Raw genomic sequence first — 115,343 nt, 5'->3', positions numbered from 1 at the left:
TTGTACATGATTTCCATAGACCGGTTTAATAATCCACTTTTCTGTAATGATTCCCAGCAAAAATCCGGTGAGAACTGCACCAAGGATTCCAACAAGAAAGCTGCCTGTTTGAGAGTAAATCCAAATACCACTATAGGCTCCCCAGGCAAATAAACCACCGTGCGCAAAATTCAGTACATCCATTAAGCCGAAAATTAAAGTTAATCCGGCGGCCAGTAAAAAAATGAGCATCCCAGTTGCTAGCCCATTTAAGGCTAAATTCATAAATAAATCCACGAAGAATTTCCTCCTTCCTTAAGCAATTCCTAGGTACTTCCGTTTCATCTCTTCATCTTCTTTTAGCTGCTTCATTGTTCCATGACTAACGGACCTGCCGTCATCAATAATGTAAAAACAATCACCAATCGTGCTCGCCATCATAAAATTCTGTTCGACTAAGACAATGGTGGTTTGTTCCTTCATTTGTAAAATGGACTCCATTACTTTGTCCACTACGATGGGCGCTAACCCCTTGCTCGGTTCATCAATCAACAGGAGTTCGTTTTCATTTACATAGGCTCTTGCAATGGAAAGCATTTGTTTTTGCCCGCCGCTTAGTAACCCACCCGGTTTTTTCCAGAATTTCTTTAAGTCAGGAAACAGGTTTAAAATATAGTCCATCCGTTTCGCTGTTTCCTCGTTGTCTTTCTGAATAGCCACTTTCATGTTCTCTTCAACGGTTAAACCTGCGAATATCCCCTGATCCTCTGGAACATAGCCGATCCCTTTTTGAGCAATCGTATAGGTTGGCAGTGTCTGAATCGATTCGCCTTTAAACACAATGCTCCCCTTAGACGAGGGGTTCAGTCCCATGATCGTCCGTAATGTGGTAGTTTTTCCCGCCCCATTTCTCCCGAGAAGCACTGTTACTTCGCCTTTTTTTACCTCTAGGGAAACTCCTTGGAGAATATGGTATTGTCCGATAAATGTTTCCACTCCATTAAGCTTCAATAGGTCGCTCATCAAAATGACCTCCTAAATATGCAGACTGCACTGTATCGTTTTTCATGATTTCTTCTGGCGTTCCGTCAGCAAGGAGCCTGCCATTAAAGAGGACCATGACCGAATCGGATAAATCGAGAATCATATCCATTTTGTGTTCTATCAAGATGATCGTTCGGTTTCCTTGCTCCTTAATTCGTTTAATCACTTCTAATATGGCTGGAACTTCTTCAAGTGACATACCTGCTGTAGGTTCATCTAATAAGAGGACTTCGGTTTCAAGAGCCAGCAGCATGGCAATTTCCAATTTCCGTTTTTCCCCGTGTGCCAGATTACTAGCTAATGAATCTTTTTTATCATCTAAAAGCACAAGCTTTAGCCATTCTAATGCCCGCTCTTCAAATGCCCGGTACTTTTTATAATGAAATAGCATTTGATAGCGAATGCCTGCTTGTGATTGGACGGCTAATCTGACATTTTCTAGAACAGTTAAGTTCGGAAATACGTTGGTAATTTGGAAGGAACGGCCTATTCCTGCTCTTGTACGGTGCGTTGGGGAGTAACGTGTAATGTCTTTCCCACGGAAGAGGATTTTTCCCTTTGTGGGAGACAACTGGCCGCTAAGTAGATTAAAGAACGTAGTTTTCCCTGCACCATTGGGCCCGATAATAGATTTAAAGTGCTTTTCTGGAATGGAAATACTTACGGAATCGACTGCGGTATGACCGCCAAAGCTAATGGATAAGTCATTTGTTTCAATAAGAGTTGCCATCTGTTTCACCGCCTCAATTTTGCTAAAAATAAGGAAGAGGGCGACCAGTGATGATTTCGGTCAAACCCTCGTCATGTTTATTAATGGATCAGACTCACTACTTCTTGCTTAGTATAAATTTACTTGTTGCGAATTGGTGGTGCTGTTTCCTCTGGAGTTAATTCCCTGATTAATACCGGTACTGGGTAAGCTACTCCGTCTTTCTTTTCTAATTTAATGGCATACAATGTTTGTAGTGCCTGGTGATCCTCTTTACGGTACGTCATTTTGCCTTTCGGTGTGTCGAAGCTCATACCTTCCATTGTTTGAATCAACTTAGCAGAATCTGCATCGCCATTTGTCTTCTTTAATGCTTCCACAATGGAAATGGCAGCACTCATTCCACCTGGTGTAAATAGATCCGGAACATCGCCGTTAAATCTCTTCTTATGTTCAGTAACTAGCCAATCATTGATTTTATTTTTTGGCAGGTCATGGTAATAAACTGTGAAGCCTTCCATACCTATGAGTGGTTCCATTGTTGATAAGGCAGCAATATCAGGTGCGCCCGTAGAAATCTTGATTCCTTTTTCTTGTACCTTCATATCGGAAAGCTGCTTCCATGGAGAGTTAGCGCCAGCCCATACGACAAACAGATAATCTGGTTTTGCCTCAACAATTTTTTGAATGTTAGAAGTGAAGTCTGTAGCAGCAGGATCTGCATACTCTTCCTTCACAATCTCTGCACCAAGCTTTTTCGCTGCTTCTTTAAAGGCAGCTACTCCATCACGACCAAAGGCATAATCAGGAGCAAGTGTAGCAATTTTCACACCCTTCTTTGCAATAGCTGCTGCACCGGCAACCGCATCTTGCGAGGAGTTACGTGCGGAATGGAAAATATACTTATTAAACTCTGAACCTGTAATACTATCAGCCGCTGCTGGTTCAACGACCATCACCTTTTGATAATCTTCTGCCAGCGGGAGTACAGCTAATGTATCTGCTGAACTAGAGGATCCTACTAGGAAATCGACTTTGTCTTCTTCTAATAGTTTCGTTGCTTTTTGTACGGCTACTTCAGGCTTCGTTTCCGTATCTTCTACAATGAATTCAATTTTTCGACCAGCAACCTCCATTTTTCCTTCCGTTGCATAATCAAGCCCTAGCTCAAAGCCTCGCAGTGTTTGCTTTCCATATGCTTCTAATGCACCTGTCTTAGAGGCAAGAACCCCAATCTTAATTGGTTCTTTATTTTCCGTCTTTTCTCCACCCTTGTCATTTGACTCAGATGATGACTTGTCGGAGCTGCACGCACTGGCAAATACCATCATAAAAATAAGTAATCCTAATAATGCCCATCTTCCTTTGTTTCCCTTCACTCTTTTTCCCCCTTAAAATAGTAATTCACAAACTGATAAAGCTTTGATTTTAGGATAAAATACGAGAGTTACATGCAAGTTACAAATTCGTTTTTATTAAAAATAGGGAATTGGCTCATTTTCAAGAGACATTGGCTCATTTTTTAACAGTATTGGCCCATTTTTCAGGGTTATTGGCTATTTTACCATTTAAAGGTAAAATTCCACTTCCAAAAATTACTTTTTCAAGAAAAAAGAGCAGCCCTCTATTATTAAGGCTGCTCAATTGGATTGATAATGGTTTGTGATTCAATAATCATGTCGTACATATGCTTGGTTGGTTCTAATGGCGAAACCCCCAGCTCCTCTTCCAACACTTCTGTGCATTTTTGATACCACTTCATCGCTTGTGGACGATTGTTTTTACGATAATAACAATACATAAGTAAACGGTAAGCTTCTTCCCAGGTTCGGTCACGCTCTAAAATTTTTTCACACCAGTAAATGGCCGTATCATAGTTTTCTCTTCGGACCATTAACTGGGCCATTTTTTCAGCACCTCGTAAAAAATAAACGAGCATACTTTCTCTTTTACTAATACACCAATCTTCATATCGTCGGTCAGGTAAATATTCTCCTTGATAATGGGTTAAGCCCTTATCTAAAAAATAAACAACCTTATCAAAGTTAGTCTCATTTAATCCATCCTGAATCCAGGACTGAAATTCAGTCGTATCCAATTCGATGACCGCCTGCGGGTTTAACCCATAAAACATACCTTCTCTTATGATAAAAAAAGGAGCAGCCCTTGCTTTTCTTGTTGGTTCTAATACATGGTGAAGACTGTTCAACGCCACTTTAAAATCGCGATCCGCACTTTTTTTATCATGGTAAGGCCATAGAATCTGGATTATTTCGTCCTTCGCCATCGGCTCACTTACTGTAATAAATAACTGAAACAATTCTTTCGCTTTCTCTCTTGGCCACTCCTTGTCAGCTACCTCCTTCTCACCAAGCCAAACCTTAAATTGACCAAGTGTCTGAACTCTTAGTGAATACCCAGGATGTGAGTCGATTATGGCTACACCCATATTCTGAAGAATTTTCGCCACATACGGTTGATGAATTTCTTCTTTTATCGCCTCCAATAATAAGGGAACAAAAACTTGTAGATCCCTTGGGCTAAAGACAGATCTTTTATGAAAGAAAAATTCATAATCGTTACTCTGCACAATATTAAGAAAATCAGTCATGCTCTTCCTAAAACCATCCGTACTTTTCTGTACATAATAAACATGAGACATCCAGAAATGACTTAGCATCAGTCCAAAATAATCCTCACACAGTAAAAATAATGACTGGGTTTTTTCTAGATAGTGATGCGCCTTCGGCAAACGATCATTATAAATACAGGTAATACCCATACACAAAGTAATAAGTGCTGACAGCCATACATCATGAACCTTTTCCGTTTCCTGAAGGGCTTTTTCCCCAGCTTCCAAAGCTCGTTCCAGCTCACCTTTTGTTCCATACAAAATACAGAGACCCATAAGTGGCTCAGCTTTACCGCGATCCACATTAAGCTGCTCCATAATATCTAATGCCGTTTGGTAACAGGTTTCTGCTAGATTTAAATCATATTTATTTAACACTTGCACGGCATGCCCCATACGAATCCAGCCACAGGCTTCAACAAATGGCGCATTTAGGTTTATACCTTGCTGAATCCCTGCTTGGGCTAGCTCCTTCGCCTTTATCCCTTCTCCTGTAAAGGCTTCGATGAGGGAAAGTAATAAATCGGTTTCACGGTGGGCTTGCGGCAAGGAGGCACCATTTGTCCCTTTCAGCTCCCCTTTTTTAAAATAAAGCGCTTTCTTCGCTTGGTCAAAACGACCGGTTCGTAGATATAATCTAGCTTCTAAATTTCCATCCAAGCTGTCCAGCATCGATTCCTTCGTCTTTTTTATCCATTTTTCTGCTTCAGACGATTTACCTGAGTTTAATAGATTCTCAGAAAGTAAGTGATAGAGTTTCCCTTTTTCCTCCGCTGAACTCCTAGATTTCTCTCGATAAGTAATTGCTTCATATAAAATTTTTTCTGCGAGCTGCGGTTGTATCGTATCTAAATAGATTTTGGCTTTTCCTTCTAATGCCCTGCTCATGCCCAAATAGTCCTGCTTTTTCTCAGCACCGGCAAAGGTTTTGGTGTAACACTCCTCTGCCTCTTGATACTGGGACCGGTAACGATACACCTCTGCTTTTAGAAACCAAAGGAGGTAGTAGGCTTGCATTTCCACTTCTGGAACCATTGTTAGCTGATCAAATAAGCTATCTAATTTGCCACTTTCAAGCATTCTTAAACCATTCTCCTGAAGAATAGAAGCAATCGCTTTAAAGTGGTTAATTTTTTTATAATGGTGAAGGGCTTCCTCCCACAATTCTCGTTTTTCATAAAAACGAGCTGCTCTTTCGTGGAGCATAGCATAATTAGTTGGATTGTTTTTTTGGAGGGACTCTTCTAAGAATTCTTTAAAAAGCGCATGATACCGGTAATGGCTCAACCCTACCTTTTGTATAAATAAATTTCTTTCTTTTAATTGCTCTAACATGCCAGAGGCTGATTGAAGCCCAATCACCTCATCACAAATTTCTTCCTCTATTTCATCAAAGATCGAGGTCTGCTCTAAAAACTGTTGGATGATTGGAGGCTGTTTTGAGAAGACTTCCATCACTAAGTATTGGAATAAATCTTGAAGTGAATGTGAGGAGTGTTCAAAAAGATCTGAAATATCTTGTGTAAGAGGAATTTGCTGTGCAATCATGCATAAAGCAATCACCCATCCCTCTGTCATCTGATAAATCGTTTGTAAATGGCTTGCCTCAATATCTAATCCATAAAGGTCGGTTAATAGCAGTTCCATTTCGTCAAGGGTAAGGACTAGATCTTCCTTCGTGATTTCTAGTAATTGCCCACATACCTTCATTTTCGTCAAATGCTTCCATCCTGGTCTACTTCGGCTGGAAATAACAATATGTAAATTGGAAGGTATGTGTTCAAGCAGTTTCTCGATCCAGCTATTAATCGTATAGGAATGTTCTATTTGATGAAAGTCATCTAAGATTAATGTTAATTCAGTTGGAATGGAAAGGACTTCATTTATAAAAAGTGAACATAATACACTGATTTCTTCTGCCCGAATATAACGGTCCATCGTATCAATATAATTCGATAGCTCCATTCCGAATTCGGGAACAACCCTGCGAATGGAATGGATGACATAGGAAAGGAATGGCAGGATGTCGTCATCCATTGGCGAGATGGAGTACCAACACCCTTGTATGGCTTCGTCTCTCATAAATAAAGCAAGCGCCGTACTTTTTCCAAAACCTGCACCCGAATGAATGATGGTCAAAGGGTAGTCAGGAATCTTTTTCATTTTCTGTGTTAGTTTTGCTCTTCTGATAAATTCATCCTTCACAGCAGGGATTCGTAGTTTTGTTTCAATGATTGGCAGCTTCAATTTATGAGACCCCCTCTCTTATTCACAATATTTACACTATTTTACCATATTGTGACTCATAAGTGTACGAGTATGGAGAAACAAATAAGGAGCTGAAATCCAAGTGAATTTATTCAGTGTAAATCATTTTCCGAGTCATACCGCCATCTACGACTAAATTAATACCAGTAACAAAATCATTTTCGAAATCTGTTAAATAGAGACAGGCACGTGCGATATCGCTAGGTTTGCCTACACGTTTAGATAGATGCTGCTCATGATCAAGTTCCGATAGTTCTGACTCGTCTCCTGTGTGAATCCAACCTGGAGAAATAGCATTAACTGTAATTCTATCGTTACTAAATGAAGCAGACATTGCATGAGTAATTGCAGTAATCCCACCTTTTGTTGCAGCGTATGCTTCTGAATTCGGCTCTGACATTAGTGCTCTAGTGGAAGCGATGTTTACAATGGATCCTCCTCCTTCGTTCTCTCTCATATACTTTGCCGCCTCCCTCGAGCAAAGGAAAACACTTCGCAGATTGGTATGGATGATATCGTCCCACTCTTCTATAGATAACTCATAGGGAGACTTAAACACACTCTTCCCGGCGTTATTAATTAATATATCAATGGTTCCATATGTATTCTTCGTCGTTTCAAATAGGTGAATGATGTCCTTTTCAGATTTAACTTCTGTTTTAACAAATTGTACTTCTGCTCCATTGTTTCTTAATTCGAGAGCGGCCATGTTCCCTGACTCAGAGTCTATATCCGCTATAACTACCTTTGCACCTTTTTCAGCAAAGGCTGATGCCACGCCACGTCCAATTCCGTTTGCCGCACCTGTGACCACAACTACCTTATTTAGAAAATCCATTCGTCAACAATCCTTTCTTTTTTCAAAACTAATCTTATTCCCATATGATATACGGAAATTTCAAGTAATAATATAGGTCCTGCTTGAAAAAACTAAACAGATAATAGAGGGTTATCCCCTCAGCTAATTGGAGTGTTTATTATTGTCCATTAAGAAAAAGATTCCGCTACTTTTTTGCCTTTTAGTTTTCTTGATTTTACTAAGCAATAATACCTTTCATTATGTTCGTTCTAAAAGTCAGTTACTCAACTATAACGAGAAAGAAATCGAAATGATCATAAAAGAAGTCTCCTTCCAAGTAGAGAAAACAAAGGAAGGTTCGCTTTATGTGGAGGATATTCTAGGCAGAGACCTCAGAATAGCTTCACTAGCAATAAAACAAAAGCTTCCCCCAAACTACCAAGACATAAGCAATGAACAGTTAACATCATTAGCAAAAGAGGTAGGAGTTTCACATATTACCTTATTAGCCAAAACGCCTGATGACATTATCGGCATAAAATCTTCCGACCCTGAAGAAATAAACATGTCAACTAAGGATTGGGGCTATTGGTATGATGCCTATAAACAACTGTTCGCTTTAACTCCTGTTTCCGTTGGAAAAGGGCTAACCTTGCCGTATTATTGGTCCGGTCCAATCGAAATTGCGTCCTCCGATCCCGAACATATCGATAAGTGGGGCTATTATTTTGATGGGTCTACGAATTATATCATTAACCCCTATTTTCGAGACAATGAAGTGTTAGAATACGAGGAACGATTCGGACCTGGAAAAGTAATCGAAGGTTTTATTAAAGAACGGGGAGTTCTAGAACTATCAGTCATCAATCCTAAAAACTTTGGTAAAAAGAGTGAAGTGGTTCATCTAAACGGAAATAGTTATATACGAATTTCCGCTAGACCCATATGGTATGGATCCTACAAATACCGTAATGTGAAAGAGGATACAAAATTAGTAAAAAACGCGATAAAAACGAAAGAATTGCAATCATATAAGGTTTGTTTGAATGGAAAAAGTATAATGAAAACCTTTGTACCCGTTTTTCCTAAAAATGACCAAGCCTATGTGATTGGCCTTGTTTATAATTATGGCTTGATTGAGCAGGAGCTTCGTCATGAATTAATGGCCCATGTCCTCCTGTCTATTGTCATTATGATTATTGTATTAATTATCAGCTTTATCTTTTCTCGTTCTATTACAAAGCCAATTGGATATATCGTTGACCAGGTCAATGATATCGCCCAAGGAAATTACGAAAAAAACATCCACTTAAATCGAAAAGATGAGTTAGGATTACTTACTGAAAACGTGAATTCTCTTTCTAAACATTTGCAGAGTTATGTTAAAGACTTACATCAAAGTAAAGAACTCATAGAGTACCAGGCCTATCATGATCCTTTAACAGGCCTATTAAACAGAAGATATGTCCTTGAAAAATTAACCCCTTTTATTAACCGTGCTAATGAAACGGGTAACAAAATATCTGTTTTATTCATTGACTTGGATCGGTTTAAACAGGTCAATGACTCCTTTGGGCATAGCAAGGGAGATGAAATATTGAAAACCGTTGCTAACCGTATTAAGGATTGCCTCCCGGAAGATGACACCATTATCATTACAAGACAAGGCGGAGATGAATTTATTATTTTTCTAGTGGACATTGATATCTCCCAAACGAAAAATGTTGCTGAAAGAATTGTCAACAACCTTAAAAAATCATATTCTCTTGATGGCAGTGAAATTTACCTTGGTGCCAGTTGTGGAGTTAGCATGTATCCTGATCAATCAAAAGATATAGACACACTTGTTATTTATGCAGATTTGGCTATGTATGCAGCTAAAAAAATGGGCGGCAATAAAGTAGTGGTTTATTCGGAAAAAATAAATAAATCAAATATAAAAAGACCAAGATTAGAAGCCCGTTTACGTAAAGCTATTGAGAATGAAGAAATTGAAGTGTATTACCAGCCCAAAATCAATGCTGACTCTGGTACCATCTTTGGTGCTGAGGCATTGGTCAGATGGAATGATGAAGAATTTGGATTCGTGTCACCAGATTTGTTTATCCCGATTGCTGAAGATACGGGACTCATTCAACCTTTATGGGAGATCGTCATGAAGACAGCCTGTCAACAGATTAGCAGCTGGAACCTGAAGCGTTCCCAATCGCTATCAATTTCAGTTAATTTCTCTGCACGTCAATTTCAAGAGCCGGACAGTATGGTCAAACGTGTGAAAGAAATTCTATCCGAAAGCCGTTTAAACCCACAAAACTTTGAAATTGAAATTACCGAAAGTATACTTCTTAACAATTCGACTGAAATTGTTCATTCACTGCAAACTCTTCAAAATATGGGAATTGCTATTTCAATTGATGATTTTGGTACTGGTTACTCCTCCTTAAGTTATTTGAAGGACTTACCAATCGATTCCTTAAAGATTGATAAATCGTTTATTCAGAATATCGATATGGAGTATAGAAATACTGAGATTCCAGAGGCCATCATTAATTTTGCCCGCAGCCTTCATCTGAATGTCATCGCTGAAGGGGTAGAAAAAGACTTTCAAAAGGAGTTTTTACTTTCGAAAAACTGTGTGCAAATGCAAGGGTATCTATTCAGTAAACCATTGAACAAAGACGAATTCGAAAGGTATATGGGAGACATCAAAGCGTAAACGCCTTGATCAGCCCCTACAGGCAAATGTTCTTTACCAATAAAAGTCGATCTTTGACTTTTTGCGGAAGAACATTTGACCCAAAGGGCTAGGCACTGGATATGGCCAATTCTCGAAAGTCAAACAATAAAATTTCTTATAATTCATAAAAAGCGCAACTGTTTTAAATACTCCCTTGAACAATTTTTTTAGTTTTGTGATTATAGCATTTTACCATCTGATCCTAAATTGTATCCATCAATCTGAGTGTTATAGGCCATTGAACCATTGCTATAAAAGTAATACCAATATCCTCCAATTGATTTCCAACCTGTTGCCATTGAACCTGAGGAGCTAAAATAATACCAAGTTTCACCTAGCTTAAGCCAGCCGGTTACCATCGCACCTGATGAATTCATATAATACCAGGTTTCACCTAGTTTAAGCCAACCGGTTACCATCTGACCTGAACTATTGAAATAATACCATTTTCCTCCTACTAATTTCCAACCTGTTACCATTATAGTTGGATCAAAGTAATACCATTTTCCTCCGGTAGATAACCATCCTCTGTGTGCAGTTCCATCATGATCTATATATATCCATTTTCCATCATCCAACTGATTCCAACCATAGACATAACCACCCTGCGTCACATCACCATAATCAAAACCATACTCTACTTCATAATCTTCCCCTGAAGAATCAGAGAAAGTAATTGATGCAGGTCCTATGGAAATTCCAAACTTTCCATCAAGATTAGTATAAGTGTGTCGATATTTGGTTTGAATAAGTGCTCTACTACCTATTTTGCTTTGACTTACACTTATTTTTCTATCCATATAGGCAAATTGCCAATCAGCTTCAGCTAAATCCCATTTTACGCCATGACCATAAATTCCAAGACTGTCAGCGTCAGGCTCTAATTTACCTGAAGAAGTTTTTAATATCCATCCACCGTATCCGTCCGGGATATTTAAACCAAAGTTATAACCTGAGTCAAAAGTATTTGAAATAGGAGTGGCATTAATATCGAACATAGTGGCGAATCCATCTGTAATAGTCATAAAAGGTTTATCAGACCAGTATGCAGTTGATGTATATTTGTATTCAAGATTGGTTCCCCATTTTCCTAAATATGTAGCATATGTTCCTAATGTCAAATCACCATCCACTGTTTCTTCCTCAGGTGGTAAATAAGCTGCAGTAACACTTTTCACCCTATTAGATGATTGTCTAAATGTGAATGGTTGATTGCTTCCAAGTTGCATTATAGATAGGGATCGGCCAGTCTTTTTTTTGTATACTTCTATATCTTTTAATTTAAGTTTTTTTATTTTATTTATATTCTCTTTCGTATACTCAGTAGATTCTCCAGATAAACTAGTATAGTATTTTTTTACATTTTTAATAGAAAGTTTAACGGCCTTTCCACCATCTTTAGCATTCTTGATTTTCTCTTCTCTAGATAACTTGCTGAAAAAATCTTCAGGATACCCTATTGCAATCATCACGTCATCTAATTCTTTGTCAGATAAAACCTCAGGATTATCAATTGGTTTTACTCTTCCGTCAGAAGTTTTCTCTACTATGTTATTTCTTTCAGCAGATGTTTTAGCAGAAACTAAAGAAGAAAAACATAAAAAAACAGCTAGTAAAATACTAATTTTTTTCATTACTTGCCCACCTTTACTTTAATATAATTCTATTATAGTAAAAAATGGTATTTTGTATATAATTTTACATATTTTTAAAGTATTTGTTTATATTTACAAAACATGTACAATATAGTAAAACAATGTTAAGAAATGGAGGTGATTTGATTTGAAGCAAAAAAAGATTGTATTAATAATTCTTGCTCTTATAGTGATTATTTTAATAATAGGAATCAGTTTACCTGGTAAGAAAAGTACAACATCACGCATATTAGTTCATAATAAAGGGAGTAACGGTCATAATTACTGGATTGAAGTTACTAACCCATATGAACCCCACCCAAAAAAATTTAAAATTAATGTTGAAAAAACTACTTGGCAGCTCCTAGAAACTAGTAAAGAGTATTTTGCTACATATGAATATAAAACAATTGAGAAAAACGTTGAGTTAGAAAATATTCATTTTCCAAAGTAAATAATATAGAACGGTGACTACCCGGACCTCTTCTTCCACCATAAGTACTGTTCAGCATACTGCATCTCTATTAAATATGAAGAAGAAATTCGTATCTTTGATTTAAATTTTTACAGCCCTCAATTCCTCCAATATGAGTTATCAAAGGCAAAATTTTGGATTCGGAGGCATTTATCCACTCGGATCAAGGAAGTCATCATGCAAGCCCTAAATATCAGAAGATATTAAAAAAATCTGGTTTAGGTCAGTCTATGTCTAGAAGAGGAAATTGTTAGGAGAATGCCCCGAGGAGTCTTTTTTGGTCATTTAAAGGATGAATTAGACTATCAACCTTGTAAAACATCAGAGGAACTAAAGACGAAAATAAATCACTATATAGGTTACATTAACAATTATCATTATCTATGGAATATAAAAAAGATGACCCCTACTCAATGGAATCATCTTTTAGCATCTTAACTCTTTTTCTTCATATGTCCTTGACACTGGTGCCAGTTTAAACGGTCACCCTTTCCCTACTATTTCACAATTTCTTCAGATGTACTTACACTACTTCCCATATTACTTATGGACAATCGCTTTACATTCATTTCTGGGAACTCAGCTTGCATCGTTTTCACAAGCTGTGCTCCCTTACCTTTTTCAATGAAGCAGAGCACAGTTGGTCCAGCACCGCTTAAGGCTACTCCGAATGCACCGCTGGCCTTGGCCAATTGTTCCATTTCTGAGTAGGAATGAATAAGCGGTTTACGGTAAGGCTGATGAAACAAGTCCTTCTCCATCATTTTTCCCGCCAATGGCCAGTTTTGGCTTAATAGAGCTGCAACTAATAGATTGGCTGTGGAAGAGGCTTGGATTGCCTCTCCTTGAGAATAGGTTGTCGGCAGAACTTCTCGAGATTCTTTAGTCAGTAATATATCTTGTGGAATCATGGCTACCATTTCAAAAGGATGGTCCCTAAATGAGAGCATATCCACTTCATTTTGACGATAACACCCAATCACCAATCCCCCAAAAAGGGACGCTCCCACATTATCAGGATGCCCTTCCCATTTAGTAGCAAGGAGAAGCTTTTCAGCCATTGTCAAGCCTAGGTCACCCACTGAATCAGCTAGCTCAATGCCGGCCACAATGGCTGCGGCACTTGAGCCAAGTCCCCGTGCTAAAGGAATCTCACTATCCACACTAATTTTCCGTGGGGATAGTTTTACGCCATAGTGAGCGGCTGTTTGGATCGCAACTTGGCAAATGAAATGACTCTCATCTGTTGGTAAATCCTTTAATTCTTCACAATTAGATCGGCATTCCCATTTGTCATGCTTATCAACTTCTAAGGTCAAATACAAATTAAGAGCTAAACCGATTGAATCAAAGCCTGGTCCTAGATTAGCTGAACTTGCTGGTACTTTAATGATTAGTCGATCATTTAGAGTCACATTGGACAACACCTTTAATATGATCTTTTACCGCCTCTTCATCATTTGGCAACTGAACTGGTTTAACCAGACTGCTGCCAATAGCTGTATCTGGATCTTTTAGCCCATTTCCAGTGAGAACAGCCACAATTTTTGTCCCTCTTTTTACTTTTCCCTGTTGGATACTTTTGTAAATACCAGCAATAGATGCACAGGATGCAGGTTCAGCAAAGACCCCTTCCGATGAGGCTAGTTTTTTATAGGCAGCAATAATCTCTTCGTCTGTTACTTCATCAAATTGACCATCTGATTCCTGAACAGCAGAAACAGCTAGATTCCAGCTGGCCGGATTCCCAATGCGAATCGCTGTTGCAATCGTTTCTGGGTTTTCAAAAACTCGGTTATGCACAAGTGCAGCTGCCCCTGCTGCTTCATAGCCAAACATTCTTGGCAGTCCTGTTCCCTTCTTATCAGCAAATTCTTTAAATCCTTTCCAATAGGCACTAATGTTTCCTGCGTTTCCGACTGGGATGGCTAAAATATCTGGAGCTTCCCCTAACTGCTCACAAACCTCAAATGCAGCTGTCTTTTGCCCTTCCAATCTGAATGGATTAACAGAATTCACAAGTGTGATTGGCTCTTCTTCGCTAATATTTCTAACCATTTGCAATGCCTGATCAAAATTCCCCTCAATGGAGATGATTTCTGCTCCATACATCATCGCTTGAGCAAGCTTCCCTAAAGCAATTTTCCCTTCTGGAATCACGATAATACACTTTAAACCTGCTCGTGCTGCGTATGCTGCTGCAGCCGCAGATGTGTTACCCGTAGAGGCGCAGATCACCGTCTTACTTCCTTCCTCCACGGCTTTGGCCACAGCCATTACCATTCCTCTGTCTTTAAATGAACCAGTGGGATTTGCACCCTCCATCTTTACATAGAGGTCCACATCCCATTCATTTGAAAGCCGTTCAAGCTTGATTAAAGGCGTATTTCCTTCATTTAATGTTAGATTAGGAGTCTCGTTATTTATTGGTAAAAATTCTTTATATGCTTCTAATAGTCCTGGCCATCTCATAATGATTTCCTCACAACCCTATATGCACTTTTTATTTCTTTGACTGCTGTTAAATCATATAATTCTAGTAGTATTTTATCGTAATTTGTTACAGATGCTCGATGCGTCACCAAAACAATTTCTGATGTTTCATTCTTCTTAATTGGCAATTGAAGAATTTTCTCAAAGCTAACCCCGTATTTTGCAAAAATGGAGGTAATATCAGCAAACACCCCTACCTCATCCTGGACATGAATTCGCAGGAAATACTTGGAGAATTTCTCTTCATCTTCTTTTAATCGCTTAGGGTACTGCGGTGTAACTGCACTTCGGCCATTTACACCCAGTCTTAAATTTTTAATCACACCTACAAGATCAGAAACAACGGCAGTTGCGGTTGGTAAACTTCCTGCCCCTGGTCCATAAAACATCGTTTCACCCACTGCTTCACCATAGACATAAACCGCGTTGTATTCATTTTGAACAGAAGCAAGTGGATGATTATCTGATAAGAACGTCGGTGCCACACTTACTTCTACTTTTTCTCCTTCACGGTGAGCGAAGCCAATTAGTTTCATTGTATAGCCTAATTGTTTTCCGTATCGTAAATCCTCTTCTGTTACATTAGAAATACCACTTACTTTTACATCATCCAAATCGATATGCATAGAGAATCCTAGTGTCGCTAAGATGGTCATTTTTCGTGCGGCGTCTAACCCTTCTACATCTGAAGTGGGATCTGCTTCAGCAAATCCCAGCTCCTGGGCTTCTTTAAGAACTTCGTCATAGGAGCGGCCTTCATTGCTCATTTTTGTTAAAATATAGTTAGTGGTACCATTCACGATACCCATCATTTGTGTAATCCGGTCAGATGCCAGGCCATCAACCAAGCCTCTTAAAATAGGAATGCCTCCCGCCACACTTGCTTCATAAAACAAGTCACAGCCATGTTCCGAGGCAACGGTTAACAGTTCTGAACCATGCAAGGCCATTAAATCTTTATTCGCTGTAACCACATGTTTTCCTTGGCGAAGAGCCGTGATCAAATAGTCCTTTGTATCTTGTACTCCACCCATCACTTCAATGACCACATCAATGTCATTGTCGAAAAGAATATCATCAGCGCTTGACGTTAACATTTGAGCTTCTACCTCTACAGGTCTACTTTTATGTAGGTCTTGTACAAGAATTTTTTTGATGACTACCGGACATCCCACTTGGTGGATTAATTTATCCTGATGATTTTTAATGATTTTGACTACACCTGAACCAACTGTTCCTAATCCTAATAATCCAATAGAGATTGCTTTCATGTGTTCGCCTCCCATACATGTGTCCGTATATCACGCACAAATGTTTTTCTGTTGTAGACATTATATGACTGTCTGAATTTTTTTACAATATATTTATTTAGGTAAAATATATGTAATCGCTTACTACCGCGCCGTTACTGAATAACTTTTTTATGGTGAATTTCCTCTTCCAAAAAGTTAAAATTTTTTCCGCTTTATCCCTTTACAATCCTGAAGGTATGGTTGTAGAATAGTCCCTATATTCAATTGAATTTTGAAATTTCGAGCAAATTAGTTTTTTCTATAGTTAATAAAAGTATTGATGAAGACGGCATTAAGAAAAAGCTTCAGAGAGCCGGTGGCTGCTGCGAACCGGTGCTATTTCTTAACATGCCTAGCCCTTCTGAACTGGCTGCTGAAGGCTTTTAGTAGGCTCGCCCGGTAGAAACCGTTAATTTCTTGAGGCTGCACTTCTTTTGTGCAGCAAAAGAGGGTGGCACCACGTGACCTTACGTCCCTCATAACAAGACAAATCTGTCTGTTATGAGGGACGTTTTTTATTAGAAAGCAAAAATTGAGGAGGCTTGGAGGAAAATGTACAAAGTACTTGTAACCGATGGAATTAGCAATACGGGATTAAAAAGCTTATTGGAACATCCAAATTTCGTTGTCGACCGGCAGCCCACTCTTCCTGTTGAAGAGTTGAAAACGATTATTGGGAATTACGACGCACTCATTGTGAGAAGCCAAACAAAAGTAACCGGGGAGCTTCTAGAAGTGGCCGGCAGGCTCAGAGTCATCGCAAGAGCAGGTGTTGGCGTTGATAATATTGATGTGAATGCAGCTACTCGAAAAGGAATTATTGTCATTAATGCTCCTGGCGCCAATACGATTGCAGCAACCGAGCATACTCTAGCAATGATGCTGTCATTAGCGCGAAAAATTCCCCAAGCCCACAAAAAAACATCAAATGGCGAATGGGACCGTAACTCCTTTAAAGGAGTGGAGCTTTATAAGAAAACACTTGGTGTCATTGGAATGGGTAAGATCGGTACCGAAGTGGCAAAAAGGGCCAAAAGCTTTGGCATGAACATTTTAGGGTTTGACCCTTATTTGACAGAAGAACGGGCCCAAAAACTAGGGATGACAAAGGCAAGCCTTGATTTAATTGCACAGGAATCAGATTTTATTACGATTCATACACCTCTAACTAATGATACTAGAGGCATTATAAATGATGAGTACTTAAGCAAAACAAAGAAAGGTGTCCGCTTTGTCAACTGTGCTCGGGGTGGTATTATCGATGAGAAGGCACTAGTAAGGGCCATTCAATCTGGCCATGTTGCAGGTGCAGCGCTTGATGTATTTGAAAAAGAGCCTGTTGCAGATCCTGAATTACTGGAAAATCCAAATATTATTGTTACTCCACATCTCGGTGCCTCCACTGTTGAAGCACAGGAAAAAGTAGCCCAGGAGGTAAGCGCGGAAATCATCGAGATTTTTGAGTCACAGTCGATTCAACATGCCGTTAATATGCCGCAAATGTCTGGTGAAACGCAGGCAAAACTGCAGCCATATTTACTTCTTGGCGATCAAATGGGGCAGCTTGTCATTCAATTATTAAACAAGCAAGCACCAACCAAAATAGAAATCAATTACTACGGTGATTTAGTGAACGAAGATACAGAGTTATTAACTCGTACTTTATTAAAAGGTGTATTATCTTACCATTTAAGTGATTCCGTCAATTTGATTAATGCGCTTCACCTCTTGAAGGAGCAAGGTGTTTCTCATAATGTGGTAAAGAACGCAACCAATAAAGGCTTTGCGAATTATATGGAGCTGAGCGTATCACAGGGTAATGAGACCGCGAAGATTGGAGCAACGGTTTTAAATGGCTATGGCGCGAGGATCTTAAAAATCAACCAATACCGTATCGATGTGAAACCAGAAAAGTATTTGTTATATATTAAGCATCGCGACGTACCAGGTATGATTGGAAAAGTGGGTTCATTGTTGGGCGATCACAGTATCAATATTGGTACCATGCAGGTTGGCCGGACGGAAGTAGGCGGCGAGGCCATCATGGTGTTAACTCTTGATAAAACATTAAGTCCAAATGTGATCCGTGTATTAAAGATGATTGATGGATTAAATGAAGCACAAGTCCTGGAGTTGAGTACGGTCGATTCGTTTGAACCCGGGAGGCTGGAACCTGAGAAGGTAGAGAGCATTTAGGTTTGCATAGAAAGAGGGATTGCGTCTCGGTGCAATCCCTCTTTTTATTGATTTTTTCTAATTATTTGTTGGTTTCTTCGATTCGCTCATAAAAGGCAAGATTCGCTCATTAAATTATAAAATCCGCTCATAAATAAGTAAAATTCGCTCATAAACCAAGTAAATCCGCTCATAAATTTATTTTTATAAAAAGTTTGGGCATTTTAGCAATGGGAAAAAGGCATTTTCAACGATATTGATTATAAAATCCCCTTAATATCCAGGACAGAATCTAAAATATAGTCCGCTTCATGTTTTTCGAATTCGCTTCTTGCGTCTTTTCCTGAGAGTCCTGTTAAGACCGCAGCAAATTGACACCCCAATTGTCTAGCGGCAAGTAAATCTGCCAAGGAATCCCCGACAACTAAGACCTCGTCTCCATTTTCAATAGGCAACTTAGTATTTAAACAGTCGGACACAGATGTGTCTTTCCCTTTAAGACCCATGATGTACGTAAACGGATGAGGCTTAGATAAGGATTTTGTTTCTACAACCTCTTGCTCTGCCTTTAACACGTCATCAGCGGTTACAATCCGTTTATCATCAAAATACTGTAACCAATTTAAATGGTGAAAAGGCTGAATCGTTTCTAGTTCCGGCCTACCTGTTCCTATACCGACCGTATATCCAGAGGTGGTTAGGAATTGAAACAGTTCACTAATTTCTTCCTGTGAAGCTAATGTTGTTTCATTGGCAAGGAAACCTTGTTTCCCTTTTTGCACCGATGGTCTACCAGTAGAAGCTAAGACATGCTCATCCCCTACATACCACTCCTGGGAAACATGTTCACAGACAGACCACAGCTCCCCTTTTAAAAATATAGACGTTTCCACACCCAACTTCTCATAGGCTAATTCATTTAAATAGCCCAGTAATTCCTGCTTCGTTGCCTCCGATTGCTCAAATTCCTTCACAAATAAAGAAAAATCCATCTTTACAGGATAATTCCCAAGAACCCTGCCAATCTCAAGCAACGTTTCGCGATTAATGGGTGCCTGACACCAGTTGTTAATTTTTTCAAATTCATATTCCTTTATTTGTGATAACAGATGGATTAGCTGATGGCAGAAGGATAGATAGATCATGTCCCAGTTCGCGTTTAGGCCGCGTGATTTCATAAACTTAAGAGTTTGGTCGTTTATAAAAACATGCTCTCTTATTCCCTTCATTTCCTCTGCCGTATAGTCTGTTTTAAACTTGTCCGGAGACAGTCCTAAGTACTTATTACTAATTAACATCTCCCAAACCGTCAATGCAGAAGCATCAAAATAGTGTTCTTCACTTAAAAGGACACCATCCACGTCAAACAAAATTGTTTTAAACATCGTCCTTACCCTCATTTCAAATTCTGCTTTTATACGTTATCGTAACACAGTAATCCTAATTTCTTAAAGGAATATATTAAAAATAAGACGTTTTAATTTTGCACATAATAAAAAAAAGCTAACCAATTAGGCTAGCTTTTTAGGACAAGCATTATTTCGCGAAGCGGTGGTTACCGATTGTCACCGTCACTTGTCGTGATGTTATCCAAGAGCTAGTTGAAGTTCTAGGATTATAGAAGAATAAAGATCCCTTTCCTTTTCCCATTAAGGCAATCGCTTCATTAACCGCTCTCTTAGAAGCATAGTCCGCTGGTTGATTAATTTGACCGTTTGCTACCGGAGTAAATGCATAATGGCCATTGGAAATTTGATAGATTACACTTTTCACCGTTGATGGGAAATCTGGACTTTTTACTCTATTTAAAATAACTGTAGCTACTGCAACCTTACCCGCATATGGTTCTCCTACAGCCTCTGCATGAACTAAACGTGCCATTAATTCTTTCTCTGCTGGTGTAATTGGTGAGTTAGGAATTAACATGTTTTGACCAGCATAAAGTGGTTTCGAATAATTTGACGCCATTAATGTATTGATAGGCACACCAAAACCTTTTGCTATTTTCCAATATGTTTCTCCGTATTGAATTTTATGAGTAGTAGTTGCCGCTTCTGATTTTTCAGTTAACGTAAAGGCTGACATTGATAAAATTAATCCCGTAGCAATGACTAGTTTTTTAAGTTTTTTCATGTGTAGTACCTCCCGTGTTTTGTCTGTCGTGTCTCTACTCATAAGGCTATCAGTTGTAACATACTAATTCATTGTCCAAAAAATGGTAACTACTAAACTACTAACACCGTGCCCATCCTCATGCTATTTCTCTACTAAATGGAATTTTAAACCACTTTTATTTTTTAACCTATAAATGGAATAGTTGGATGAATTGTACTGTCTTATTACAATTTGTATCCGACTTGTAATATAAAAACAGGCAAAAAAAGCACAGGTTTACTCGATATTGACAACAAAAATCCTTATTTCCATGTAAGTTGTCACCCAAAACTTGGGTAAGATAAAAGAGACAAAATAATTGGGAGGCTTTGAAAATGAAAAATCAATTAGTTGACGTACTCAACAAACAAATTGCCAATTGGTCTGTCTTGTATATCAAGTTACACAACTACCATTGGTATGTGAAGGGCGAAAATTTCTTCACCTTACATGCTAAATTCGAAGAGTTCTATAATGAAGCTGGATTACATGTAGATGAGTTAGCTGAACGATTACTTGCAGTTGGAGGCAATCCTGTAGCAACTATGAAGGAATGTCTAGAACTTTCCTCTATTGAAGAAGCATCTGGTAAGGAATCAGCATCTGATATGGTTCAGTCTGTTATAAATGATTTCTCCATCATCACAGGTGAATTAAAAGAAGGTATGAGTACTGCGGAGGAATTAGATGATGAAACAACAGGAGATATGCTACTAGCGATTCATTCTGGTTTAGAAAAACACATTTGGATGTTAACTGCTTATCTTGGTAAGAGAGTGTAAAAAATAGATAATAAAAGGATGACTCATTTTACATTGGAGTCATCCTTCTTTTTTAAATTATAATAATTATTAAAAAGGTTTGACTTTTATTTAGTATTAATATTATTATAATAATTAGATAAATTCCTATTGGGAGGTAGAAACATGGAGAAACTAGAAGTCATTGTGTACAGTAGCACAGGCTGCCCATATTGTGAAAAGGTTAAGGCTTTCCTTAAGGAACACGGAATTGAATTTGAAGAGCGAAATGCCTCTATACATAAAGAATATTTCGATCAATTAAAGGAACGGAAAATCTTTGGAACCCCAGCAACCCTAATTAATGGAAAGCTAGTCCTAGGTTTTCAAGAGAAAAAATTCAATAAGCTTCTCGGACTTTCAGAAACTACACCTGCGAGTGTGACACCACCTACTCAAGTGGAAGCACCAGAAGAGACAGCAGACAACATTTTTCAACCAGTTAATCAAAGAGTGCTTGATGAAGTATATGATTTTGTTACAATAGGCGGTGGTCCTGCAGGTGCCTCAGCAGCTGTATATGCGGCTCGTGGCAAATTGAAAACGCTTGTTATAGATAAGGCTCCAAAAGCAGGTACACTAGCCATTACTCATAAAATTGCTAACTATCCTGGTGTTCGTGAAGAAGTAACAGGTCTTGAGCTCCTTACGAGGATGCAGGCCCAAGCTAAGGATTTCGGGGCAGAATTTGTTCGTTCCACAGTACTATCTGTTAATTTTTCCGATGAAATTAAAAAGATAGAAATTGCCGAGGGAACCATTCAGGCGAAAAGTGTCTTTATTGCTGTCGGTGCAAAAGCTCCATCCAGTAAAATTAAAGGGGAAGAAGAATTTACTGGACGTGGTGTAAGTTACTGCTCAACCTGTGACGCGGCCTTCTATCAGGACCAAGTAGTAGCTGTTGTCGGAGATAATGATGAAGCCATTCATGAGGCTGAAACACTAGCAAAGTATTGCAAAGAAGTGAAAATACTAATACCAACTGAACAGTTAAAAGGAGACGCAGATCTTTCTTCATTAGAAGCAAACCCTAAAGTTAAAATCTTTAGACGTCATCGAGTCCGTGAAATTCTAGGCACAGATAATGTGGAGAAAATTGTCGTACTTACTGATAAAAAAGAAGAACAAATTTGGGATGTTGACGGTATTTTCTTATACCTAGGTGGAATGAAGCCTGGAACAGACTTCTTAAACGGAGCCGTAATGCGGGATGAAGAAGGCTATGTATTAGTAGATGAATATCTTCGGACAAATATTGATGGAGTGTTTGCCGGTGGAGACGCTCGTAGAACTCCCATTAAACAAGCCGTTATTTCTGCTGCTGATGGCGCCATTGCCGCTCTTAGTGCAGAGCAACATGTTAATAAACGAACAAAACTACGACCACAATATAGTTAAAAGCGAAAGCGCTGGAGCTCGACCATTCTCAAAGTCGAAGTTTTCTTATACTATGAAAATAAGGACGCCTATCAGGTGTCCTTTTTCTCATATTGCCTTCCGTTGTTGTCAGATTCTGTCGTAAACGGTACAATTTATAAAAGATAGTCAATTGGCAACTGGGGGGATAACCATGAAAAAGTGGATTTTTTTATTACTAACCGTATTGATTCTTTCTGCCTGCACGCCAAAAGCCTATACTGAAAGTATGAATGCTGGAAAGGCTGCACTGGAAAAAGAGAACTATACTGAAGCGATAGACAAATTCGAAAATGCATTAGAAGAAAAAGAAACAAACGAGGCAAAGAATTACCTTCATGCGGCTGAAAGCATGCAGGAAAGTGTCACTCTCTATCATAAAGGTGATTTTGATACTGCTACTTACACGTTAAAAAAATTATTAAGTAAGAAACACACGAAAAAGTTAATTAGCAAACAAGCCAATGCACTCATCAAAGAAATCCAAGAGGCAAAATCACTTTCTGACTCAATGAAGGAACGAATTATTAAAGGTAAAGCGTTAATGGAGCAAAATCAGTATGACCAGGCATTAGACGTCTTTAAAGAAGTCTCAGAAACCATTCAATTTGCTGAAATCCCGTCTATTGAAAAAATCACCAAAGATGCTTCGGAACTTATGATTGAGGCAGCTAACAAGAAAAAGGTTGCTGATGAAGAAAAGCAGAAACAAGAGGAAACGAAAAAGAAAGAAGAAGAAGAAGCAAAAGCAAAACAAGATCAGGAAGAAGCAAACCAACCACTTACCCATGCACAAGCAGAGGATTTAGTGAAACAACATCTTAACATTTCTTCTGATCAAAATGTTAAAGTAGTCTATGATCACGATGCTGATAACGGTGATTACATTATCCACGTCTATGAGTTTGTTGTCGATAACTCACAAACAGGTGAAGGACATACGACAACCTGGGGCTGGTATGGTGTGAACAAAAAAACCAAAATAGTGTATGATGCTATGCAATAACTTTAAAAGGCTGGTCCAAGTGTAAAAAACACTTTGTGCTCAGCCTTTTTACTTTCTCAATCAACGTTTGTCCCTTTCACTATTAACAACACCTGCATACATTGTATTAGTTTAGTATGGGAGGTGATCTTCTATGTCAGACGGCAGAAACAACAACAACGGCTTTGCTTTAATCGTTGTATTGTTCATTTTATTGATCATTGTTGGTGCATCTTTTATGTACTAATATAGTCATTTAGCTGCATCAATTCAGCTAGATGAGAAGAGCGGTAAAACCATTTGGTTTTACCGCTCTTTTTTAGGAAAGGATCCCTCTACTCTTTATGGCTGCGTGCAAGCAACACTAAACTTACTGTAATAATAGTGAATGCAATAAAGGCTAATAAAGGGATCGTAATAAAACCAAGCCAATTGATGTAATCTCTCGCGCAAGGCACACCCGAAGTACACATTTCAAACTGCTGTAAATAAGGAATCTTTTGCAACAGTGTATGATAGCCCGAAATCAACATGCCAATGATCGACAATGGCAAAACGTATTTATGAATTCTCAAATCGTTACGATATACTGCCATACCTAAAATAATGGCTAATGGATACATGAAAATTCTTTGATACCAGCAAAGGGTACATGGGATATAGTGCATCACTTCACTAAAATATAAGCTGCCAAGTGTAGCGATGAGAGCAGCAATCCAAGAAAGTAATAATGATTTATTCATTTTATTTCTCCTTAGCGGCGTCCTCTACCATTTTAATTAAATCATCGATGGTTTGACCTTCAAACAGCTTCCCATTAACGAAAATAGTCGGTGTTCCTGTTACGCCTAGTTTTTCTGCGTAACTCATATCCTTGTCCCACGCATCTTCTGATTTCTTGTCACGGAAGTTTTTAACCACTTTATCTACTTCATTGCTGTCAGCTACTTCTTTTAGAGTATCAGTTAAAAAGGCTTCAGTGAAAATATCCATTTTTTCTTTTTCAGGCTCGGCTGGCTGCTTTTCATATAGTAGATCATGAAATTTCCAAAACTTATCGTTACCAAGCTCCTGATAAACCGATTCAGCAAATTTAGCCGAACGAATAGAATCGACATTAATGAAAGAATCATTCATGAAATAAAATTTAGCTTTCCCGTTATCAACAAGCTCCTTTTGAATAATCGGAACAACCTGCTCGGTAAAGTTCTTACAATTTGGGCATTTGTAATCGCCAAATTCAATAATAGATACAGGGGCAGACTTGTCTCCAAGAAACGGCTGATTGCTATAATCAATCGCTTCCTTTGTTTTAGACTCTTCTTGTTTGGAGTGGTTCCCTAAAAAGATAAAGCCTAGAACAAAGGCTGCAATAATTCCTACCACCCAAAAGACAAACTTAGAGGATGATTTTGTTTCTTTTTTGTTACTCTTCTTTTTTGTTGCCATATTCAAACTCCTTTAAATGAAATGTAAGCGAAAATACTTTATTAATAATTATAGGATATTATAATAGAGGATACTAACTTTTTTACTTAAGGAGAAAAGAAAAATGACAAATCCGAAGCATTATAGGGGCTATATTGGAACCTACACAAAAGGGGAGAGTAAAGGAATCTACTCATTTACCTTAAATACGGAAGAGGCAAAAATAGAGAATGTTCAAATTGTGGCAGAATTAGCAAACCCTACATATGTAAACATTAGCAAAGACAATCGATATCTTTACTCGGTTGTAAAAGAAGGAGAAAACGGCGGCCTTGCTGCTTTTTCTATTGATGAAGATGGCAACTTAACAGCCATTAATAGAGAGCTTGTTAATGGGGCATCTCCTTGTCATGTTAGTGTAGACAGCCAGAATCGTTATGTGTTTGGCGCCAACTACCATAAAGGATTAGTAGAATCTCATTTACTAAACAAAGAGGATGGTTCTATTTTACCTGCTGCTTCTATTATGGTTCATGAAGGCTCTGGTCCGGATCCAAGACAGGAAAAACCACATACTCATTATGCAGGACTTACTCCTGATGAAAAATATCTAGCTGTTGTGGAATTAGGGATTGATGCACTCATCACCTATGCGGTAAATAGTGACGGAACACTTACGAAAGTAAAGCTTCTGCCATTAAAGGCTGGAAGTGGTCCAAGGCATTTAGTGTTTCATCCGAATGGAAAAATTGCCTATGTGATGACAGAGTTTAGTTCGGAAGTCATTGTGTTAACTTATCACGAGGAAAATGGCCATTTTACAGAAAAGCAATATATCTCCACACTTCCTGAAGACTTTACTGAAAACAATCAGGGCAGTGCCATTCATATTTCATCTGATGGACGTTTTGTCTATGCGGGGAATCGTGGACATAATAGTATCGCCGTTTTTAGTGTGAATCCTGAAACTGGAGAGTTAAGCTTTGTAGAACATGTATCTACTGAGGGTGATTGGCCGAGGGATTTTGCTCTAGATCCGAGCGAGAAGTTTGTTGTAGCTTCAAATCAGGAGTCGGGGAATCTTGTGCTTTATTCACGGGATGAGGGAACTGGAAAACTAACGTTAATTCAGTCTGATATTGATGTGCCTTATCCGGTTTGTGTGAAGTTTTTGCACGTGAGGTAGTTTTTATTAGGAATACCTGTTGAACCAGTCCTTTCTTTTATTCGACACCTTCGATTGACAAAGTTTTCAAATTTTGTCTTTTATAATCGAATTAAGAATGCTGTAGGATAGGAGAAAGGTTCATGGTTCAGCGACAAATAGAGACTAGGGTTAAAAGAAAAACCGTAATACTTGTTTTAGCTATCATTTTTTGGGGACTATTTTTATTATTAAATACGTGGACAGAAAGCATAGAAAAGTTAATGTATTTACATACATTCGGATTTAAATGGGTATCAAATCCAGACTTTTTATCTTTCTTTTACTTTAATGATTTTACGGCGTTTCATCCTGAATTTATTAAAGTGAAGTTGGGACATTTCGTTGGTTTTGCGGTGTTAGATTTCCTTCTATTTAATTTAATTAAAAGTCACAAATATGCAATTGGAATTTCATTTGTTTTTGCTTTTATAACTGAATTTGTCCAATTATTTTTCGGCAGGGATGGTCGCTTTTACGATCTAGCTATTGATTCATTAGGTATTTTATCAGTGTATTTCGTTATAAAAATCCTGAAAGCTTAAGGGCTTCCAGGATTTTTTGTTTAATGAGGCAAAAATACCTTTACCATACTATTTATTCTCTTTTTGTATAAAGACAAATACATTTTGAACAACGGATCTCCCTGTTGTTCCACACCTATTTGAGCTTCAAGGTCATATTTGGAAGGCCAGAACCAATAATGCAGCTCAATTATACTATGCTTGAAAGTATCATAACTTAAGAATTGATAATCGATAAAGTCTACGTATTGTTTTAGACCCTTTACCCGCCGATATTCCCATCTTGTAGTTTTCACTTCGAAAGGCAGCCTTTTAACTATACTTAAATGAGGAAATTGATTATAAACAATCGACAAGGTTCTTTTAAGTCGTCTTAATGTTTTATGCGAGGCAGCAAGTTTTAAAAGGTCATCATAATCATTTTCCTTACCTAAAGTATGAATCAATTGAATAATATCCAAAAAGTATTTCATAGAGTCTAGATTATGACGCCAACCATGTAGGCAAATCATGTAAAACAAGTGGGTAGGTGAAAGCTCCATAATATGTTGATAGTTGCAAAATCGTTCAGCCAGCCCCCATAGGTCATTAATATCAAACTGTGAAGTATTTTCCTTCACAATATTCCAATGTAATTCGACCACTAATGGCATGGTGGAACCAGGTAACTTCTTACTAAAACTGCAATGAAAATGCCCATGTATCATCTCTTCCTCAACCGAAAATCCTAGTGACTTTATGATCTCAATTGCTTTATCCAGTTCCTGAAATTGAATTAATAAGTCGATATCAGATGTGGCCCTTGCTCCAATGTGACCAAAATACCTTTCAGCGAAATAAACACCTTTAAGGGCGATCACATCAATGCCCTTACCTTCAAAACTTTTTAAAATCGCATCCGTTTGGTTTTTTATCAATAGATTTTGAAAAAGACCTTTGTCGTAGCATTCTTTTAATCGCTGCTGGAAAAAAGAAGGAGTTTCAGTAAGCCTTCCTTGTTGTTTTAATAGAAAGAAAACTTGAGAGGAAATTCCATCCTCTTCTATATCCTGGAGGGCACGTTGAAAGAACTTGTCATCCTGTGGCAAAACAGTGTTTTGATCATAGATTAACTTGACCATTTCTATACTCATGACCCTCACCCCTGTTTATAATTTTGCAGCCAATGGTAATTCCCTATCATTTTTTACTCCAAAGGATGTTTCATTCAGATTCCGATATAAACCAATTTGCTTTATTAGATCCTTATGCGTTCCCTGCTGAACAATTTTCCCTTTGTCCATAACATAAATTACATCTGCGTGTTGGATAGTGGACAAACGATGTGCAATGATGATGGTTGTTCGCCCTTTCATTAATTCCTCCAATGCCTCTTTAACATAATACTCGGTTTCTCCATCCAAGGCGGATGTGGCTTCATCCAATAAAAGTATTGGTGCATCTTTTAATATAGCTCTCGCGATCGCCACACGTTGCTTTTGTCCGCCGGATAACTTAACCCCGTTTTCACCAATTTCCGTATCGTAACCCTTTGGTAGTGACAGGATGAAATCATGAATTTCTGCCCGAATGGCGGCTTCAACCATTTCTTTTTCGGTGATGTTAGGACGAGCAATCAGTAAATTTCCTTTCACTGTTCCCGAAAAAAGAAACGTCTCTTGAGGAACCAATGCAATCGAACTTCTTAATTCCGAAGCTGAAAAGTCCTGAAGTGAATTTCCTGCTATTCGGATATCACCAGACTGTGGTTTATAGAAACCTTGAAGAAGATTAAACAACGTACTTTTTCCTGCACCACTTGGACCAACTAATGCAACTACCTTTCCGGCAGGAATTTCGAGGTCAAATTGTTCAAATACATGTTTATTATCCACATAGCTAAAGGTAACATCTTGGAATTCGATGGCACCATTTACTCTCGTGGTTGAAGAAAAGTTAGGAAGTTCTGTACTGTCTGCTGGTTTTTCAAGAACATTTAGTACCCTTTCAAGGGCGGCAATCGACCGTTGAAATCCCGCCCACACATTGGCCATTCCTGTAATCGGATAGAATAAATGTGTAACCAGATTAAGAAAAGTTAGCAAAGCACCCACTGTTAAGCTGCCTTTTGAAACAAATAAAGCACCAATAGATAGATTCATAATAAAGGTGATATACCCAATAATTTGTTCACCACTACGATACCAATTTTGAAGCTTGGCATTTTCCATTTCTAATTGATATAATTCCTGATTTTGCTTTCTAAATTTGTTGTACTGAAATTTTTCAAGGGTAAAAGAACGAATGACTTGGAAACCGTGAAAGGTCTCATTTAATAGACTATTAACATTGCCTATTAACCTGTGAATTAATCTGCCATTTTTCCGCAGCAATAGCCCAAATGCAATACCCGAAAGTGCGGCAATCGGGGCAATGATTAGACTTACCAAGCATAGTGTCAAATTTATATTCATTAAATAGATAAAAACAACAATATAGATGATTGGCAGTCTGATTAGACTTAGAAGACTACTCCCAATCATTCCATCCACACCATGAATATCATTGGAAAAATGGGACATTAATTCACCGGAACGGTAATTTGCTGTCACTCCCGTTGGCAGCCTTAGAATATGATCAAACAGATAGTTTTTAAGATCCATCTTCACTGCATTTGTTGCAATTAAATTAAAAAATGTATAAGAAACATTCGAGGCAATACTCACAATAATAAGAAATGCCCCATATGGAATAAAGGATACAATCTCCTCATACCCTCCATGTATAGCTGCATCCGTGATATCACCATAATATTTCGCGAAAGCAATAGTTAAGTAAATATCTACTCCTAATAAAAGAAGAATCATCAAATAAGCCTTCCATCTCTTGAGGATAAAAGGCAACACAAAAGAATAAGCCCGTTTAATATCTGTCATCGTAAAATATTGTTTAATTAGCGAGTTAAGCTGTTCTTTCATGGTATGGACACTCCATTAGTTTATTTAAATTGTAATTTTAACTTCCTATTCAAATACTTTCGCAAAATGCCGGACAAGACTGGAAAGGTGAGAATCATCCCTCCCCAAAGGCGCACAATTAAGTGTTCTTGGGATAGATGTATGTGTTGTTTTTTTACACCTACCAATTTCCCAAGAATCTGTCCTTCCTGAACGGGCTTGTCAAATCCAAGGTTTGTATCCCCTTTTAAAATAAAAACATGTTGGTAATTAATTATTTGCTTTTTTACTAGACGATGGGCAATCAATTGGCCTGTTTTTAATTGGACTAAAACGACATCCCCTTTTTTTAATTCGGAGGGATGACAGTATGAAAATCTGCATTTATCATCCGCTTGGATATAAGGAAACATACTATTCCCAAAGGCAGGGAGTTCCAGCCATCCATCCTTGTTGATGGCTTGTTTAAGCAGTTTAAAAATCGGTTCGTCAATCAACATGTTCGATCAGTCCATATTGAAGGAGATTGTTTAGAAACTCATCGATATCCTTCCTAACCTGGTGTTTATCATCATTTGCAGAGAACTTTTCCAACAAAGATTTTGTCAGGGTTTCTGCAGTCTGTATTTCCTTTAACAAAGACCAGCAATGCCCGCCAACATCATTCAATTTCGTAATTGTACATTGATCGGCATTTAGAATAATCCATTCGCCATCAAGTTCGGTTGCCTCACAATTTTCTTTTTGAATATACTGATTCATGATATTAACTCCCAAAAGGTATTATTTTTTTGAAAAAAGAGGTCATAGACTGGTACCTGCATAACTAGCATGGTCATAAGTTTTAAGATTGCTTTGGTTTCTTCCTGGTTCCTTGGCCAGAAAAATACTTTGTCCATCAAATGAAGGAGTGCATCGGATTTAATAGATTTAAGTCTTTTATTTTGAAGTGCTTGGTGGAGGAGTTGAATACTCCCTAGTTCTACAGATCCTTCAAAAGGTTCCGATTCGAGTTCACTTCGGAATGGTGAATTATATACGGTTACGCCATTGGAGGTGATTTTTAAAAGTGTTGCCTCATCTGATAGAAGACAACGAGGAAATGAAAGCTTAGCAGCAGTTGATTTACCTGCTCCTGACTGCCCTGCAAAAATATGTGCCTTTCCATTTTCTATAGCGCAAGAGGAATGAAGCATCAATCCCCAATTATGATGAACAATGAAAGAGCTATATAAGTTTGTTAATGCATGCTTTAAGGCCAACTCATCAAAAACTGATATAGTTGCAGAACTATATTCTGAATCAACTTCTATTTGGTAATCAGCTCTGCGATAGGTAATATTATCCCCTTGATTGGCAACCTCTACCTCGTAGTCTAAAAAGGGAACCCCATAATCATCATTTATTTTGATGGTAAGATTAGGCTGAATACTTTCTAACCCCATATGGCGATGGAAGTTTTTTTCAAAAAATTTATATATAGTTTCAGATTCACAAATGATCTGAATATGATGTTCGCCGATTGTTGTCAGTAACTCGTTCATATAGGCCTCCTGTGGGAGAAAAAATAGGTGGAAGGGAAGTAGTAGAATTCTTGCATAATTCTATTAGTCTTCCCATCCCACTAAAACTAAGGATTTACATTTGGATTGCATTGGCCAATTCCGCCACTGTTTCCACCATTTCCATTTCCATTTCCAGGTGTTCCCGCTCCACATGGTTGCGGATTTGGATTGTTTTCTACTGGAAAATTTATCCCACCATTCCCGTTAGATTCAGGACTCTTCCCTACTCCAGGATTCCAGCTATGTCTAGTTTCAAACTGGATTTGTTGATGGCTTAAAACAGTAGGTTTTGTGTAACGCCTTTCAGCAATCATTTACTCACCTCCTTTGTTAAAATTTCATAGTTCATTATAACGAACATATCAAATAAAAATTAAACCATTATTTTTAAATAAATGGTTTATCATAGCAACATCTTAATATATACATAAATATAACGTAATAGATATTCTTTTTAAAGAACAAACATTCGACAAAAACCTGCAATTATTTTATTAAGTTATAAATTTTCTGTATTTCGAATTCATTTCCATAATCCATATTAGAACAATTTATACTTAACTTTTTTCTTAAATTCTTGTTTCTTATTAGTTCAATAATCCCCTTTGCACACCCTTCAACATCCATAGGAACTATAATTCCATCAAAGTTGTTTTTCAATTGACTATTTGAAGTTGAAAAATTTGTAATTACTACTGGCTTACAAAGCATTTGAGCCTCCCGAACTGCTACAGCTTTGCCTTCATATCTAGATGGTTGCACATATATATCACAGTACTTAAGATATGGATAGGGATTTTCCTTTTTCCCTAGAATAATTACATGGTCTTGCATGCCAGCTTCAATTATTTTTTCTTTTATTAGTTGTTCGTCTCCACCATAGCCAATAAGACACCATCTTATCTTATACCCTGCTTCAATTATTAATTTACATATATCAGGAACGTTATCAAAATTTTTCGCGTAACTAAACCGTCCAATTGATAGTAGTTTTACTTCATGGTCACTCAACTCCATCTCGTGCTCTATATTAATATTCTCTGCTGCTTGTTGTTTAACAAAACTGGGAGATAGTATGTTTTCAATTTGAATAATTCTATGTTTTAAATCGGGAAACCTTGAACAAAATCCTTCTGTACAATTTTCTGAAATAGAGGCAATATAATCAAACTGATTCCAAATTTTATAACCCTCTTTAACATCCAAATCAATTTGTGAATAATCAGTATGCATCCAAGCAATTTTTATTTTTGCTCTCGTTTTATATGCTGCTATATAATGTGGCTCTAAAAAACTAATAGTTAAGTCATATAAATTATTAGGAACTATTTTTGAAATGAATGGGAAGGTAAATAAATTACTATACTCAATAGCTATGTTATTTGGATATTTAGGCTTTTTAATAATAGTAAAGAATTTTGCAACTAACTTTCCTAGTAATCTACCGATGAATATGTCTAAATAGCCTTTCATTAATACACTTTTAAGAGGTATTGCAATCGCTGCGGCCTTGCTATCTTCTGGTAATAAATTTACTTCCTTTGGAATTAGTTTCAAAAATTCACCTGTATGACGACATAAGTATAAGTCAACACTATAATTCGAGTAATCTATACTATTTAATAATCCTATCAAACTTCGTTCTGCCCCACCAATTTCCATCCAATGAGATACAATTAAGATTTTTTTCATATTTTATCCCACTACTTTTTTAAGCCAACTAAAACAATTTTTTCCAAATAACAAATGAAAAATTCTTGTTATTTTACTTCTTTTCCTTTTGATAGGATCAACCCACGATTTATTGAACCAGTGTATAGTTGCAGTATTTGCAGTCTTATTTAATCTCCCAGTCGCATTATCCAAAGGGCAAAAATAGTCCATTGGGTATAGTGCAAACCCGTTAATAACTTGAAATTCCCCATTTTTATTAAGGCCATATTTTTCTAGAATATTTGTCATTATTCTTACATTACTTGTCATATCTAGGCTTCCATCATTGTTTACAAAACTCTTATCTTCATAGTACGCTAGGAATTCTCCAAATAATTCGAACTCTTTTTCACATGCCATTACACCTGTAGGAACGTAATCCTGGGTTTCAAATCCAGAAAAAGCTTTATTATTTAGGAATATATCCAATGAAGATAAAACTTCAACATCTGTATCCATATAAATTCCACCATATTTATACATAACATATAAACGAACATAGTCAGTTACAAAAGCGTATTTTTTATTTTGATATGCTTCATATACATACTTGTTACTTGTAATATCAAAGTTTTGTTCATTCCATTCAATAATCTTATAGTCCGGACAATATTTCTCCCAACTATTAATGCACTTTTGTGCCAATTTGGGCATATCTCCTTTACCAAACCAACAGTAGTGTATTACTTTTGGAATCATCGCTTTATCTTACCTTTCTGTCATTAAAATGTATTAAAATCCAATGTTATACATTTGTGTATTTATCTAATACCTTAAAGGTAATATATTTGTTTAAGACAATACCAAATGGTAAAGCAATAAGCGTCAGCAGTTTTTGAGGTGAGTGCTTTAAAACATCCTCACTTCCTGCAAAGACACTGCAAGATACATAATGTATGGCTTGCTTAAATTTGAATAGGAACGGGGTGTTAGGTAATTTCATCATTTCCATTCGATAAAATCTAAAGCCTTTTGGACTTTGTTTATATTGCTTTAATATATTCATTGATGATCCATCCGGCAGATACTCCACACAACAGAGTGCTTCATTCATTAAAAGCATCTCAACTTCCTGATCTAGCAAATAATATTTATATGAGAGAGGAACTAACTTTTCATTGGGATAAACAGGATAAGGATATTTCCTTGTCAAATTCGTCCGATAGACTAGTTTCTTATCTCCCTTAACTCCGTATTTATTGTATAGGTTAAATAATGTAGAAGTTCTAATATTACTTGGAAGTTCTGTCCCAATAACTTTCCCTTTGGCATTACAATCCAGCCCAATGATACCGCCTATATTTTCACCTCCGTTTTCATTCCAAAAAGACACGATTTTTTCAACTGCATCATAAGGCATATAATCATCGCTATCAATACAAACATTTAATTCTGTTTCAATTAGGTTATAGGCCGTATTATGTGCTCCGTGCATACCTTGGTTTTCCTGTAGATAATATCGAATGGAAATAATTCCTTCTTCTATCCAACTTTTTACTAAATCCTCCGTATTATCAGAAGATCCATCATCAATAATTAACCAAATAAAATCTTTGCATGATTGCCTTTTCAGACTTCCATAACATTTATGAAGGGTATAAGCCCTATTGTAGGTCGGGGTAAATATAGTCAATATTGGCAAGAAATATCACCTCGAATTCGTTAGATAAAAGTCTTGAAGCCATGTTGCCGTATTCTTAATATCATACCCTCTGTCCCTTAGCATTTTTAATTTAGAGGTATGACGTTGTATTTTTCCCACGGTCATTTTTTCTAGTTCAGCAGCCCAAAGATCTATACTTGATAGATTTAAAAACTTCATTAAACCTAAACCTAAGTCAACCTCATCTGTGATCTCATCTGATATTATACAAGGGACTCCAGCAGCTTGTGCCTCTATAAGTGTTACTGGTAACCCTTCATGCAGGGACGGAAATAAAAATAGGTCAAAAGCTTGTAGTAATTGATTAATATCACTTCTAACACCTAGAAACTTAACCTTATCTCGTATATTTAGTTCGCCGACTCTTTTTTCAATATCATTCCGTAATACACCGTCACCACATAATAATAGGATTGAGTTGGGCTTTCTTTTAACAAATTCAGCAAAAACTTCAATTAGGAATTTATGATTTTTTTGTTTTGTAAACCTACCAACATGACCAAAAACTATTTGATCATTAATCCCTAATTCTATTCTTTTTGTCTTTCTAATATCTGGAGAGTACGTAAACATTTCAGGCTCTATACCATTATTAAGCAATTTTGCCGCATTTGCCTTTTTCCCAAATAACCATTTGGCGGCAGCTTCTGAACATGCAAATGTATAATCGGAATAGGAGGGAATAAATAACCCGGAATACCATTTATATGCCTTAGCTAATGCTCCGCCCTCCCCTCCAGTATTATGGCTGTGAGAAATACAATACCGAATGCCAAATTTTTTTGCAGCTCTAACTACCAATCCACTCATTCTATTTAAATGAGAATGTACGATGGTATAGTCATTATGGGTAGAGAAGAAATTATTTAAGGCATTTATGTAACCAAAATGCCCCACTTCATTAATATATGGAATTCGATGTATGGTCCCACCAAGTTCTTTAATTTCTTGATCAAAAACTCCTTCTTTACACGTCAGAAAATCGAATTGAATTTTGGAACGGTCTATATTTCTATATAGATTCATAAGCAGTGTCTCAGCTCCGCCCCTGTTCATATTTACGACAACGTGCAGAACTCTAATAGGTTTACTCATTTCCTACCCTCCTGGAACTTACACCCGTTCTAAGTATCCCAAATTCTCTTTATACCATTCTATGGCAGCCTCAATGCCTTGCTCAAAGCTCCATTCTGGTTCATACCCCAGCATCAGTTGGGCTTTAGATATATCAGCATTGCTATGCTTAATATCCCCTTTTCTCTCTGGCCCAAAAACCGGCTGGATCTCTTTTCCTAATGCATTTAACAAGTGATGATAGATATCTATTAAAAACTCTCTTCCACCGTAAGCAATATTATAGGCTTGCCCTGCAGCCTCACTACTTGACATACAGGCTTTCAAATTGGCCTCAATTACATTTTCTATATAAGTAAAATCTCTACTCTGTTTTCCGTCACCATTAATGGTTGGACTTTCATTATTCAGAAGTTGTTTAATAAATTTGGGAATAACCGCTGCATAAGCCCCATTAGGATCCTGTCTCCGTCCGAATACATTAAAATACCTTAAACCATAGGTATCGAGTCCGTATAGCTTTGTATATAGCTTCCCATATTCCTCATCTACCATTTTGGTAAGTGCATATGGAGATAACACATTGCCTTCTTTCCCCTCTTTTTTTGGCAGATTAGGCTCGTCACCATAGACGGATGAACTTGAGGCGTAAACAAATTTCTTCACACCATACTGTCTAGCTGCCTCCATCATATGTAACGTGCCTTTAATGTTAATTTCTTCATATAGTAATGGCATCTCTATACTTCTGGGAACACTTCCCCATGCGGCTTGATGAAGGACATAATCCACACCTTCACAAGCTTTCATACAAGTATCCAAGTCACGAATATCTCCTTCAATAAATTCATAGTTAGGATTAACTAACAATGAATCTACATTTTCCTTTTTGCCAGTTGAAAAATTATCAAGTCCCCGAACCCGATATCCTAATTTCAAGATGGCTTCAACTAAATTGGAACCTATAAATCCTGCTGATCCAGTTACTAAAAAAGTTGACCCCTTCGGAAATTTAATAGTTTCATACCCCATGTTAAAGCCTCCAATACAAGAAGCCTGAATTCTCAGCTTCTGCTCGATTAAATACTCCCTTAATATCTATTAATACATGGTCATTCCTTTCAGCTTCTGTATCAAACTCAGATGCAGCCGCTACTTCATTCATCGCTTCAGAATGGATATACATTTGACCGGATGTTTTAAACATCTTTTTTACATCTTCTAAGCAAATAGATTTAAACTCATCATGAGCTACTGCAAAGATGACAGCATCCATTTCCTTTATTTCTTCCACACAACATGGATTAATTCTATATTCATTCCAAAGGTCATCTTTATCCGCTAGAGGATCAACCACTTTAACTTCCACTCCATACTCCTCTAATTCTTTGATTACATCGACTACTTTTGTGTTCCGAACATCAGGGCAGTTCTGTTTAAAAGTAACACCAAAGACAGCTACTTTTGAGCCATTTATTTGTTTGTTGGCTTTGATCATTTTCTTGACAGTACTTTCAGCTACATACTTCCCCATATCATCATTAATTTTTCTACCCGAAAGTATAATTTGAGAATAGTAGCCCATTTGTTCCGCCTTGTATGTAAGATAGTAAGGGTCTACACCAATACAATGGCCTCCTACAAGACCAGGAGAGAACTTTAAGAAATTCCACTTCGTTCCTGCTGCTTCTAATACAGATTTCGTATCAATCCCCATCTTGTTGAAGATGATAGAAAGTTCATTCATGAAAGCTATATTAATGTCTCGTTGGGAGTTTTCAATCACCTTCGCAGCTTCAGCCACTTTAATGCTTTCTGCCTTATAAACCCCCACATCAACGACCAGTTCATAAACTTTTGCGACAGTCTCTAATGTTTCTTTATCCATTCCAGAAACTACTTTAATGATTGTTTCTAGTCTATGTTCTTGATCGCCAGGGTTTATTCTTTCAGGGGAGTATCCCACTTTAAAATCCACTCCACACTTTAATCCAGATTCCTTTTCTAAAATAGGAACACAAAACTCTTCTGTTACACCTGGATATACAGTGGATTCAAAGACAACAATGGAACCTTTGGTTAAATTTCTACCAAGAGTACGGGTGGCTGATTCTATAGGAGTTAAGTCAGGAGTTCGGTCTTCTTTAACAGGGGTAGGTACGGCAACAATATGGAATTTTGCTTCTCTTAATCTTTTTTCATCAGATGTGAAATCAACAGTTGTGAGCTTAATAATTTCATTTCCTACTTCTTTTGTTGGGTCCACACCATTTTTATAAAGCTCAATCTTTTCCTTATTCACATCAAACCCGATGACATCCACTTTCTTTGCAAAAGAAACAGCAATAGGCATCCCCACATAACCTAGGCCGATTAATGATACTTTTTCTTCTCTTTTAACAATCTTTTCATATAAATTCATACCATTTCTCCTTTTAAATTATTAATCTCATCCATATATGCATTAATCACAATTTTTCTATCATATTCTTTCTCCATTTTTTTTCGCCCAGCTATTCCCATTGCTTTTTTTTGTTCATACGGCAGTTTTATAAATTTAATGATGGCTTCTACTAAACTTTCAACACTCTTCACCTCAAAACCATAACCGCTTACATCTTCATCAAACGTTTCTATGCACCCAGGTACTCTTGAAGCTAAAACTGGCCGTCCTGAAGAGGCAGATTCAAGCAGTACATTCGCTGTTCCTTCATGATAGGAAGGAAGGATGGTTGCGTGAGATTTCTTTATAAACGAATGAACATTATTCTGTTGGCCGTGATAATGAATAATTCCTAATTGATCTAATTCAGCTAATTGTTGATGGTAATCTTCTTCACAATGGCCGATTAAATCGAATTGTGTATTTGGATATTTTTCTATGACTATTTTGGCCGCTTGCAGAAGCTCTTCTATCCCCTTTGATTTCATCATTCGTCCAATAAAGAGAAATCTGTGTTTTCCATCATCCTCAGGATATTCTTCAAAAGTATGGTGGTCTAAATTCACACCAGAACCGGGAATTAATCTTGTTTTGCTCTTTACAATGTTTTGATCGAGAAAGAATTTTAGATTCGTATCATTTTGGAAAAATAAACATGCTGCTTTTTTTAATCCTATTTTATTGAGCATTAATGTAATTTTTTGAATGATACCTTTATTCTCAACGGATGTACCTAGACCAGTAATGTTCGTGATATATGGTGTTTTGGTAATCCTGCATGCTAGGCCGCCATAAACATTGGGCTTAATGGTATAAGTTAAAACTACGTCTGGATTAATTCGTTTAATTAGTTTTATATAATGAAGTAAAAGCCGTACATCTTTAATGGGATTGGTTCCGCGTCTTTCTAAATGGGTCTCTACGAATTTACATCCTAATCTTTCTAGTTTGGGTACATATTCATCATTTGGTAAGGATATATACACATCATTATTCTGATTGATAAGTTCTTTTAATATTTCTTTTCTAAAGTTATATAAGCCCATTCCGAAGTTAGCCAACACAAGATTTTTCATTAATTAAACTCTCCCTACTGGAACATCACGATTGTTTCCGTTTTATCTCCATCAGCGAACTCTTCTTCTGATAGTTCTATAAAAAGAACGATAATTCCAAAAAAAATTAAAATAATTTCAAATTCAATTACATTTTTCTCTATAAACCTAAAAAAGTATATAAATTATGGGGTTAAGTAAGTTGTTTTTTCTTTATAACGAACACTATTGTTAAGAATATATTATTATTTCAAGGAAATGAAGTCAATACAATTTCATAAAAGATTTATAATTTTCGAAGACATTATCAATTATTATTGATCCTAAGATATATTTGACTTTGTTTTTTACAAATTTTTGAGTTTATAGATAGCGATTGTGATTCTTTTACCCCAGATTGAGGAGGTGCCTTAGACTTCCTTTTGAAAGTGTTCTCGTATACCCATACCTTTACAAACTATACCTTAATTTAAAAAATATTCACCATAAAAAAACAATCTCACAAAAGCTCTATATTAAAATTTAAACTATCAAAAAATTCTGATACCAAATCTAATTAGGGTGACCCTCCGTTTGATTATCCTACTTCTTTTTGCTTGTTTAGTGCTCTATTACGGTGACTTAATATATATAAGGTAATTTTTGTTTCAAGATATTTTCGAACAATATGTGTTTTAGCTTCTGTATACTTGGAGAATAAAAACGCAATTAAACAAATAAGTAATACAATAAACATTTCGACAAGTACTGAAGTTATGTTAGGCTGTAAGCCAGAAAAACCATTCTTAGCGCACCAATAGTATATTGTATTTATTATAGGATAATGAATTAAATAAAGGCTAAATGAAAAACTGGCAATTAATTTGGATAACTTCCCCAGCCATATAAGATTGACGTTCCTTTTATTTGATTTACCATGTAGCAAGGTATAAATTAGAAAGCCAAAAGCTAATCCTATAAAAAGGTTAACACCAAATAAATCCATTAAATCCTTCAATTGCTTATCTGCAAAAAGCCTTCCAGTCATTACTAAAGGATGAACAGGCATTGCTATAAATAGTAATAATAAGGCTAGTATTGAAAAGAACCTTTGTGTAAAAAAATTTATTTTTGGTGATAAAAGTACAAAAGTGCCTATTAACCATATTGTAAAATAGGAGTTCATGCTAATGCCAATTGTAGTTATTATTCCTAAAGATAACAATAAGTATGTAAGTTTACTAACTTTCCTCTGTTTAATAAATACCCCTAGCAGTAGTGGAAATAGCATGTAATACCAAAACTCAAAACTTAGACTCCATAATGGAGCATTTGAGCCATAAAATCCTACCAAAATATTCTGGAGAAAAAATAAATTTCCTATAAACTCTTTTAAGTTATTAATAATATTTTCATAACCTTTGTAACCAAAAAAATAAACTGCTATATTATCCAAGATAAATGTTAATAATAATGCAGGTATCAACACAACAAATAGTCTTGAAAGACGGTGTATAAAATATGACTGCCATGACCATTTATTTTCATATACTGCTTTTAGAACCGATCTTGAGATAAATAATCCACTTAGTACAAAAAATATTATTACTGAAGGATTACCTAGAAAATTTAGCAGGTAGATAAACTTAACGAGTAAGTTAGGACTTTCTAAATAACCGTACCCCACAAACAATCTAGAGCTTAAATGCTCCATTACTACTAAAATAGCAGATATCCCGCGAACTAAGTCTAAATAAATTGATACATTTCCATCTAACAATTGATTTGCCTTAGTAAAATTCGAATAAAACTTCCTCATCTATACACCATTTCCTCCACTATAAAATTCTCCAGATTGAACTTATTAAATGAATAATAAAAAAAGCATATTTTTATTCATCTTAACTAATCAGTATTTAACAACTTAATCCTTAAATAAAAGACTAGAAAGTTAATATCTCTTATCCTACCTTTGATTTTACAAAGGGAATTTTACTACCTCCAACTTAAAGATACATCAAGAATGAATTAATTAAAAAATTACATTTGAATTCTTTTTATGAATATAATAACCTTGCCGATAAATAGAAACTTACTATTAAAAAGAAACTATCATCTATATTCCTTTTCCATCAATACAGTTCAAGTATTCAACCATAACTATCCAACAACCCTAGGTATTAAAAGGTCTATATTAAAAAACTATTTTAGAGTTTAATCATGATCTTCAAATATTAGAAATAAGTTCTGCAAGTGTATTAACTACCAGTTTTGCACCCTTTCTACATATGAAATCCTGCTCTTCAGACTGAACTGTGTATCTTGACATATAAATAAAATCAATCTTATGTTCCTTAGCAGTTTTCATATCAGATAATGCATCTCCTATAAATATAGCTTTTTTGTTAGGATGATTACTTAAGATAATTGAAGCACACTCTGTTTTAGTTTTAGGAGAACCAAATATTTTAACAAAATATTTACTTATATTTCTTTTAATAAAGACCTCATTTAGTTCTCTTTCATCGCTACCAGAAGCTACGTATAATTTTTTATTTAATTTGGACAACTCCAAAAGTAAATTTTCAGTACCTGCTGTAATATTCGCGTCTTTATAAACTTCCTTGCAAATATTCGCATAATTGTTTAAAAAAGTTATATACTGTTTTTCTTGAAATGACTCTTTTGCAAAATCACTTAAAAACTCTTTGAATTTTACGTATCTGGAAACCCCAAATGTCTTTTTACAATGGTTAACAAAGCTTTCAACTACTTCAGTAGGATAACCTTCTACTGCCATACCAAATGCTTCGCATTTTAAAAGATTTACATCTATAAGGACACCATCACAATCAAAAATGATAATGTCATATTGGCTTAAAAATGGTGAGATCATTTTTTACTCCTTTATATATACTTAATATGGCTAACCTAAAAAGTGTTCAAAAATACAATTAGTTAATTTTTAAACCTCTGTCAAATATTGCTGCCTCTACACGTTGAATATCTTCTGGAGTATCCACCGCAATTGAATCACTAGATAGTTCTAACATTCGCACTTCCCAGCCTAATTCTGAAAATCGAAGTATTTCGATGTCTTCTATGCTTTCGAGATTCGTTTTCTTGGACACCGATGAAAAGTCCTTTAATGCTTCTCTTGGAAAAGCATAGACACACACTTGGCGCCATGCCTTTTGAAATCCCTGTTCCTTATTGGAAGGAATTGGAGAGCGAGACATAAAAAGTAATCGTCCATCTGGTCGGAATACTACTTTTGGTATTGAGCTGCTTCTGAAAAGATTTTCGTCACTTATTTCACAGTATCCATTCAATACTTCACCTGGGTACTCTTCAACACTTGATATTAATAACTTCAAGTCATTCGGGTTGAATAATGGTTCATCACCTTGAACATTAATAAATACATCTGCATCAATATACTTAGCACACTCTGCAATTCTATCTGTTCCAGTAAGGCAATCGCTTGAAGTCATAATAACTTGAATATTATTTGATTCACACACTTCCCTAATACGTTTATCATCTGTTGCAACATAAACCTTTTCGGGAGGACATGCTTTTATACATTGCTGATAAGTTCTTACAACCATGGGGAGACCACATAAATCTATTAGTGGTTTTCCAGGTAATCTCGAAGATTGATAACGGGCTGGAATAATGACACAATAATTCATAGTTATCCTCCTAAAAAGCGTAAACTGTACTTGTAGAAATTTTGTATTGGGTTGGTGTAATAGATATTACTGGTGGAGTATTTGAAACACGCGTGAATGTATTCAATAAATTATTAATTTCGCTTGTTCTCGGGTCATCAGCACCATAACCGTCAAACCCAGCTAATAGAATGCGAGATGCGTTTCCACTAGCTGCAATAGCTAAAGCATATGCAAAAACAAGTGAGTTTGGTAGAACGCAGAAATTTGCATCAAACTTAAAAGTATTTTCTTGTATCGAAATACCAAAATCCAATAGTTTCTTTCCACTAAAAGCCTTATTAATATTATGAGATAACATAGAAGCTGGGATTATTAATGGTTGTGGTAGAGTGGTGTGTAGAGAGCTATCTGCAAGTAGTCTAACAGGATGACATGCGGCTCTAACGTTAATTAAATCTGAAGAAATATGCGATTGAGTATTCAGGGCTATTACGTAAGGCTGTTTGCTTCTGATATAATCTTCCAATGCCTGCCTATGCTTAACAATACTTGGTCCTGTACCTATTATTAAAACTTCCTTATTAGAAATTACATCTGCCGGCTTCCAAGTACCAGTTGGATCTCCGGAATAAAAATTACGTGCAGCCTCTAATGTATTGATATTAAATTTTTTTCCACCTTCAGATTTTAAATATTCAATAACTGCTAATATATCTTCTTCAATATACCTAGAGTCACTAAGCATTTCTTGAATGTATGTTGGGTGTATACCATATTTACCAGCAAGATAGTAAAAAGTATTGGTCCCCCAACCACATCTTTGTTGTAACGGTAGAAAGTATCCTTCAATTAACTTCATTAACGGAGTAATATTAATAGAGCCATTTCTATACTCTTCTAACTCAATTGCTAAATACTCAGTTTTTGCATTTCCAGGACCTCTTCCCATTCCGGTTACGGTGCCATCAATCCACGTCACACCTTCCTCTAGAGCACGCATAGAATTTGCTAACGCGTACCCCATGTTATCATGGGTGTGTATTCCCAATGGTCCTTTCCAGGCCTGACGGATCACTTGAATTATTTGAGATGTGTCTTCAGGACTTAAGCTACCTAAGCTATCAGCAAAATATAGGACATCTAATGGATATTGACTAGCAGCATATGCTAAATTTTTAATTTCTTCTTCACTTCGATCTCCAATCTGCATAAGATTAAAACCTACCATGTAACCTTGATTCTTTAACCAACTGACCGCCGGTAATGCTTGTTCAAATTCATGTACGTGGCATGCTATACGAACTAAACTTACAGGTGATTCGGAAGCAGGGGCAAATAATTTAGATAAGGCCATTTCAATTCCATCTGGATATTTAACCAAATCACTGGCATTGATCATTACACCTATTTTTATCCCTTCAGGTATAACTAGTTTTTTTATGTAATTGTCTGTAGTATAGGCACATGCTCCCCTGAATCCATCCTTACTAAAACCACGTAAACCCAGTTCTACATAGTCCACAGAAATTTCATCCATTGCAATCAAGTAATCTTGGATTAATGAAACATCAAAATCCCAAGAGTTATAATAACCACCGTCACGAAGAGTGCAGTCTAATAATTTTACATTATTCATGTTTTTCCTCCTAAATTTTTTAAATTATGATAATTAGAGGACAGTAGACCATTACATTCACAAATTAACATTTGTTAGAAAATATTTTTTAAGCTTTTTGACATGGAAGAATGTTTTATTATTTAACGTTTTTTCACAAAAATCCCCTTATAATAGGAATAGTATTGCACGTTAATTATACGGTTTTATAACCTTGTTGCTTAACAGCTCCTAGTTCTCCAGCTACTGTTTCACCAATAAAATTACCATTAGTATCGAATAAATCATCGAAGTTAACCCTTGGAAAAACCTCAAGTTTACCTCCCCTAGTAGCATTATAGATTTTCACACCTCTCTGATCACAATATTGCTTAGCAGATTTATAAGCTTGTGACATCGCATATATATTATTGGGAACTTGCTTTGCATTCTCAATAGAGTTATAGTAGCTCTCTTTAAAATAATCCTTCCCTATCAATTCTTTATTGATTTCAATACTACCATCTTCCTGTTTATTAATTGCATAATTATTATCGACACCTATTAAATAGATATTTTTAAACCCCATATAGATTGCAAGTTGAATATTTGCATACGTTACTGTTCCATGTGTATTCAACTTTTCCGACAAATCTTCACTGAACTTTGGTAGGCCACTTTTCTCATGTTCGTGATAAGATCTTAAAAAGACACACTCCTTACCAAAATGTTTTTTCAAGGGTGAATAACCAGCATCTGTTACAACCACAAACATCTGTTTCTTTCTCATGTTATATACTTCATCAAAAAAATTAACTGCCATCCGTGCATCTATAAAAGTATAATAATAGGGGCTCCACTTAGTATCATCTAAGAATAAATTAATTCTATTTGAAGAAAATGAAATCTGATTTTTTATTTTATTTAAATCTTCTCCCGTCAAACTTGGTCCATTTCCAATAATAAAGCAACTTTCACCAATGTGGATGTCTTTATATTTTTTTACTCTTTGCGATAGCATTCTAATTCTTATATTAATAAAGGACCGTCTTATTTTTCTTCTATAAGTCCAAATAATAAAAGATGCTACGTTATTTGTTATTTTTTTTATCATATTCTTCATTATTTTTCTCCAAACAATCCATCAAAATTTTTTAGGTCGAATACATCCAAGTAAGAAACCCGTGTTGCATTTAGTATTTTTCTCCCAGAATTTTCATATACTAACTTTGCCTTTTCCATACCATGATAAATTTCTTCTGGCGCCTGTCCTGGTTTCTTTTCATCTGCTCTGATGTACTCTTTACTAAAATAATGTTGTGAGTTATCTTCTTTTTTAAGAAAGGATAAATCTTTTGTTTTTGAAATTGCCCCTTTAAAATTGTAATCATGTCCTAACAAATAGACTTCTGAAAATCCCAAATAATGTGCTATTTGAAGTAGATGATATGAAACACTACCTGAAGAATATAAAGATTCCATAATATTAATTGAAAAAGTACCACGTTTTTTCTTATAAAGATTATTATTAAAATAAATATCTGCTTTAAATAAATGTTTATAACACTTTAGAGTGAATTTTGTTTTTGCTTCTACTAAATTTATATCATGTACATTTTCCTCAAGTACTATGGGATCAACTACCATATAAAAAGTTGGTCTCCAATTAGTTTTATTGAAAATTTTATATATTTTATTAGAAGCAAAAGTATATTCAGCTTTCAATTTTTCTAAATCCTCTGGCTTCAAACTTGGCCCATTACCAATGATAAAACAGCGCTCACCTAGATATTTATTTTTCAACCTAAGTATTTTATAGTTATTTTTAGTTAAAGGGATATTTATTTTCGAGAAATAATTTACAAAATTAAAGATTATTAAATAAAAGGAATTATAGACTTTGATTAAACTTTTTTTGACTTCTCTCATCATCGTTCACCTAAGACTAATTCACCTTTTTTATTGTTTTTGTTGACTTTAATCTCTTTAAGGATTAAATCAATTAACTCCCTGACGGCACCATTACCACCATTAGATTTGCAAACATAATCTACTACACAAATAACTTCCTGAATTGCATCTGCTGGGCAAGCTGTTAGATAGCATACATTCATACAATCAATATCGTTTACATCATCACCAATATAAGCAACATTTTCATATATTAGCTGATACTTATTAATAATCTCATCTAAAACCCTTAGTTTATCCTCTACGCCTTGATGAACTTCTTTAATTTTTAGATCAGCAGCACGATTTGCTAAAATCTCTGATTTCTTCCCCGTAATGATAACTGGGATGATATTATATTCTTCTATATTTATTAAACGGTAACCGTCTCTTACATTGAATGCTTTAAATACCTCACCATTTGCACCGATATAGATTTTCCCATCTGTCAGGGTACCATCTACATCCATAACTAGCATCTTAATTTTTGATAAGTCTTTATCTTTTATCATACAAATATCCCCATACCAAGGATATCGTTAACTCTTACAGTTCCGACCAGTTTATTTTCACTAATTACTGGCAATGCAGAGATATTTTTTTCTTTCATCATCTTTAATGCATCAACTGCGAGCATATTACAATCAATATATATTGGAATTTTTCCCATTACATCATCTACTACCAAATTATAAACATTCACTTCCCTTGTGAACGTTCTTCTTAAATCGCCATCAGTAAAGACTCCTATTAATTCATTATTTTGATTTACAATATTAATAATTCCTATTGCTTTAGAGCTCATCTCAATAATAGCGTCTTTTAACTTGGTCCCAGCCTTCACAACTGCATTTTTATCCCCTGCATGCATAATATCCGTCACTTTTATTAACAGTTTTTTGCCAAGAGATCCTGCTGGATGATACAATGCATAATTTCGTTCTTGAAAACCATATATCTTAGATAAACAAACCGCTAATGCATCCCCTAAAACCATTTCAACCGTTGTACTTGATGTGGGTGCTAAATTCATTGAACATGCTTCATTAAATTTAGGAAATACAAATGAGTAGTCACTGTATTTAACAAGTGATGAATTTTGATTACCTGAAATACCTATCAAGGTTGCACCTATCATTTTAATATTTGGTAGAATCCTAGTGATTTCTTCGCTTTCTCCGCTATAACTAATAGCAATTACAATGTCGTTTGCAGAAATCATTCCTAAGTCACCATGGAGTGCTTCTGCAGGATGAAGGAAAAACGAGGATGTACCAAGACTAGACATCGTTGCGGCAATTTTTCTTGATACATGTCCTGGCTTGCCCATTCCTGTAACAATTACCTTTCCTGAACAATTGGATATCAATTCTACAATTCTTACAAACCTTTCATCTAAAGCATCTTTAACTAAGTTTATGGCGTTTACTTCGGTTTCAAAAACATATTTCGATTCAGATAGAATATCTATTAGATGTTCATTTTTCGATTCAGTGAGAAATTCTAATTGATTCAACATCACGCACCGCCTTAAATACTTTCATTAGTTTTTTTAGCATCACTTCAATCTCATCAAGTTTAACCATGTTAGGGCCATCAGACTTTGCATTGTCTGGATCCTCATGCACTTCCATGAATAATACATCTGCACCAACAGCTAAAGCTGCTTTAGCTAAAGGTTCTACATACTCTCGATTCCCACCTGTAGTTGTGAGGTTGCCTCCAGGCTTTTGAACACTGTGCGTTGCATCAAATACAACTGGATAACCAAAATTTTTCAATTCAATAATGTTGGTCATATCAACAACTAAATTGTTATAACCAAAGGTATTTCCTCTTTCGCACAAAAGAATGTTTTCGTTACCTGTTTCTTCAACCTTTGTAATCACATTTTTCATATCTTTTGCTGATAAAAACTGCGCCTTTTTTATATTGATTGGTAACCTCGTTTCAGCAGCTGCTACCAACAGATCTGTTTGTCTGCATAGAAAAGCAGGTATTTGCAGCATATCTACAACCTCAGCAGCAATCCTTGCTTGATACGGTTCATGAATATCTGTAACTACAGGTACACCTAGATCATCTTTCACTTTTTTAAGTATACGAAGACCTTCATTTATCCCAGGACCTCTGTACGATGAAATGGACGTTCTATTCGCTTTATCGAACGACGACTTAAAAATAAAAGGAATACCAAGTAATCCTGTAATTTCTTTCAATTTTGATGCTACTCCCATTACTTGTGCTTCTGATTCTATTACACATGGGCCTGCAACTAACGCAAACATATTATTATTTACTGTAATGTTACCAACATTTATTGATTTCATTATAAATCCTTCCTCCCATTACCAATTGGTTATTTAAGTGTGTAAACTGGATTTCTTTCATTTTCTAACATATACTCTTCTACCTTTTCAATATCTTTAGGAGTATCAACTGAAATGGTTTTACAATGTGCGTTTATATAATAAATATCCTTCCTATTTTCAATGAATCTAAAAGAGTCGTTTTCTTCAATTTTTTCAATAGGTCCTCTTGGTGTTTCATGGTAGTATTGAAGAGCTTTTTTAGTAAATGCTCCTACTCCAACAAACTTCTGATATGTATAGTTCATACCACCTTTAGGAAAAGGAATGGGGCTCCTAGAAATGAATAGACAAATCCCATCTTTATTGGTTACTATTTTTAAGTTAGATGTATCTACTACTTCAACTGGGTCAGTAAAATCTGTCATCAAATTTGACACATAAAATTCTTCTTTCTGCAAATTAGCTGGAATGCATTTTACAATATCCTTTGCCTCTATAACAGGCTCATCCCCATTTATCATTACATAAAGATCTGCATCTATTTGCTGTGATACTTCATAAAGCCTTTCGGTTGCTGTATCATGCTCCTTTGAAGTCATAATTACTTTTGCACCAAAATTTTCACATACCCCTTTAATTTCTTCGCTGTCTGTTGCAATATATACCTCTTCAAAGCACTCAACTTCCTTTGAATGTGTGTAAACCCACCAAACCATAGGCTTGCCGAAAATATTTGCTAACGGCTTATTATAAAATCTTGAAGATCCTCCTCTGGCTGGTATTACTCCAACTATTCTCATATTAGAACCTCACATTCTAAAAAATTATCTTATCAAAATCTACTCTTTCAAAGACTTCTAATTTCCCACCTCGAGTTGCGTTATATATTTTAATATTGTGTTTATCTGCATATCTTTTTGCTGCTGTGAATGCTCTTGTTGAAATTTCAACATTAGGTATATATAAATCATCTTTGTCAGTATTATACTTTTCACTAAAATAGTCTTTTGCTGTTTCATCAATCACAATTTCGCCTTTATCATTTACCATTTTACTGAAATTATGGTCAACACCTAATAAATAAATCTCTTTAATTCCCATATATACGGCTATTTGAATTGCTGTATAGGCTACGGTATTTCCCCAGTAAATACCTTTTACAATGTTTTCGGAAAACCTTGGTTCCTCGCTCCTATCACCGAATTTAAATATATAATACATTGCATTATTAAAATGAATCTTATAATCCCATGGAAAGTTCACAGGAAAAAATTTATTCTCTATCTTTATTTCATTAATTTCTTCTTTACTTTTAAAAATTGTCTTATCATCTTCTGAACAGTAGTATGTAGGTCTCCAATTTGTTTTATCGAAAATATAATAGATTCGATTAAAGGCAAAAGTGATTTCATTTTTCAGTTTTTCTAGATCTTCAGCATTTAAACTAGGACCGTTACCAATAATAAAGCAGCGCTTACTTAAATGAATATTTTTAAAAGTTTTTAAGCATTTTCCATTATTGGAAATGGGAAATACCGTTTCTCTTTTACATTTGTTTATTCTATAAACTAAATCATGTATAAATTTCCTAAAATTCCCCATAAACTAGCCCGCCTCGATTAAATCTTTTATTTTATTTATAATCACTTCCGGACTGTAATTGTTTAATACATCCTTTTTATCTTTTTTTAATTGGGTATAGAGATTTTTATCATTTATCAAAGAAACGATTCCTTTAAATAAACCAATAGGGTTGGGTTCTACTAATAAACCGTTTTTTTTATGGCGTATAAATTCTTCTGGACCCATAGACCTTGCGACTACTGCAGGTGTATTTAAGCTTAGAGCTTCCAGTACTGTAATTGATAATGACTCAACCAGAGATGGATGAACATATATATGTGCACTTTTTATATATGGGTAAGGGTTGGAATTTGCACCTAAAAGGTATATATAATCTTCTAACTTATTGTCTTGGATACATCTTTCAATTTCTTCGCGTTGTATGCCTTCGCCAATGAGATACCATTTTACTCTATAACCTTCATCAACCAACTTTCTACATGCATGGACACAGTTAACCATCCCTTTTTCAGGTGATAATCTTCCAATACTTAGTAAAATAATATTTTCTCCCTGGTTAATGTTATAACTAGGATTTTCATTTGATTTTAGTCGAATTTCATCTACGTCAATAATATTCGGTATCGTAGTGATTTTATTATTTATACCTCTAATGTTAGTAGTTATCATTTGTTTGCAGCTTTCTGAAACTGCAATGATCTTGTTGAAGTTTTTAAATACTTTTATCCAACGTTTTGTCTGATTGTCTGGATATTCATATACTCCGTGATGCCACCATGTCACTTTGTTTTTGCTATTTATGACATATCCCACAAAATCAGTGCAAATTCCTACTCGATACGCAATTGCACAGTCATAGTTTTTATCTAACTTAAAAATTGGCTTTGCAAAAATTAATGCCTCTACTCCAATTATTTTCTCTAGCAGGAATATTAATCTCAGGATTAATGCAAACCAGTTCCTTGTAAGGAAGTTATCTATCAGACATGGCATGATTGGACCAAATGCTTTTGATAGATCGTAATACAGGATATTTACTTCTTTAGGAACTTCCTTGGCATAGTCACCTAGTCCTTCAAACAACACAAGGTCTACTTCATACATGTTATAATCCATGTTTTTTAGTACATCAATAAGTGATTTTTCAACTCCACCAATATTTAAATGACCGTTTACAAACAAAATTCTTTTTTTCAAATTAAAAACCTCACTACTATTGATTTACTTCTAACAATCTAGCAACGACGTTCTTAGGACTAAATTCCTCAATAATGAGTGATCTTTTTGAAATCTCCCCATTAATGAAATTTCCCATTATCTTCATAATGTCTTCCTTTTTATTTTCACAAAAATGGTATCTATTAAATTTTCCAAAGTAATCCTTTATTAGCTGTTTTTCTTCTTCTTTTCCGTCTAAAATAAAAATTATTGGTTTTTCAGTACCTGAGTAATGATATATCTTCCCTGGTATTTGTCCACCATTTAAATTACATAAATGAATTAATACATCTGTTTTCTCTTGAACTTCATTAAGAATTCCTATGTCAACTCTCTTAGATATGTTAATATTCTTAGTTTTTTTAAATTCTTCATTTGTATCCCCATATATATTGACATTAGCATTTATTTCAATAGAAGCTTCATAAAATGGATTTAGGTTTCTAACATGCGAGTAGTAGTCACCAAAATAACCAAAAACAATTTCATTATTTACTTCATTGCACCTTCCACCAGATTTTGTTTTAAGATACGGTAACGGTAAGCATTTCATTTTATTTGATGCATCTAGAAACTTTTGTTTTTGATACAAAAGTGTAAGGGGACTTACGTAAAAAATTTCATCTGCAAGATTAAGTAATCTTTTTTCCTCTTTTAATATCATTTCTTTTTTTTGTTTAATATAAAGATCGTAATACCATGGATCTTCCCATATTTGAATCCACCTTCTTGCAGAAATATTTCTTCTAGTCAGCAAGTTATTCACGAGTGCATGGCTGCTAGCAGGAGATGAATTGGAGATTACCAAGTCATATTTTTTTTGACTATTATATCTGGATGCATTTTTTAACCATTCCCTGCTTAGGTAATGTGGTGAATCATGTGTTAAAAAATGATAAAAGACATATTTAAGAAAATCTCTAAGCTTATTACTGTGTTCTCCACTATTACTTTGGAGAGAGTCATCAGTATTTTTAGGTGTTTCTTTCTTTTTATCAACGATGGATTTAGCAGCCAAACGTATCCTATCCATTTTTGAAATTGAATTATATATGAAATAATTAGCTTCTAGCCATTTGGGCATATTAGGATCAATTTCAAGTAAACCAGGATCAGACATGATAATATCTACATCACAACCATTATCTATCAAACCTTGAACAAAGCTATTATGACTCATATTTGCTGATGTATTACATTGCAAACATGAACCCGTTATATATAAAACATTCATCCTTTACTCCTTCCCAATCCAATCACCTTATTTACTTGAAATTACATCGTTTGTTTTAGTTTGTTATCTACTGCTATTAACTTACCTTTATCCACCTTAAAAACAATGTCACAATTTTCAATTGTACTTAATCTATGAGCAATAATGATTAATGTCTTTTCACCTTTGAGACCGTCTATTGCTTTCATAATCTCTTTCTCTGTATCATTATCTAATGCAGATGTTGCTTCATCTAAGAAGATGATTTCAGGATTATGATACAAGGCTCTTGCAATCCCAATTCGCTGACGTTGTCCACCAGAAAGTCTAACTCCCCTCTCACCAACAACTGTATCTAATCCTTCAGGAAGGGATTCAACAAAGTCTTTTAATTGTGCATCTTTAATCGCCCTTTGAACAGCAGCTTCGTCAATGTCTCTATCCGCAATCCCAAATGCAACATTTTTCCGGATTGTTTCATCTGATAGATATATGGATTGTGGAATATAACCAATTTTATTTTTCCATATTGGCATTAGATCATTAAGATCCTGCCCATCAATAGCTACTCGACCCTTCTCAGGTTCAAAAAGTCCTAGTATTATATCGACAATCGTTGTTTTACCCGCACCCGATGATCCCACAAAAGCAACCGAATACCCTATTGGAATAGTTAAAGAAAGATTTTTCACCGAATATTCCTTTTGATTTGGATAACGGAAATAAACGTCTTCCAAGATAATTGAATCAAGGAATGTTTTCTCACCACTATTCACCTTTACTGGTTTTGACACCAGGGCTGATTCTTCATGAATAGGATTTTCACCTTTATTTTCTTTAATCAAATCGTTATAAACTACCGTCAATGCAGGCTGACTATACCGAATAGACGTTTGCGTAGCAACGATTCTAGTAATGGAAGGCATAAGACGAAAGGCTGCCATTGCAAATAATGACATTGTAGACACTATTTTGGACGTATCAGTCCCTTGAAAAACAATAATGATCATAGTAATAAGTACAACAGATACTAATAAGGTTTCTATGAAAAGCCTTGGTATTTGATCTAGCATATTTTTAAAAATAGTATTGTTCGCCAAAGTTTGACTTTGTTTTGCGTACGAATTCACAAAGTAACTTTCTCTTCCTGATACCTTCACTTCTTTACTTGCACCTAACCCTTGATTTACCCATTTAATCATCTCTCTGTTAACTCTTTGATTCTCTTTTCCTAAGTAAGTAATCTTTTTGCGGAAAATTTTAAAGAACACTAAAACACTGCCACCCAACAGAATTCCAGAAGTGAGAGTGGCTAATGGGGCTGTAATGATTAGTAACGTAAGGATAGAAATGATAATCAGTATTTCCGTTAATAATTGAAAAGTCGATAATAAAATACCATCGAATACTTTCGCTACTTCACCATTTACATTCCTTAAAAGTTCTGCAGAATTTCTCTGCAAATGAAATGAATAAGGCTTTGTTAAATACTCCTTGAACATTGTTCTTGATAGTTTTACTTTTTGATTTAAAATGACTCTATATTGGGAATAGTAAAATACCAATAAATAAGCATTTTTGAGTATAAAAACTGTTAGTAAAACGCCAACAGCAAATAATATAAAAGCATTTGTTGATTGAAAATTCAATGTTTCATATACATTAGATAAAATAGATTGTTGTTGTATTTTATCTGGGTCTGTAACAATCCCGACAAAAGGAACAATTAAACCAATACCAGCAGTTTCGAATATAGCTGCAATGATCAGCATGAGAAAGAGTAATAATAACTTCTTCTTATCCCTATTATCCAAAAGAACCCAAAGCTTTTTTATTGTATCAGCCATTTTATTCACACCTTAAAATTAATTAAAATCATCCGAAAGATCGTTCATTATAATGAACAACTGGATCAAAAAAATAATTCCTACCATTCTAATAATAATGTTTTTTTTATTATAACTTACAAAACGTTCTTATTAAAGCACATTCTTTCGACATAAATTTACAGTTTTTTACTTAACACTCTCTTTATTTCTTAATCTAACTAATTATTTTCCAATTCCTACTCGTGTCCTCCATAGCTAACGTTGTACTACCTAATATTTGTTAAACTTTGTTATGCAGAAATTTAAAGGCCTCTACTGCTAGGTCAAACCCTTTACATAAGATAATCTTCCTGTAGAAACAAGTTAAAGGTTTGAGATTTTACCTAGGGAAGATGCTGTTCCTCCTCTGCCATTTTCTTTATGAAGTGCGGTGATTTAATATTTTCTACAATTACCATTTTCTCTAATAAAGAGTATTGGTAGATAAAAATGCATTCGAAGCAATATAATCAAATTGATCCCACCAAACCAACAATAGTGACTTAACTTAGGTACCTAATTTATATTTTCCTTGTGGTATAATTCAATTTTTCTCTCCTCGTGAGTGCTGATTTTTCCACTTTATAAATTCAAATACAGTTTTATATTCTTTAATTTGTTCTTTTTCAATTCCCGTTTCCTTTAATTCTGCAGCGAAATCAATCAAATCTTGGTCTAATCCATGTTGTACGTCATTTGTTTTTATGGGACTCAAGAATGTATCTAATTCCATATCTAGCACTGCAGCAATTCTTTTTACAACCTCAATAGAAGGATTCCGATTTAGATTTCGTTCAATATTACTTAAATAAGACTTAGATATTTTTGCACGTTTCGCTAATTCGGACAAAGTGATCCCCTTTTGCTTCCGAAATTCAAATATCGTATTTCCGATCACAACTCATACCCCGTTTATCATATAGTAACTTACTAACTACTAAACATCTCCGCTCTTTCCTTCCTTTTAATAACTGTTTGTTTAATATGGTGAATAACTGTTTCTATGTCCTCCTCCGTCATATTTGACCCAGACGGTAAGCACAACCCATTATTAAAGAGTACGCCTGAAACACTCTCTTGCTCATTATGGGGATAATATTTCATTCCTTTGAATACGGGTTGTAGATGAAGTGGCTTCCAAACAGGCCTTGCTTCAATGTTTTCCTCGCTTAATGCCCTCAGAATATCTGTTACAGAGATTCCAGCCTCTTTCTCATTAATGGTAAGGGCAGTTAGCCATCGATTAGAATGGGTATCTTTTAACTCAGGCATAAACCTAAACCCAGGTAGATTAAAAAGTTCATCATAGTACCGCTGAAAAATAGCTCTTCTTGCAGCAATTCTTTTCTCCAATACTTCTAATTGTGCCCTTCCGATACCAGCTAAAATATTACTTAATCTATAGTTGAATCCAATTTGACTGTGCTGGTAGTGAGGTGCAGCATCCCTTGCTTGTGTAGCTAAGAATCTTGCCTTTTGCAATGCCTCCCGATCATCTGACACCAGCATTCCTCCTCCGGAAGTGGTAATAATCTTATTTCCGTTAAAGGAGAAGACCCCAAATTTGCCAAACGTTCCACTTGCTTTCCCCTTATACATGGCTCCAAGTGATTCTGCAGCATCTTCAATAATAGGAACTCCATATCGATTGCAAATGGCAGCAATTTCATCCATTTTGGCGCTTTGGCCATACAAATTTACAACAATTACTGCCTTTGGGAGAGTATCATCCTTTATCGCATCCTCAAAAGCCCGCTCTAAAGCCTCTGGGGACATATTCCAAGTTTCAGGTTCAGAATCGATAAAAACTGGCTCCGCTCCTTGATAAATAATAGGATTGGCACTCGCTATAAAGGTAAGACTCGAGCAAAACACCTTATCTCCCTTTCCCACACCTAATAATAAAAGAGCCAGATGAATGGCAGCCGTTCCTGAGCTTACGGCCACTGCTTCATTGACTCCTACGTATTCTGCTATACCTGCTTCAAAGGCATCCACATTAGGTCCAAGAGGAGCAATCCAATTAGTTTGAAAGGCTTCATTTATATATTTATGTTCCTTCCCACTCATATGCGGGGAAGAAAGATAAATTCTTTTTCTATTAGCTGTATTTATCAATTAATACACCTCTCTCCACACTTTTTTGATTGTATGACTTCACTTTGGCAGGAATACCCACTGCCGTACAATATGGGGGTATATTATGTGTCACTGTTGCCCCTGCCCCAATAGTAGCCCATTCTCCGATTTTCACTTTAGGGATTATTGTGGAGCCGGCTCCGGAAAGCACCCCTTCAGCCAATTGGACAGAACCAGTAAGTGTAGAGTGGGGACACACATGTACGAAATCTTCAATTACACAATCATGTTCGACCACTGCACCGGAATTTATTATGCAATGGTTTCCAATACTCACATCTGCGTTGATAACAGCATGGGGCATAACAACCGTACCAAACCCCATTTTTACACTAGGACTAATCGTTGCAGTATGATGGGTTATTGTGGAATAGTACTTGATCGGCAGATTCAAATTCTGTACGATTGATTGCCTGGCTTTGTTGTCACCAATTGCAAAGATGAATTTAATATCTTCATAGTATTTTGCGATCACCTTTGCCCACAAAATAGGGCCATATATTTGGTTTTTATTAAAATGAATCTCTTTATATTTGTCATCTAAATAACCAACAATTTTATTTCTTGGATTAGTAAGGAGCATCTCTGTTATCACCTTACTATGTCCTCCATGGCCAATTATGATAAACCTCATCCATGCCCGCCTCCAACAGAGGAATTTTTGGAACCTGTAAAACTTTCTACTGTAGCTTTACCTGGCTGGTTAATTCCTTGCGAACTTAATACTTTAAAGATTGTTAAAAATAAGATTTTTAAATCAAAAAAAAATGAACGATTATGAACATACCAGACATCTAAATCAAATTTTTCTTCCCAAGATATGGAGTTGCGACCGTTTATCTGGGCCCATCCCGTAATCCCAGGTCGTACGTTATGCCTTAAGGATTGCTCTTTCGTATAAAGTGGTAGATATTCTACAAGTAACGGTCTTGGCCCGACTAAGCTCAATTCCCCTTTTATGACATTCCATAGTTGAGGATATTCATCTAAGCTGTATTTACGAAGGAATTTTCCAAAAGTCGTTAATCTAATGTAATCAGGCAGTAATTCCCCTTGACTGTCTTTTTCATCTGTCATCGTTCTGAACTTATATAAGTAAAAAGGTTTGCCAAATAAACCAGGCCGTATTTGCTTAAAAATGACTGGAGAACCTAGTTTCTTTTTTACTAAAAAAGCAATCACTATGAAGATAGGTGAAAGACCAAAGAATAGAATTAAAGAAACCGTTAAATCAAAGAGCCTCTTCATGTTTGGTCCCCCCGGGCTATTTGGAATCAGCTAATAATTGTTTTTTTATTTCTTCAATAAACTCTTTTACTTGCAGATTTTCTGTCTCTATTCCCTTAACATATATATCCTTCAAAATCGCTTGCAGCTTCTGTTGAGTGATATGTTCCGATATAGCCATCTTACTAACCTCTCTTAAGTATCATGATTTATTACCAATAAAAAAATCCCCACTTACAATATAGTGAGGATTTTCTATATCTTGTACTTCTTCATAACCATTTGGGTTTTTTAACTGCCAACGCCAAGCATCATTACACATTTCTTCTATACCTCTTTTAGCGTTCCAGCCGAGACTTCTCTCCGCTTTAACTGGATCAGCATAACAAACAGCTACATCACCAGGCCTTGCCTCAGTAATTTTATATGGAATCTTTTTACCTGAAGCTTTTTCAAATGCTGTGATTATTTCTAAGACACTATACCCTTTTCCAGTACCAAGATTATATACCTCGATACCTGTTGAATATGTAACTTTTTCTAAAGCTCTCAAATGTCCTATGGCTAAATCGACCACATGAATATAATCCCTTACACCTGTTCCATCCTTTGTTGGATAGATATTCCCAAAAACATTGAGTTCCTTTTGTTTTCCAATCGCAACTTGGGATATATATGGCATAAGATTATTGGGAACTCCATTTGGATCTTCACCGATTAATCCGCTTTCATGAGCTCCAATGGGGTTAAAATATCGCAAAATAGAAATACTCCAACTATGGTCTGATACATATAAATCATGTAACATTTCTTCAATCATAAGCTTTGTGCGCCCATAAGGATTCAACGCTCCTAAAGGACTATCCTCAGTTATCGGGAATCTTTCAGGCACTCCATATACCGTTGCTGATGAACTAAAAACCAATCTTTTTACATTATATTTTTTCATTACCTTACAAAGGATGAGAGTACTAGTAATATTGTTATGAAAATAGTGAAGAGGGAGATAAACAGATTCACCAACTGCTTTTAAACCAGCAAAATGAATGACTGCTTCAATATTATTCTCTGAGAAAACCTCATCAAGACTATTTTCATCTAATAAATCGATATTATAAAATTTAAAAGGAGTTCTTGTAATTTCTTTGATTCTATTAATGGCTTCAGGCTTACTATTCATAAAGTTATCCAAGACCACAATTTCATTACCTGCATTCAGTAATTCAACACAGGTATGACTACCAATATAACCGGCTCCACCGGTGATTAATATCGCCATTATTCCCCTCCTAAACTATTTTGTTTTTTTATCCTATATAATTACTTCCATATTTAATATTTAAGTTGATGACACTTTCGTAGTAATAATAAGCAAAATAGCATAATACGATTGCATAATATACAAGCTTCTGATCCTTATTTCTGAATACCTTGACTACCCAAGAAATTAAAATGATTTGGTAAAGTTCAAAATAAATATTAAATCTAGCAAAAATCCAGTTCCCAACCGAAATAATCATAAACGACAAACCTATGATCGCCATATTAATTATAACGTCACTATCCGGATATATTTCCCTCAGTTTTTCTCTACCAAAGAAAGCAATAACTATTGGAACCGCAAATACGATTACTCTGAAGATATTTGCACCACCTTCATTAAATTGGCTATAAACTCCATATTGACTATCCTGTATGGCGGAAAATAGTACTTTTGAGAACTCATTGAAGCCCAAAACGATAAGTACTGAGAACAGCAGTAGGATTACAGTCGCCTTCGACCAAGCTTTATATCTTACTAAAAAATATATGGGAATTAAGATTAATGCACTTTGATGGAAAAACGATGCAAAAATTACAACTATAATATATCTAAACTTTTTACCCTCAATTAAATATTTCGTTGCAGAAAAGATAATAGCTGTTGCTAAACATTGTCTTATCCCATTCATAGTAACTAAAAACAAACCGCCCGTTATATATACATAGGTACTTAATTCTACTAATCTTGAATATTTAAATAAACCAATAATAATTAGGACATTTGTAATCAATGCAGTTGTAAATATTAGTACTTGTGGGTCGTTTGAATATCTTTTTAGAATCATTTGAAGAACACCAAATCCTATGTCATCTCTAGATTTAATGAACTCCCAAGTAAAATCAAAAACTTTGTAGGATTCCATATAATATGGTGTATCTCCTATATTATTTCGTAATCCAGAAACTAAAATAAATAAAATAATAGTAAAAAATACAAATAATTTATTGAGTCTAAATGATACTAATCTACCATTTAATTCTAGGAGTGGACTTGAAAAATAACGGGAAAGAAATGAAAATAAAAATACTATAGTAAGATTGATCCAAAGAACAGTCATACAATAGGTCCTTTCAAAGTATTAGAAAAAAAGATCAGCTATTTATTTAATTAGTTCCCTATCTAACGTAGAAGAAAGATAATCCAATAATTGCTTTCTTAAATCCTTGTTCTTCAAAGCAAATTCAATTGTTGTTTGAATAAATCCCATTTTTTCCCCCACATCATACCGCGTACCTTCAAAGTCATATGCATAAACGGCTTCATAATGGTTCAAAGCAGCAATAGCATCAGTAAGTTGAATTTCCCCACCAGCTCCTGGCTTTTGTTTACTTAAAACCTCAAATATCTTAGGATTTAAAATATATCGTCCTAAAATAGCTAAACTAGATGGAGCATCTTCTTGGTTTGGCTTCTCCACTAAGCTATCGACACTATAGAAACGTTCACCTATACTTCTTCCGCCCACAATACCATATCTAGAAACTTCGTTGTCAGGTACTGTCTGCACCCCCAGTATAGAGGCATTATATCTTTCATATTGTTCTATCATTTGTTTTAAGCAGGGTTTTTCAGCTGTTACTATATCGTCACCTAGCAGCACGGCAAATGGCTCATCACCAATGAACTTTCTGGCACACCAAATGGCATGTCCTAAACCCTTGGGCTCCTTTTGGCGGATATAGTGTATATCTACCAGGTTGGAAGATTTTTGTACTTCACTTAACAATTCAATTTTCCCTTTTTCTAATAAGTTGTTTTCTAGTTCAAAAGAGTGGTCAAAGTGATCCTCTATCGCCCTTTTTCCTTTACCCGTTACAATAATGATATCTTCAATTCCAGATTCCACTGCTTCTTCTACGATATATTGGATGGTTGGCTTATCAACAATTGGAAGCATTTCTTTCGGCATTGCCTTTGTCGCGGGGAGAAATCTGGTTCCAAGCCCTGCAGCTGGTATGATCGCCTTTCTTACTTTCATGTCATGCACTCCCTTATACTGAAACAGATAATTTTGTTGTTTTCATTATTTTGTAGTTTGCTAAGGAGAGAAGTCTCTCTCTAATCTCCTCTTTATTTAGGCCAGAATAAACGGAAATAATCGATTCAATTTCCTGAATGAAGAGTTCCGAGGTTTTCCCAACATAGATTTTCGGATAAATTTGCTCTTCATGTACCTCATCCTCTTTTAATAATTCCTCAAACAACTTTTCTCCTGGACGAACTCCCGTATATTCAATTCCAATTTCATCAATAGAATTCCCTGAGAGTTTGATGAGATTCTTAGCTAAGTCGACGATTTTCACAGGGTCTCCCATATCCAACACAAAAATCTCCCCACCCTTTGCAAGGGATCCTGCTTGGAGAACGAGCCTAGACGCTTCTGGAATCGTCATAAAATATCGAATCATATCAGGATGAGTTACCGTTACCGGTCCCCCTTTTTCTATTTGCCTCTTAAATAATGGAATGACACTCCCCCTGCTACCTAACACATTTCCGAAGCGGACCGCAACAAACTTTGTCTCACTTTCTTGGTCCATATGCTGCACAATCATTTCAGCAAGTCTCTTTGTTGCCCCCATCACACTTGTTGGGTTAACGGCTTTATCCGTTGAAATCATGACGAATGTTTTGACTCCATTCCAGCTTGCTGCTTTCGCGAGGTTCATCGTCCCGATAATATTGTTTTTAATGGCTTCTTCTGGGTTAGACTCCATAAGTGGAACATGTTTATGGGCAGCTGCGTGATAAACCATATTTGGTTGGTAGCTGCCCATCACTGACATCAGCTTCTTTGCATCTTGAATATCAGCAATGACTGGAATAAATTGAATATCTGTATTCCGATAGTTCTCTTTTAATTCCATTTCGATAGAGTAAATACTGTTTTCGCCGTGACCCAATAAAATAAGCTGCTTCGGTTGAAACTGTGCAATCTGCCGGCAAACTTCGGATCCGATTGACCCTCCTGCACCTGTAACCAAGACCACTTTATCGGTGATGTTTTCGGAGATGCTTGCCATATCCAATTCAACTGGTTCCCTTCCGAGCAAGTCTTCTACCTGAACATCACGGAATTGATTAACCGAAACTTTCCCTGTCATTAAATCCTCCAGCATAGGTAGAATTTGCGTTTTTGCAGTTGTTTTTGCACACTCTTGGAAAATACGATTTAACTTTTTCTTACTTAATGAAGGAATGGCAATTACGATGTGATCAATTTCAAACTTCCTTACAGCCTCTTCTATTTCTGATATCCCACCAATGACCGGAATTCCCAAAATATCAAGTTTTTGCTTTTTTTCATCATCATCTATAAAAGCAACCGGAAGTAATTTAGATTGATGATTATTTAATAATTGTCTGACCACCATGGTTCCAGCCGAACCAGCACCGATAATTAATAATCTTTCCTTATTCTGTTTTGGTTTTAGATGCGCATCTCGGTACAATCTCCAAGAAAAACGAGATCCACCGATTAACGACATATTCAGGAGCCAAGTGACAGCCAGTAATCGAAAGGCAATTTCCCCAAGAAAGATTTCCTGCACAACTCCTGCAATAACTATCGATAGAGTAACTGTCTTTAATAAACTAAGAAGTTCACCAATACTGGCATATTCCCAAGCCCTTTGATATAAATGAAATTTTAATGAGAGAAAATGATGGCTTATTATCATTACGACCGAGATGATGACCATCCTGTATGTGATAACATGAAAGGTCCCATCTACAAAAAATTTACTAAAGTAGACAGCTGCTAGCACAATACAAGAGTCGATAAAAACAAAAAATGATAGCCGTTGGCTATATGTCATAACCTATCCCCTTCCCTCCTTTAATCGATCCTCTGATTTCGAATCTTGATGGCGGTGTCGATAATTTTCTTAATTTCTGCTAATTGCTCCTTCGGTGCTTCTTGTTTAATATATCTAACTGCTTTTTTAATTGACTTTGGAAAATAATCAATATGATTATCCATCCCTTCAACTCCTTAAAAATGATAGGTATAGGCTCTTATTAAGAACACATATCTATCATCTTTAAATAAATTGGGCATCTAACCCGTCCTCACATCACACTCTCGACGACTAGCGTCTAAGGTTATTCAACCCACAGCATGACCGAGTGCCTCCATTGATAGTGGATAGGAGACATTTCCGAAAACTATTTTAATGAAATGACATTCTTAATTAAGAACGAAAATGTATTAAAAAAGAAACTTCTCAACGATTATTGATTTAAGATAGCACCCAATAGTTTGGCTTTTGCAAATTCAATCACTGTTTTGGCCTCTGCTGCACTTTGCAGTTTTGTTTTTCCATTTTTAATAACTAAAAGTACGCCATCACAAAGATTTACCAAAAGCTTTGTATCCGGTAGATGAAGTAGAGCAGTAGAATCTAGTATAATGACATCATAGGATTCTTTTACTTTTACTAGTAATTCCTTCATAATTTTTGAACCTAATAATTCGACTGGATTTTTGGGAATAGCACCACTTGGCAGTAGGTCCAATCTCCAAATCTCCGTATGATAAACTACTTCACTAAATGACATTCTGCCTGTCAGAACATCCGTTAAGCCATTAGTGTTAGACGTATGAAAGAATTCATGTAAGGAAGGTTTTCTTAAATTTGTATCTAGTAACAGGACCTTCTTCTTTTGTTGTGCGATTGAAACAGCTAAATTGGCTATGATTGTTGACTTTCCATCTCCATCTTCAGGGGAAGTTACCATAATGGTTTGTGTCTTTTTATCAGACATAAGGAAATTGATGTTTGTTTGAATCATTTGGAATTGATCTGCTAATTTAGATTCTGGATAATAGTAGGTAACAAATGGGGGCATGTTTTTTTTCGCTTTTAATTTTCTTTTACTTATAACCAATTGTCTCCCCCATTTCTACATCTACTTGAGTTTTGTTTGCTACTCTTCTCATTCTTCTTTTATTAATTTTAGGTATTCTTCCTAATACTGGTACATCCAATAATTCTTCAACCTCTTTTTTAGATCGTACTCTTTCATCTACTGTTTCTAGAAAGAATGCTACTCCTATCCCAACCACAAGACCTCCAATGATTCCATAAAACAACTTATTATTTGTCTTTGGATTAATGGGAACCGGATTTACCTTTGCCTTTGACAAAATCCGTATATAGTCTTGACCAACAATTTTCGGAACTTCCTCTTTAAAAACTTCTGCTGTTGTATCCGCGATTTGAGATGCCTTAACTGGGTCTATATCCACAACACTTATGCTGACTACTTGAGAATTTTCTACACTAGCTACTGAAATTTGATTAGCTAATTGATTGGATGGTTCATTAAGTCCTAGGTTCTTAATGACAATGTCTAAAATAGAAGAGTCTCTTACAATGACTTGAAGAGTTTTCCTGGACGCTTCATCAGCACCAATAATAATTCTAGATGATGACTGATATAATGGAACGACGGTGGATTGGTTTAAAATGTATCCAATCAAACCTATCAAGATGGTTACAGCTGCTATAATCCAGAACCGCCTTTTCATCACAAAGAACAATTCTCTCAGATTTATTTCTTTTGCCCTTTTTTGATTTCCTCGATTTATTTTTTGATAACTATCCATAAAACCACCTTTTATTTTTGAGACTTTTTCAAGAAACATCAGTTCTAAATAAAGAACGATTCACGCAAAAAAATATACATTGAATAACCTTTTATAGTATTTCGTCAAAAAAATTAGATTTATCTATTAATAACTTCTATATTAGTTCTTTATAAAGAACAAGTCAATTTATTTTTGTACTTGAAATAATTTAACAAAAATTAAAAACTATTAGACACTAACATCCATTTGCTTCTTTAGTAATCGACTAAACATCCCTCTTTTTTCTTTTGCCAACTGACTAAACTGACCTTGTTGGATAATTTCACCTTTGTCTAGGACTACCACTTGATCCGCATTACGAATCGTTGATAATCGATGTGCTATAACAATGATTGTCATCTTTCCTTTTAACTGTTCAATAGCGTCTTGAATCTTAGACTCATTTTCCGTATCTAAGGCGCTTGTTGCTTCATCAAGGATTAATAATGACGGCTTACGAAGAACTGCTCTAGCTAAAACTAGCCTTTGCCGTTCTCCACCAGACAATTTAATACCCCTGTCACCAATTAATGTGTTTAGCCCACTCGGAAGTCTCAGAACAAAATCCTTTGCTGCAGCCAGCTCTAATGCCTCCCAAATCTCATTTTCAGTCGCTTTTGGATTAATTATTAACAAGTTTTCTTTTATTGTTGCATTAAATAAAAATGGATCTTGAGGTACGTAACTAGTAGTTTGTCTAAGTTGTACTATTTTATCATTGGATAGGGGCTTGCCATCAAGAAGAATCTGTCCACTTACAGGTTTTAAAAGACCAATTAAAAGATCAATAAGAGTACTCTTACCTGCTCCTGATTTTCCAACAATGGCAGTCATTTGATTTGCATAAATTTCTAAGTTAATACCCTTTAAAGAATAATCTATTTCCCCTTGAGAGTAACTGAAATTAACATTCCTACATTCTATTTTTTGTTTTAGCTGCAAAGGTACTATATCTTTTGACTTAAAAAAATTCAATATTTCTCTTGCTTGGTCACAATCATTTTGAAATCTAAGCACATTCTTAAAAGCAGGTATAGAAGAAGCAATTTGTTCCATATTAGATTGAATTTCTATAAATTTAGGCCATAATCGAGAAAAAATAAGTAAAATAAGAATTAATTGTGTTGGCTGTGATGGAAATAGATTTATAGAAAAAAATATGGATAGTGAAACCAATATAGCAGATGCACTCTTATAGAATACTTGTGAGTTGTATTTTAGCTCAGCATACTCAACTAGTTCGTTAGCCATTTTTTCTGTTATAGAGTTAAACCATTCTAATCTTGATTCTTCAAGAGTATTACCTTTTATATCTTTTATTCCATTAAAGTGGTCTGTGATACCGGCAAGATAACTTCGAGCATACTCTGAAGTCTGTCTTCCTAAAATCTTTGCTTCTTTGAGGAATTTCTTTGCGAAAATCATAATAAAAATACCACTTAGTAATACGAATATTGTTATTTTTCCTGACAGCCAAAGGGCTATACAAATTTGGATAAAGGTAAATAATAATGTGGATAATAATTGCATAAATGTTGATGTCCCAACAATAACACGTGAAACTTCAGTAGTTATTAAATTTATAAAATCTGATTTCCTCCTTTTCAAGAAAAAATCCCAATCTGCTTGTAGCATAGAGAGATATATTTCATTTCTTAACCTTCTACTAAATCCCTGGGTAATTTTTGAGTTATGAACATTTAAAATTCTTTGCATTTGACTTTGGCCAATTACCAACATAACATATATAAATAAAATTGCTGGCAATATGATTGATTGTGGTATTAGGGTTAGTGGGTGAAAAATTTTTTGTAAAATGGTTGATCCATAATTTAAATCTAAAATTTTTGTAGCACTAATCATTGGAACTAATAACAATACACCTAAGCCATCAAGTAAACTGCTTAAAACTACACCTATATGTGTAAAAAAAAGGATTTTCCCAGTGTATGAATACATTTTCTTAGCGAAGAAAAAAATACTATTCATTTTAACTCCTCCCTATAATAGCACTTCCTTGTTCTACGCCAAGCCATTAAAAATGGCCGAAGGGGAAAGTATAAAAAATGTAGAAATTTTGGCAAGGGCAGTGTCTCAGCGTCTACAGGAAAAGGATATAGTAAACTTAATAAATATATTATCTTCTGTTTCCCAGTCAATAGTTGAAATAAGTATTTTTTGTGGAAATTAGCTACCTCTATTGAAAGCTTATCATGATGCAAGTTTACCATCTGTTTAAGATAAAATAATGTATTATTTGAGAGTTGGAACGATTGTTTACTAAAAGTTATAGACTCCAATTCATTTGGGATAGAATGATTTAGTAGTTCGGTTACTAATAGTAAGGCTTGCCCCCCCATTTGTAAGCTTTGATTTTTTTTCAAGATATTTAATACTTTATTGTAGTCGAGTGCTTTTAATACAATCTGTTTGATATCCAAAAGCCATCTTAACCTAGACCAACCGTGTCGAGCCCCATGTGTAACTAGAAAAAAGAATAAGTCTTCTCTGCTTAAAATGTTCAGAGTTGAACTAGTTAATTCTGACTTTCTTCTCCTTTTCCACAATTCATTAAAACTAGGTTCTTTTGCTGGACCAGGATTTAATCTCCAATGAATTTCCAACTTTATCCCCTTATTCGGAAGATAATAAGCTATGTGATGATGCCTCCAAGTCCAGTCGTTTAATATTGTTAGAATGTAATCGTCTTTTATATATCCATTTTCCTGTAAAATCCTATCCATCCTACTGAGGTTATCTTTCTCTATTAAAATATCGATATCACAAGATGTTCTTTGTGATATATCTCCATAAAGGTCATGAGCTAATAATGGTCCCTTTAGATAAAGAGTTCTAATTTTTTCTTTTGAAAGTATTCCAGCAAGATTTTCAATTTCACCACAAATGTGAAGCATTCTTATAGTATTTTTTTTATATTCCTCTTGAAGAAAATTAAAAATAAAATCTGGTATCCAGCCATTATTTATTTGTTTTACCTTTATATATAGTAGTGGATAAACTCGATGATGTTTAACAAGTTCTAAAAAAGTCTCCCAATTTACACTGGAGAATAACTCTTTATTTTTTGATATATTTTCCTCAGTTAACTCCATATTAATTAAAAACAAAACCAACTTTAGCTCTTTTTGTAAAGCAGATATTTCTTGTATAAGTTCCTTGGTCATTTCCTTCTCCTCTTATTCTTACGAGAGATACTTGCAAATTTTGCAACAACAGTAAATCGCTGCGCTCCTTCCCAGCCAGTAATGTAATAGGGACCACTTCGTAACCAAGCATGTGCTATCATCTTTTTACTTTCTACATCATTAGCTGTTCCTAAATAAAGAGTGGCATCAATATTTCTCCTTTCTAACATTTTCATTCCGGCAATCGCTTGAACAAAACATTTGCTTTCCCAAAAAGTGTATTTGGACATTATCCTAATAGATTGGTGTATAATTCTTTGCGACTTTATAATCGAACTGTCAGTTTCACCTGTAGATTCCATCATATAATCTCCTAGTCTAAGAGCCACATTCTGGAAAGGTAAAAAGATGAGGATAAAACGGGCCCAGCCAAGAAATATCCAAGCCTCAAAAAAAACAAGAATTGCCTTTAGATCTAATGATAGGAGTATCTTTCCTCTTCGCAATAAACTCATCATGGAATCCTCTCCACATTATTAATTATTTAATTATTTCTTGCATTAAAATTAAATTCTCATTTGATAGTTGAGTAATAAAGTCTTTTACATGGTCCTCACATTCTTTTTCATCAACCATATAAATGTTCAGCAACTTATTAACAATTTGTTCGATAGTTAGAGGTTCAGCAATCAGTTCCCAAATGGTTCCGCCCGCTTGCCCTAAATTATAATATCTTCCGTTTTTAATACATAACATTACTTTTTCTCCATCCATATCACTTACTATAATTCCAGGAACTTGAACAATTTTCATCTCACTTTTAGTTTCAACTTTCATGTTTATGTCTTCCCTTCTTTAATGATATCTAGTATTAAATCTACAAGGTAAAATGCTGTAAAATCTTCCAAAGGTCTTTCTATCTTGTACATGTTAACTTTCTCAGCAATCATCACAGTTTGTTTAAAATGCCAATCCAGTACATCAATGTTATTTAACAGGGATCGTCTAAAAGTATGCTGCATTAAGATATTTAATCTATTAAGATTTTGTATGCTCCTAACTTCAGCTTTGTCCTTATTTGTCTTTATCAATTCAAAAATTCCGGTAAGTGGAATTGTGTTATTATAAAAATGGTCCTGGATTGGAACAGAGAACTTTTCTTCTCTTTGAAAAAGAGGATGAAAATCCCCTTTTCCCATCCCTAATCGTTCCAAACTATCTTTCCAAAGCTTTTGTTGAGGAAACGAGGGAGTAACAATTGGAACTTGTTCTTCATTTAAGTTAACTGCAATAATATCATCACTTAGCAAATGATACCCTTTACTTATGAAGGCTGAACCAAGTGTAGACTTTCCCGCCCCGCGATTACCAACTATAGCATAGGCACTACCATTAACAACTACTGCACTTCCATGTAGAGCTAAAATCCTCCTTTGCGTTAGAATTGCACCCATACATGTTCCAAGGATATATAATCTAATTCTGTCAATATCGGCTCCTTCAAGCGGAGAGACAATGATTTCATTCCCATCCTTGATATTAAACACAGCTGTTTCAGCTATTTGAAACAGGACAGACTTTTCACCTATCATTATCCCATTTTTGTTTAAAATTAATTTATCTGAAATTCTATTATTTTCAATTCTAATTTCTATATCTACCAAGTCTTTAGGATTAGGTATTTGTAATAATTCTGGAAAGTGAATATCACTCAATATTGTAAAACCAAATGCTTTATATGCTAACTTCTCTTTTGTCTCAATCATATTCTCAACTCCATCACCTAGTTGAATGGTTAGTTAAAAAGCCCTTATACTTGTAGATGTACAAGGGCTAAGCAATTTTCATTGTTAATTAACTATGGAATACAAAATCATCTGGATCGTATTGTTTATCATCCTTAATTGCATGGCCCACACCAGCCATAGTCATACTAACGTCTAAACTTTCTAATACAGGCTTTTCCCACTCTTTCTTCATCTTATTCACCTCCTTTCAGATTTTTTCTTCAAGAATCTATACAAAATTAAACTTTTTCCTAAGATACCGAATTCAGGATTATACACAAAACTTTCATCAGGTATCTTTTTTACTCTTGTGATTGCTTCTTTTATCTTACTTACATTTATATAATTTGTTATTATTGGATCAGTACTCAAATTATTTAATTCTCTTGTGAAATCTCCCCAAGTTCCTGACATTCTATGGATAACGTCTACTCCTTGTATTCCACGAGTCCTTTGATTCAACCTTATCTCATCCGGTAAGTAGCCCTTTAGCGCTCTTCGTATCAATGCCCTATCCATACCATTTTGCACGTATTGCTCTGTAGGAACGGATAGACAATACCTTATGACTCTTAAATCATTAGTTGGATCTCTTTTCCATAAAGAATAACGTAATGACAATTTTGTATTTACTACGCCATCTATCGTCCATGACATCAGTTGATTAAAGTGAACTTTTCTTCCCTCTAACAATCCTCTAAAAGGATTGTAAATATGTTCATACTCATTAATCTTTTCGATGATATTTGTTCTTTCTAATAGTTCTGTGTTTGTATAAGAAGGGTTAATATAAGAAAACTCCTTCTTATGAAAATCAAGTGCATACCCTTTTAAAAGTGGTAAGATTTTCGATCTAGAAATGCCTATATTTCTACTAAAACACGATAGTTCATTTAAAAACTTTAAAACTCTAAATTTTCTTAAAAGTAAGGCTTGGTATTCTAATGCGGGGCCCCATGAAATTGAATAATTTCCCCTTGAACCTTCTAAAAGTATCCCAATATCTGATTCAGAAGCCTTTTCATAAATACCCTTTATCCAAATAGAATTCTCAAAGAATTTATATGGCATCTCTAATGCTGTAATCAGATTATTAATTTCTGTAACAGGAGTACAGCCATCGAAATTTAAATACATGTCGCTAATATTCCCAACAAAGTCAACAGTTGTACGTATGTATGGACTCTCATCTGCAAAGCGATTTTTAGGTGTCCAGTCAACAAATGATTTCTGAGGTACGAAACTAAAAGTATTTAAAACTTTACCATTAGTTTTTAGTGAATTTGCTGCAAAACTAACTACAGAACCTGAGTCCAACCCTCCACTTAGATGCGCACCCACTTTTCGGAAGGTTCGTAGTCTTGAATTTACAGCTACTTGAAAAATGTCACGAAATGCCTCTAAGTAGTCAGATTCATTTTTTAAACTTAATTTTTCCACTTCATCCAAGTTAACGTATCTAGAAAATTTAATTTTCCCATTTTTTATCAATAATGTATGCGCAGGAGGGATTTGATTAATCATTGAGTAAACTGTTGAATAGGGGGCAATAGTTTCAATCATATTGATAGAGGCTAAATATTCCGCAATCCAGTCCTCATTTATTGATTGGTCTAAGTATGGTAAAACAAAAAATGGTTCCATAACGGTACAAAATGCGAATTTATGTTTATTTTTATAAAAATATAATGTTCTTGCCCCAGAAAAATCCCTAGCCCCAAAAAGCTTCTGCTCCCTCTCATCCCAAATCATAAAAGCAAAATCACCTATTAGATATTTCGGAGAGTCCTCTCCCCATTTATGATAAGAAAGCACAATTAACTCACTATCCGTTATCTCTTTTCTTTTACTTTTATCAACTTGTAATCTCTCAAATAACTCCTCACGATTATCTATAATCGCATCTGCCGTAATAGCTAACTTCCTTTCATGATCATAGTAAGGAAGTTTTTCACCTAAAGACTCCGGTGTGATCCACTGTGCATGGCAGCCAAGGAAAACTTTGTCGTTATGCCAAGTTTGAATATCATCGGCCGGATATTTTTCTAGTTCTTTCATCATCCGGTTTCCGTGCTCTAGATTGATAGGTTCATTATTTAAATGATATATTCCGGCTATTGCGCTCATTTTTTCCTCCTGCCAATCTAAAAAATTCATAACATCTATTACACTAATCAAGTTCACTAAAAAGAACACCCGAACCATACTAAATTACCAGGAATCATATCTATTCCTATTTTCCTGATATTTATCATAATTCAATTAACAAAACTATCTTTCTATGTAACTTATTACCCACTGTAGTTCTTTATCAAGAACGTTCGTTATAACTAATAATAAAACCATAAACTATCACTGTCAACAAATTTTATAATAATAAATTAAATATTTTGTCCTCTCCGTTATATAACTCATATTTCCTCAATAGTTAAAAACAAATTGACATCCCCACCAATCTGTAGTAAATTTTATAAATAATCTAAATAATTGATTTCTTATCAAGAGAGGTTGAGGGAATGGCCCTGCGACGCCTCAGCAACCTTCAATGAATGGTTTGTTCATTGAAAAGGTGCTAAGTCCTGCAAATTTTACTAATTTGCAAGATAAGAAGAATGACAAGTGTGTCGTACATACAAAAGTCTTCTTCTTATAAGAAGACTTTTTTTATTTATCTGAAAGCTTTAGTGCCCTGTAGCGTTAAAGTTGGCAATCTAACCCTAATTACAACAAACTTTAAGGAGTGTGCGTTATGTACAAAATTGACACAAAACTAGCCCAAATTGGAAACCGCAGCGAGACAGCGACAGGTACAGTGAACCCACCTGTTTATTTTTCTACTGCTTATCGACACGAAGGCATCGGGCAATCAACAGGGTTTGACTATAGTCGAACAGGAAATCCAACGCGACAGCTCTTGGAAAAAACCATTGCTGATTTAGAAGCAGGTGATCAAGGCTTTGCCTGCAGTTCAGGTATGGCTGCTATTTTCACGATTCTTTCCTTATTTCAATCGGGAGATGAATGGCTGGTAAGCGAAGATTTATATGGCGGTACCTATCGCTTATTAGAGCAAGGCTTTAAAAAATGGGGATTAAACACTCAATATGTAAATACCTGTTGTCCAGAGGAAATCGAAGGGAAGATTACTCCACAAACAAAGGCCATTTTTTTGGAGACTCCTACTAATCCCCTCATGCAGCAATCGGACATTGCCGCTGTTTCTCAAATTGCCAAGAAGCACGGAATACTCTTGATTGTTGATAATACCTTCTATACTCCACTATTACAGCAACCGATTAAGCTCGGGGCTGATATCGTTATTCATAGTGCAACGAAGTACCTGGGTGGTCATAACGACGTACTTGCAGGATTGATTGTTGCAAAAGGAAAGGAACTATGTGAAGCATTAGCTTTTCATCATAACGGTGCGGGTGCCGTACTTAGCCCATTTGACTCCTGGCTGTTAATGCGCGGAATGAAAACTCTATCGCTTAGAATGGAAAGACACGAAAAGAATGCAAAAGCGGTGGTAGAGTATCTTTCTAATCATGAAGATGTGACAGATGTTCTATATCCAGGACGCGGTGGAATGGTTTCTTTCCGAGTAAGGGATGAAGCATGGGTGAATCCATTCCTACAAGGATTATCGCTTATTACATTTGCAGAAAGTCTCGGTGGAACGGAGAGCTTTATTACGTATCCTGCTACACAAACACATGCGGATATTCCAGAAGAAATTCGAATTCAATCTGGCGTTTGTAATCGATTATTGCGTTTTTCCGTTGGGATTGAAGATGCACAAGACTTAATTGATGACTTGAAAAAGGCTTTCGCAAATGTGAAAGAAGGAGTGATTGCGTAATGTCACACGAGGAATATTCCTTTGAAACCAGGCTTCTTCATAATCAACATAAAGTGGACCCGACAACGGGTGCGGTTAGTGTACCCATTCAGCATGCATCCACCTTCCACCAATTTGATTTCGACCAGTTCGGTAAATACGATTATGGCCGCAGCTTAAATCCAACTAGGGAAGCACTTGAAGATGTAATTGCAGAACTGGAGGGCGGTTTAAAAGGATTTGCTTTTTCATCTGGTATGGCCGCCATCTCGACAGCCTTCCTTCTGCTTTCCGCTGGAGATCATATTGTCATTACCGAAGATGTATATGGCGGTACGTTCCGGATGGTTACACAGGTCCTTACCCGGTTTGGAATTGAACATACCTTTGTTGATATGACCGATATAGAGGAAGTAAAACAAGCGATTCAACCGAATACAAAAGCATTATATGTGGAAACACCCTCCAATCCATTAATGAAAGTGACTGATATTGAGGCAATTAGCAGTTTAGCAAAGGAAATTGGCGCGTTAACCTTTGTTGATAATACGTTTCTTACCCCTTCTCACCAAAAACCATTGGAATTAGGGGCTGATGTGGTCCTTCATAGCGCAACGAAGTTTTTATCAGGGCATAGTGATGTCGTTGCCGGACTCGCTGTGGTTAATGACGAAGACTTAGCGAAACGATTAGGCTTTTTACAAAATGGATTTGGCGCCATATTGGGCGTCCAAGATGCTTGGCTCGTGCTAAGAGGGATAAAGACACTTCATGTTCGTCTAGAACAATCGCAGAAATCAGCTATTAAACTCGCAGAATTTTTAGATGAACATCCGCTTGTGAAAAAGGTGCATTATCCTGGGCTCGAAAGTCACCCTCAATATCACATCCAAAACAAGCAAGCAGCGGGGCCGGGTGCTGTCTTATCGTTTGAATTAGAAAGTGAAGATGCACTCCGAACCTTTTTGGCCAATGTAGAAATCCCTGTTTTCGCTGTCAGCCTGGGAGCAGTCGAATCGATTCTCTCTTATCCGGCGAAAATGTCACATGCTTCCATGCCGCAAGAGGAAAGAGAAAAACGTGGTATTACTAATAGCCTCGTCCGACTATCAGTTGGACTAGAAAATCCAGATGATCTAATCAAGGATTTTTCCCAAGCGTTTGAGAAAGTTAATCGAAGTCAATTAGTATTCGAGCGGGGAGAATAGCGATGAGCTTTTTAGAAAAATTAAAAAATCAAATCTTAATAGCCGATGGGGCCATGGGTACTTTATTGTATTCTTACGGAAAGGATAGTTGTTTAGAGGAACTAAACCTTTCCCAGTCAGAACATATCCAGTCGATCCATCAAGCTTATATCGATGCCGGTGCTGATGTCATTCAGACCAACACGTATGCCGCCAATTATTTAAAGCTACAGCGATATGGTTTGGAGGATTCTGTAAAGGAAATTAACAGTGCTGCCTTAGCTAATGCTAAAAGAGCCGCTGCAAAAAAACATGCATATGTCCTTGGAACGATTGGCGGGAATCGAGGAATAAAGCCAGATTCAATAACATTAGAAGAATTAAAGCGGAGCTTCCGTGAACAATTATATTGCCTTCTCCTTGAAGGCGTAGATGGTTTGTTACTTGAAACCTTTTACGATTTAGAAGAACTTGAAACGATTTTAACCATTGCTAGAAAGGAAACCAACCTGCCAATCATTGCACAAGTCTCCCATCAGGAGCCAGGATTTTTGCAGGATCGAACGCCTGTCAATGATGCCTTAAAACGGCTTGAAGGTCTTGGCGCCGATGTCGTCGGTCTGAACTGCCGGCTTGGCCCCCACCATATGCTGCTAGCATTGGAGCAGATAGAAATACCTGAACATGCATTTTTATCAGCCTATCCAAATGCCAGTCTCCCTGCCTATACGGACGGAAAGTTCCACTATGAGGGAGATGCCGATTATTTCCGAAACTCGGCAAAAGCGTTCCGTGATCAAGGGGTACGTTTAATTGGTGGCTGTTGCGGGACCACACCAGAACATATTCGAGGCTTTGCAGCGGAATTAAAGAATAGTGTTCCAATTACAGAAAAAATAGTAAAATTAAAACCAAAGCAGCAGATTGTGGTTGAATCAACCCCTTCTCCTATAAGGGAGTATGCTCCTCTACAAGAGATTGTGAAAGAGAGACCATCTGTTATCGTAGAATTAGATCCTCCTAGAAAGCTAGATACAACCAAGTTTTTCGCAGGTGCCAAAGCATTAAAAGAAGCTGGAATTGATTCTATTACTCTAGCTGATAATTCCCTTGCAACTGTACGTATTTCCAATGAATCATTGGGATATTTAGTGAAGGAAAAATTAGGTATGCGACCACTTATTCACATTGCCTGCCGCGACCGTAATATTATTGGCTTACAATCCCACTTAATGGGTCTTCATACTCTTGGGCTAAATGATGTTCTTGCCATTACTGGGGATCCTGCGAGGGTAGGTGACTTCCCAGGTGCTTCATCTGTCTATGATGTGTCTTCATTTGAGCTAATTCAGATGATTAAGCAATTAAATGAAGGTTTGTCTTTTTCCGGTAAAGACTTAGGACAAAAAACCAACTTTAGTGTGGCGGCAGCCTTCAACCCGAATGTTCGCTCTCTTGAAAAAGCAGTAAAGCGCTTGGAAAAGAAAATACACTTTGGTGCAGATTATTTCATTTCTCAGCCTGTTTTTTCAGAGGAGAAGCTGGTAGAAATCTATGAACATACGAAACACCTTGAAGCCCCTATTTATATTGGCCTTATGCCGCTAACAAGCAGTAAAAATGCCGAATTCCTTCATAATGAAGTACCGGGAATCAAAATCTCGGATTCCATACGTGAACGAATGGCAAGTTTGAACGATCAACCGCTTCAAGCTGCACGTGAAGGTATTGCCATAACTAAGTCACTAATTGACGCAGCTTTAGATTTGTTTAATGGAATTTATTTAATCACACCATTTTTACGTTACGAATTAACTGCAGAGCTGGCCCATTATGCCCGTCAGCGTGCAAGTGAAGTGAGGGGGAACAACATTGCTGAAAACATCATTTACTGATCAGTTGAAGAAACGAATCCTCGTAATGGACGGAGCCATGGGAACGATGCTGCAACGAGTCAACCTTACCGCTGAGGATTTTGGCGGAGAGGAATTCGAGGGCTGTAATGAAAACCTTAATTTAACTGCTCCCTCTGTTATAGCCAATATTCACCGAGAATATCTTGAGGCTGGCGCAGACATAATTGAAACCAATACGTTTGGGGCAACTAGCCTAGTCCTTGATGAATACGGTCTCGGCTACAAAGCCTATGAAATCAATAAAATCGCTGCGATGATTGCGATTGGTGAGGTGCAAAAGGTTTATTCCGAGGACTGGCCACGTTTTGTTGCTGGTTCGATGGGTCCGACGACGAAGACATTAAGTGTGACTGGCGGAACTACCTTTGATGAACTTGCGGCAAGTTACGAGGAACAAGCAATTGGCTTAATCGATGGCGGCGTTGACTTGCTGCTTTTAGAAACAAGCCAGGATATGTTGAATGTAAAAGCTGGGTTCGCTGGTATCCAAAGTGCTTTTTCAAAAACTGGAACAACACTTCCGATTGTGATATCGGGTACGATTGAACCGATGGGTACCACTCTTGCAGGTCAGTCTATCGAAGCGTTCTATATTTCAGTTGAGCATATGAAACCAGCTGCAGTGGGACTGAACTGTGCAACAGGTCCGGAGTTTATGCAGGATCATATTCGTTCACTTTCCAATTTGGCGACAACTGCCGTTAGCTGTTATCCGAATGCGGGTCTGCCTGATGAAGAAGGACACTATCATGAAACACCAGAAATCCTTGCGAAAAAGCTGTCTGATTTTGCTGCGCATGGCTGGTTAAATATTGTCGGCGGCTGTTGTGGCACGACTCCTGAGCATATTAGTGCTATTTCAGAAGCGATGAAAAAATACCAGCCTCGTGGATATGAGCCATCTTCAGTGCATATGGTTTCCGGAATTGAACCATTTGTATACGATGACCCGACGCTACGTCCGATCATGGTTGGAGAACGCACGAATGTCATAGGCTCTCGTAAATTCAAACGCTTAATCACCGAAGGGAAATTTGAAGAAGCGTCAGAAGTTGCACGGGCTCAGGTGAAAGGCGGCGCCCATGTCATTGATATCTGCCTAGCCGACCCTGACCGCGATGAAATCGTGGATATGGAAAATTTCATTAAAGAGGTCGTAAAAAAGGTTAAGGTACCTCTTGTCATCGACTCAACTGATGAGAAGGTTATTGAAAAAGCACTCAAATATTCGCAAGGAAAAGCGATTATTAATTCAATAAATCTTGAGGATGGCGAGGAACGTTTTGAAGCGATTGTTCCTTTGATTCATCGATACGGCGCAGCTGTTGTTGTCGGTACCATCGATGAGGAAGGTATGGGAGTAAGCGCTGAGCGAAAGCTAGAGATTGCCAAACGTTCTCATGATTTGTTAGTAAATAAGTATGGGCTTAAGCCGCAGGACTTAATTTTTGACCCATTAGTTTTTCCAGTAGGCACTGGGGACGAGCAATATATTGGGTCTGCAAAAGCAACGGTTGAAGGAATCAGGTTAATTAAGGAGCATCTTCCAGGAGTACAAACGATTCTTGGGATTAGTAATGTGTCGTTTGGATTACCGCCTGTTGGCAGAGAAATTTTGAATTCGGTCTTCCTTTACCACTGTACACAGGCTGGTCTCGATTATGCGATTGTAAATACGGAAAAGTTGGAGCGCTTTGCTTCCATCTCTAAGGAAGAAGTAACATTAGCAGAGGATTTGTTATTTAAAACAACTGATGAGACTTTAGCTGTTTTTACAGAGTTTTACCGTGGTAAAAAGAAAGAAGCGAAGAGCACGGTTCCAAACATGACTTTAGAAGAGCGTCTCGCCTATTATGTGGTGGAAGGTACTAAGGAAGGTTTACTACCAGATTTAGACTTAGCGCTGGAAAGCTTCCCAGCCCCACTTGATATCATTAATGGTCCGTTAATGGATGGCATGAAAGAAGTTGGGCGACTTTTTAATGATAATCAATTGATTGTGGCTGAAGTGTTGCAAAGTGCAGAAGTGATGAAAGCAGCGGTATCTCATTTAGAGCCGCATATGGAAAAAGGCGATGTGTCTGCCTCAAAGGGCAAAATTATATTAGCTACTGTAAAAGGTGACGTCCATGATATTGGTAAAAACCTTGTTGACATTATACTGAGTAATAATGGCTATGATGTGATAGACCTCGGGATTAAAGTGAATCCAACCGATTTAGTTCAAGCTATTCTTAGGGAAAAACCAGACATGGTTGGATTATCCGGTTTACTGGTTAAGTCAGCACAGCAAATGGTGTTAACGGCTCAAGATATGAAGGATGCTGGCATCTCACTCCCTATCTTAGTTGGAGGTGCTGCTCTATCTCGTAAGTTTACCGATACGAAAATTGCTAAGGAATATGATGGACTTGTTCTTTATGCGAAGGATGCGATGACGGGGTTATCACTTGCGAACCAGCTAGGGTCACCAGAGGAACATCAAAAGCTGTTGGATGAGAAGGCGGAAAAGTTGGCTGCATTAGAAATCCCTAGGGAATTACCAGTACGCCCAGTTGGGTCTGTAGCGGTTAAAGTGAAGCCCGCTGTATCAACAGAAGCTCCAGTATTTACGCCAATGGATACAAAAAGACATATCTTAAAAACCTATTCTCTTTCCCATATTGAGCCTTACATCAACATGCAAATGCTGATTGGTCATCATCTTGGTGTTAAGGGGAAGGTTGCTAACTTGCTTGCTGAAAAGGATGAAAAGGCAGTTAAAGTAAAAGAGGTAGTGGACCAACTGCTGGCTGATGCAAGTCGTGAAAATTGGATTACACCGAATGCTGTTTATCAATTTTTCCCAGCACAGTCAGACGGAAATAAGATTTATATTTATAATCCAGAAAATCATAATCAAATTATAGAAACTTTTGATTTCCCTCGTCAGGATTCCGCACCACATCTTTGTTTAGCGGATTTCTTAAAATCTGTTGACAGTGGTGTGATGGATTATGTTGGCTTTTTCACAGTAACGGCTGGTCGAGGTATCCGCGAGAAAGCAGATGAATTCAAGGCTGCCGGTCGTTTCCTTGAGAGCCATGCCCTTCAGGCGTTGGCACTTGAGACAGCAGAAGGCTTTGCTGAATTAATCCACCGTCAAATACGCGACCGCTGGGGCTTCCCGGATCCGCTTGATTTTTCCATGCAAGATCGATTTGCTGCTAAATATCAAGGACAACGTTTTTCATTTGGATATCCGGCCTGCCCAGATTTAGAAGACCAGAAAAAGTTGTTTAAATTAATTCAGCCTGAAGAAATTGGAATCCAATTAACAGATGGTTGTATGATGGAACCGGAAGCATCTGTTTCTGCGATGGTGTTCGCCCATCCAGAAGCGAGATATTTTAATGTGTTAAGATAAGCATCTCAATGTAAAAAGAGTGACTATTTATTAGTCACTCTTTTTACATATGGTTCATCATTACACAGCCTGATATTTATGGAGGAATCTTTGACTTGCAAGATTAAGATTATTTATGCACTCATTTTTGATGTGATCCTCACAAATAAAATCATTCATTAATTCATTTTTTAATTCGGAGTAAATCTCCATCACTTCTTCCCGTGCCAAATGAATGTAACTTCTCTTTTTGGCAAAACTCATGATTTCCTTCTCAAAATATTCAATAGAACCAAAAAACACCTTCAATTTTCCACCCATCCTTTTATGTTTTTTTCAACGAATAAAAAGCCTCCAAAAAGAGGTGGACTAACAAACCGTAATGCCATAGAAGTTTTATTCAAACATTAGATTCCGTTCTTTTTGGCAACCCGACTATCATAGTCATATGACCTTAGACTCGTGGCTTTGCGTCCTTTTTTTTCAAAAAGTTTGCCTTTTTCACTTTATACCTTAATAGTAAAATCTAACTAGGAACATTTCAACATTTTTCGTCAATTTTTTACAAAAAAATTGATTTTTTTAACAATTTATGAGCATTTATGCCCCTGTGAACATTTCTTGACATTTAATAATAAATACACTATAGTTACCTAGGTAACTAATTATATGTAGTAACGGAGTGCATTTATGATAACCCACGAATTATTCCATACTCTTCACCAGCTTTCACGTCATCTCACTAACAAACTCAATGAAGCATTGAAGCCTATGGGCTTATACGGTTCTCAATGGGCCGTTATTTTTGTTTTAAAAAACAAAGGCTCGCTAACACAGAGAGAACTTTGTGATTATTTATTTGTTGAGGCACCTCCCATGACCCGGACCATCCAACGCCTCGTTAAACAAGGCTATGTTAGACAGGTGTCAGGTAAAGACAAGCGGGCCAAGTACATTGAATTAACAGAAGAAGCTTTGAGATTATATCCCGAATGGGAAAGTGTTGTGAACGAGGTCAACCGGACATTACTAAAGCATTTTCCACAAACATCTCAGGAGGAATTACTGACATTGCAATCAAGCTGGTTAAAGCAACTTTTATAAAGGAGTGCATTACATCTATGAACAAACCCAAACTATGGACGAAGGATTTTATTAGTGTATCTTTAAGTAACTTTTTTCTGTTTTTAACATTTTATATCTTACTTGTCACGCTACCCACCTATGCACTTGATAAATTACATAGCAGTGCATCTGTCGCGGGATTAATGACAACCGTATTTTTACTATCCGCCATCATCTCACGTCCGCTTGCTGGACAGTGGCTCGAACGAACGAGTAATAAGAAAGTTCTCTTAGCGGCGCTCATTATTTTCTCTGCCGCCTCTCTTCTTTATTTTATTCCTAAAACAGTCGCCGGTTTTCTAGTTATTCGTCTGCTTCATGGTGTTGGTTTCGGTATGGCAACAACCGCAGTCGGAACAATTGTAGCTAATATCATTCCAGCTTCACGCAGGGGTGAAGGAATGGGATATTTCGTCATGTCAACGAATATGGCAATGGTTTTAGGACCATTTGTCGGATTGATGGCCATTCAGCAATGGGGACCAAACACCCTATTTATTCTCAGTGTCATTGTTGCAATCGGTTCTCTTATTACAGGATTAAGTGTTAAATTGAATCATTCAGAACAGCTGGATCAGCCAAAAGCCGCTTCTGCTTTTTCTTTTAAAAATCTATTTGAGACATCTGCCATTCCTATCTCGATTGTCGGAAGCTTCCTAGCGATTGTCTATTCTGCCCTTCTTTCATTTGTTTCGATTTATGCAACTGAAATCCATTTGGCCAGTGTATCTAGTCTTTTCTTTGTCGTCTATGCCATCGTTCTTTTACTTTCACGACCTTTTACCGGTAAATGGCTCGATCTTTATGGCCCTAACGTTATTTCTTATCCTTCTATTTTGCTTTTCTCAATTGGGATGTTTGTCTTAAGCCAAAGCAGTGGTGCAGTTACATTCCTCATTTCAGCGGGTATGATTGGATTAGGATGGGGAACGCTTTTTCCTACCTTCCAAACCATCGCTATCCAAGATGCCGAACCTCGAAAAAGAGGTTTAGCTACAGCGACCTTCTTATCTATCTATGATACAGGTATTGCTCTAGGCTCCTTCGTCGTAGGTTTACTTGCTGCAAAAATAGATTATAGCTCGTTATATTTCATGTGTTCCTTCTATATTCTAATCGGTGCAGTACTTTATTACTTTCTTCATACTAAGAAACAAGCGCCTGTACCAAAATTGAAAAATCAAGAGAATTAATTTGTCCGTTTTGCCCCCTTATATTTTAGGGGGTTTTTTTTATAATCCCCCCCTTAATTAAACTCATTTACAAAAATAGTAAAATATAATAATATTCTTTATAAGGAACAAATTTAACTCAAATAAAGAATCACTGGAAAAGGAGGTGTATTCTAATTTTGAAAACAATAAAGGGTTTAGTCTTTATCCTGCTATTAGTATGTGCAATAATGCTTCCTACTTCTGCCTATGCCTCTGATAATACTACTGAATCAATTTCCCAGTACGGATTTTTACAAACCTTTTCACTGGCGAATATTTTCTCTTTTTTCAATAAGGATTTTAAAGCTGGTGAATATCATGATTATAGCTGGAATAATGATGGATATGATGATGACTACCATGACGATGATGATTGGTGGGATGATTTTTGTAAATGGTGGAACGGTGATGGCGGTCATGATGGCGGTGGTGGCCATGATGATGAATGTCGAGAAAGTAAGGGAAGCTGGGGCAATGACGACGGTTGTATAGACTCTGCAGAGATTTGGAAAAGGTGGTATTGCAGATAGATTCCTCTACATATACCTAAAGTGGGCAAAATGACGATTTTGGAAATGTCATTTTGCTTTTTTATTTACACTTCATAAAATTAGATTATAATAGTATAAACAATGTTTAAGGAGTGATCTTATATGGCGAAATCAAAAGCCAAAAAGCTACGTGAAAAACTGTCACGTGAGGGAAAAATGAATCCAGAAGCCAAGCGAAGCCCATTTGTTTTTACGGATATGAGAACAAGAGCAACAAAAACGAAAAAAGACCATTTATACCAATTTAAACACAAGAACCATCAATCCCAGGACGGAAATGATGGTTCTTTTTATTTTGCAGCAAGAGACAAATGCTTCAGGAAAATCTGTCTTTCTACATATAATCTTTGTGCCTCCTCTAGGGTTGTTTCCACAAAGTGGATTTTGGTGTCAGGCACCGCTTGAGCAAGCAATGGGATGTCGACTGATATTACTGTTCCTATTCTGGTGTACCCGCCGGTTGTTTGTCTTTCAGCCATGAGGACGATGGGCTGACCACTGGCAGGCACTTGGATTCCGCCTAATGGGATGGGATCGGAAATGATATCCGGCCCTTGAACGTGATCAAGTTTGGGTCCCTTTAGCTGATAACCCATTCGATTAGATTGCAGTGTCACTACATACTCTTCTGAAAGAAATTGCTCGACACTTGAGGGGCTAAACCTCTGCTCATGTGGACCAAGAATAACCCTTACAGTTAGCTGCTTTTTATAGCATGGAATAAACTCCGGAGGCAGTGATTTAAACGGCTTCCTCATAACCGGGTCACCATATATAAGATCTCCCTTTTGTAAAGGCCGTCCTTTATTCCCTCCAAACCTTCCAGTCAAAGACGTTGATTTACTATTTAAAACAACAGGTACATCGATTCCACCAGCAATCGCAAGATAAACCCGTGCACCGTTTTTACAAGACGCTAAAGATAATGTCTCCCCTTTTTTCAACACAAAACTCTTCCACATGGGCACTTCCCGATGATTTACCCTCGGCGAAAAGTCCCCGCCACAAATAGCAATGACAATTGTTTGGCAGGCTTCTAAAACAGATCCTACTAACGCAGCTTCCAGTATTGCCTCCCCAGGTTGATTCCTTACCAGAATATTAGCTAACTGCATGGAGTATGAATCCATCGCCCCAGAAGGACTGATTCCGAATTGTTGATAGCCAACCCTACCCAAATCCTGAATAGTCGTTTGTAATCCTGGCTTTATGACTTTAAAAATAGCTGTTTTCATTATTCGCTCCAGCTTTTTCGAAGAGTGATGTTTTCTTGTGCTAGTGCCTTCTTTAACTCAGATACGAACTCCACAGCCTTCGGTCCATCTCCATGTACACAAATCGTATCAGCATGAATATCAAGGTCGGTTCCATCTACCGCTTTCACTTTCCCTTCAGTAATCATCCGAACCACTCTTTGGATGGCTTCACTAGGATCATGAATGAATGCGTTGTTTTCTCTTCTTGATGTCAATGTCCCATCCGGCTGATAGGTACGGTCCGTAAACACTTCCTCCGCAACCTGAAGCCCTTTTTGTCTTCCTGCTTTTATTAATTCACTTCCTGCTAAACCAAACAAAACTAGTTGGGAATCGAGGTCACCGATTGCCTCAGCAATTGCATATGCTATCTTCCTACTGCTACCCGCCATATTATATAAGGCACCGTGGGGTTTGACATGGGAAATGGACACTCCGTTTGCCTTGCAAACAGCTTGTAAGGCCCCAATTTGATAGATCATTAGATTGTATATTTCCCTTGTGGAAAGATTCATTTCTCTGCGGCCGAATCCAGCAAGGTCTGGAAACCCTGGATGTGCCCCTATTTTCACACCGTTTTTTCGTGCAAGCATGACTGTTTCAAACATGACATTATGGTCACCAGCATGATAGCCACAGGCTATATTAGCAGAGGAGATATACTTTAGCACCTCTAGGTCATTTCCTACTTTGAAGGCTCCAAAGCTTTCACCAATATCACTATTGAGATCAATGATTTTCATGTTTATCCCCCCTTATGTACGTTTTCAATTTATATTCTTTCCTATCGACCAATTGTTTAATAGTTTCATATTCTTTAGAATTTATCGGAATAAATTTTATATAATTGCCTGGGGCAACAAGGGCCGGAGGGGAATTTTCAATAGCAAACAGCTTTAGTGGTGTTATACCAAGAATCCTCCAGCCCGACGGAACCTCTGAAGGATAGATGCCTGTTTGGTTACCGCCAATGCCTACTGAGCCGGCAGGGACACTTCTCCGTGGATGTTCAAGCCTTGGGACTGCTAGCTTTGAAGACAATCCCCCAAGATAGGGAAATCCCGGTATAAAGCCCAGCATATAAATCAGGTATTCTTTATTACAATGAAGTGCAATAACTTCCTTTTCACTTATTTGACAATACTGAGCAATATAGGCTAAGTCCGGACCTGTTTCACCTCCATAGCAAACGGGGATTTCATATACGATGGGCTGATAAGGTTCATTATGCTTTGAAGTGGTATAAATGCCCTTTACCTTATCCACTAAAGTATGATAACTAATCTCCTCCGGACGATAGTAGATGGCAATGGATGTATAAGACGGTACCCATTCTATGATCCCTTTCACCTTCATATTGTTCAGTCCGACAATAAATTGGCAAATCTCCCTATGAATCTTTTCACTAATTTTTTCACCAAAATAGATCACAATAGCCGTATCCCCGAGTGGTTTGATTTCTATGATTCTCACTCCTAAGTTCTTCTTTGTTTTTAAGTTATCTGCTTGCTTAGAATATTTCAACCTATTTTTACATTTCGTTTTCCAAATATCTTGAAGCGAGCAGTTTATTTTACATTCACTGTTTGTTAAGCTACATTTATTTTGATACTAACTAAAAATTCTGGAGGTTTTGGAAATGTTTGATGTGTTAATTGTCGGAGCTGGACCTACCGGTGCGAGTGCTGCTATTTTTACAGCAAAGGCTGGGAAGAAAACCGTAGTGGTTGATAATGATAAAAGTGTAACTAAGCGTGCTTGGATTGAAAATCATTATGGTGTAACAGAAATTACAGGACCTGACCTTGTTGAAACTGGTAAAAAACAAGCGAGCAAATTTGGTGCCGAAATCGTCCAAGCGACTGTTTCAACTATCAGCAAAACTGAAAGCGGTTTTAAAGTAGAAACAGACCAAGGTGAATACGAAGCAAAGCATGTAATCTTGGCTACTGGAATGTCTGTTGACCTTGCTGAAGCAGTTGGATTAACAACAAAGCCTGGAACTGAGCCTAGAATCAAGACGATCCTTGACGTGGATGCAGCTGGAAAGACAAATATTGACGGCATTTGGGCAGCAGGTACAGTTGCTGGCGTGAGCATGCATACGATTATTACTGCTGGCGACGGTGCTAAGGTAGCAATCAATGTAATTAGTGAATTAAACGGTGAACGCTACGTTGACCACGATGTGTTAAAAGCCTAAGACAGATAGGTGGGTGCCAAATGGCAGTTAAGAAAATAGACCATGTGGGTGTATACGTAACTAACCTAGAAAAAGCCCTTACTTTTTATCAAGAAGTAGTAGGGTTGGAGCTAAAAGACAGATTCACTATTGCAAATGGTGATGTTACCTTAGCCTTCCTTGGATTTAATGGTTCCGATGAAACAGAGTTAGAATTAGTGTATGGAGGGAATCCAAACCTCCCTAATGAAGGAAAAGTGAATCATATTGCCTTTTTAGTTGATGACATTGACGAAGAATTCGAGCGTTTAAAAGGATTTGATGTCACCTTTATTAGTGAAGGGGTTGGCACTCTTCCCAATGGCTATCGTAACTTTTTTGTTCATGGCCCAGATCGTGAGAAGGTTGAATTTTTTCAAAGATAATCCCCGATTTTTTGGGGATTTTTTTTTACAATAAGCTGATGCTAGTTAGGAGGAGGTTTTCATATGAAGTATCGCAAATTAGGAAGTACTGGTTTAGATGTATCGGTTATTGGTTTGGGGACCTGGCAGTTTGGCGGTGAATGGGGCAAGGATTTTTCCCAGAGAGAAGTAGATGACATTTTACATAAAGCGAATGAGCTCGGTATTAACTTTATTGATACCGCTGAGTGTTACGGCGATCACCTTTCCGAGAAACTGATAGGTGGGTATTTGAAAAATAATAAACATCAAGACTGGGTTGTTGCTACAAAGTTCGGGCATCACTTTTTAAATGATGGCTTTAAACGGGCAGATGAATGGTCTGCAGATGACGTAGTCAAACAGTTAGACACCTCCTTAGCTGCCTTACAAACCGAGTATGTTGACCTTTACCAATTCCACTCAGGCAGTGATGAAGTTTTCAAGAATGATGCCCTGTGGACTGCTTTAGATAAGCAGATCCAAGCTGGTAAGGTTCGTCACCTAGGTATCTCCATTAGCAGTAAAGCGGACACCTCCTATCAAGTCGACTCTGCCACAAAAGTAGGAGCAGAAGTGATTCAAGTGGTCTATAATCGTTTAGATCGTAAACCGGAGGAACTGTTCTTCCCGTCCGCTGAACATCAAAATCTTGGTGTCCTTGCTCGTGTCCCACTAGCCAGCGGATATTTAAGTGGAAAGTATAAGCAAGGAGCCGTTTTTGCTGAAACGGACGTACGGCATGGGCATGATGCAAAGGAAGTAGCAAGACAGCTTCAACTAGTTGAAGAAATACAAAAACACGAAGTACCTGAAGGCGTCAATATGGCACAGTGGGCACTAGCTTGGTGTTTGAAGCATCCAGCTGTCACACTCGTTATTCCTGGCTCTAAAAATGTTGAACAGGTTACAATGAATGCTAAAGCAGCTGAGTTAGTAGAATAGGAATACGAAAAAGGGACTTTTTCTTAGGTCCCTTTCTCTATTTTACCGATATCTTTAAGGTCGATTGCAGTGTCTCTCCTGAACCAATCATCACTAGCTCTTCTTTCCGATTCAATTCATCGGTCATTGCCATCCATGGTTCAACACAGACAAATTCTTGATCCTGTTCGGTCCATAGCACGACGTACTTAAATTCCTCCCCGTATGTCATCGTAAGAGACATCTGGCGATCGGAAAGGTCAAATGAAATTTCCTTCTGGGATGCATCCAAAAGAACGAGAGACTCTTTTTTATTGGTTAAATCTAATGAGTTTTGAATGGATTTTGTTTCCAAATCATTATAATCTAAATAGGTTTTCGCATCGGTTTGATATGTTATATTTTTGCTGGCCGTTTTGAAATAAGGATGAAACCCTGCATAAATCGGCATAGGCGCATTCGAAATATTTTGATAGGCTTGGTCAATAGTGAGTCCGTTTTGGGTTAATGAGTAGGTAAAAACCACCTCAAAATCAAAAGGATATTCCTTTTTGGTCGCTTCATTACTTACTAAACGTAAAGTAATTGAGGCTTTTCTGTCATCTGTATGGGTATCGACTACTTCCCATGGATGATTCCTCGCGACTCCATGGTTTTTCATTTTATAAACAGTACCATTCCATTCATATTCTCCATTTTCCAACTGACCAGAGATCGGAAAAAGAATCGGAATTCCCCCTCTAATATTTTTCTTAAAGTCATATAGTGTTTCTTTATTTAGAAAGAGGACCTCCTCACCATTTATCCCATAGCTAGTAATAATTCCGCCCCGCTCTGGAACAACCTTTATCCAGTTGCCAAACTCGGAGTTCCCTAGTTCATATACACTTAATTCTTGCTCTTTCGTTACCTTAAGCTGATACATGTCCTCATTCGTCCCTTCTATGGAAAAACAACATTCTATTCATTTTAGTTATAATTTGACAACTTTTCAACCAGCCTTATAGAATTACTCTATAGCTAACTATCTAGCAGTTTTTTTTTATGGACAAACCTTAAAATAACCGAAAAGGAGCGACCTTTTGCTTTAACCTACTTATATTTTGGAAAATTAAAGGGTGATTGATTTGATTAAAAAAGACAATAATCTTAAGCTTGTTGTCACAGGTCTACTACTAGCCATCTTGATGGCAGCAATGGACAACACTATTGTTGCTACAGCCATGGGTACGATTGTTTCAGACCTTGGCGGATTTGACAAATTTATTTGGGTAACTTCTGCTTACATGGTAGCAGTTATGGCCGGGATGCCGATTTTCGGAAAGCTTTCCGATATGTATGGACGGAAACGCTTCTTTATTTTTGGATTGGTTGTATTCCTTATTGGCTCTGCCCTTTGCGGAATCGCTCAGTCGATCGTTCAGTTAAGTATTTTCCGGGCGATTCAGGGGATTGGCGGCGGCGCCCTGATGCCCATTGCTTTTACCATTGTATTTGATATCTTCCCACCAGAAAATCGTGGGAAAATGACGGGTCTGCTTGGAGCCGTTTTCGGTGCCTCCAGCGTCCTTGGACCTTTGCTAGGTGCGTATATTACCGATTATATTAGCTGGCACTGGGTATTTTATGTGAATGTTCCGATTGGTATTGTTTCGATTATTTTAATTGTTCGATATTATCATGAATCCTTACAGCACTCTAAGCAAAAAATTGACTATCTTGGAGCAATTACGCTTGTCATTTCCGTCGTTAGCTTGATGTTTGCTCTTGAGTTGGGCGGTAAAGAATACGATTGGGACTCTGTTCAGATCATCGGCTTATTTTCAAGTTTCTTTGTTTTCTTTATTGCCTTTTTCATTGCGGAATTTAAAGCAGAAGAACCGATTCTACCACTTTGGCTTTTTAAAAGACGTTTGTTTGCAACCTCCCAGATTCTTTCCTTTTTATATGGTGGGACGTTTATTATTCTGACTGTCTTTATTCCGATCTTCGTCCAGGCTGTTTACGGCGGCTCAGCCAAAAATGCCGGGTTGATCTTAACACCTATGATGTTAGGGTCCGTTGCGGGAAGTTCCGTAGGAGGTATTTTCTTAGCAAAGACCTCTTATCGTAACTTGATGTTTATCTCGATTGTATCTTATGTACTTGGTATGTACTTCCTTGGAACGATGACGATTGATACGGCTCGCTACTTACTAACAATCTATATGATTCTTGTTGGGTTTGGGGTAGGGTTTTCATTTTCCTTGTTGCCAACGGCATCTATGCACAATTTAGAACCACAGTATCGCGGAACGGCTAACTCTACCAACTCGTTTTTACGTTCGTTTGGTATGACCCTTGGCGTGACCATTTACGGTACTCTGCAAACGAATATGTTTACGGATCAGTTAGAGGAAGCATTTAAAGGAATGCAGGGTGCGGGGAATTTCAAAATGGGTGATCCTCGGCAAATTTTCCAACCAGAACAGCGCTCAAAGATTCCTGATTTTGTTTTAGATAAAATCGTTCACGCAATGTCAGATTCGATTACACATACCTTTTTGCTTACGTTGATTCCGATTGCAATCGCTGCCGTTACTATCTTTTTTATGGGCAATGCTCGTGTTGTAGTGAGTAAGAAGCCTGCTAAAGGGTAAATGAAAAGCACTGGACCATCCTTGTGAGGTGTGAGGTGGCCCAGTGCTTATTTTTATTCTGCGAATTTGCCGGCCATGTAATCGCGGTATGCCTGACGAATTTCGTCTTCCGTATTCATGACAAATGGTCCTCTTGCTACAATTGGTTCGTTTAATGGTTTCCCCGCATATAACAAGACGCGAAGGTTTTCCACTGCCTTGATAGAGATTTCACTTTCTTGGTTAGGATTGCTTTTTTCTAACAAGAGGACGTGACCTTTCTCAGCCTCTGTATGGTTTTTTCCGAAAAGCCCTTTTCCTTCTAAAATATACATAAAGCCGTTGTAATCACCCGGCAGGTCCTGTGTAACCGATGAACCCGGTTCGACATTGATTTCAACCATTGTTACTGGAACATAGTTTCTCGTATCAGACTGAATGCTACCTGAGGAGCCAGAGAAAATCCTGATTAAGGCACCGTCTTCTTTACGGAATGGCATGTCTTTGGCGCGAAGATTTTGATAGCGAGGTTCTGCCATCTTATGTTCACTTGGCAGGTTCACCCAAAGCTGCAAGGAGTGAACGGTCTCCCCTTCGGCTGGATCCTCGATGTGAATCACACCTCTGCCGGCTGTCATCCATTGAACATCACCTGGTTCCAGCTCCCCTTTACCTGCTTTATTATCTTGATGCTCGAGTTTCCCTTCGATGACATAGGTAACTGTCTCGATGCCGCGGTGCGGGTGGAAGTCAAATGTTCCTTTTTTAAACCAATCCTCTGCTAAAAAAAGAAAAGGATCTGATTCTTTCATTTTATTCGGATCTAACACCATTCCTGCTATATGAATCGGACTATTTTGGTGGTGGTCTACCGTCCAAATCCGTTCGATACCCCTTTGTTGAATAGAAGTCATTATTTTTCCTCCTTTGGTATTCAAATTTATGGTAGCGCTGTTCGTGGGTATTATCAAATAAAATGGACTGGTTTTGGGTGTTCGCTCATAAGTGACTTATATTCGCTCATATCTGGCAAAAATTCGCTCATAAACCTGTGGAATTCACTCATAAGTTAAGTCGATTCGCTCATAAAATTTTTGTCTGAAAATTTTTTTGCAAGTTTCGATAAATATCAGCAGGATTCCTCAATCTATTTGAGAATTTATTAGTAAATGAAAGGAGTGATATTGTTTGATTATAAAAGAAAGGTCTATACCATTAAAGTTACTCATCTTACAGGCTTTATTGCGTCGTCTCCCTCTAAGCCACGAAAAATATCAGCAAATTTCAGAAGAAGTAGGAAGGCGCTCTGCAGGCTATCAAGGTGAAAAAGCTCTTGACTACTATTTTCGGTCGCTCCCACAACAAAAGTACATGATCCTCCACGATTTAAACCTTCCTGAGGGTGATTACAACTGTCAAATTGATACTTTTCTATTAACTCCAGAATTCGGCCTTATTATTGGTGTGAAAAATATGGCTGGGAAATTAACCTTCGATACTGATAACGAACAGTTTATCCAAAATAACAATGATAAAGAAAAAGGTTACGATTATCCGATTGCACAAGCAGAACGGCACAAAAAATATATCCAAGAACTGCTTCGGGTTCATCATTTTCCACCTGTTCCAATCGTGTATTTAGTTGTCATCAGTAACAGTTACACTTCCTACATCGTTACAGGGAAAAATTCTTACAAAGTGAAACCACGAATTTGTAAAGCTGATGTGATGCTAAATCGGATTGAACAAGTGGAAAAAACGTTCACCGAATCCATCCTCACTAAAAAAGATCTCCGTAAGCTTGGCGGACTCCTACTGAAAACGAATACTCCACCTACTATTCAAATACTAAAAAAATATGGTATTCAAAAGACGGATTTGTTAACCGGCGTCTATTGTCCTTTCTGCAAGCATCTTCATCTTATTCGTAAGAAACAGCAGTGGTATTGCACCTACTGCAATTCCTATTCAAAAGACGCACATATTAATGCACTTATGGACTATTTTTTGTTGGTTGATTTGAAAATAACTAATATGGAGTTTCGGGAGTTTGTTCGATTAAATTCCATTCATATTGCAGGTAGATTATTGCTTTCCGCAAATTTAGACTATACTGGAAAAAATAAAACACGAGTCTACTTTATGAAGAATTTTCCTACTTAAATCTCAATTCGCGAATAAACCGTCTAGATTCGCGAATACCCTTTAAAAATTCGCGAATAAATAACCTAAATTCGCGAATAAAAGTAATTAATTCGCGAATAGAACAACTTAAACACCTAAAAACTCTAAAAAAACAAAAAAAGGACGCCAAAATCGGCGCCCTTTACTTATTTTTGCGGATATCTATTGCCTAAACCTTCAAATCTCTACCTTCTTCAACGATATGGAAGATTAAATGAGCTAGGTGCTGCATAGCTCCGTATTCTTGCTCCTCCCCTTCAACTTCCTCGTAATCCATGTCATTTAAGTATAGCGCCATAAATTCGTAGAAATCCTTCAGCTGGAAAGAATAGCAGGCAGAAGGCTCCTCGTTTTCTTCTTCATACTGCAGCACCATATAGGATAGATTAGCATCTTTATCTGCTCCATCAAAAAATACAAAAAGTCCAATGTTTGTGTCGAGTTCAAATAAATGCCTTGTTCCACCCTCAGTGGCCTTCTCAAACTCCTCTTGACTAAGCTTTTGTATTTGCATTGAATCCACGTTATCTTCTTGATGAAAACCAACAACAAATGATTTCATTTTGTCCTCCTTAACCTTCTACTGGAATTAAATCACATATTCTTAGGATACCCCTTAAAAGGTAGGATTCATTCTTTTGATCTAAAATAACTATTCTTCATTTTCATTTCGCTCAATATGATATTCGGTTAAGAGCGGATTTTCAGTTGTTGCAAATCGAGCTGATTGCAAACTCATCTCTGGTTCCATTCCAAACAATTCTTGCATAGCCTTCTTCTCCCACTCTTCCTCTATACTTTTCCGGTCATTTTCTTGTTCTTTCATTTCCATCACCTCTCTTACCATTATTTAAATTCATGAAATTAATCCTATTGTCTGCCTACAGGTGCACATACATTCCCACAAATAAAAAAATCCCTGAAATGATCAGGGATTTTTAATGAAATCATCCAACTGGTGGTTGAATTGGATGATCGTTTGGATCAGAATAGGCTACATGGTTTGATAACTTTTCACTTTTTACATCTGCATTTGTTGTAAAAAGAACAAGCATTGAAACTGAAAATAGAAGTACAATATACTTTTTCATAGGATACCTCCTGTTATTTTATTTAAATATTTTACTGCTTCATGAACCAATCCGTTTTCATTGTAATAATCTGATAGCATTTTATAAAAACGGGTTAGGTCATCTATATGTTCATTTGCCTCTTCAAAATAAGGTATTACCTTTGTTTCTAAGTATTTAAACGCTTTTTGCGGTGAGGCCATATGAAATAGATAAAAATCTGCCAGTAGCCTATATTTTTTATTCCCTAGCTCTTTTGAGAGAGAGGCTACTTCCTGAAGACATTCCTTTGCTTTATCCGTATCTTTAAGACAATAATGCATTTCTCCAACTGAATAGAGAGTAACCAGATAGTGTTGATTAAAGTTAGTTTGTAGCTCCAAACTTTTCTCATAATAATATAGGGCTTCCTTCACATTCTTCATCTTATTTTGTAGATAGCCCATGTTATGATAAATTTGTGGAAGCATTTTCTCTTGTCTTAATAATTCGGCGTTACGGATTAAATGCCGAAAACATCCTTCTGCTTCTTCATAAATCTTTGAATGAGTATAATTAATACCTAACAGCATAAGTGTATGTAGAATACGTAAGAAGTTATGCTGGTTCATAAAAATTTGCAATGCCATTTTACCAAAATGAATAGCATGACCTGATTGTTCAAGAGAGCTCTTAACAAGTGCCCGATGATAGAGGAATTCACCACTTGTCGTTTCATGATCATTCTCTGTGTAGAGGGTATCCAAAATATAATCTGCATTTTTAAATTGACCTCTTAAGATTAAGAATATCGCATTAAAGTATCTAAATAAATAGTCCTCATGTTGGGAAAAATTCTTCTTTTGCTTGTATAATAGGTCCCGGTGAGACTCTGCTTCTGCAAACAATCCTTTGAATAATAAGTACCTATATTTATATAACTCGCAATTATAAATATGCTTTGAAAAAGGGATAATATGTTCTATCTCTTTAAACTTCTGATAGGTTTCATCGACTTCTTCCCTAAGATAGAAATTAATATTTGCATTAAGTTCTCTTAATAGAACTTTTATATGTTCCTCCTTTTCTTCCATCTCTTCCAAACCAATATCTAGCCTCTCTAATAATAGAGAAATCGTTTCCTCATTCGCTTCTTTGGAGTTGTTCTCAATTTTGCTTAAATGCGGGACAGAGCAAATCCCTTTTGCAAGCTCTGCTTGAGTGATTCCTCTTTGAGTTCGATAAAATTTAATTAATGCCCCAAATTCCATATAACCACCAGCTTGCCTTTCTTTTTTTTACCATTTTACTACTATAGTAACTTTTTTTACAGATATTTTTCAGATTATTTTTAAAAGATTGAATTATTAATTTAAAAACCACCCAGACTGCAGGTCTGGATGGCCATAATTATTATTTTACTCTAGGGAAACCGAAGCCTGAGGCGTAATCATCACCAGTAGCTGCACTGATTCCACCTTTAATATCATATAATTTTGCTCTGTTCTGCAGTTCTGCACGCAGCTGGCTGGCTGACCATGATGGGTTCGCTGACCAAATCTTCGCCGCAAGTCCAGATACATGAGGAGTAGCCATCGATGTTCCACTAATGGTGTTATAGCCACCGTCTTTCCATGTTGATTCAATAGCTCTGCCAGGTGCAGAAACCTCAACATCACGTTCTTGGATCACATAGTCGCCATCGGTTGCCGGATTTCCTCTTGATGAAAAATCAGCTACGCGATACGTGCCATTTTCCTGTACATTTTCTAAAGCTGCAACTGCCACCGCATTCACTAATCCACCAGGATATCCAATGGTATTATCTCCAGGGCCGTCATTACCTGCAGCCGCGACAACAAGTACTCCTTTGCCATAGGCATAATCAACCGCATTAGAAATCAGCGAATCCTTCGAGCTTGAACCCAGTGACATAGAAATAATGACTTTTGAACCCGTACGTACAGCTTCATCTGCTACTTTATTAATGGCTGCAGCAATATCATCAGAATAGCCGCTGCCACGGTCATTCAATACTTTATATGACCATAGGTTTGCTTCTGGAGCCACACCGTAAATTCCCTTACCTGTGCTTCCACCGTTAGCAAGCACCGTACCCGATACATGTGTTCCATGTCCGTTACCATCTGAACAGGTCCCATCTACCCATGAAACTTTTGTTTGTGAAAAGTCTTGACATTGTTTTACGTTGCTGGCTAGATCAGCATGGTTTTTATTTACACCTGTATCTAAGACCGCTACCGTGATGCCACTTCCGCCGGATGTAGCTGCGATGGCAGAATCATTATAGATCGCTTGAATTCCCCATGGTGTTCGGTCACTAGGCACTGCACCTGTTGTTCCGCCTGGTTTAGCTGCCGCTTCTTCTCTCATGGTTCCTACGTTTACCTCTGAAACTTTTTCAATAGTTAAGTTTTTGTTGTGTAAAAGTGCCTCGTATTGCTGTGCATTGACTGTTGTTGTAAACCCTTTGCTGTCAAAGTCCCAGCGAACCCCATAATTCGCCTTTGCTTTTGCCTTTTCGGAGGCAGGTCCCTGAATTAATACCCGATAAGATTCCTTACCATTTGTTTGCTGACCAAATGCCCCGGTAGCGAACATTGAAATCCCCATTACCACACTCATTAACGTAGCCCCAAGAACTTTCTTTCTCTTCATCAAGAAACTCCTCTCAAAATATATTTACAGCAAACTCTCTGCTTCTTAATTATATTTTGATTTTTCTGAAAATATATGGACAAATAGTCCTACTGGAAGTTGGGAAAATTTTTGATTTTTAATCAAAAGGACTCAGAAAAAATAAAAAGCCAGCCCAATAAATGGCTGGCAATCTAGAAATATTTCTTTTTCCAAAAAATAAATGCAGTTAAGCTTGCAAAAAAGACCGAGATAGAAAGTGGAATGACATAGGGATGACGAATATGTTGAAACGGAATGTCTACGTTCATTCCATAAAAGCTTGCTACCATCGTTGGCAAGGCTAATATGATCGTAATGGAGGTTAAGAACTTCATAACGATGTTCAAATTATTAGATATAATCGATGCAAAAGCGTTCATCATTCCACTCAAGATTGAGCGGTAGGTTTCGGCCATTTCAATCGCCTGTGTTTTTTCAATAATCACGTCTTCTAATAAATCCTTGTCCTCTTCATACATTTTTAAATAATTGAAGCGCAGGATTTTATCGAGTACGACCTTATTGGATTTTAACGAAGTCGTAAAATAAACCAAACTTTTTTCTAAAGCTAGAAAGGCATATAGTTCTTTATTCTTCAATGACTGGTGAACGACTCGTTCAATTTCATTGGTTTTCTTGTTAATTTGTTTTAAGTATCGAAGATAATACGATGAAATAACAAACAAGATTTGCAGAGCGAAGCGGGTCTTCTTAAAGGTAAAAAACTCTTTAACTCTGTTTCTCTTAAATTCCTCTAAAATCGGTGTATCCTTCAATGAAACAGTGATAATGCATTCATCCGTTAGGATAATGCCAATTGGGATGGTCTCATACCCTTCATATCCTGTTTCATCTTTAACGATATAGGGAAAATCGACGATGATATATACTCTGCCGTCATCGCGTTCAATCCTTGGACGTTCTTCATCATCCAATGCATCTTTTAGGATATCAACGTCTACTTGGGCATCAGTAGAAACTCGATTGATTTCTTCTGCTGTCGGAGCATACATATTAACCCAGCAGCCTTTTGAAATCACATCAACTTTTTCCAAGACTTTTGTTTCCGTACTTTTAAAAATTTCTAACATGCAAAAACCTCCTCGCCTACTTGTTTTGAGGAAGCCAACAACCTTTTCCAGAGTTGATATTCTTGCTATTATTCAATTCAATCCATTCAAAGACATTGACTTCCCCTCGCCTACTTGGGTCCGGGTCAACGGAATAACTCAACAATATCAACTCCCTCTAACTTTTTATATCCTTTCCTATCATAAACCCTAACGCTGAAAAGTACAAAGGAGTTTTTTTATTTATCTTCTGGAAAATACGGATTTAAGTGAATCAGCACTTCATGAATGTTATCAAATTGATTCATAAGCTTTTGTTTAATGGTTTTGGCGAGATCATGGCCTTGCTTAATTGTTTTAAAATGATCAATGGAGATACGTAAATCAACCAATACATAATGTCCATGCTCTCTTGCTCTTATGCGATCAATCCGTCTAACCTCTTCAAAATGTTTAATCACTTCGATGTACTCCTGCAATGTTTCTGTATTAATATTACGCTCTAATAAGATATCAAATGCTTCCATTAACATTTCCTTAGCAATCTTAAAAATTAAGTAGGCCACAAAAATACTTGCGGCCTTATCCCCATAAAGTAAGAAGTGAATATCCATACGTTCCCCAATTATGGAAAGTAGGACCCCTATAGCCGCAGCGATGGATGCCACAATATCTGCTTTATGGTCAAACGCAATGGCTTCAATCGCTTTACTATTATGCTGCTTAGCAACCTTAAGTGAACTCCTGTATAAAATAATCTTGGTAATGTAAGAAAATAAGGCAACCCACATGGCCAGTAAACTCGGTGACTCCACTTCATGAAAAAAGCCGCTGATTCCCTCGTAAACGACATATATAGCTACAAGGAAGAGTAAGATTCCTATAATACCCGACACAATAACCTCAGCTTTCCCATGTCCATATGGGTGTTCAAGGTCTGCAGGTTTATTCGCTATTTTAATCACCAACAGTACAATAATGGAAGCAAAAACATCGGCAGCGGAATGAATCCCATCAGCAAAGACGGCATCACTATTTCCATACCACCCGATGGCAATTTTCCCTACCGTTAGGATAATATTGCTGATTACACTGATCCAGGCTATCTTTTTAGCCAAGGTTTCTCTCATTTCCATACTAAACCACCTTTTTAACTTTATCCTTTAAGATTTTCTTGCTCATCTTTCAACATTTCGACTTCCTCAACCACTGTTATTTTATTAATTTGGTCGTGAAGAAAATGAAACGCTTCATCTAATTCTTCTCGTGTAGGGAATTCGTTTTTTTTATTCATTTTATTTCACTCCTTAGAGATTTATTTTTTTATGTGTAATACATGAGTAAAAAGGGAAAAAATACCGTTGTACCAAATTTAATGAAGGAGTGGTTCATTTGGAAAAAAAGAGTACGAATAACAAAAGTGCAGAAATCGCAGGTCGAGTTTTTGATACAAGCGATTATCAAAAAGGGGATGCCCTTTCATCTGGCCTTGCAACCACACATGAACAAGTGAGCGATACCTATATGGAAGGCGAAGTTGGTGCCGTCAGTGATGACGCAAATGGGCAGGATACCGCTAAAGACGAAAAGTAAAAATCAGAGAAAACAGCTCTCAATCGAAAGCTGTTTTCTTTTTTTGAACTTCAGTTTATTTGTCGTCATCCACATATGGATCATGTTCATATGCTGGTAAATCACCGAAACTGGTCATGATTCCCTCTTCGTCCAGCGCATTTTCGTATTGCTCATGCTGTGGATTAGGATAAACCGTTATATTCTTTCCATACATATCAGTACCAACGAAATTTTCGAAGTCTTCTACATATCCCACATTTTCGTTTGCTTCTTCGTAAATATCCTGGTAATTATCCTTTGGAAAGGCCAGGTCTGATGGTGTTTCGGATGTTCCCCACTGGGCAACTGTCTGCCAGGAGTCTTCTGCGTCAAAAGCGACATTTTCATCCTTTTCATCCATATCAAACTTTCCGAAATCCGGCATCAATACCCCTTCTTCAACCGGACGATTGTGAGAAACGATTTGGTCTGGACTATGTTCAATACAATAAGTAGTGTTTGGCAAAGCTTCTAAACGCTCGATTGGTATCTCACTACCGCATACTTCACATTTTCCGTAGGTTCCGTTTTCCATCGCTTCAAGAGCGTGGTTAATATTCCTTAGTTGGAGCTCATAATGTTCATTTAAAGCAAGATCCTTTTCACGTTCATATAGCTCGGTCCCTTCATCAGCAGGATGATTATCATAACTGGACAATTCCCCCATTGACTCATGAAAATGACCTCTTTCCAACCCGAGATGATCATTTTGTTCTAAATGTTCTTCCACATCATTCTTTTCCTGCAATAATTGTAACCGCAACTCAGCTAACTGCTGTGTAGATAACATGAGATAAACTCCTTTCATGAAAAGCGCAAGTAAATCTAATTTCAACAAACATTTATACTTTATATTTTCATTTGTTTCGCGTTTGATTATGTAACAAAAATTTAATTCCAGCAAAATTCAATTTGTAATGCTTCAGGGAATTCGAATAAGATTTGCCTTCAGGCGCATCTTAAGGGATATAAATGAAGAGAAAGAGGAGATTTTTTATGGTAAATGAAAACTTTCGTAAATTTAGAAGTGTTCAACAAAAACACGAAGGGGAATATCTAGGTTCTGACAGGGATCAAAAACCTGGTTTAAATGACCCTGAATATAATAACCAAGACAATACCGATAAATCGCCAGGAGCAACTGGCCGTGACCTTCAATGAGTAAAGCTAAATCGACGGAAGGGGAACAAAGCAATATGAAATGGTGGCAGCTTTCTCTCTTTGGAGTTGGCTGCACAATTGGTACTGGTTTTTTCCTTGGTTCAAGCTTAGCCATAAAGATGACGGGACCATCCATCTTAATTGCATTTGTCCTTGCTGCCATTGGAACCTACTTTGTATTTGATGCTCTGTCTAAAATGACATCTAAGGAGCCGCTTAAAGGCGGTTTTAGATCCTATGCAAAAAAAGCCTACGGTCGATGGGCAGGCTTTAGCAGTGGCTGGGTGTATTGGAGTTCAGAAGTACTCATTATGGGAAGCCAAATGACGGCTTTGTCGATTTTTTCTCGCTTTTGGTTTCCTAAAATACCTTTATGGATTTTTGCCACCATATACGGTGTTCTGGGGATAACTGTCATTCTTATTGGAATAGGCCTTTTAAATAAAATGGAAAACGTTCTGGCCATTTTAAAAATTTCTGCCATCTTAATGTTTGTCATTATTGCAGCTTTAGCAATTTTTGGTGTAATCGACGGTGACCGACCAATTTCTTATCCTGATAGCCAGAAGGATTTAATTCCTCATGGGTTAAAAGGTTTATGGTCTGCCGTCATTTTTGCCTTCTACGCATTCGGAGGCATAGAAATCTTAGGATTAATGGCAACCAATTTAAAAAATCCCGACGAGGCACCGAAAGCCGGAAAAGTGATGCTTTTTATGCTCACCTTTATTTATGTTCTTTCTATCGGTCTGGCTGTTCTGATGGTTCCGTGGAAGGAATTTAATACAAAAGAAAGTCCCTTTGTCGTTGCCTTAGATACCTATCACCTTTCGTTTGTGCCTCACTTCTTTAATGCTGCGTTAATTATTGCTGGTTTTTCAACTATGACCGCTTCACTTTATGGGGTTACCAGTGTTCTTATGACCTTAGGAGAGGAAGGAGATGCGCCAGCATGTTTTTCTAAAAAAGGGAAATTAAAGGTTCCTCTATTTACATTACTGATAACCATGATTGGGATTACTGCCTCGATTGTGGCAGCATTGGTAATGCCAGATAAAATTTACGAATATATTACAACAGCCGCAAGCTTAATGCTTCTATATAATTGGATCTTCATTTTAGCTTCCTCAAGAAAAATCTTGGAATTGAAGGTAAAGGATAAAATATTCTATTCTATTGGTGCGCTTTTTATTTTAGTTGCTGTCACCGGAACCCTATTCCATGAGACTAGCAGGCCAGGATTTTTTATCAGCTTAGCCTTTTTATGCGTTATAGGTGTCATCACTTTTATTATGCAATTTAAATGGAATAAAGAAAAAAAGAAAAGTAAAAAGAAAGTTCTTAAGCCTTGGCCAACAGCATAAAAGCCAGCGAACATTCGCTGGCTTTTACTATTATCCAAATAACACCTGAAATGCCTGCATGCCGAAGTAAATACCAAAACCGATTAAGGACACCCCAGAAAGAAGAGAAATACTCACTAATAATTTGGAGGTCAGGAACTTTCGAAAACTGCTGGCCACCCCTGCCATCGTTATATCCCAAAGTAACAGTCCGATAAAAATGGCACTGCTGTAAAGAATCAACTCGCTGCGGTCATAGGTTTCCGCTGTCTTCGCAAGGACAGAACCGTATATACCCAGCCAAAACAAAATCGTTAGGGGATTTGATATGGACATCAAGAAACCAGAAACAAAGGACTTTAAAAGAGGTTCATTTCCCCTCGTATGCTCAAGGTTAATTTTCCCCGCACTCATGAAGGTTTCAATGCCTGTATACATGAGAACAAAACAGCCAAAACACCAAAGAAAAGTTTGCATAAAAGCTGTCTCCAAAAACTGAACCACGCCTATGTAAACAACAAGCATATACACTCCATCAGCGATAACGGCCCCCACTCCAATAAGCCATGAGTGCATAAAGCCATTTCTTATTCCCCTATCAATCTGTGCCGCATTAATCGGTCCAATGGGAGCAGCAAGCGACAATCCCAATAAGATATAGCTTAAGAATACATTCATTTTTATCTCTCCCTAATTTTGAACATAAAAAGCCTGTCTACCCATTTTTATTCAGCAAGGGAGGGTTGTACCACAAAAAATATAAAAAAGAGCCTACGTTTATAACGGGTTCCCTTTAGAGGTGCAAACAAACAAATAACGACAAAAACACACTGGATTTCACATATGAAATCTCAGTGTGTTTTTTGTAATAATATCAAGACTTATTGCGGTTTTAACATCTTGATTGGCTACCCAAAATTCTCTTGTTCCCCAATTACGGTCGCCTATTGCCTTGATTGGCTACCCAAAATCCTTTTTTGCACCTTAAAAGTGAAACTGTTAGCCTTTATATGAAAAGCTCTTATTAGCTGGTTCTAGTTGAAAAAACCAAGTATTTTTGTCCTAGATAATTGCAGATGGTATAAAACACACTGCCTAGAAGAACAGACACGTTTTTCACCACTTCAGGACTAATGATAAAATTTTGGCCGATCCATTCCCCCATTTTTCCACTAAGAAAATAGGAGCTAAAATAACATAGTAATATAACAATGATAAATCGGGGCAGCCCTTTGTGATAGGAAACCGTACTTTTAAACGTAAAGGCCCTATTTAATAAGAAGCTAACACAAGCACCGACCGCATTTCCAGTAAATGTGGAGAACCAATAACTGGCTCCGACAACATTAAGCAACAAAAACATAATGGCCAAACCAATACCTGTATTCACCACCCCCACAAGCAAAAAACGGACAAGTGAGTGATTAGTTGGTATCAGATACTTTTCTGAAATCAAAATTAAATACCTCATCTTCTTTGGTTTGATTAACTAAATGGTGCCTTGGTTTGGGGAGATTAAAGGAATCGATATCAACGATATATTTTGGTCGCTGTTTGGCTTCTTTATAAATTTTCCCGACATATTCACCAATCAGTCCGATTGCGATTAATTGCAATCCACCAATTAACCAGATAGATGTAATTAACGATGTCCATCCCATGGTTGTATGACCAAAAAATTTAAGAGTTAAAAAGTACCCTCCAAATAAGAGACTCATGAAAAAGGAAATACATCCAGTCAATAACACAAACCGGATGGGCGACACCGAAAAGGAGGTGATTCCATCAAAGGCAAAGCCCAGCATTTTTTTTAACGGGTATTTTGTTTCACCGGCCTGCCTTTCTAACCGATCATAATAAACGACATCTGATTTAAACCCCAGTAGTGGCACGACTCCCCGCAAAAACATATTCACTTCCTTAAAGCGTTCAAGCTCTTCTATAGCCCGTTTGCTCATTAAACGAAAATCAGCATGATTATAGACGAGGTCTACCCCCATCTTTTTCATTAACTTATAGAATCCTTGCGCGGTACTTCTTTTAAAAAAGGTATCTGAATCCCTTCCTTTACGTACACCATAAACAATATCAATACCTTCTTGAAACTTATTAATAAATTCACGGATCACTTGAATATCATCCTGTAAATCAGCGTCAATGGAAACAACACAATCAGAAAGCTCGTTGGCGGCAAATAACCCAGCAAGCAGTGCATTTTGATGCCCGACATTTCTTGATAATTTTAACCCTCGGACATAATCGCTCCGGAGACCTTCTTTATAAATTAACTCCCAAGTAAGATCCTTACTTCCATCATCAACAAACAAAATTTTACTTTGTTTTGAAACAAGTTCATCGTTTATCAGATCTTTTAACAGCCACTGAAGTTGATCAATGGTATCAGGTAAGACCTCTTCTTCGTTATAGCATGGTACTACAATAGTAAGAACTGGTTCCATCATCTGTTCAAAACCCCCGGTGTCTACAAAGTCTTGTATAAGTAAATCTTCCATGCCGATGTCTTTGAAACAAACACTCTATCCAATGAAAGGTGATTTTCCTCAGCATTATCGATCGGTAAAGCTGAAAGGATGTACCTGCCGCCCATCTCTTTAAACACTTCTGTATTTAACTGCAAATGTTTCAAATGCCGCTTTGAATCCTTTTTTATCATATATCTTTTTCCAAGCTGCGCTGTAAACAGATAACAGCGACCGCCCCATTGGTCAAAGTATTTACGAATGGTTTTATTTTTCACTAATTCCTTTTCAATTATTTTTCTAAACTGGTGTTTATAGCTTAAAGGATAAAAATTATTATAGGTATCAATCGTGTAAAATCCATTATACTGAGAGATGGCAGGATGGATTCCAATACTTGCCACGCGGTATTCTTCCTGCCTTAAACCTATATGTTCTTTAATATCCTTAAACAAATCCTCAGCGAAAAACTCTTGCACTGTTGGCTTCTGTTGATAAATAATTTCATCATTAAATAATCCTAAAAAAAGTAGTTGTAAGACAAGTAACCACTTTGCTGTTTTGGCCCAACTTTCCCCCTGTAAGGCGATGATTTTTAAGGCAAGAGCAAACCCACTATAAATGACGAGCGGTCTTAAAAAATGATAGCGTGCAAAATTAAAGGTATTCATAAAATGAAATCGGTTGGTTAATGGAACCCATCCTTCATAAAACCAAAAGGCATACCAGATAGATAGCAGAATATTTAATGCAAATAAAAACACAAACAGCTTTTCCTGCTTCCAAAGCTTTTTTCTAAAAATAAAATAGATAGCGATAAACGTCGCAGGAAGAATAAATAATGTATGTACAGTCATGACATGAGTGTGTCCAAGCGTGTAATTCTTTAAGGTCAGCCTGACTGTTCTCCAAAAAGACAAGTGGGCATGAAAATATTCATCACGACTATTCGGCTCAGCAGTATATAAAAAAGAAAAAACGAGGCGGTATTCCACGAGCATAAATATAGCAGTCATATAAGCTATAGCGGTCAAAAAACGCAGATTCCATCCCTTCCCACGTATACCATCTACCAGCCAGAAAATCCCCATCGCACTTAGAAAAAAGAAGAAGCCCAAAACAATGCTAGCATACAAGGGCAATAACGTAAGGACAAGATAATCCTTCCAGGTGCCTGTCCCTGCTCGAATGTTTAAGAAAGCCCACAATGCCAAGGGCATCCCTAAAGTGCTTAGCATCCCTGACGGCCAAAATGGTGTTAAGGCAAACGCAAGTGCACAGCCAATCTGCAGCTCCAGCCATTTTCCACCTGGTAAGAAATGTTTTTTTAACAATAAATACATCCCGATAAAAGCTACCACTCTTGTTAAGGTCTGACTGAGCGCATATGCAATCATTGTTGGGAAAAGTGCATACAACCAAACGATGATGCTGTATTCTGTCCCAAAAGCATTTCTCTGTAACTGCCCATTGATTATCTGAGGAATGGTTGCATCAACTGCACCAAACATTTCCCCGCTCCTCGCAAGCACCTTGTACCAGGCCAGGTTTGAATCTAAATTATCATGAACTCGGATATGGGCATTTTCCTGTAAAATAAATAGCGGAGAGAGATAGATCACTAGAACTAGTAAAGCAAAGAGTATGAATCCCTGCTCCTTTTTCGTTTCATTAACCACTCTTCTACACCTCAAAACCTTCTTCACAAAGAGAACTTCCGTTTTAAATTTTGCTTCTACGATGAAAATTATTCCTTTACTCTCACATATCGACAAAAATAGACGTTTTCCATTATTTACATATTGTAAAAAACCCACTAAAATAAAATTAATCATTAAAAAATTTTTTAACGGTAAAATATATTTTGGAAGGATGATCATCAATATGTTGAAGATTCTTAGTAACCGGGCCTATTTTCGGTTTTGGTTAGGTCAGATTATATCGCAATTGGGCGATGGATTTACACGAATCGCCATTGTTTACTTGGTAGCCACCTTAACAAAGGATCCTTTTGCCATCGGTTTAGTCATTTTTGCCCAGCTTCTGCCGACGGCCTTTTTTGGTATTTTCTTAGGTCCATTAGCTGATAAATACAATCGTAGATGGTTAATGGTGGGGGCCGATGTATATCGGATGGTCATCGTACTATTAATGATTCCTTTCCACCATTCTGCCTTAGCCCTGATCCTACTTATTGCTCTTCAAGGGCTTGGTTCTGCCCTCTTTGACCCTGCCCGCTCCTCATCCATACCGGACTTAGTTGGTGAAGAAAATATTCAGCAGGCCATCTCTCTGTCACAATCAACAAGAGCGGCCATGGATATCATTGGTCCTTCTGTTGGTGCCTTATTGATGATGACAAACAATTATAATTTTATTTTTGCCATTGATGCGGTTACCTTTGGTCTGTCCGCTATCTTCATCCTTACACTCCGAAATCTTGGTAGAATGAAACATTTAACTGATACCGTTAAAGAATCCTATTTCATGGCTATTCAATCAGGGGTTAAAGAGGTCATTGGCATGCCGGCATTACGTTTTTTGCTGATCCTATTGATTCCTATTACACTTGTATGCGGAATATTGAACACCAACCTTATTGCCGTTCTCACCAATCAGTTCCATGTATCCGCCTTCCATTTTGGATTTATTGAAGCAGCTACTGCTGTAGGTGTTATATTCGGTGCAGGCTTTGCCGCACCATTTGCACTCAAGCGCATGAGTCCAAGTACTATTTTTTTAGCAGGTACTGCTGTCATTGGACTTTGGATGGTGGTTATCATCCCTGTTGACAGCTTCCGTTTACAATTTGGCCTCCTGCCTGTCTATATTTGGAGTATAATGGTAGGTGTATTAAATGCCTTTTTAAATGTCCCGTTGAGCAGCTTATTTTTAAAAGTGACACCTGCTGCTTTTAGAGGAAGAGGTTCCTCTTTATTAGGAATAACAGCCAGCACCTCTTCTATTGTTGGAATTTTAGTGGGCGGTTGGCTTTCTAGAGAAATTGGTGTATTGTATGGTACTGCATTCTCAGGTGCCCTTCTGGTCGTTGTTGCGATATTGATGCCATTACTGAAGGGATATAGGAGCCTTTCGGAATATAGTGACGCAGACACTGTCCGAAAAGCAAAGAAGCCTGCTGCCGTTAATTAATCTTGGAGGTACGTTTTGTGGATAAAATAGATGATATTGAAATCGCAAAAATGATGTTAGATGTAAGAAAAAGAAGTATTCTTGACATTGCTAGCAAACCAGTGACCGTCAGTCAAATTGCCGAGGAATTAAATGAAAAACAATCTCGGCTATATTATCATGTAAAAAAGCTGGAGGATGCAGGATTACTAGAATTGGTGGAGACCCGGCAGCATGGGAATTTAATTGAAAAATACTATCAAAGAACTAAAGTAGCAGGAAAAAGATTTGAATTAGATGAGGCATTATTAAGAGAACATCATGATTCAGTCATGGAGGAAATCATGAAACTTCTTGAGCCTGGCTTGAAGCTCCTTCAATCCGAGTTAAAAAAAGGAAAATCAGATTTTGATAAGCAAGTAAATTTAATGATTAGTTTGCCCACCCTGACAGGCAGAGAATGGGAAACCTCACATGGTCGAATGATGCGGTCGATTCGCGAAGAAAATGAGAAGCAAGGATCCTTCGATGATTCCAGTCTGCCAAAGCTTTCAGAAGAAGAAAGAAATAAAAAGTCAAAATATGCTTATATCATGTTAAGTTATCGAGTCGAAGATGCTCAGTAACGATTCATGCTATGGGGGCTGACTCGTTGGAGTCAGCCTCTTTCTATCTCTCAATAATAATGAGATGAGCCTTTTTGGATAATAATAGATACTATCCAAGGGAGGTGAAATATGTGCCGAACAGAGTTTATATCAGTTTTTTACGAATGCCGCTCCTTATTCGTATTCTATTCATAGCCATCCTTGTCTTTCTAACATTTGGAGTTTCCATTCACTTGTTAGAACCTCAAACCTTTCCTACGGTTTTTGACGGAATATGGTGGGCTATTATCACTGCCTCTACAGTTGGCTATGGCGATTATGTTCCACATTCTATTTTAGGCAGGATTACTGCGTTAATTTTGATATTACTAGGTGTCGGATTTGTTTCCTCCTATTTTGGAACCTTAGCAGCCGCTGCTGTGACTAAACAAGATGCCTTGTCCGAAGGAAAAATCCCCTTTAAAGGAAACGGACACATTGTTATTATCGGCTGGAATGAACGATCAAAAGAGTTGATTAATAAATTGATTCAATTCCCACAAATGATCGTCCTAATTGATGATACCCTTGAGACAAACCCAGTCCATTCAAGATACGTTCATTTTATTCAAGGGAAAGGACATGTCGATGAAACGATTATTAAAAGTGATATCGAGAAGGCTGAGAAGGTCCTGATTACGGCAGATCGGGGAAGTGAAGAACTTCAGGCTGATATGAATAGCATATTAACGTTACTTACGATTAAAGGCCTCTGCTCCCAAGTCAAATGCATCGTGGAAATATTAACAGCAGAACAAGTCATTAATGCGTTACGCGCTGGCGCAGACGAAGTCATTCAATCCAATAAACTAACAAGTGTCTTTATGATTAATAGCCTTCATTCCAATGGAGATGGGTTGTTATCAAATGTGGTACATCAGCTACAGGAAAGAAGATTATCCTCCCATCCGGTCGATGAAGCATATATTGGAAAAACGTTCGGAGAATGCTGCGAAGAATTACTGTTAAAAGGGCTCCTCTTAATTGGAGTAAAAAGAGGGGAAGAAACCCTGTTGAATCCTTCCCACTCCATTTCAATTGAGAAAAACGATGAATTATTAACCTTTAAATAAGTTTAATCGGGTAAAAGTAACATCTCTAATTCGGAAACAAGATCCTTACCATTTTCTATATATTTTTCAGGGAAGCTGGCATCCTTATCAATTGGATCCTGAAATTGATTAATTGAACCTGAAAAGGTTCCTGTAGACGCATCATTGTCTAGATTTCCTTCGTATAAATGGGACAACAGAAACGGGCGCCCTAATTCAACAGTACAGTTCCTGGCATCAAGCTGTCCGTCTACTGCTGAAAATGGCAGCCTTAAAAATTGGTAACCCTCTTCATCATTTAACTTATAATCAAAAGCACCATGATCATAATCCCAGTTGCCGCCAATTGAATAGCCAATTGGCTTTAATTTTTGTTCCAGCTTATATAAATCAAACTGAAGCCCTTCTACCTTTGATGGTAATTCAATCATATATTTTACCCCCTTTAGTCATTAGGGTTAGTTTCTCCAAACTACATTGTTTCATAACAAAAGAGTGCTGACGCTTTAAGCATCAGCACTCTTTTTCTACATTATTTCAACCGTTTTTCTAATTCTGCCTTTTTCTCTTCAAATCCCGGCTTGCCTAATAGGGCGAACATGTTCACTTTATAAGCTTCAACACCCGGCTGATCAAATGGATTTACACCTAAAAGATAACCGCTCATCGCACAAGCTTTTTCAAAGAAATACACAAGGTATCCAAATGTATACTCATCCATTGCAGGGATAGAGACAATGAGGTTTGGTACGCCTCCGTCTGTATGTGCAAGCATTGTTCCTTCAAATGCTTTATTATTAACAAAATCTACAGTTTGTCCAGCCAAATAATTAAGACCGTCCAAATCATTGTCAATAGCTTCAATTTTCAACTCATGACGTGGCTTATCAACCTTAATAATGGTTTCAAATAAATCGCGGCGTCCTTCTTGAACATATTGTCCAAGTGAGTGAAGATCTGTTGAGAAATTAGCTGAAGATGGGAAGATTCCCTTTTGATCTTTTCCTTCACTTTCTCCAAACAGTTGCTTCCACCATTCAGAGAAATACTGAAGGCCTGGCTCATAATTAATCAGCATTTCAATGGTTTTACCTTTGTTGTAGAGGGCATTTCTAACGGCTGCATATTGATAAGCTGGATTCTCTTCTAGCTCTGAATGACCAAAGTCTTCTTGTGCTTCTGCTGCCCCCTCCATCATTCTCTCAATATTAGCGCCACTTACCGCAATTGGAAGAAGCCCTACAGCGGTTAAAACTGAGTAGCGACCTCCGATATCATCAGCAATCACAAAGGTTTCATAGCCTTCTTCTGTCGCCAGGGTTTTTAACGCCCCTCTTGCTTTATCAGTTGTCGCATAAATTCTTTTGCGTGCTTCTTCTACACCGTACTTTTCCTCAAGAAGCTTGCGGAAGATACGGAAGGCGATCGCTGGTTCTGTTGTTGTTCCAGACTTAGAAATCACATTGATAGAAAAATCTTTTCCTTCAAGAAGATCCATTAAATCTCTCATATAAGTGGAACTAATATTGTTACCTACAAAGATGATTTGTGGAGTTTTACGTTGTTCCTTTGCTAAAGCATTATAAAAGCTATGTTGCAACATTTCAATGGCTGCTCTTGCGCCAAGATAAGATCCGCCAATCCCAATCACAAGTAAGACATCGGAATCGCTTTTAATTTTCTCAGCAGATTTCTGAATACGAGAAAACTCTTCTTTATCATAATTTGTTGGCAGGTCAATCCATCCTAAAAAGTCATTGCCTGCTCCCGTTTTCTCATGTAAAGAATGGTGTGCTACTTTCACTGCATCGCGCAGGTATGTAAGTTCATGTTCCCCAAAAAAAGTAAGTGCTTTTGAGTAATCAAAACGAACGTGTGTCATGTATGATCCTCCATTAATTTATTTTTCAATAACCACTTTAACCAATGATGAGCGGATAATCAAGGAAGGTCCCCTCTTGTAAGCGTACCCATTTTCGACAGTTTTAAAAATGTTGTCATTTAGTGACGAAATCAAAGAAAAGAGACTCGAACAATTTATGCCCGAGTCTCTAAAAAATTATAATGAAGCACGATAAATAGCTAAAGTGTCTTCTCTATTTAATTTCTTAAAATTACCGAACTCACCGTTTGCCATTGCCCGGTCAGCCATTAAATCCAGCTTGCTATCATCTATATCGTAGTCAGCTAAACGTGCTGGGGCTTCAATGCTACTCCAGAATTCACGTAATTTTTGAATTCCCTCAAGTCCTGCTTCCTCGGCAGTCTTTCCTTCAGGGTTCACGCCAAATACTCTTACAGCTAATTGCTTAAAGCGCTCTGGTTTTACAGCTAGGTTATGTTTCATCCAATGAGGGAAAAGGATAGCTAAACCTCCTCCATGTGGAATATCATAAACAGCTGATACTGCATGTTCTAGATTGTGAGTTGCCCAATCTCCTCGATAGCCCATGTTCAAGATGCCGTTTAATGCCATCGTACCGCTGTAGAGAATGGTCGCTCGATAATCGTAATTTTCAAGGTCTGCTAATAATTTCGGCGCAGTCTCCATAATAGTTAAGAGCAATGATTCACACATACGATCTTGAAAGTCCGTGTTTTCTTCAAGATGGAAGTAATGTTCAAGAACATGTGACATCATATCAACTATTCCATAAATCGTTTGATTCTTTGGAACTGTATACGTATGAACAGGATCTAGAATAGAAAATTTAGGGAAAGTAACGGGACTACCCCATCCATATTTTTCATTGGTTTCCCAATTTGTAATAACTGATCCTGCGTTCATTTCTGAACCAGTTGCTGCGAGGGTCAATACTGTTCCAAATGGAAGTGCCTCACGAGCAAACGCCTTTTTAATCACTATATCCCATGCGTCTCCGTCATACTTTGCCCCTGCAGCTATTAGCTTTGTACAGTCGATTACACTTCCTCCACCTACCGCTAAAAGGAATTCAATTCCTTCTTTTTTACATATTTCTACGCCTTTTCGTGCAGTTGAAATACGTGGATTTGGTTCGACCCCAGAAAGTTCAAATACCTCTGCACCTATTTCTTGTAAAAGCGCTTGTACCTTATCGTATAGCCCGCTCTTTTTAATACTGCCACCGCCATAAACGATCAATACTTTTTTTCCGTATACAGGAATTTCCTTTTTTAATTGTTCGAGTTGCCCCTTACCGAAAATTAGCTTTGTAGGATTCCAAAATGTAAAATTTTCCATCGTATGCACTCTCCTTTTCATTAAACATTATTAATTATTATCTCCCTTTTTGCAAAAATAAGGATTTTATTTTTTTTAGACGCATAGTAAAGCAAATATTGAATCAAACTATACCAGAAACAATCCTAAAGGAGGATGAACCATGAGTTCTATTCAACGAATCGCACTAGTTCTTACTATTATTGGCGCCATTAATTGGGGCTTAATTGGCTTCTTTCAATTTGATCTTGTTGCTTCCATCTTCGGTGGCCAAGATTCTGCCCTCTCTAGAATTATCTATGGTTTAGTTGGTATTGCTGGATTGATCAACCTTGGTCTTCTTTTTAAACCAAACGAAGAGCGTGTAAGAGAGCCAGAAACTGATCGAGTGTAAATTGATACAAAAAAAACCTTGCGTCTCAAAAGAGACTGCAAGGTTTTTTATATCCATCCTCTAAATAAGGATGCCTCTGCCATTTTTCTAACGCCCACCATATAAGCCGCTAAACGCATATTAATATTCCGTGCTATGGCAAGCTCATAAATATCATGGAAGGAACGGATGACCCTTTCCCTCAATCTGATCTCAACCTCTTCCTCACTCCAATAATATCCTTGATTATTTTGAACCCACTCAAAATAGGAAACGGTAACACCCCCCGCACCTGCAAGTACATCAGGTACAAGCATAATATTACGCTTGGTTAGTATTTTTGTTGCTTCAAAGGAAGTAGGTCCATTTGCAGCTTCCACCACAATCTTCGCTTTAATATTATGAGCATTTTCAGCAGTAATTTGATTCGAGACAGCTGCAGGTATTAAAATATCACATTCTTGTTCAAGCAGTTCTTGATTGGTAATCACGCCCTCAAAAAGGGTAGTTATTGTACCAAAGCTATCGCGACGGTCTAATAAATATTGAATTGGTAGGCCGTCAGGATTATAAAGTGCGCCATAGACATCTGAGATTCCAATAATCCTGGCACCTAAATCATGAAGAAATTTCGCAATAAAACTACCTGCATTTCCAAATCCTTGGATAATAACCCGGGCACCCTTAATGGGGATCCCTAGTTTTTTTGCTGCTTCTTCAGTACAAATAGTTACACCCTTTGCCCCTGCTTTTTCCCGACCTTCAGATCCTCCAAGCACGAGCGGTTTCCCCGTTATAAAGCCTGGAGAGTCGAATTGGCGGAGACGGCTGTATTCATCCATCATCCAGGCCATAACTTGCGAATTTGTATACATATCTGGTGCAGGTATATCCTTAGTTGGCCCAACGATTTGGCTGATTGCACGAACATATCCACGGCTTAAACGTTCAAGTTCTCCAGATGACATGGTCCTTGGGTTACATACAATACCGCCCTTCCCCCCACCAAAGGGTAAGTCAGCAATCCCACATTTCAAGCTCATCCACATGGATAATGCCTTGACTTCATGTTCGCTTATCATGTGGTGAAAGCGGACACCGCCCATTGTCGGTCCAACTGCATCATTATGCTGGGCACGGAAGCCTGTAAAAACTTTTGTCGAACCATCATCCATACGAATGGGAATTCGTACGGTCATGGTTCTTAAAGGTTCTTCCAATAAATGAAACACTTCTTGATTAAAGCCAAGCTTTTTTAATGCATCATGAATAACAATCTGCGTTGATGAAAGAAGGTTTATTATTTCCTTTTCCATTCCATCTCCATCATTAGTCCCCATTTTTTCACCCCTATTTTGTTAATCTTACGCTAATACTTTGACAATCCGCTCAATTGCCCAATCTAGCTCTTCTTTTGTAATGACAAGTGGCGGTGCAAAACGAATAACTGTGTCATGAGTCTCTTTGCATAAAAGTCCAAAATCCTTTAATTGTTCACAATATGGGCGAGCCGCTTCTGTTAATTCCACGCCGATGAACAATCCTCTTCCACGAACATCCTTTATTTTAGGATTCTTAATCTCTTTTAATTTGCTAATAAAATATTCTCCAAGCTCTAGTGATTTTTGTGCAAGCTGTTCTTCAACCAACACATCTAAGGCTGCAACAGAAACCGCACAAGCCATTGGATTTCCTCCAAAAGTAGAACCATGTGAACCTGGATTAAATACTCCCAAGATATCCTTATTGGCAACGACACAGGAAATTGGGAATACACCACCCCCAAGTGCCTTGCCAAGAATATACATGTCCGGTTCAATGCCTTCCCATTCACATGCAAACATTTTACCCGTACGTGCTAGTCCCGCTTGAATTTCATCTGCTATAAAAAGCACATTATTTTTCTTACAAAGGTCCATTGCTTGCTTGATAAACCCTTCAGGTGGAATGACAATGCCAGCTTCTCCTTGAATCGGTTCAATTAAGAATGCAGCAGTATTTGGAGTAATGGCTGCTTTTAAGGCATCTAAATCCCCATAAGGAATGAGCTTAATTCCTGGAAGCATTGGACCAAATCCACGTTTATATTCAGGATCAGAAGATAATGAAACTGCAGTCATTGTTCTTCCGTGAAAGTTTCCTGCACAAGCAATAATTTCTGCTTGATCTTCGGCAATCCCCTTCACATCATAGCTCCAGCGGCGAGCTGCCTTTACAGCCGTCTCAACAGCTTCAGCCCCCGTATTCATTGGAAGGACCATTTCTTTATTCGTTAATTGGCTTACTTTTTCATACCATGGGCCAAGCTGGTCATTATGGAAGGCACGTGAGGTTAATGTCACCTTGTCTGCCTGGTCCTTTAATGCTTGAATGATTTTTGGATGACGATGCCCCTGGTTTACGGCAGAATAGGCACTAAGCATGTCCATGTATTTGTTGCCTTCTGGGTCTTCTACCCAAACACCTTCTGCGAATGATATGACAATTGGAAGTGGATGATAGTTATTTGCACCATATTTCTCAGTTTTCTCAATCAATTCACTTGTATTAACGTTAGATTTCATGATTCCTTCCTCCATTTCAATCCTGAAATTTAGTATGTATAGTACTATTGTAGCCGAGCCCCAAAAAAGAATGAACACTTCTAATAAACTTTTTTTAATCACTAATAAGAAAAACGCAAGTGCCTGTGGCATCCTAGATCAACAAGACTGGTCTATTGAGCGGAGCGCAGGAAGACTTAGTCGAACTTAAGCATACAAAAGTCCCTGTCCTTTAGTAGCCAGACCACCTTACCACTGGCATTTGAAACTTCTTCTATTTACCAGTCGGACTCTTTATCTCTTA

Annotated in this window: 112 protein-coding genes, 1 pseudogene, 2 riboswitches and 1 other annotated feature (1 of these 116 running past the window's edge); of the genes and pseudogenes, 29 read left to right on the top strand and 84 right to left on the bottom strand. The window is 37.0% G+C overall.

Annotated features, from left to right (window positions below):
- The 6 genes from ABES03_RS21955 to ABES03_RS21930 form a co-directional block, all read right to left on the bottom strand.
- Positions 1-276, bottom strand: partial view of a branched-chain amino acid ABC transporter permease gene (locus tag ABES03_RS21955; protein WP_430120689.1) — the beginning only. It extends 585 nt beyond the left edge of the window; the window shows 276 of its 861 coding nt (coding positions 1-276); the start codon lies at positions 274-276; its stop codon lies beyond the left edge, outside the window.
- A gap of 18 nt (positions 277-294) precedes the next feature.
- Positions 295-1,002 (bottom strand): ABC transporter ATP-binding protein, encoded by a 708-nt coding sequence (locus tag ABES03_RS21950; protein WP_430120687.1) that lies wholly within the window; start codon positions 1,000-1,002, stop codon positions 295-297.
- Entirely contained in the window at positions 980-1,753 is a 774-nt protein-coding gene (locus ABES03_RS21945) for an ABC transporter ATP-binding protein (protein WP_430120685.1), read from the bottom strand. The genes ABES03_RS21950 and ABES03_RS21945 overlap by 23 nt, the downstream gene beginning before the upstream one ends.
- Before the next feature lie 119 nt (positions 1,754-1,872).
- Positions 1,873-3,111 (bottom strand): substrate-binding domain-containing protein, encoded by a 1,239-nt coding sequence (locus tag ABES03_RS21940; protein WP_430120683.1) that lies wholly within the window; start codon positions 3,109-3,111, stop codon positions 1,873-1,875.
- Positions 3,112-3,362: 251 nt separating this feature from the next.
- A complete protein-coding gene (locus ABES03_RS21935; protein WP_430120681.1) occupies positions 3,363-6,611 on the bottom strand; it encodes a BTAD domain-containing putative transcriptional regulator in 3,249 nt (1,082 codons plus the stop codon).
- A gap of 109 nt (positions 6,612-6,720) precedes the next feature.
- Positions 6,721-7,470, bottom strand: coding sequence for a glucose 1-dehydrogenase (locus ABES03_RS21930; RefSeq protein ID WP_430120679.1), 750 nt, complete (start codon positions 7,468-7,470; stop codon positions 6,721-6,723).
- 142 nt (positions 7,471-7,612) lie between these two features.
- Here ABES03_RS21930 and ABES03_RS21925 point away from each other — a divergent pair, with 142 nt between their 5' ends.
- Complete coding sequence (locus tag ABES03_RS21925) at positions 7,613-10,147, top strand: bifunctional diguanylate cyclase/phosphodiesterase (RefSeq protein WP_430120677.1); 2,535 nt, start codon at positions 7,613-7,615, stop codon at positions 10,145-10,147.
- 200 nt (positions 10,148-10,347) lie between these two features.
- Here the strand turns inward: ABES03_RS21925 and ABES03_RS21920 are convergent, their stop codons facing one another.
- Entirely contained in the window at positions 10,348-11,802 is a 1,455-nt protein-coding gene (locus tag ABES03_RS21920) for a hypothetical protein (RefSeq protein ID WP_430120675.1), read from the bottom strand.
- Positions 11,803-11,950: 148 nt separating this feature from the next.
- On the opposite strand from ABES03_RS21920, the gene ABES03_RS21915 reads away from it, so the two are divergent.
- On the top strand, positions 11,951-12,256 hold the full coding sequence (locus ABES03_RS21915) for a hypothetical protein (RefSeq protein ID WP_430120673.1): 306 nt from the start codon (positions 11,951-11,953) through the stop codon (positions 12,254-12,256).
- Between the two features lie 167 nt (positions 12,257-12,423).
- Positions 12,424-12,715: pseudogene (locus tag ABES03_RS21910) on the top strand (IS3 family transposase); the annotation flags it as partial.
- Between the two features lie 59 nt (positions 12,716-12,774).
- On the opposite strand, the gene thrB reads toward ABES03_RS21910, so the two are convergent.
- Genes thrB through ABES03_RS21895 form a run of 3 tightly spaced genes read right to left on the bottom strand, consistent with a single transcriptional unit; the run spans position 12,775 to position 16,041 of the window.
- Positions 12,775-13,692: a homoserine kinase gene (gene thrB / locus ABES03_RS21905; protein ID WP_430120671.1), complete on the bottom strand. Its 918-nt coding sequence runs from the start codon at positions 13,690-13,692 to the stop codon at positions 12,775-12,777.
- On the bottom strand, positions 13,679-14,749 hold the full coding sequence (thrC, locus tag ABES03_RS21900; protein ID WP_430120669.1) for a threonine synthase: 1,071 nt from the start codon (positions 14,747-14,749) through the stop codon (positions 13,679-13,681). The genes thrB and thrC overlap by 14 nt, the downstream gene beginning before the upstream one ends.
- Positions 14,746-16,041, bottom strand: coding sequence for a homoserine dehydrogenase (locus ABES03_RS21895; RefSeq protein ID WP_430120667.1), 1,296 nt, complete (start codon positions 16,039-16,041; stop codon positions 14,746-14,748). The genes thrC and ABES03_RS21895 overlap by 4 nt, the downstream gene beginning before the upstream one ends.
- Positions 16,042-16,330: 289 nt before the next feature.
- Positions 16,331-16,542: a binding site (T-box leader), on the top strand.
- Between the two features lie 72 nt (positions 16,543-16,614).
- On the opposite strand from ABES03_RS21895, the gene serA reads away from it, so the two are divergent.
- Positions 16,615-18,258, top strand: a complete 1,644-nt coding sequence (gene serA, locus ABES03_RS21890; RefSeq protein WP_430120665.1) for a phosphoglycerate dehydrogenase — start codon at positions 16,615-16,617, stop codon at positions 18,256-18,258.
- 239 nt (positions 18,259-18,497) lie between these two features.
- Here serA and ABES03_RS21885 read toward each other — a convergent pair whose 3' ends face one another.
- Together ABES03_RS21885 and ABES03_RS21880 are read right to left on the bottom strand one after the other, a co-directional pair.
- Entirely contained in the window at positions 18,498-19,622 is a 1,125-nt protein-coding gene (locus ABES03_RS21885; RefSeq protein WP_430120663.1) for an HAD family hydrolase, read from the bottom strand.
- A 151-nt stretch (positions 19,623-19,773) separates the two neighbouring features.
- Entirely contained in the window at positions 19,774-20,370 is a 597-nt protein-coding gene (locus ABES03_RS21880; RefSeq protein WP_430120661.1) for a cell wall hydrolase, read from the bottom strand.
- A gap of 356 nt (positions 20,371-20,726) precedes the next feature.
- Between ABES03_RS21880 and ABES03_RS21875 the strand changes: the two genes are divergently transcribed.
- The 4 genes from ABES03_RS21875 to ABES03_RS21860 all read left to right on the top strand — a co-directional run bounded on the left by ABES03_RS21875 (position 20,727) and on the right by ABES03_RS21860 (position 23,839).
- Positions 20,727-21,173 carry a Dps family protein gene (locus tag ABES03_RS21875; RefSeq protein ID WP_430120659.1) on the top strand — a complete coding sequence of 149 codons (447 nt, stop codon included), beginning with the start codon at positions 20,727-20,729 and terminating at the stop codon, positions 21,171-21,173.
- A gap of 144 nt (positions 21,174-21,317) precedes the next feature.
- A complete protein-coding gene (locus ABES03_RS21870; protein WP_430120657.1) occupies positions 21,318-22,589 on the top strand; it encodes an FAD-dependent oxidoreductase in 1,272 nt (423 codons plus the stop codon).
- Positions 22,590-22,761: 172 nt separating this feature from the next.
- Positions 22,762-23,613 carry a hypothetical protein gene (locus tag ABES03_RS21865; RefSeq protein ID WP_430120655.1) on the top strand — a complete coding sequence of 284 codons (852 nt, stop codon included), beginning with the start codon at positions 22,762-22,764 and terminating at the stop codon, positions 23,611-23,613.
- 133 nt (positions 23,614-23,746) lie between these two features.
- Entirely contained in the window at positions 23,747-23,839 is a 93-nt protein-coding gene (locus ABES03_RS21860; RefSeq protein ID WP_430120653.1) for a YjcZ family sporulation protein, read from the top strand.
- 88 nt (positions 23,840-23,927) lie between these two features.
- On the opposite strand, the gene ABES03_RS21855 is transcribed toward ABES03_RS21860, so the two are convergent.
- Together ABES03_RS21855 and ABES03_RS21850 are read right to left on the bottom strand one after the other, a co-directional pair.
- A complete protein-coding gene (locus tag ABES03_RS21855; RefSeq protein WP_430120651.1) occupies positions 23,928-24,335 on the bottom strand; it encodes a disulfide oxidoreductase in 408 nt (135 codons plus the stop codon).
- Position 24,336: 1 nt separating this feature from the next.
- On the bottom strand, positions 24,337-25,041 hold the full coding sequence (locus ABES03_RS21850; RefSeq protein ID WP_430120649.1) for a DsbA family protein: 705 nt from the start codon (positions 25,039-25,041) through the stop codon (positions 24,337-24,339).
- A 103-nt stretch (positions 25,042-25,144) separates the two neighbouring features.
- Here ABES03_RS21850 and ABES03_RS21845 point away from each other — a divergent pair, with 103 nt between their 5' ends.
- Positions 25,145-26,206 (top strand): lactonase family protein, encoded by a 1,062-nt coding sequence (locus ABES03_RS21845; protein WP_430120647.1) that lies wholly within the window; start codon positions 25,145-25,147, stop codon positions 26,204-26,206.
- Between the two features lie 122 nt (positions 26,207-26,328).
- Positions 26,329-26,769: a VanZ family protein gene (locus tag ABES03_RS21840; RefSeq protein ID WP_430120646.1), complete on the top strand. Its 441-nt coding sequence runs from the start codon at positions 26,329-26,331 to the stop codon at positions 26,767-26,769.
- A gap of 20 nt (positions 26,770-26,789) precedes the next feature.
- Here ABES03_RS21840 and ABES03_RS21835 read toward each other — a convergent pair whose 3' ends face one another.
- The 46 genes from ABES03_RS21835 to ABES03_RS21610 form a co-directional block, all read right to left on the bottom strand.
- The gene (locus ABES03_RS21835) at positions 26,790-27,881 is read right to left on the bottom strand and encodes a nucleotidyltransferase family protein (protein WP_430120644.1); all 1,092 of its coding nucleotides are present in this window, start codon (positions 27,879-27,881) and stop codon (positions 26,790-26,792) included.
- 15 nt (positions 27,882-27,896) lie between these two features.
- Positions 27,897-29,705: an ABC transporter ATP-binding protein gene (locus tag ABES03_RS21830; protein WP_430120642.1), complete on the bottom strand. Its 1,809-nt coding sequence runs from the start codon at positions 29,703-29,705 to the stop codon at positions 27,897-27,899.
- Positions 29,706-29,725: 20 nt separating this feature from the next.
- Positions 29,726-30,184: a S24/S26 family peptidase gene (locus ABES03_RS21825; RefSeq protein ID WP_430120640.1), complete on the bottom strand. Its 459-nt coding sequence runs from the start codon at positions 30,182-30,184 to the stop codon at positions 29,726-29,728.
- Positions 30,174-30,446 (bottom strand): PqqD family protein, encoded by a 273-nt coding sequence (locus tag ABES03_RS21820; RefSeq protein WP_430120638.1) that lies wholly within the window; start codon positions 30,444-30,446, stop codon positions 30,174-30,176. Before ABES03_RS21820 ends, ABES03_RS21825 begins: the two co-directional genes overlap by 11 nt.
- On the bottom strand, positions 30,443-31,228 hold the full coding sequence (locus ABES03_RS21815; protein WP_430120636.1) for a hypothetical protein: 786 nt from the start codon (positions 31,226-31,228) through the stop codon (positions 30,443-30,445). The genes ABES03_RS21820 and ABES03_RS21815 overlap by 4 nt, the downstream gene beginning before the upstream one ends.
- 86 nt (positions 31,229-31,314) lie before the next feature.
- Positions 31,315-31,563 carry a hypothetical protein gene (locus ABES03_RS21810; RefSeq protein ID WP_430120634.1) on the bottom strand — a complete coding sequence of 83 codons (249 nt, stop codon included), beginning with the start codon at positions 31,561-31,563 and terminating at the stop codon, positions 31,315-31,317.
- 172 nt (positions 31,564-31,735) lie between these two features.
- The gene (locus ABES03_RS21805) at positions 31,736-32,941 is read right to left on the bottom strand and encodes a glycosyltransferase (protein ID WP_430120632.1); all 1,206 of its coding nucleotides are present in this window, start codon (positions 32,939-32,941) and stop codon (positions 31,736-31,738) included.
- Between the two features lie 3 nt (positions 32,942-32,944).
- Entirely contained in the window at positions 32,945-33,661 is a 717-nt protein-coding gene (locus ABES03_RS21800) for a glycosyltransferase family 32 protein (protein ID WP_430120630.1), read from the bottom strand.
- Between the two features lie 46 nt (positions 33,662-33,707).
- Positions 33,708-34,604, bottom strand: a complete 897-nt coding sequence (locus ABES03_RS21795; RefSeq protein ID WP_430120628.1) for a glycosyltransferase family 2 protein — start codon at positions 34,602-34,604, stop codon at positions 33,708-33,710.
- Between the two features lie 6 nt (positions 34,605-34,610).
- Positions 34,611-35,720, bottom strand: coding sequence for a glycosyltransferase family 1 protein (locus ABES03_RS21790; protein WP_430120626.1), 1,110 nt, complete (start codon positions 35,718-35,720; stop codon positions 34,611-34,613).
- An 18-nt stretch (positions 35,721-35,738) separates the two neighbouring features.
- Positions 35,739-36,731 (bottom strand): SDR family oxidoreductase, encoded by a 993-nt coding sequence (locus ABES03_RS21785; protein ID WP_430120624.1) that lies wholly within the window; start codon positions 36,729-36,731, stop codon positions 35,739-35,741.
- Position 36,732: 1 nt separating this feature from the next.
- Positions 36,733-38,121 carry a nucleotide sugar dehydrogenase gene (locus ABES03_RS21780; protein WP_430120622.1) on the bottom strand — a complete coding sequence of 463 codons (1,389 nt, stop codon included), beginning with the start codon at positions 38,119-38,121 and terminating at the stop codon, positions 36,733-36,735.
- A complete protein-coding gene (locus tag ABES03_RS21775; RefSeq protein ID WP_430120620.1) occupies positions 38,118-39,218 on the bottom strand; it encodes a glycosyltransferase family 4 protein in 1,101 nt (366 codons plus the stop codon). The genes ABES03_RS21780 and ABES03_RS21775 overlap by 4 nt, the downstream gene beginning before the upstream one ends.
- Positions 39,219-39,774: 556 nt before the next feature.
- Entirely contained in the window at positions 39,775-40,995 is a 1,221-nt protein-coding gene (locus tag ABES03_RS21770) for an acyltransferase family protein (RefSeq protein ID WP_430120618.1), read from the bottom strand.
- Positions 40,996-41,403: 408 nt separating this feature from the next.
- Positions 41,404-42,072, bottom strand: coding sequence for an HAD family hydrolase (locus ABES03_RS21765; protein WP_430120616.1), 669 nt, complete (start codon positions 42,070-42,072; stop codon positions 41,404-41,406).
- Between the two features lie 58 nt (positions 42,073-42,130).
- Positions 42,131-42,871, bottom strand: a complete 741-nt coding sequence (locus tag ABES03_RS21760; protein WP_430120614.1) for a 3-deoxy-manno-octulosonate cytidylyltransferase — start codon at positions 42,869-42,871, stop codon at positions 42,131-42,133.
- A gap of 10 nt (positions 42,872-42,881) precedes the next feature.
- Positions 42,882-44,489 (bottom strand): aldolase catalytic domain-containing protein, encoded by a 1,608-nt coding sequence (locus tag ABES03_RS21755; protein ID WP_430120612.1) that lies wholly within the window; start codon positions 44,487-44,489, stop codon positions 42,882-42,884.
- A gap of 175 nt (positions 44,490-44,664) precedes the next feature.
- Entirely contained in the window at positions 44,665-45,570 is a 906-nt protein-coding gene (locus tag ABES03_RS21750) for a 6-hydroxymethylpterin diphosphokinase MptE-like protein (RefSeq protein ID WP_430120610.1), read from the bottom strand.
- Positions 45,570-46,376, bottom strand: a complete 807-nt coding sequence (locus tag ABES03_RS21745; protein WP_430120608.1) for a 6-hydroxymethylpterin diphosphokinase MptE-like protein — start codon at positions 46,374-46,376, stop codon at positions 45,570-45,572. The genes ABES03_RS21750 and ABES03_RS21745 overlap by 1 nt, the downstream gene beginning before the upstream one ends.
- Positions 46,376-46,909 carry a KdsC family phosphatase gene (locus tag ABES03_RS21740; protein WP_430120606.1) on the bottom strand — a complete coding sequence of 178 codons (534 nt, stop codon included), beginning with the start codon at positions 46,907-46,909 and terminating at the stop codon, positions 46,376-46,378. The genes ABES03_RS21745 and ABES03_RS21740 overlap by 1 nt, the downstream gene beginning before the upstream one ends.
- Positions 46,906-47,916 carry a KpsF/GutQ family sugar-phosphate isomerase gene (locus tag ABES03_RS21735; protein ID WP_430120604.1) on the bottom strand — a complete coding sequence of 337 codons (1,011 nt, stop codon included), beginning with the start codon at positions 47,914-47,916 and terminating at the stop codon, positions 46,906-46,908. The genes ABES03_RS21740 and ABES03_RS21735 overlap by 4 nt, the downstream gene beginning before the upstream one ends.
- Positions 47,888-48,727 carry a 3-deoxy-8-phosphooctulonate synthase gene (gene kdsA / locus ABES03_RS21730; protein ID WP_430120602.1) on the bottom strand — a complete coding sequence of 280 codons (840 nt, stop codon included), beginning with the start codon at positions 48,725-48,727 and terminating at the stop codon, positions 47,888-47,890. The genes ABES03_RS21735 and kdsA overlap by 29 nt, the downstream gene beginning before the upstream one ends.
- A gap of 29 nt (positions 48,728-48,756) precedes the next feature.
- Positions 48,757-49,509 (bottom strand): 3-deoxy-manno-octulosonate cytidylyltransferase, encoded by a 753-nt coding sequence (locus ABES03_RS21725; RefSeq protein WP_430120600.1) that lies wholly within the window; start codon positions 49,507-49,509, stop codon positions 48,757-48,759.
- Between the two features lie 16 nt (positions 49,510-49,525).
- Positions 49,526-50,311 (bottom strand): 6-hydroxymethylpterin diphosphokinase MptE-like protein, encoded by a 786-nt coding sequence (locus ABES03_RS21720; RefSeq protein ID WP_430120598.1) that lies wholly within the window; start codon positions 50,309-50,311, stop codon positions 49,526-49,528.
- A gap of 3 nt (positions 50,312-50,314) precedes the next feature.
- The gene (locus tag ABES03_RS21715) at positions 50,315-51,490 is read right to left on the bottom strand and encodes a glycosyltransferase (RefSeq protein WP_430120596.1); all 1,176 of its coding nucleotides are present in this window, start codon (positions 51,488-51,490) and stop codon (positions 50,315-50,317) included.
- 16 nt (positions 51,491-51,506) lie between these two features.
- Entirely contained in the window at positions 51,507-52,745 is a 1,239-nt protein-coding gene (locus tag ABES03_RS21710) for a hypothetical protein (protein WP_430120594.1), read from the bottom strand.
- A 41-nt stretch (positions 52,746-52,786) separates the two neighbouring features.
- Positions 52,787-54,571, bottom strand: coding sequence for an ABC transporter ATP-binding protein (locus ABES03_RS21705; protein ID WP_430120592.1), 1,785 nt, complete (start codon positions 54,569-54,571; stop codon positions 52,787-52,789).
- Between the two features lie 565 nt (positions 54,572-55,136).
- Positions 55,137-55,490, bottom strand: a complete 354-nt coding sequence (locus ABES03_RS21700) for a helix-turn-helix domain-containing protein (RefSeq protein WP_430120590.1) — start codon at positions 55,488-55,490, stop codon at positions 55,137-55,139.
- A 32-nt stretch (positions 55,491-55,522) separates the two neighbouring features.
- Entirely contained in the window at positions 55,523-56,662 is a 1,140-nt protein-coding gene (locus ABES03_RS21695) for a DegT/DnrJ/EryC1/StrS family aminotransferase (RefSeq protein ID WP_430120727.1), read from the bottom strand.
- A 31-nt stretch (positions 56,663-56,693) separates the two neighbouring features.
- A complete protein-coding gene (locus tag ABES03_RS21690) occupies positions 56,694-57,365 on the bottom strand; it encodes an acetyltransferase (RefSeq protein ID WP_430120588.1) in 672 nt (223 codons plus the stop codon).
- The gene (locus ABES03_RS21685; RefSeq protein WP_430120586.1) at positions 57,362-57,979 is read right to left on the bottom strand and encodes a sugar transferase; all 618 of its coding nucleotides are present in this window, start codon (positions 57,977-57,979) and stop codon (positions 57,362-57,364) included. The genes ABES03_RS21690 and ABES03_RS21685 overlap by 4 nt, the downstream gene beginning before the upstream one ends.
- A 16-nt stretch (positions 57,980-57,995) precedes the next feature.
- Positions 57,996-58,139, bottom strand: coding sequence for a hypothetical protein (locus ABES03_RS21680; protein WP_430120584.1), 144 nt, complete (start codon positions 58,137-58,139; stop codon positions 57,996-57,998).
- 21 nt (positions 58,140-58,160) lie between these two features.
- On the bottom strand, positions 58,161-59,237 hold the full coding sequence (galE, locus tag ABES03_RS21675) for a UDP-glucose 4-epimerase GalE (protein ID WP_430120582.1): 1,077 nt from the start codon (positions 59,235-59,237) through the stop codon (positions 58,161-58,163).
- A gap of 28 nt (positions 59,238-59,265) precedes the next feature.
- A complete protein-coding gene (locus ABES03_RS21670) occupies positions 59,266-60,339 on the bottom strand; it encodes an EpsG family protein (protein WP_430120580.1) in 1,074 nt (357 codons plus the stop codon).
- 42 nt (positions 60,340-60,381) lie between these two features.
- Positions 60,382-61,260 (bottom strand): UTP--glucose-1-phosphate uridylyltransferase GalU, encoded by an 879-nt coding sequence (gene galU, locus ABES03_RS21665; RefSeq protein WP_430120578.1) that lies wholly within the window; start codon positions 61,258-61,260, stop codon positions 60,382-60,384.
- 13 nt (positions 61,261-61,273) lie between these two features.
- The gene (locus tag ABES03_RS21660; protein ID WP_430120576.1) at positions 61,274-63,100 is read right to left on the bottom strand and encodes a polysaccharide biosynthesis protein; all 1,827 of its coding nucleotides are present in this window, start codon (positions 63,098-63,100) and stop codon (positions 61,274-61,276) included.
- 20 nt (positions 63,101-63,120) lie between these two features.
- Positions 63,121-63,264 carry a hypothetical protein gene (locus ABES03_RS21655; protein WP_430120574.1) on the bottom strand — a complete coding sequence of 48 codons (144 nt, stop codon included), beginning with the start codon at positions 63,262-63,264 and terminating at the stop codon, positions 63,121-63,123.
- Between the two features lie 251 nt (positions 63,265-63,515).
- Complete coding sequence (locus tag ABES03_RS21650) at positions 63,516-64,172, bottom strand: CpsD/CapB family tyrosine-protein kinase (protein ID WP_430120572.1); 657 nt, start codon at positions 64,170-64,172, stop codon at positions 63,516-63,518.
- Positions 64,159-64,893: a YveK family protein gene (locus tag ABES03_RS21645; protein WP_430120570.1), complete on the bottom strand. Its 735-nt coding sequence runs from the start codon at positions 64,891-64,893 to the stop codon at positions 64,159-64,161. The genes ABES03_RS21650 and ABES03_RS21645 overlap by 14 nt, the downstream gene beginning before the upstream one ends.
- A 210-nt stretch (positions 64,894-65,103) precedes the next feature.
- Positions 65,104-66,903, bottom strand: a complete 1,800-nt coding sequence (locus tag ABES03_RS21640; RefSeq protein WP_430120568.1) for an ABC transporter ATP-binding protein — start codon at positions 66,901-66,903, stop codon at positions 65,104-65,106.
- On the bottom strand, positions 66,900-68,099 hold the full coding sequence (locus ABES03_RS21635; protein ID WP_430120566.1) for a nucleotidyltransferase domain-containing protein: 1,200 nt from the start codon (positions 68,097-68,099) through the stop codon (positions 66,900-66,902). The genes ABES03_RS21640 and ABES03_RS21635 overlap by 4 nt, the downstream gene beginning before the upstream one ends.
- On the bottom strand, positions 68,096-68,575 hold the full coding sequence (locus ABES03_RS21630) for a lasso peptide biosynthesis B2 protein (protein ID WP_430120725.1): 480 nt from the start codon (positions 68,573-68,575) through the stop codon (positions 68,096-68,098). The genes ABES03_RS21635 and ABES03_RS21630 overlap by 4 nt, the downstream gene beginning before the upstream one ends.
- A gap of 25 nt (positions 68,576-68,600) precedes the next feature.
- Positions 68,601-68,897: a lasso peptide biosynthesis PqqD family chaperone gene (locus ABES03_RS21625; protein ID WP_430120564.1), complete on the bottom strand. Its 297-nt coding sequence runs from the start codon at positions 68,895-68,897 to the stop codon at positions 68,601-68,603.
- 2 nt (positions 68,898-68,899) lie between these two features.
- On the bottom strand, positions 68,900-69,826 hold the full coding sequence (locus tag ABES03_RS21620; protein WP_430120562.1) for an aldolase: 927 nt from the start codon (positions 69,824-69,826) through the stop codon (positions 68,900-68,902).
- An 88-nt stretch (positions 69,827-69,914) separates the two neighbouring features.
- Positions 69,915-70,040: a paeninodin family lasso peptide gene (locus tag ABES03_RS21615; protein WP_430120560.1), complete on the bottom strand. Its 126-nt coding sequence runs from the start codon at positions 70,038-70,040 to the stop codon at positions 69,915-69,917.
- A 5-nt stretch (positions 70,041-70,045) separates the two neighbouring features.
- Entirely contained in the window at positions 70,046-71,974 is a 1,929-nt protein-coding gene (locus ABES03_RS21610; protein ID WP_430120723.1) for an asparagine synthase-related protein, read from the bottom strand.
- A gap of 365 nt (positions 71,975-72,339) precedes the next feature.
- Positions 72,340-72,457, top strand: a riboswitch (SAM riboswitch).
- A 139-nt stretch (positions 72,458-72,596) separates the two neighbouring features.
- On the opposite strand from ABES03_RS21610, the gene ABES03_RS21605 reads away from it, so the two are divergent.
- Genes ABES03_RS21605 through metH form a run of 4 tightly spaced genes read left to right on the top strand, consistent with a single transcriptional unit; the run spans position 72,597 to position 80,197 of the window.
- Positions 72,597-73,709 (top strand): methionine biosynthesis PLP-dependent protein, encoded by a 1,113-nt coding sequence (locus ABES03_RS21605; RefSeq protein ID WP_430120558.1) that lies wholly within the window; start codon positions 72,597-72,599, stop codon positions 73,707-73,709.
- Positions 73,709-74,896, top strand: a complete 1,188-nt coding sequence (gene metC / locus ABES03_RS21600; protein WP_430120556.1) for a cystathionine beta-lyase — start codon at positions 73,709-73,711, stop codon at positions 74,894-74,896. Before ABES03_RS21605 ends, metC begins: the two co-directional genes overlap by 1 nt.
- Positions 74,897-74,898: 2 nt before the next feature.
- Positions 74,899-76,770, top strand: coding sequence for a bifunctional homocysteine S-methyltransferase/methylenetetrahydrofolate reductase (locus ABES03_RS21595; RefSeq protein ID WP_430120554.1), 1,872 nt, complete (start codon positions 74,899-74,901; stop codon positions 76,768-76,770).
- The gene (metH, locus tag ABES03_RS21590; protein ID WP_430120552.1) at positions 76,748-80,197 is read left to right on the top strand and encodes a methionine synthase; all 3,450 of its coding nucleotides are present in this window, start codon (positions 76,748-76,750) and stop codon (positions 80,195-80,197) included. The genes ABES03_RS21595 and metH overlap by 23 nt, the downstream gene beginning before the upstream one ends.
- A gap of 60 nt (positions 80,198-80,257) precedes the next feature.
- Here the strand turns inward: metH and ABES03_RS21585 are convergent, their stop codons facing one another.
- The gene (locus ABES03_RS21585) at positions 80,258-80,485 is read right to left on the bottom strand and encodes a hypothetical protein (RefSeq protein WP_430120550.1); all 228 of its coding nucleotides are present in this window, start codon (positions 80,483-80,485) and stop codon (positions 80,258-80,260) included.
- 113 nt (positions 80,486-80,598) lie between these two features.
- A riboswitch (cyclic di-GMP riboswitch) is annotated at positions 80,599-80,683 on the bottom strand.
- 183 nt (positions 80,684-80,866) lie between these two features.
- Between ABES03_RS21585 and ABES03_RS21580 the strand changes: the two genes are divergently transcribed.
- From ABES03_RS21580 to ABES03_RS21570, 3 genes are all read left to right on the top strand, one after another.
- A complete protein-coding gene (locus ABES03_RS21580; protein ID WP_430120548.1) occupies positions 80,867-81,280 on the top strand; it encodes a MarR family winged helix-turn-helix transcriptional regulator in 414 nt (137 codons plus the stop codon).
- 17 nt (positions 81,281-81,297) lie between these two features.
- Positions 81,298-82,494 (top strand): MFS transporter, encoded by a 1,197-nt coding sequence (locus tag ABES03_RS21575; RefSeq protein WP_430120546.1) that lies wholly within the window; start codon positions 81,298-81,300, stop codon positions 82,492-82,494.
- A gap of 158 nt (positions 82,495-82,652) precedes the next feature.
- Positions 82,653-83,045: a hypothetical protein gene (locus tag ABES03_RS21570; RefSeq protein WP_430120544.1), complete on the top strand. Its 393-nt coding sequence runs from the start codon at positions 82,653-82,655 to the stop codon at positions 83,043-83,045.
- A 311-nt stretch (positions 83,046-83,356) separates the two neighbouring features.
- On the opposite strand, the gene ABES03_RS21565 is transcribed toward ABES03_RS21570, so the two are convergent.
- From ABES03_RS21565 to pxpB, 3 genes are read right to left on the bottom strand one after another with little or no spacing between them, the layout of a single operon-like run.
- A complete protein-coding gene (locus ABES03_RS21565; protein ID WP_430120542.1) occupies positions 83,357-84,301 on the bottom strand; it encodes a biotin-dependent carboxyltransferase family protein in 945 nt (314 codons plus the stop codon).
- The gene (locus ABES03_RS21560; RefSeq protein ID WP_430120540.1) at positions 84,301-85,065 is read right to left on the bottom strand and encodes a LamB/YcsF family protein; all 765 of its coding nucleotides are present in this window, start codon (positions 85,063-85,065) and stop codon (positions 84,301-84,303) included. Before ABES03_RS21560 ends, ABES03_RS21565 begins: the two co-directional genes overlap by 1 nt.
- Positions 85,052-85,795, bottom strand: a complete 744-nt coding sequence (gene pxpB / locus ABES03_RS21555) for a 5-oxoprolinase subunit PxpB (protein WP_430120538.1) — start codon at positions 85,793-85,795, stop codon at positions 85,052-85,054. The genes ABES03_RS21560 and pxpB overlap by 14 nt, the downstream gene beginning before the upstream one ends.
- Before the next feature lie 166 nt (positions 85,796-85,961).
- Between pxpB and ABES03_RS21550 the strand changes: the two genes are divergently transcribed.
- From ABES03_RS21550 to ABES03_RS21540, 3 genes are all read left to right on the top strand, one after another.
- Positions 85,962-86,525: an FAD-dependent oxidoreductase gene (locus ABES03_RS21550; RefSeq protein WP_309859781.1), complete on the top strand. Its 564-nt coding sequence runs from the start codon at positions 85,962-85,964 to the stop codon at positions 86,523-86,525.
- A gap of 20 nt (positions 86,526-86,545) precedes the next feature.
- On the top strand, positions 86,546-86,929 hold the full coding sequence (locus ABES03_RS21545; protein ID WP_430120536.1) for a VOC family protein: 384 nt from the start codon (positions 86,546-86,548) through the stop codon (positions 86,927-86,929).
- Between the two features lie 63 nt (positions 86,930-86,992).
- Positions 86,993-87,892 (top strand): aldo/keto reductase, encoded by a 900-nt coding sequence (locus ABES03_RS21540; RefSeq protein ID WP_430120534.1) that lies wholly within the window; start codon positions 86,993-86,995, stop codon positions 87,890-87,892.
- A gap of 37 nt (positions 87,893-87,929) precedes the next feature.
- On the opposite strand, the gene ABES03_RS21535 is transcribed toward ABES03_RS21540, so the two are convergent.
- Positions 87,930-88,796 (bottom strand): aldose epimerase, encoded by an 867-nt coding sequence (locus ABES03_RS21535; RefSeq protein ID WP_430120532.1) that lies wholly within the window; start codon positions 88,794-88,796, stop codon positions 87,930-87,932.
- A 202-nt stretch (positions 88,797-88,998) separates the two neighbouring features.
- On the opposite strand from ABES03_RS21535, the gene ABES03_RS21530 reads away from it, so the two are divergent.
- Positions 88,999-90,510 carry an MDR family MFS transporter gene (locus ABES03_RS21530; RefSeq protein ID WP_430120530.1) on the top strand — a complete coding sequence of 504 codons (1,512 nt, stop codon included), beginning with the start codon at positions 88,999-89,001 and terminating at the stop codon, positions 90,508-90,510.
- Positions 90,511-90,563: 53 nt separating this feature from the next.
- On the opposite strand, the gene ABES03_RS21525 is transcribed toward ABES03_RS21530, so the two are convergent.
- Positions 90,564-91,403: a pirin family protein gene (locus tag ABES03_RS21525; RefSeq protein ID WP_430120528.1), complete on the bottom strand. Its 840-nt coding sequence runs from the start codon at positions 91,401-91,403 to the stop codon at positions 90,564-90,566.
- 274 nt (positions 91,404-91,677) lie between these two features.
- On the opposite strand from ABES03_RS21525, the gene ABES03_RS21520 reads away from it, so the two are divergent.
- The gene (locus ABES03_RS21520; RefSeq protein WP_430120526.1) at positions 91,678-92,652 is read left to right on the top strand and encodes a nuclease-related domain-containing protein; all 975 of its coding nucleotides are present in this window, start codon (positions 91,678-91,680) and stop codon (positions 92,650-92,652) included.
- A gap of 190 nt (positions 92,653-92,842) precedes the next feature.
- On the opposite strand, the gene ABES03_RS21515 is transcribed toward ABES03_RS21520, so the two are convergent.
- The 8 genes from ABES03_RS21515 to ABES03_RS21480 form a co-directional block, all read right to left on the bottom strand.
- Positions 92,843-93,235 (bottom strand): cytosolic protein, encoded by a 393-nt coding sequence (locus tag ABES03_RS21515; RefSeq protein WP_430120524.1) that lies wholly within the window; start codon positions 93,233-93,235, stop codon positions 92,843-92,845.
- 90 nt (positions 93,236-93,325) lie between these two features.
- Positions 93,326-93,499 (bottom strand): hypothetical protein, encoded by a 174-nt coding sequence (locus ABES03_RS21510; RefSeq protein WP_430120522.1) that lies wholly within the window; start codon positions 93,497-93,499, stop codon positions 93,326-93,328.
- 121 nt (positions 93,500-93,620) lie between these two features.
- Entirely contained in the window at positions 93,621-93,764 is a 144-nt protein-coding gene (locus tag ABES03_RS21505) for a hypothetical protein (protein ID WP_430120520.1), read from the bottom strand.
- On the bottom strand, positions 93,761-94,993 hold the full coding sequence (locus ABES03_RS21500; protein ID WP_430120518.1) for a tetratricopeptide repeat protein: 1,233 nt from the start codon (positions 94,991-94,993) through the stop codon (positions 93,761-93,763). The genes ABES03_RS21505 and ABES03_RS21500 overlap by 4 nt, the downstream gene beginning before the upstream one ends.
- 142 nt (positions 94,994-95,135) lie before the next feature.
- Positions 95,136-96,401, bottom strand: coding sequence for a S8 family peptidase (locus ABES03_RS21495; RefSeq protein WP_430120516.1), 1,266 nt, complete (start codon positions 96,399-96,401; stop codon positions 95,136-95,138).
- Between the two features lie 173 nt (positions 96,402-96,574).
- Positions 96,575-97,513, bottom strand: coding sequence for a magnesium transporter CorA family protein (locus tag ABES03_RS21490; protein ID WP_430120514.1), 939 nt, complete (start codon positions 97,511-97,513; stop codon positions 96,575-96,577).
- Positions 97,514-97,731: 218 nt separating this feature from the next.
- On the bottom strand, positions 97,732-98,628 hold the full coding sequence (locus ABES03_RS21485) for a cation diffusion facilitator family transporter (RefSeq protein WP_430120512.1): 897 nt from the start codon (positions 98,626-98,628) through the stop codon (positions 97,732-97,734).
- 20 nt (positions 98,629-98,648) lie between these two features.
- On the bottom strand, positions 98,649-98,786 hold the full coding sequence (locus ABES03_RS21480) for a hypothetical protein (RefSeq protein WP_430120510.1): 138 nt from the start codon (positions 98,784-98,786) through the stop codon (positions 98,649-98,651).
- Positions 98,787-98,884: 98 nt separating this feature from the next.
- On the opposite strand from ABES03_RS21480, the gene ABES03_RS21475 reads away from it, so the two are divergent.
- Complete coding sequence (locus ABES03_RS21475; protein ID WP_430120508.1) at positions 98,885-99,085, top strand: YozQ family protein; 201 nt, start codon at positions 98,885-98,887, stop codon at positions 99,083-99,085.
- A 55-nt stretch (positions 99,086-99,140) separates the two neighbouring features.
- Here ABES03_RS21475 and ABES03_RS21470 read toward each other — a convergent pair whose 3' ends face one another.
- The gene (locus ABES03_RS21470; protein ID WP_430120506.1) at positions 99,141-99,896 is read right to left on the bottom strand and encodes a yteA family sporulation protein; all 756 of its coding nucleotides are present in this window, start codon (positions 99,894-99,896) and stop codon (positions 99,141-99,143) included.
- A 206-nt stretch (positions 99,897-100,102) separates the two neighbouring features.
- Here ABES03_RS21470 and ABES03_RS21465 point away from each other — a divergent pair, with 206 nt between their 5' ends.
- Together ABES03_RS21465 and ABES03_RS21460 are read left to right on the top strand one after the other, a co-directional pair.
- Complete coding sequence (locus ABES03_RS21465) at positions 100,103-100,267, top strand: hypothetical protein (RefSeq protein ID WP_430120504.1); 165 nt, start codon at positions 100,103-100,105, stop codon at positions 100,265-100,267.
- 35 nt (positions 100,268-100,302) lie between these two features.
- Positions 100,303-101,631, top strand: a complete 1,329-nt coding sequence (locus ABES03_RS21460) for an amino acid permease (protein WP_430120502.1) — start codon at positions 100,303-100,305, stop codon at positions 101,629-101,631.
- Between the two features lie 30 nt (positions 101,632-101,661).
- Here ABES03_RS21460 and ABES03_RS21455 read toward each other — a convergent pair whose 3' ends face one another.
- The 4 genes from ABES03_RS21455 to ABES03_RS21440 form a co-directional block, all read right to left on the bottom strand.
- A complete protein-coding gene (locus ABES03_RS21455; protein WP_430120500.1) occupies positions 101,662-102,288 on the bottom strand; it encodes a LysE family transporter in 627 nt (208 codons plus the stop codon).
- A 346-nt stretch (positions 102,289-102,634) separates the two neighbouring features.
- Positions 102,635-103,066 carry a GtrA family protein gene (locus ABES03_RS21450; RefSeq protein ID WP_430120498.1) on the bottom strand — a complete coding sequence of 144 codons (432 nt, stop codon included), beginning with the start codon at positions 103,064-103,066 and terminating at the stop codon, positions 102,635-102,637.
- Positions 103,035-104,072, bottom strand: a complete 1,038-nt coding sequence (locus ABES03_RS21445; RefSeq protein WP_430120496.1) for a glycosyltransferase family 2 protein — start codon at positions 104,070-104,072, stop codon at positions 103,035-103,037. Before ABES03_RS21445 ends, ABES03_RS21450 begins: the two co-directional genes overlap by 32 nt.
- Positions 104,073-104,092: 20 nt before the next feature.
- Positions 104,093-105,769: a DUF6044 family protein gene (locus ABES03_RS21440; RefSeq protein WP_430120494.1), complete on the bottom strand. Its 1,677-nt coding sequence runs from the start codon at positions 105,767-105,769 to the stop codon at positions 104,093-104,095.
- A gap of 205 nt (positions 105,770-105,974) precedes the next feature.
- On the opposite strand from ABES03_RS21440, the gene ABES03_RS21435 reads away from it, so the two are divergent.
- The 3 genes from ABES03_RS21435 to ABES03_RS21425 all read left to right on the top strand — a co-directional run bounded on the left by ABES03_RS21435 (position 105,975) and on the right by ABES03_RS21425 (position 108,942).
- A complete protein-coding gene (locus tag ABES03_RS21435) occupies positions 105,975-107,243 on the top strand; it encodes an MFS transporter (RefSeq protein WP_430120492.1) in 1,269 nt (422 codons plus the stop codon).
- Between the two features lie 17 nt (positions 107,244-107,260).
- On the top strand, positions 107,261-107,848 hold the full coding sequence (locus ABES03_RS21430) for a helix-turn-helix domain-containing protein (protein WP_430120490.1): 588 nt from the start codon (positions 107,261-107,263) through the stop codon (positions 107,846-107,848).
- Positions 107,849-107,961: 113 nt separating this feature from the next.
- A complete protein-coding gene (locus ABES03_RS21425; protein WP_430120488.1) occupies positions 107,962-108,942 on the top strand; it encodes a potassium channel family protein in 981 nt (326 codons plus the stop codon).
- A 2-nt stretch (positions 108,943-108,944) separates the two neighbouring features.
- Here the strand turns inward: ABES03_RS21425 and ABES03_RS21420 are convergent, their stop codons facing one another.
- The 3 genes from ABES03_RS21420 to ABES03_RS21410 all read right to left on the bottom strand — a co-directional run bounded on the left by ABES03_RS21420 (position 108,945) and on the right by ABES03_RS21410 (position 112,144).
- Positions 108,945-109,352 (bottom strand): YugN-like family protein, encoded by a 408-nt coding sequence (locus ABES03_RS21420; protein WP_430120486.1) that lies wholly within the window; start codon positions 109,350-109,352, stop codon positions 108,945-108,947.
- 101 nt (positions 109,353-109,453) lie between these two features.
- Positions 109,454-110,803, bottom strand: coding sequence for a glucose-6-phosphate isomerase (locus ABES03_RS21415; RefSeq protein ID WP_430120484.1), 1,350 nt, complete (start codon positions 110,801-110,803; stop codon positions 109,454-109,456).
- 177 nt (positions 110,804-110,980) lie between these two features.
- Positions 110,981-112,144: an iron-containing alcohol dehydrogenase gene (locus ABES03_RS21410; protein ID WP_430120482.1), complete on the bottom strand. Its 1,164-nt coding sequence runs from the start codon at positions 112,142-112,144 to the stop codon at positions 110,981-110,983.
- A 142-nt stretch (positions 112,145-112,286) separates the two neighbouring features.
- Between ABES03_RS21410 and ABES03_RS21405 the strand changes: the two genes are divergently transcribed.
- Entirely contained in the window at positions 112,287-112,517 is a 231-nt protein-coding gene (locus ABES03_RS21405; RefSeq protein WP_308082677.1) for a DUF378 domain-containing protein, read from the top strand.
- 47 nt (positions 112,518-112,564) lie between these two features.
- Here the strand turns inward: ABES03_RS21405 and ABES03_RS21400 are convergent, their stop codons facing one another.
- Together ABES03_RS21400 and ABES03_RS21395 are read right to left on the bottom strand one after the other, a co-directional pair.
- Complete coding sequence (locus tag ABES03_RS21400) at positions 112,565-113,836, bottom strand: Glu/Leu/Phe/Val family dehydrogenase (protein ID WP_430120480.1); 1,272 nt, start codon at positions 113,834-113,836, stop codon at positions 112,565-112,567.
- 24 nt (positions 113,837-113,860) lie between these two features.
- Positions 113,861-115,060, bottom strand: a complete 1,200-nt coding sequence (locus ABES03_RS21395; RefSeq protein ID WP_430120478.1) for an ornithine--oxo-acid transaminase — start codon at positions 115,058-115,060, stop codon at positions 113,861-113,863.
- Positions 115,061-115,343: the final 283 nt, after the last annotated feature.

Origin of the sequence: Neobacillus rhizosphaerae (genome assembly GCF_050477885.1) — a bacterium.
GTDB classification, from domain to species: domain Bacteria; phylum Bacillota; class Bacilli; order Bacillales; family Cytobacillaceae; genus Neobacillus; species Neobacillus rhizosphaerae_A.
This window is presented reverse-complemented; position numbering and strand designations above follow the sequence as displayed.

Coding starts and splice junctions, on each gene's coding strand:
- ABES03_RS21745 (WP_430120608.1), bottom strand. CDS start 46,376: ATGAGAGAAGTCAAAAAAAGTTTAATCAAAGTCTATAATTCCTTTTAT.
- ABES03_RS21515 (WP_430120524.1), bottom strand. CDS start 93,235: ATGAAATCATTTGTTGTTGGTTTTCATCAAGAAGATAACGTGGATTCA.
- ABES03_RS21485 (WP_430120512.1), bottom strand. CDS start 98,628: ATGGAAATGAGAGAAACCTTGGCTAAAAAGATAGCCTGGATCAGTGTA.
- ABES03_RS21465 (WP_430120504.1), top strand. CDS start 100,103: ATGGTAAATGAAAACTTTCGTAAATTTAGAAGTGTTCAACAAAAACAC.
- ABES03_RS21850 (WP_430120649.1), bottom strand. CDS start 25,041: ATGGCAACAAAAAAGAAGAGTAACAAAAAAGAAACAAAATCATCCTCT.
- ABES03_RS21920 (WP_430120675.1), bottom strand. CDS start 11,802: ATGAAAAAAATTAGTATTTTACTAGCTGTTTTTTTATGTTTTTCTTCT.
- galE (WP_430120582.1), bottom strand. CDS start 59,237: ATGGCGATATTAATCACCGGTGGAGCCGGTTATATTGGTAGTCATACC.
- ABES03_RS21535 (WP_430120532.1), bottom strand. CDS start 88,796: ATGTATCAGCTTAAGGTAACGAAAGAGCAAGAATTAAGTGTATATGAA.
- ABES03_RS21420 (WP_430120486.1), bottom strand. CDS start 109,352: ATGATTGAATTACCATCAAAGGTAGAAGGGCTTCAGTTTGATTTATAT.
- ABES03_RS21550 (WP_309859781.1), top strand. CDS start 85,962: ATGTTTGATGTGTTAATTGTCGGAGCTGGACCTACCGGTGCGAGTGCT.
- ABES03_RS21860 (WP_430120653.1), top strand. CDS start 23,747: ATGTCAGACGGCAGAAACAACAACAACGGCTTTGCTTTAATCGTTGTA.
- metC (WP_430120556.1), top strand. CDS start 73,709: ATGTCACACGAGGAATATTCCTTTGAAACCAGGCTTCTTCATAATCAA.
- ABES03_RS21825 (WP_430120640.1), bottom strand. CDS start 30,184: ATGTTGATTGACGAACCGATTTTTAAACTGCTTAAACAAGCCATCAAC.
- ABES03_RS21805 (WP_430120632.1), bottom strand. CDS start 32,941: ATGAAAAAAATCTTAATTGTATCTCATTGGATGGAAATTGGTGGGGCA.
- ABES03_RS21740 (WP_430120606.1), bottom strand. CDS start 46,909: ATGATAAAAGATAAAGACTTATCAAAAATTAAGATGCTAGTTATGGAT.
- ABES03_RS21735 (WP_430120604.1), bottom strand. CDS start 47,916: ATGTTGAATCAATTAGAATTTCTCACTGAATCGAAAAATGAACATCTA.
- ABES03_RS21845 (WP_430120647.1), top strand. CDS start 25,145: ATGACAAATCCGAAGCATTATAGGGGCTATATTGGAACCTACACAAAA.
- ABES03_RS21685 (WP_430120586.1), bottom strand. CDS start 57,979: ATGAAGAGGCTCTTTGATTTAACGGTTTCTTTAATTCTATTCTTTGGT.
- ABES03_RS21630 (WP_430120725.1), bottom strand. CDS start 68,575: ATGAGTTTATTGCGAAGAGGAAAGATACTCCTATCATTAGATCTAAAG.
- ABES03_RS21395 (WP_430120478.1), bottom strand. CDS start 115,060: ATGAAATCTAACGTTAATACAAGTGAATTGATTGAGAAAACTGAGAAA.
- ABES03_RS21445 (WP_430120496.1), bottom strand. CDS start 104,072: ATGATGGAACCAGTTCTTACTATTGTAGTACCATGCTATAACGAAGAA.
- ABES03_RS21865 (WP_430120655.1), top strand. CDS start 22,762: ATGAAAAAGTGGATTTTTTTATTACTAACCGTATTGATTCTTTCTGCC.
- kdsA (WP_430120602.1), bottom strand. CDS start 48,727: ATGAAATCAATAAATGTTGGTAACATTACAGTAAATAATAATATGTTT.
- ABES03_RS21625 (WP_430120564.1), bottom strand. CDS start 68,897: ATGAAAGTTGAAACTAAAAGTGAGATGAAAATTGTTCAAGTTCCTGGA.
- ABES03_RS21540 (WP_430120534.1), top strand. CDS start 86,993: ATGAAGTATCGCAAATTAGGAAGTACTGGTTTAGATGTATCGGTTATT.
- ABES03_RS21610 (WP_430120723.1), bottom strand. CDS start 71,974: ATGAGCGCAATAGCCGGAATATATCATTTAAATAATGAACCTATCAAT.
- ABES03_RS21470 (WP_430120506.1), bottom strand. CDS start 99,896: ATGTTATCTACACAGCAGTTAGCTGAGTTGCGGTTACAATTATTGCAG.
- ABES03_RS21810 (WP_430120634.1), bottom strand. CDS start 31,563: ATGATTGCTGAAAGGCGTTACACAAAACCTACTGTTTTAAGCCATCAA.
- ABES03_RS21670 (WP_430120580.1), bottom strand. CDS start 60,339: ATGACTGTTCTTTGGATCAATCTTACTATAGTATTTTTATTTTCATTT.
- ABES03_RS21945 (WP_430120685.1), bottom strand. CDS start 1,753: ATGGCAACTCTTATTGAAACAAATGACTTATCCATTAGCTTTGGCGGT.
- ABES03_RS21840 (WP_430120646.1), top strand. CDS start 26,329: ATGGTTCAGCGACAAATAGAGACTAGGGTTAAAAGAAAAACCGTAATA.
- ABES03_RS21510 (WP_430120522.1), bottom strand. CDS start 93,499: ATGAAAGAACAAGAAAATGACCGGAAAAGTATAGAGGAAGAGTGGGAG.
- ABES03_RS21525 (WP_430120528.1), bottom strand. CDS start 91,403: ATGACTTCTATTCAACAAAGGGGTATCGAACGGATTTGGACGGTAGAC.
- ABES03_RS21640 (WP_430120568.1), bottom strand. CDS start 66,903: ATGAATAGTATTTTTTTCTTCGCTAAGAAAATGTATTCATACACTGGG.
- ABES03_RS21480 (WP_430120510.1), bottom strand. CDS start 98,786: ATGAATAAAAAAAACGAATTCCCTACACGAGAAGAATTAGATGAAGCG.
- ABES03_RS21875 (WP_430120659.1), top strand. CDS start 20,727: ATGAAAAATCAATTAGTTGACGTACTCAACAAACAAATTGCCAATTGG.
- ABES03_RS21775 (WP_430120620.1), bottom strand. CDS start 39,218: ATGAAAAATCTTGTGTTGGCTAACTTCGGAATGGGCTTATATAACTTT.
- ABES03_RS21435 (WP_430120492.1), top strand. CDS start 105,975: ATGTTGAAGATTCTTAGTAACCGGGCCTATTTTCGGTTTTGGTTAGGT.
- ABES03_RS21750 (WP_430120610.1), bottom strand. CDS start 45,570: ATGAAGAATATGATAAAAAAAATAACAAATAACGTAGCATCTTTTATT.
- ABES03_RS21460 (WP_430120502.1), top strand. CDS start 100,303: ATGAAATGGTGGCAGCTTTCTCTCTTTGGAGTTGGCTGCACAATTGGT.
- ABES03_RS21765 (WP_430120616.1), bottom strand. CDS start 42,072: ATGATCTCACCATTTTTAAGCCAATATGACATTATCATTTTTGATTGT.
- ABES03_RS21800 (WP_430120630.1), bottom strand. CDS start 33,661: ATGATTCCAAAAGTAATACACTACTGTTGGTTTGGTAAAGGAGATATG.
- ABES03_RS21855 (WP_430120651.1), bottom strand. CDS start 24,335: ATGAATAAATCATTATTACTTTCTTGGATTGCTGCTCTCATCGCTACA.
- ABES03_RS21690 (WP_430120588.1), bottom strand. CDS start 57,365: ATGAGGTTTATCATAATTGGCCATGGAGGACATAGTAAGGTGATAACA.
- ABES03_RS21545 (WP_430120536.1), top strand. CDS start 86,546: ATGGCAGTTAAGAAAATAGACCATGTGGGTGTATACGTAACTAACCTA.
- ABES03_RS21930 (WP_430120679.1), bottom strand. CDS start 7,470: ATGGATTTTCTAAATAAGGTAGTTGTGGTCACAGGTGCGGCAAACGGA.
- ABES03_RS21950 (WP_430120687.1), bottom strand. CDS start 1,002: ATGAGCGACCTATTGAAGCTTAATGGAGTGGAAACATTTATCGGACAA.
- ABES03_RS21830 (WP_430120642.1), bottom strand. CDS start 29,705: ATGAAAGAACAGCTTAACTCGCTAATTAAACAATATTTTACGATGACA.
- ABES03_RS21655 (WP_430120574.1), bottom strand. CDS start 63,264: ATGGATAATCATATTGATTATTTTCCAAAGTCAATTAAAAAAGCAGTT.
- ABES03_RS21400 (WP_430120480.1), bottom strand. CDS start 113,836: ATGGGGACTAATGATGGAGATGGAATGGAAAAGGAAATAATAAACCTT.
- ABES03_RS21770 (WP_430120618.1), bottom strand. CDS start 40,995: ATGAGGAAGTTTTATTCGAATTTTACTAAGGCAAATCAATTGTTAGAT.
- ABES03_RS21645 (WP_430120570.1), bottom strand. CDS start 64,893: ATGGATAGTTATCAAAAAATAAATCGAGGAAATCAAAAAAGGGCAAAA.
- ABES03_RS21415 (WP_430120484.1), bottom strand. CDS start 110,803: ATGACACACGTTCGTTTTGATTACTCAAAAGCACTTACTTTTTTTGGG.
- ABES03_RS21490 (WP_430120514.1), bottom strand. CDS start 97,513: ATGTTAGAAATTTTTAAAAGTACGGAAACAAAAGTCTTGGAAAAAGTT.
- ABES03_RS21580 (WP_430120548.1), top strand. CDS start 80,867: ATGATAACCCACGAATTATTCCATACTCTTCACCAGCTTTCACGTCAT.
- ABES03_RS21705 (WP_430120592.1), bottom strand. CDS start 54,571: ATGGCTGATACAATAAAAAAGCTTTGGGTTCTTTTGGATAATAGGGAT.
- ABES03_RS21615 (WP_430120560.1), bottom strand. CDS start 70,040: ATGAAGAAAGAGTGGGAAAAGCCTGTATTAGAAAGTTTAGACGTTAGT.
- ABES03_RS21710 (WP_430120594.1), bottom strand. CDS start 52,745: ATGAATGTTTTATATATAACGGGTTCATGTTTGCAATGTAATACATCA.
- ABES03_RS21885 (WP_430120663.1), bottom strand. CDS start 19,622: ATGTTTAAAACAATTTTGTTTGACGTGGATGGTGTCCTTTTAAGTGAA.
- ABES03_RS21720 (WP_430120598.1), bottom strand. CDS start 50,311: ATGGGGAATTTTAGGAAATTTATACATGATTTAGTTTATAGAATAAAC.
- ABES03_RS21635 (WP_430120566.1), bottom strand. CDS start 68,099: ATGACCAAGGAACTTATACAAGAAATATCTGCTTTACAAAAAGAGCTA.
- ABES03_RS21565 (WP_430120542.1), bottom strand. CDS start 84,301: ATGAAAACAGCTATTTTTAAAGTCATAAAGCCAGGATTACAAACGACT.
- ABES03_RS21595 (WP_430120554.1), top strand. CDS start 74,899: ATGAGCTTTTTAGAAAAATTAAAAAATCAAATCTTAATAGCCGATGGG.
- ABES03_RS21505 (WP_430120520.1), bottom strand. CDS start 93,764: ATGAAAAAGTATATTGTACTTCTATTTTCAGTTTCAATGCTTGTTCTT.
- serA (WP_430120665.1), top strand. CDS start 16,615: ATGTACAAAGTACTTGTAACCGATGGAATTAGCAATACGGGATTAAAA.
- ABES03_RS21790 (WP_430120626.1), bottom strand. CDS start 35,720: ATGAGTAAACCTATTAGAGTTCTGCACGTTGTCGTAAATATGAACAGG.
- ABES03_RS21835 (WP_430120644.1), bottom strand. CDS start 27,881: ATGAGTATAGAAATGGTCAAGTTAATCTATGATCAAAACACTGTTTTG.
- ABES03_RS21405 (WP_308082677.1), top strand. CDS start 112,287: ATGAGTTCTATTCAACGAATCGCACTAGTTCTTACTATTATTGGCGCC.
- ABES03_RS21695 (WP_430120727.1), bottom strand. CDS start 56,662: ATGAGTGGGAAGGAACATAAATATATAAATGAAGCCTTTCAAACTAAT.
- ABES03_RS21755 (WP_430120612.1), bottom strand. CDS start 44,489: ATGAATAATGTAAAATTATTAGACTGCACTCTTCGTGACGGTGGTTAT.
- ABES03_RS21870 (WP_430120657.1), top strand. CDS start 21,318: ATGGAGAAACTAGAAGTCATTGTGTACAGTAGCACAGGCTGCCCATAT.
- ABES03_RS21820 (WP_430120638.1), bottom strand. CDS start 30,446: ATGAATCAGTATATTCAAAAAGAAAATTGTGAGGCAACCGAACTTGAT.
- ABES03_RS21760 (WP_430120614.1), bottom strand. CDS start 42,871: ATGAATTATTGTGTCATTATTCCAGCCCGTTATCAATCTTCGAGATTA.
- ABES03_RS21620 (WP_430120562.1), bottom strand. CDS start 69,826: ATGATTGAGACAAAAGAGAAGTTAGCATATAAAGCATTTGGTTTTACA.
- ABES03_RS21560 (WP_430120540.1), bottom strand. CDS start 85,065: ATGAAAATCATTGATCTCAATAGTGATATTGGTGAAAGCTTTGGAGCC.
- ABES03_RS21725 (WP_430120600.1), bottom strand. CDS start 49,509: ATGAGAATAGTTGGAGTAATACCAGCCAGAGGAGGATCTTCAAGATTT.
- ABES03_RS21895 (WP_430120667.1), bottom strand. CDS start 16,041: ATGAAAGCAATCTCTATTGGATTATTAGGATTAGGAACAGTTGGTTCA.
- ABES03_RS21410 (WP_430120482.1), bottom strand. CDS start 112,144: ATGGAAAATTTTACATTTTGGAATCCTACAAAGCTAATTTTCGGTAAG.
- ABES03_RS21680 (WP_430120584.1), bottom strand. CDS start 58,139: ATGGCTATATCGGAACATATCACTCAACAGAAGCTGCAAGCGATTTTG.
- ABES03_RS21660 (WP_430120576.1), bottom strand. CDS start 63,100: ATGACATATAGCCAACGGCTATCATTTTTTGTTTTTATCGACTCTTGT.
- galU (WP_430120578.1), bottom strand. CDS start 61,260: ATGAAAGTAAGAAAGGCGATCATACCAGCTGCAGGGCTTGGAACCAGA.
- ABES03_RS21495 (WP_430120516.1), bottom strand. CDS start 96,401: ATGAAGAGAAAGAAAGTTCTTGGGGCTACGTTAATGAGTGTGGTAATG.
- ABES03_RS21785 (WP_430120624.1), bottom strand. CDS start 36,731: ATGGGGTATGAAACTATTAAATTTCCGAAGGGGTCAACTTTTTTAGTA.
- ABES03_RS21575 (WP_430120546.1), top strand. CDS start 81,298: ATGAACAAACCCAAACTATGGACGAAGGATTTTATTAGTGTATCTTTA.
- ABES03_RS21605 (WP_430120558.1), top strand. CDS start 72,597: ATGTACAAAATTGACACAAAACTAGCCCAAATTGGAAACCGCAGCGAG.
- ABES03_RS21815 (WP_430120636.1), bottom strand. CDS start 31,228: ATGAACGAGTTACTGACAACAATCGGCGAACATCATATTCAGATCATT.
- ABES03_RS21500 (WP_430120518.1), bottom strand. CDS start 94,993: ATGGAATTTGGGGCATTAATTAAATTTTATCGAACTCAAAGAGGAATC.
- ABES03_RS21880 (WP_430120661.1), bottom strand. CDS start 20,370: ATGAAAAAACTTAAAAAACTAGTCATTGCTACGGGATTAATTTTATCA.
- thrC (WP_430120669.1), bottom strand. CDS start 14,749: ATGAGATGGCCAGGACTATTAGAAGCATATAAAGAATTTTTACCAATA.
- ABES03_RS21780 (WP_430120622.1), bottom strand. CDS start 38,121: ATGAATTTATATGAAAAGATTGTTAAAAGAGAAGAAAAAGTATCATTA.
- ABES03_RS21455 (WP_430120500.1), bottom strand. CDS start 102,288: ATGAATGTATTCTTAAGCTATATCTTATTGGGATTGTCGCTTGCTGCT.